The organism is Myroides pelagicus (assembly GCF_009711055.1).
Lineage (GTDB): Bacteria > Bacteroidota > Bacteroidia > Flavobacteriales > Flavobacteriaceae > Flavobacterium > Flavobacterium pelagicum.
In genome coordinates this window covers 1-83,912 of sequence record NZ_WMJY01000013.1, presented here as the reverse complement: position 1 = coordinate 83,912, position 83,912 = coordinate 1, and the positions used below count along the sequence as shown (strand labels likewise).

The 83,912-nt window shown below is 37.3% G+C and carries 54 protein-coding genes and 1 pseudogene; 17 read left to right on the top strand and 38 right to left on the bottom strand.

Going from position 1 to position 83,912, the window contains the following annotated elements:
* Nucleotides 1–749: 749 nt before the first annotated feature.
* Nucleotides 750–1,766 carry a biotin synthase BioB gene (gene bioB / locus GJV77_RS07505; RefSeq protein ID WP_155035759.1) on the bottom strand — a complete coding sequence of 339 codons (1,017 nt, stop codon included), beginning with the start codon at nt 1,764–1,766 and terminating at the stop codon, nt 750–752.
* A gap of 240 nt (nt 1,767–2,006) precedes the next feature.
* Here bioB and GJV77_RS07500 point away from each other — a divergent pair, with 240 nt between their 5' ends.
* Both GJV77_RS07500 and GJV77_RS07495 read left to right on the top strand, forming a co-directional pair.
* Nucleotides 2,007–4,094, top strand: coding sequence for an LTA synthase family protein (locus GJV77_RS07500; protein WP_155035758.1), 2,088 nt, complete (start codon nt 2,007–2,009; stop codon nt 4,092–4,094).
* 352 nt (nt 4,095–4,446) lie between these two features.
* Entirely contained in the window at nt 4,447–5,022 is a 576-nt protein-coding gene (locus tag GJV77_RS07495) for a Crp/Fnr family transcriptional regulator (protein WP_155035757.1), read from the top strand.
* Between the two features lie 121 nt (nt 5,023–5,143).
* Here GJV77_RS07495 and GJV77_RS14825 read toward each other — a convergent pair.
* The 7 genes and pseudogenes from GJV77_RS14825 to GJV77_RS07465 form a co-directional block, all read right to left on the bottom strand.
* Nucleotides 5,144–5,554: pseudogene (locus tag GJV77_RS14825) on the bottom strand (carbonic anhydrase); the annotation flags it as partial.
* A gap of 15 nt (nt 5,555–5,569) precedes the next feature.
* Nucleotides 5,570–5,833, bottom strand: a complete 264-nt coding sequence (locus tag GJV77_RS14820) for a carbonic anhydrase (protein ID WP_205012524.1) — start codon at nt 5,831–5,833, stop codon at nt 5,570–5,572.
* 249 nt (nt 5,834–6,082) lie between these two features.
* Nucleotides 6,083–6,937 (bottom strand): DUF4302 domain-containing protein, encoded by an 855-nt coding sequence (locus GJV77_RS07485; protein WP_155035756.1) that lies wholly within the window; start codon nt 6,935–6,937, stop codon nt 6,083–6,085.
* A gap of 3 nt (nt 6,938–6,940) precedes the next feature.
* Nucleotides 6,941–7,798 carry a substrate import-associated zinc metallohydrolase lipoprotein gene (locus GJV77_RS07480; protein WP_155035755.1) on the bottom strand — a complete coding sequence of 286 codons (858 nt, stop codon included), beginning with the start codon at nt 7,796–7,798 and terminating at the stop codon, nt 6,941–6,943.
* Between the two features lie 12 nt (nt 7,799–7,810).
* Nucleotides 7,811–9,289: a RagB/SusD family nutrient uptake outer membrane protein gene (locus GJV77_RS07475; RefSeq protein ID WP_155035754.1), complete on the bottom strand. Its 1,479-nt coding sequence runs from the start codon at nt 9,287–9,289 to the stop codon at nt 7,811–7,813.
* 10 nt (nt 9,290–9,299) lie between these two features.
* Complete coding sequence (locus GJV77_RS07470; RefSeq protein ID WP_155035753.1) at nt 9,300–12,659, bottom strand: SusC/RagA family TonB-linked outer membrane protein; 3,360 nt, start codon at nt 12,657–12,659, stop codon at nt 9,300–9,302.
* Between the two features lie 1,399 nt (nt 12,660–14,058).
* Nucleotides 14,059–15,189: a porin gene (locus GJV77_RS07465; protein ID WP_155035752.1), complete on the bottom strand. Its 1,131-nt coding sequence runs from the start codon at nt 15,187–15,189 to the stop codon at nt 14,059–14,061.
* Between the two features lie 506 nt (nt 15,190–15,695).
* Between GJV77_RS07465 and GJV77_RS07460 the strand changes: the two genes are divergently transcribed.
* From GJV77_RS07460 to GJV77_RS07440, 5 genes are all read left to right on the top strand, one after another.
* Entirely contained in the window at nt 15,696–16,022 is a 327-nt protein-coding gene (locus GJV77_RS07460; protein WP_155035751.1) for a hypothetical protein, read from the top strand.
* A gap of 307 nt (nt 16,023–16,329) precedes the next feature.
* Nucleotides 16,330–20,181, top strand: a complete 3,852-nt coding sequence (locus GJV77_RS07455; protein ID WP_155035750.1) for an efflux RND transporter permease subunit — start codon at nt 16,330–16,332, stop codon at nt 20,179–20,181.
* Complete coding sequence (locus tag GJV77_RS07450) at nt 20,171–21,661, top strand: TolC family protein (RefSeq protein WP_155035749.1); 1,491 nt, start codon at nt 20,171–20,173, stop codon at nt 21,659–21,661. Before GJV77_RS07455 ends, GJV77_RS07450 begins: the two co-directional genes overlap by 11 nt.
* A 3-nt stretch (nt 21,662–21,664) precedes the next feature.
* Nucleotides 21,665–23,251: an efflux RND transporter periplasmic adaptor subunit gene (locus GJV77_RS07445; RefSeq protein WP_155035748.1), complete on the top strand. Its 1,587-nt coding sequence runs from the start codon at nt 21,665–21,667 to the stop codon at nt 23,249–23,251.
* Between the two features lie 26 nt (nt 23,252–23,277).
* Nucleotides 23,278–23,889, top strand: a complete 612-nt coding sequence (locus GJV77_RS07440; protein ID WP_155035747.1) for a DUF3347 domain-containing protein — start codon at nt 23,278–23,280, stop codon at nt 23,887–23,889.
* Between the two features lie 60 nt (nt 23,890–23,949).
* Here GJV77_RS07440 and GJV77_RS07435 read toward each other — a convergent pair whose 3' ends face one another.
* The gene (locus GJV77_RS07435) at nt 23,950–24,396 is read right to left on the bottom strand and encodes a hypothetical protein (protein ID WP_155035746.1); all 447 of its coding nucleotides are present in this window, start codon (nt 24,394–24,396) and stop codon (nt 23,950–23,952) included.
* A 79-nt stretch (nt 24,397–24,475) separates the two neighbouring features.
* A complete protein-coding gene (locus GJV77_RS07430) occupies nt 24,476–24,925 on the bottom strand; it encodes a hypothetical protein (RefSeq protein ID WP_155035745.1) in 450 nt (149 codons plus the stop codon).
* A gap of 88 nt (nt 24,926–25,013) precedes the next feature.
* Between GJV77_RS07430 and GJV77_RS07425 the strand changes: the two genes are divergently transcribed.
* The gene (locus GJV77_RS07425; RefSeq protein WP_155035744.1) at nt 25,014–25,850 is read left to right on the top strand and encodes a hypothetical protein; all 837 of its coding nucleotides are present in this window, start codon (nt 25,014–25,016) and stop codon (nt 25,848–25,850) included.
* Nucleotides 25,851–25,914: 64 nt separating this feature from the next.
* Entirely contained in the window at nt 25,915–26,388 is a 474-nt protein-coding gene (locus GJV77_RS07420; RefSeq protein WP_155035743.1) for a hypothetical protein, read from the top strand.
* A gap of 452 nt (nt 26,389–26,840) precedes the next feature.
* Here GJV77_RS07420 and GJV77_RS07415 read toward each other — a convergent pair whose 3' ends face one another.
* The 6 genes from GJV77_RS07415 to GJV77_RS07390 all read right to left on the bottom strand — a co-directional run bounded on the left by GJV77_RS07415 (nt 26,841) and on the right by GJV77_RS07390 (nt 40,064).
* Nucleotides 26,841–28,337, bottom strand: coding sequence for a calcineurin-like phosphoesterase C-terminal domain-containing protein (locus tag GJV77_RS07415; protein ID WP_155035742.1), 1,497 nt, complete (start codon nt 28,335–28,337; stop codon nt 26,841–26,843).
* 1 nt (nt 28,338) lies between these two features.
* Complete coding sequence (locus GJV77_RS07410; protein WP_155035741.1) at nt 28,339–30,135, bottom strand: alkaline phosphatase; 1,797 nt, start codon at nt 30,133–30,135, stop codon at nt 28,339–28,341.
* A 67-nt stretch (nt 30,136–30,202) separates the two neighbouring features.
* Nucleotides 30,203–31,792, bottom strand: coding sequence for a RagB/SusD family nutrient uptake outer membrane protein (locus tag GJV77_RS07405; RefSeq protein ID WP_155035740.1), 1,590 nt, complete (start codon nt 31,790–31,792; stop codon nt 30,203–30,205).
* A gap of 13 nt (nt 31,793–31,805) precedes the next feature.
* On the bottom strand, nt 31,806–34,877 hold the full coding sequence (locus tag GJV77_RS07400; RefSeq protein WP_155035739.1) for a SusC/RagA family TonB-linked outer membrane protein: 3,072 nt from the start codon (nt 34,875–34,877) through the stop codon (nt 31,806–31,808).
* 164 nt (nt 34,878–35,041) lie between these two features.
* On the bottom strand, nt 35,042–38,788 hold the full coding sequence (locus tag GJV77_RS07395) for a helix-turn-helix domain-containing protein (protein ID WP_162521584.1): 3,747 nt from the start codon (nt 38,786–38,788) through the stop codon (nt 35,042–35,044).
* Between the two features lie 424 nt (nt 38,789–39,212).
* Nucleotides 39,213–40,064: a prephenate dehydratase gene (locus GJV77_RS07390; protein WP_155035737.1), complete on the bottom strand. Its 852-nt coding sequence runs from the start codon at nt 40,062–40,064 to the stop codon at nt 39,213–39,215.
* Between the two features lie 373 nt (nt 40,065–40,437).
* Between GJV77_RS07390 and GJV77_RS07385 the strand changes: the two genes are divergently transcribed.
* From GJV77_RS07385 to GJV77_RS07370, 4 genes are all read left to right on the top strand, one after another.
* Entirely contained in the window at nt 40,438–41,100 is a 663-nt protein-coding gene (locus GJV77_RS07385) for a sensor histidine kinase (RefSeq protein ID WP_155035736.1), read from the top strand.
* 239 nt (nt 41,101–41,339) lie between these two features.
* The gene (locus GJV77_RS07380) at nt 41,340–41,936 is read left to right on the top strand and encodes a glutathione peroxidase (protein ID WP_155035735.1); all 597 of its coding nucleotides are present in this window, start codon (nt 41,340–41,342) and stop codon (nt 41,934–41,936) included.
* Nucleotides 41,937–41,986: 50 nt separating this feature from the next.
* The gene (gene menD, locus GJV77_RS07375) at nt 41,987–43,639 is read left to right on the top strand and encodes a 2-succinyl-5-enolpyruvyl-6-hydroxy-3-cyclohexene-1-carboxylic-acid synthase (protein WP_155035734.1); all 1,653 of its coding nucleotides are present in this window, start codon (nt 41,987–41,989) and stop codon (nt 43,637–43,639) included.
* Between the two features lie 78 nt (nt 43,640–43,717).
* Nucleotides 43,718–44,062 carry a DUF2853 family protein gene (locus GJV77_RS07370; RefSeq protein ID WP_155035733.1) on the top strand — a complete coding sequence of 115 codons (345 nt, stop codon included), beginning with the start codon at nt 43,718–43,720 and terminating at the stop codon, nt 44,060–44,062.
* 148 nt (nt 44,063–44,210) lie between these two features.
* On the opposite strand, the gene GJV77_RS07365 is transcribed toward GJV77_RS07370, so the two are convergent.
* Both GJV77_RS07365 and GJV77_RS07360 read right to left on the bottom strand, forming a co-directional pair.
* Nucleotides 44,211–44,672 carry a copper resistance protein NlpE gene (locus GJV77_RS07365; protein ID WP_155035732.1) on the bottom strand — a complete coding sequence of 154 codons (462 nt, stop codon included), beginning with the start codon at nt 44,670–44,672 and terminating at the stop codon, nt 44,211–44,213.
* 163 nt (nt 44,673–44,835) lie between these two features.
* Nucleotides 44,836–45,324 (bottom strand): ecotin, encoded by a 489-nt coding sequence (locus GJV77_RS07360; protein ID WP_155035731.1) that lies wholly within the window; start codon nt 45,322–45,324, stop codon nt 44,836–44,838.
* Between the two features lie 354 nt (nt 45,325–45,678).
* Between GJV77_RS07360 and GJV77_RS07355 the strand changes: the two genes are divergently transcribed.
* Nucleotides 45,679–46,485: a hypothetical protein gene (locus tag GJV77_RS07355; RefSeq protein ID WP_155035730.1), complete on the top strand. Its 807-nt coding sequence runs from the start codon at nt 45,679–45,681 to the stop codon at nt 46,483–46,485.
* Nucleotides 46,486–46,988: 503 nt separating this feature from the next.
* On the opposite strand, the gene GJV77_RS07350 is transcribed toward GJV77_RS07355, so the two are convergent.
* From GJV77_RS07350 to GJV77_RS07300, 11 genes are all read right to left on the bottom strand, one after another.
* Nucleotides 46,989–48,956, bottom strand: a complete 1,968-nt coding sequence (locus GJV77_RS07350; RefSeq protein WP_155035729.1) for an OmpA family protein — start codon at nt 48,954–48,956, stop codon at nt 46,989–46,991.
* Nucleotides 48,957–48,985: 29 nt separating this feature from the next.
* Nucleotides 48,986–49,930, bottom strand: coding sequence for a PorP/SprF family type IX secretion system membrane protein (locus GJV77_RS07345; RefSeq protein ID WP_155035728.1), 945 nt, complete (start codon nt 49,928–49,930; stop codon nt 48,986–48,988).
* Nucleotides 49,931–49,945: 15 nt separating this feature from the next.
* A complete protein-coding gene (locus tag GJV77_RS07340) occupies nt 49,946–51,220 on the bottom strand; it encodes a gliding motility-associated C-terminal domain-containing protein (RefSeq protein ID WP_155035727.1) in 1,275 nt (424 codons plus the stop codon).
* Nucleotides 51,221–51,222: 2 nt separating this feature from the next.
* A complete protein-coding gene (locus tag GJV77_RS07335; protein ID WP_155035726.1) occupies nt 51,223–55,446 on the bottom strand; it encodes a DUF7507 domain-containing protein in 4,224 nt (1,407 codons plus the stop codon).
* Between the two features lie 75 nt (nt 55,447–55,521).
* The gene (locus GJV77_RS07330) at nt 55,522–57,510 is read right to left on the bottom strand and encodes a hypothetical protein (protein WP_155035725.1); all 1,989 of its coding nucleotides are present in this window, start codon (nt 57,508–57,510) and stop codon (nt 55,522–55,524) included.
* Nucleotides 57,511–57,528: 18 nt separating this feature from the next.
* A complete protein-coding gene (locus GJV77_RS07325) occupies nt 57,529–60,117 on the bottom strand; it encodes an autotransporter outer membrane beta-barrel domain-containing protein (protein ID WP_155035724.1) in 2,589 nt (862 codons plus the stop codon).
* Between the two features lie 26 nt (nt 60,118–60,143).
* Nucleotides 60,144–64,445 (bottom strand): hypothetical protein, encoded by a 4,302-nt coding sequence (locus GJV77_RS07320; RefSeq protein WP_155035723.1) that lies wholly within the window; start codon nt 64,443–64,445, stop codon nt 60,144–60,146.
* A gap of 389 nt (nt 64,446–64,834) precedes the next feature.
* Nucleotides 64,835–65,917, bottom strand: a complete 1,083-nt coding sequence (locus GJV77_RS07315) for a helix-turn-helix domain-containing protein (RefSeq protein ID WP_155035722.1) — start codon at nt 65,915–65,917, stop codon at nt 64,835–64,837.
* A gap of 9 nt (nt 65,918–65,926) precedes the next feature.
* The gene (locus GJV77_RS07310) at nt 65,927–66,925 is read right to left on the bottom strand and encodes a helix-turn-helix transcriptional regulator (RefSeq protein ID WP_155035721.1); all 999 of its coding nucleotides are present in this window, start codon (nt 66,923–66,925) and stop codon (nt 65,927–65,929) included.
* Nucleotides 66,926–67,432: 507 nt separating this feature from the next.
* Complete coding sequence (locus GJV77_RS07305) at nt 67,433–67,627, bottom strand: hypothetical protein (protein WP_155035720.1); 195 nt, start codon at nt 67,625–67,627, stop codon at nt 67,433–67,435.
* Between the two features lie 39 nt (nt 67,628–67,666).
* Complete coding sequence (locus tag GJV77_RS07300) at nt 67,667–68,707, bottom strand: DUF7507 domain-containing protein (protein ID WP_155035719.1); 1,041 nt, start codon at nt 68,705–68,707, stop codon at nt 67,667–67,669.
* Between the two features lie 686 nt (nt 68,708–69,393).
* Between GJV77_RS07300 and GJV77_RS07295 the strand changes: the two genes are divergently transcribed.
* The 3 genes from GJV77_RS07295 to GJV77_RS07285 are packed head-to-tail and all read left to right on the top strand — an operon-like array spanning nt 69,394 to nt 72,544.
* Nucleotides 69,394–70,983, top strand: a complete 1,590-nt coding sequence (locus GJV77_RS07295) for an AraC family transcriptional regulator (RefSeq protein WP_155035718.1) — start codon at nt 69,394–69,396, stop codon at nt 70,981–70,983.
* Between the two features lie 3 nt (nt 70,984–70,986).
* The gene (locus GJV77_RS07290) at nt 70,987–72,096 is read left to right on the top strand and encodes a helix-turn-helix domain-containing protein (RefSeq protein ID WP_155035717.1); all 1,110 of its coding nucleotides are present in this window, start codon (nt 70,987–70,989) and stop codon (nt 72,094–72,096) included.
* 52 nt (nt 72,097–72,148) lie between these two features.
* A complete protein-coding gene (locus tag GJV77_RS07285) occupies nt 72,149–72,544 on the top strand; it encodes an adenylyltransferase/cytidyltransferase family protein (RefSeq protein ID WP_155035716.1) in 396 nt (131 codons plus the stop codon).
* Between the two features lie 106 nt (nt 72,545–72,650).
* On the opposite strand, the gene GJV77_RS07280 is transcribed toward GJV77_RS07285, so the two are convergent.
* From GJV77_RS07280 to GJV77_RS07240, 9 genes are all read right to left on the bottom strand, one after another.
* Complete coding sequence (locus tag GJV77_RS07280) at nt 72,651–73,346, bottom strand: M48 family metallopeptidase (RefSeq protein WP_155035715.1); 696 nt, start codon at nt 73,344–73,346, stop codon at nt 72,651–72,653.
* 1 nt (nt 73,347) lies between these two features.
* Nucleotides 73,348–76,485, bottom strand: a complete 3,138-nt coding sequence (locus GJV77_RS07275) for a type I restriction endonuclease subunit R (protein ID WP_155035714.1) — start codon at nt 76,483–76,485, stop codon at nt 73,348–73,350.
* Nucleotides 76,486–76,502: 17 nt separating this feature from the next.
* Nucleotides 76,503–77,132: a hypothetical protein gene (locus GJV77_RS07270; protein ID WP_155035713.1), complete on the bottom strand. Its 630-nt coding sequence runs from the start codon at nt 77,130–77,132 to the stop codon at nt 76,503–76,505.
* Between the two features lie 9 nt (nt 77,133–77,141).
* Complete coding sequence (locus tag GJV77_RS07265; RefSeq protein ID WP_155035712.1) at nt 77,142–77,984, bottom strand: abortive infection family protein; 843 nt, start codon at nt 77,982–77,984, stop codon at nt 77,142–77,144.
* A 62-nt stretch (nt 77,985–78,046) separates the two neighbouring features.
* Nucleotides 78,047–79,159 (bottom strand): restriction endonuclease subunit S, encoded by a 1,113-nt coding sequence (locus GJV77_RS07260; protein ID WP_155035711.1) that lies wholly within the window; start codon nt 79,157–79,159, stop codon nt 78,047–78,049.
* Nucleotides 79,152–80,492 (bottom strand): Fic family protein, encoded by a 1,341-nt coding sequence (locus GJV77_RS07255; protein ID WP_155035710.1) that lies wholly within the window; start codon nt 80,490–80,492, stop codon nt 79,152–79,154. Before GJV77_RS07255 ends, GJV77_RS07260 begins: the two co-directional genes overlap by 8 nt.
* An 18-nt stretch (nt 80,493–80,510) precedes the next feature.
* Nucleotides 80,511–82,031 (bottom strand): type I restriction-modification system subunit M, encoded by a 1,521-nt coding sequence (locus GJV77_RS07250; RefSeq protein WP_155035709.1) that lies wholly within the window; start codon nt 82,029–82,031, stop codon nt 80,511–80,513.
* Nucleotides 82,024–82,602 carry a restriction endonuclease subunit S gene (locus tag GJV77_RS07245; protein WP_155035708.1) on the bottom strand — a complete coding sequence of 193 codons (579 nt, stop codon included), beginning with the start codon at nt 82,600–82,602 and terminating at the stop codon, nt 82,024–82,026. The genes GJV77_RS07250 and GJV77_RS07245 overlap by 8 nt, the downstream gene beginning before the upstream one ends.
* A gap of 397 nt (nt 82,603–82,999) precedes the next feature.
* Complete coding sequence (locus tag GJV77_RS07240; RefSeq protein WP_317162549.1) at nt 83,000–83,434, bottom strand: Abi family protein; 435 nt, start codon at nt 83,432–83,434, stop codon at nt 83,000–83,002.
* Nucleotides 83,435–83,912: the final 478 nt, after the last annotated feature.

Here is an 83,912-nt window from a genome sequence, read left to right as displayed (position 1 = left end):
ATGACTAATGTTGCATTTATAACTTGAATTCACGAATTATATTGTTGCTTGAATCTGCTGAACAACTCTGAAAACCTGCTGTTACAGCAAGCAAACATGCACTAACTACTACTTTTACTAAATTCCTCATATTGCTATCTATTTTAACTACTTGTTATTTATCTATTCCTCATTTCTCAATTACATTAAGTAATATTCTTAAAAGTACATCTTTTTAATCTATTTTCTAAATAAATAGTTAATTTTTTACAATAATTCAAACACACAGCTGTTTTATATAAAATTATTAACATCATATCATCTTTTAAACAAAATACCAATGAATTATCCAGTTTTATTGTGATTTTTTTCTCTCAACCCTTATGAACACTTCGAATTTACACCGACATAAAAAGACGCTTACTGATATTTATCAGTTTTTTTCACCAATAAGTAGCACTTAACAAATCACCTTTTTTTAACATTTCTATTTAAACTAACTACCAACAACTTACCTTCACAGTTACAAATTTATTTGGCAATATTTTCACAAGGTTAAACTGCCGTTAACAACAAGTATAAGTTTTATAAAAAGATGCATTTTTTACATATTCCACACAATAACACTAACACTCTATTAATGAAATATAATTTTCCATAACACTTACACTGCTTTTACACAGAAACAGAAAGAAACCGCTATATTCAAAAAAAACTAAACAAGCCTAAGCTTATTTAGTTTTTATCCTCTAGTAGCAGTAGTCTTTTTTCTATTCTACAGCTTCACAAGTCGGCTTTTTCTCTAGGATCATCGGCGACAACCCTAGTTTATTTAGCATCTGCATATCTTTGTTTAGCCCTGGATTTGGTGTGACTAACAAAGTTTCTTCCTCTCCAGCGAATATAGAGTTTGCTCCCGCCATAAAGCACCATGCCTGTTCTACCTCACTCATCTCTATACGTCCAGCACTAAGGCGAACCATTGTCTTTGGAAGCACAATGCGCGCAGTAGCTATCATACGCACCATATCCCAAATCTCGACCTTTGGCAAATCCTCTAGTGGTGTCCCTTTGATTCGAGCAAGCGCATTGATAGGTACAGACTCAGGGTGCTTCTCCATTGTGGCTAGAGTGAGCAACATAGACACGCGGTCCCCTGTAGTCTCCCCTAACCCTATTATACCTCCCGAACAGACTGTAAGTCCTGCCTTGCGTACATTGTTAATTGTATTGATGCGATTGTCAAAACCACGCGTAGAAATAATCTGGTCATAGTACTTCTCAGAAGTATCCAAGTTGTGGTTATAAGCATATAGTCCTGCCTCCTGTAAACGCTTGGCCTGATCTTCGGTTAACATTCCTAAAGTACAACACACCTCTAACCCAATTTCATTTACCCCTTTAACCATGTCTATCACACGGTCAAAGTCTTTATTATCTCTTACTTCTCGCCATGCTGCTGCCATACAGAATCGAGAAGATCCCGCTTGTTTGGCTTTCTGGGCATGCGCTAATACAGTCTCTGTGGGTAATAAGCGCTGTACCTTTATATCGGTATGATAGCGCGCTGCTTGACCGCAATACGAACAATCCTCTGGACACCCACCTGTCTTAATTGACAATAGCGTACTGATTTGTATTTCGTTCTTTGGATGATATGCGCGGTGTACACTAGCTGCCTGATAGACTAACTCCATCAGCGGTAAGTCATATATAGCTTGTATCTCCTCTTTGGTCCAATCTGTGCGCAACTGTACTGGTTTGTTCACTGGTGTAGTACTTTTCATTTTTTGTAGTCATTATTTTGTTATTGCTCAAAACTATGACCTGTTCTACTGGCTAGACTAGTCCACTTTGATAATTCTACCTAGTCCACACATTCAAACACCTGCCAACTGACTTTGCAAATTACAACAAACTCATTCTTTATTAATTGTAAGTAGATTAACACTACTAATTATACGATTTTTAGTAATAAAAACTACTAATACTCGTTAATATTTCAAAACTAACAAATCACCTAATTAATGATAAACAAATTTAAATCTCATTATAAGCCCTTTGCTTATCTATTATCCGCCTATTTATTACTCAATTTCTTATTGCGCTTAGTGCTGATAAACCACCCCATAACAACTACTAGCTTCTCTGTGATAGAATACTTACAAATACTAGGCTTAGGGGCTGTACGAGATAGTTTCATCTTCTTACTATGCTTTATCTTTTTTGAGTTGTACTATCTCTTTCTCTCCAATAGTAAATACAATTTCCCCTATGGACTAATTATTTTTGGAACTCTCCTTATTTTATGGGGTTGGGTAACCTTTGGTCACACGATATTTAATGAATACGGCGGAGTACTTCCTGAGATAGTCATTGTCTTTATCTCGGTAAAAACCCTGATGTTCGGACTATGTTTGTTCTTACCTAATTATCGCTTAAGGATACGACAAATCAACTATATCTTTGTCTTGTTTCTATTCTCACTAATCATGGTACAAAATACCATAAGCGAATTCTTCTTCTGGAATGAGTTTGGTGTAAGATACAACTTTATTGCAGTGGACTATCTGGTGTATACCAACGAAGTCATCGGCAATATTATGGAATCTTATCCTGTCATTCCTCTATTTACAGGGGTAGCTATACTCACAATACTAATGACCTATTATATATATGTACAAACCAAAGAAAGCCTTACACATCTCCCTAACTTTAAGCAAAAACTAATCAGTGGCAGCCTTTATATCCTATTACTTAGTCTTATTCTACTGGCTATGCCAAAATTCATGAATACGGCTAAGAGCGAAAATATCTTTACTGAAGAGCTTTCTAGTAATGGTTTGTATAAATTTTATACCGCCTTTGATCAAAGTACTTTAGATTATTTTACTTTCTACCAAACAGTTGATGACAAGACCATAGAGCAACAACTACAACAGTTTTATCCAAACTATAAAGCCAACACACCATTAACTAGAGAGATTGTATCTGATCGTATTTCATCCAAAAAGAATGTAGTATTAATTAGTATTGAGAGTTTTAGTGCTGATTTCATGGCCTATTATGGAAACGAGAATAAACTAACTCCGTTCTTAGACTCTTTAGCGCAAAAAAGTCTTTTCTTCACCAACCTCTATGCCACAGGTAACCGAACTGTTAGAGGACTAGAGGCCATAACCATGTGTATCCCGCCTTCCCCTGGAGAAAGTGTAGTGAAAAGACAAGACAACAAGAACAAATTTACTACCGGAAGTATCTTTAAAGAAAACGGTTATAGCGTGAAATACCTCTATGGAGGAGACGCCTATTTTGACAATATGCGCAGTTTCTTTGGTAGTAATGATTATCAGATTGTCGATAAGTTTAGCTTTACTCCTGAAGAAATTACCTTTTCCAATGTTTGGGGGGTATGTGATGAAGATATGTACAACAAAGCTATTCAAGTAATGGATAAGGACTATGCAAGTGGCACACTTTTTTTCTCTCACATTATGACCATCAGTAACCACAGGCCTTTCACCTTTCCAAAAGACAAAATTAATACAACAGATATTGCCTCTAGTGGACGCTATCAAGGAGTCCGATATACAGATTATGCCATTGCCCAATTCTTTAAGCAAGCAAAAGATAAACCTTGGTACGACAACACCGTCTTTGTTATTTTATCTGACCACTGTGCCTCTAGCGCTGGAAAGACTCAGTTACCATTAGACAAATACCGCATTCTTGGACTTATATATGACCCGAGTAACCCTGAAGAACAACAGATTAATTACCTAACCTCTCAAATAGATGTAATGCCTACACTGCTGGGAATACTAGGGTTTAATTATACCTCTAAGTTTATTGGATCGGACGCTTTAGCAGCAGACTATATTCCGAGAGCTTTTATCGCAACCTACCAAGACTTAGGCTATATTCGAGACAATACCCTAACCATATTAGGGGTTAATAAAAAGGCTAGACAATACACCTTTAAAAGCAAGGCAAAAAATCAAACACTAATCGGGTTAACTCCTCAAATAAATATTGATCAAAATAAGCTAATCGAAGCCATTAGCTTTTATCAACTAACCGCAAAGGAGTTAAAAGAAAACCAATATGATAAATAAAAACAGAAAAGGGAGAACACCAGCTAGGCTATCCTCCCTTTTTATAACTATAATCAACACAACTCATATTTAGGTTATACCTTGTGACTCCTGCTTTTGGTTTTCGATAAAAAACGGGAAAACACCACTTACATTGTTCTCCCGCTTTTATGAAAAAAACACTTTATCACTTGTATAATGCTCAATTGCCGTGCTAGCAGCAACCGATCAAAGTAAGTAAAGGCCCTAATCTTTTTTAAAACATACCCTAATCGTAAAAGCTTTAAATAGATAATTACTTAACTTTGATAGAGCAAATTTCACTATTTTTGTAACCACACCATAGGACATTTGTCCCTAACACGAAAAAAAAATGTTAAGAATCAATATTAGTTTTTTACAGTATATCGAATCCTTAGCAAATTCTAAGGAATATGCTGATCGCATCATATTACAAACCTATAAACCAAAAGATTTTTTATTACACCAAGGTGATCCTGTGACTAAAATCATTGTCATCAACCAAGGTATTACCAAGTGTTTTATTACCGAAGAAAACGGAAAAGAATATATTCCTGAATTTTTAGGAACAGGAGAAATAATGGGAGAAATAGAAGTCATAGGCAAGAAGAATTGCCTTGCCTCTGTAGAGGCTATTAGTGAGGTAACTGCTTATGTCATCCCTGTATCAGTATTTAATGAATTACTCAAAACCAATATTACCTTTGCCAATGCTTTGTTAGAGGTAGAAGCCCTACGCGTGTACCACACAAGCCAAAAAGCTTCTTTCCAGCAGCTCTATACTGTAGAACATGCACTGGAAAAACTCTTAGAGCTACAAGAAAAACAAGAGCTCAAACTAACCAAAGAAGATATCGCTTCTTATCTGGGCATTACAACTAGAACACTTAACAGAGCATTAAAGAAAATATCAGAAGAAGAATTATAAAGCAAAAAAGCATTGACTAGATCAATGCTTTTTTATTGTTTTAAAGGTATTTTCCTACACCTATCACTTAAATGTTAGCTTCCTTCCGTGACTAGGGCAACCTTTAAGTTGTAGTATCCTACTATAGGAAAGTAACTCTTCCCTCTTTCATATCATAGACAGCTCCAACAATTTTAATCTCTTGATTTTCTTCCATCTCAGCAAGAATTGGGCTATTTGTTCTTATTTCTTTTATAGAATTTGCTACGTTTAGCTTACATACTTCTTCCACATAATCGGAATTATAAGCACTTTTCTCTCCAATAAATGATTTATTCACTTCTGCTATCACTGGTTGTATCTTTTCTAATACCGAAGTGATATTGCCTAATTTCACCCCTTTAATGCTAGAGGTCAAAGCACCGCAATGTTCATGACCTAATACCACAATCACTTTAGAGCCCGCAACTTTACAAGCGCACTCCAAACTACCTAAAACATCGGTATCTACTACGTTACCCGCTACTCGTGCGACAAAAATATCACCGATTGCTTTGTGAAAAACACTCTATACGGGCACACGTGAATCAATACAAGAAAGAATTACAGCCTCTGGATACTGGCCATTAGCAGACGCTCTTACACGCTGTGTTGTGTTTAATAGGCTTAATTCATCGTTCATAAAAGACTCATTACCTGCTTTTAAGTTTTGGATAGTATCTTCTATCGATAGCGCTTCTTGTTGTTCTTTAGACAATACCTGGTCGAACACACGATCAAAATTTCCTGTGGTTGGAGCTGATACTGATAGATTGTCTTCCGATTGTATCACCGCATTAGTGGTTTTCGTTTTTTGACAAGACACTAGAGCTAGTAATAGCATTAAAATAGATAAATAACTTTTCTTTGATTTTTAGTTTTGTATTTACTACAACTTTTTTCAAAAAGTATGTCTCTTACCCCCAATCATAGTACTATACACCAAAAAAACGCTAATACTATTTAAAAACGAAAAGCTATAATAAAAGCAAAGGGAGCGCTTAAAAGCACTCCCCTTATATAACAAACTTTATAAACTCCATTATAAAATTGTCACGGTATTACCGTTTATTTCTGCTTTGAAAGATCCTCCTTCTAAGCGAAACTCAGTAACTGCCGTTCCATCTGCTAAGTCAATCGCTGGACTAATGATGATTCCATCTTTTCTAAGTCCTACGCCTACTCCAGCATTTCTATTAACTGAATACTGTCCGTCTGGTGTTACTATTCGAGCAAAACGAGTATCCCATTTAAAGCTAAAATTATACTCCTGAGTCTCTCCAGAGGCATTACTGATGATCAGCTTTTTCTTCCCTTTTAAAACATCGGAAGTAATCTGGTTAAACTGAAGGTCATTCCAATCCTGTTGTGTAGCACGCTCAAACTTAATACCGATGTGATCGCGAACAGTCTTAAAGTAAATTGAATGACCTTCCGAACTATAATAAGAGTATTCAAAATCCCCTTTATACCCTACACCGTATAAATCTTCTCTACTTGGTGGAACAATTGAATTATTACCCAATAAGTGAATATAGTTATCGGTGGTAAACAATAGACCAATTGTATTACTCAATTGCAGTTTATACTCACTTTCCTTAGGCTGTAAAGGATTGTAATCTCCTACTGCAAAAAAATCACTTGCCATGACAACACGTCTATCATCTATAAATTTAAACAAATGTGTAAATCCACCCAATTGTGTATCATCTGTGAAATAAGTCATCTTCCATCCATAGGTGCTATAGACTAATTCGTTTCTCAATTCCGTACGTCTATTTTCTAAACGTTCTGTTGGGTTTTCATCAAACTTACTATCAAAGTTATCGCTTTGACATGATACTGCCGAAACGATAACAGTAGCCAAAACCCCTATATGCATTAAAATTCTTTTCATAACTTATAGTTTTATAGCCTCCTCAGTATTGGCAGTTGTTAAATTACATAATTCGTAAAAATCAATGTCAAAAGCACGTTTGTAATACGCCACTACTAATGCTTCTTTTTGTCTGATTAGCGCTCGACCAGAAGCTGGTGCCTTTGCAACGATTTCCTCATACCCCACTATATCTCTTAACATCCATGAGGCTTGTTCTGCAAAATCCTCAGTAGCATTTGAACGCGCATAGTTTGAAATAAATCCTAAAGCCCATGCTTCTTTATCCGTTGTTAAATGCCAATCCCCTCTGTAATCCGCTGCTGTCAATTTACCGTACTCTGATTCATCAAACGGTTCTGCCTGATTTAAAATGTGTACATACTCGTGCTGAATGGTATGTACAAACTCTTCTACTTGTTCCTTGTCTTTTAAATCCAATGAATTGATTTGAAAAAGAGAAATACGAACGCCTTGCTCGGCAAGTCCTAAAGTTACAGTTGCTCCAGTATTCATATTCATACTCCCTACCATCACTAATTCACGAGGCGCAGTACGCTTAACAAACTGATTTCCTGCAATCGTTTCATAACTCTCTAGCCAGATCTTATCAATTACTTTCAAAGTTGGCTGAACCTTCTCAACAGCTACAGGCGTTAAGTATCTATCCATATCTACTTTAGCTGGATCCCAACGGTAAAATACTGCCATATTATATGGGTAAGTATAGTTATCATCAATCCAGTTATCTAAAGCTGATTTTTCTTCAGGAGTAACCTTCAATCGAGATTCTCCTAGACTATCTTCCTTGCTACAAGAGGTTGTAAGTCCTAATGCACCCACAAGTGAAAATAGCGCTATATATCTATTTATTGTTTTCATTGTGTCTGATTTTTATCTTGGGTTATCTGGAATACCTGCACTAACTACGTGAAGTGGTAAAGGCAATTGACGTCTTAAATCATCTTTTGTCAAAATCATATCCGCCTCATCTTTTAGTTTATGAACAACTTCAATATTGTGACGTTTAACATCAAACCAACGCTTTCCTTCGTGCATAAACTCCCTTTGTTTAGCAGATAAAACTGCTGCTACAACAACTGCTTGATCTTCATTCATATCGTAGTAAGGACTTAACTTCATTGCATCATTACCATAAATAGATCTTAATTTAGCTAATGTAAATTTAGCATCATCAGAAGCTTTATAACCAATTGTACGTGTTCCTGTAAATAATCTTAAAGCATCTACTGCTTCATCGATACGACCACTCATTGCTAAAGCCTCTGCTCTATTCAAGTAATTTTCATCGTTACTTAAAAGCACATATGTTACGTGTGGAAGCCCGGTACCCGCTGATGGATCATCCAAACGAAAATACTCACCTAATTTTGGATAAACATAGGTCCCTGAAGCAGTATAAGAAATACTACTATATAACCAATTTTTTCCAAAAGCATTTTGACCAAATATTTCTCTATTTAAGTCCTCAGTTAACCAAAATCTTGACCAAATATTATTTCTCCAGTGATTTGATACTGCAGTTACCAATAGTAAGTTAGAGTTTACTGTAGGTCTTGCATAGGCTTGGTATTTTTCAAGATATCCCAATTTACTAAATGCAAGATAGTCACGTAATTGCATCTTTGGATTAGATCCTAAATAATTAGAATGCTCTAATACTTTTTCCCAATCTCCTTTTACTAAATAAAAGTTACTCGCAAAGGCATGACCAGCTGTTCTGTTAAAGTGGAACTTTGGTTGTTTGTAACTATCTTTTAATAAAGGTAAACCCTCTTCTAAGTCTTTTTCAATTTTTGCATACACATCAGCTACTGTTCCTCTGTCGTAGTGCTGGATTAGTACGCGCTCTGGTTTGTCCACATAAGGAATACCAACATCCGAATCCGCTGTTGCTGGATTATACGCCTTACTCCAAATCTGTACAAGCATAAAGTGCGCATAAGCACGCGCTACCAAAGCCTCACCTTTTAAGTGACTTAACTCTGGCCCTCCGCCTAATTTCTCAATCGCTTCTAACGCATCGTTCGCTGAGGCAATCGCTTCATAACATCCATCCCAATAAGCCGATGGTGAATCCTGAGAGTTACGCTCCTCTAATTCCCACTTATATTCTGATAGATTATAATCACGAGTCATACTCTTCTTACCATTATCATCTACATTATCAGACATGATTTCTGTAAACCCTGCATAACCGTAGATAGGATAAGCTGATACTAATAAATCAGCGATCTTATCTTTTGAGTCTAGCTGAGTTCTATTATCTGGTAACTCAGACAAAAAATTGTCACAAGATACCGCTGACAAGCCAATTAATAAACTGGCTACTATTATTTTTACTCTTTTCATTGTGTCTTAATTAAAATCCAACATTTAACGTAAGGCTATACTGAGTTGTTACTGGGAAAGCAACCCCTCCACTTCTAAAGAATTCTGGATCTTGTCCATTTAGTTTCTTATCTGAATAAATCAACCAAGGATTACTAGCTGTAGCTCGCAAAGAGAAGTTAGATAATCTCAATTGTTTTTTCAATAACTCTGGGAATTCATAAGTAAGTGATACATCTTTTAAACGTACAAATCCTCCATCTGCAATACGCGCATCTGAATAGTTATACGTATTGTAGGCTTTACGGATATCTGAGTCACCGTAGATTGATCTTAATCGAGCTGAAGCAATCACAGGTACATCAGTTACGTTTTCATCACCTGGATTAATCCATCTGTTTTGGAAATCTTTAGTAAATACGTCCATGTCTGTATAATCTCCTTTAAATGATGGGTTTAAACGAATCTTATTACCTCCTGAAGCAACCACAAACACATTAAGTGTCCAGTTTTTGTACTTAAAGTTGTTTGTAAATCCTAATGATTTATTTGGCTCAACAGATCCTTCATACTTAAGGTATCCTAAAATCCCTTCTCCTCTGTGTTGGAAATTTGCTCCAAATACGTTATCTGTTACACCATCAGGCATAATGAATGTTGGTAAACCTTTATCATTCAATCCTGTAAATTGGTAAGAATAGATAGCGTTTCTTGGTCTTCCCACAACATTACCTCCGGTTGGATTAACCAGGTCAATAACGCGAGACTCATTTTGTAATTTGTCAATTTTCTGATCGTAGTACGACGCATTAAGTGTTGTTGACCAAGTAAAGTCAGGAGTAACAATATTTTTAGTTGTCAATCCAATCTCAATACCCTTAGTTGTCATATCGGCATTGTTACCAAATTTAGTACGTTGACCTCCAATACCAGATGTTGTAACTAAGTCAATAAGGTCAAATGATTTCTTTTGATAAGCATCTACTACTAATTGAACGCGGTTATTCCACAATCCAAGATCTAACCCAATGTTAGTCTCGTATGATTTCTCCCATGTTAAATCGTCATTTTGAAGATCTTCGATACGGATTTGAGATTCTCTTTCACTAGTAAACTCACGGTCGATGATTCTACTTTTATATACTGCATACGAGTTGGTAGCAGGTCCAGTAGTTGCCGTTAAACCATAAGCTGCACGAAGTGATAAATTACTAATTGTTGGATTATCAATTAAGAATTTCTCTCCTTTTACGTTCCACTTACCAGAGACTGTCCAAGTTGGTAACCAACGAGAAGACGAACTCTGTCCTTGTTTATTTGATCCATCATAACGCCCTGTAAGCGATACAATATAGCGGTTGTCATAGATATAACTCGCCTTACCAAAGAAACCTACTGTGCGCTCGCGCTCTTCATCATAGCTGTAGTATGACCCTCCTTCGCGAATAATCTTCTCTAATAAACGTGGATCTGTATGTGGTACATAACCTTTGTCAAACTGAAGACCAAAAGCACTTACTTTGTCATACTCTCTATCCACACTACGCAACTCAGTACCTACAAACGCCTCAAGCTCGTGTTTGTCACCAAACATCTCGCGGTAGCTCAAACTATTTCTTACGTTATACGAAAGTAAATTGTTTGTATATCTGTAGCGAATACCTCCATTTGGCAATACCACTTGTTTTGGTGCATCTGGATTTGTTGGATCCTCATACAAGAAGATATTTTGCTTATTTACAATCGTTGTTTCATTCGCGTTGTATGCACCTACTACGTTAGACCCTTCCATAATGTTGTGATCTCTACGCGATACTGCATAGCGAACAGAAGCATTCATATTATACGTCAATTGTGGCAAAATCTTATAATCTGCATCTAATTGCGCTTTAATATCTTTCACATTCATCTCGATTTTGTTGTTTTCCAACTCATTCAAGACGTTAAATGGTGCCCAGTTCATGCGGTAAAACTCATACGCACCATCATCTCCATACGGGCGAAGTGTACGCGATGTATTCAAAGCATAGCTAAATGGATTGATGTCAAAATCACGTGAGGTTCCTCCATTTACTACATCGGTTTTACTGTTGTACGAACCTGGAGCAGTTTGATCGCGATTAGAGAAGTTAACTCCCAAAGCTACGTTAAACTTATCAGTAATAAAGAAAGTGTTTTTCAAATTCACTGTAAGACGTTTTACGTCATCAGCAATACTCCATCCCGGATCGTTGTAAAAACCAATAGACGCAAAGTAAGCGTTATTTTTACCCCCTCCAGTAAAACTCAATGTGTGGTTTTGTGCAATAGACGGTCTAAACAACTCTTTAAACCAATCCGTATTAGCCATTTCATACTTTTGTAAAAAAGCATTGCGATCAACTTGATTGTTTACCACGTTGAACGTTCCGTCAGGATTTACTGTCCCTACTTGGCGAGCCAATAGGTTATATACCCCTCCATAGCGGTTTTGATACACATCTGGATATTCTAGCAAACCTTTCTCAGACATCTCTTGTAAAATAGACATATTCTCCTGAGAGTTTAAGATATCGTATTGTGAATAACGCGGCACGGTACGCATGGTATTTTCCATGGTATAGTTAATCTTAAGTGGAGATTCACGCTTACCTGATTTAGTCGTAATTACCACTACCCCATTCATCGCACGCGATCCGTAAATAGAAGTAGCCGAAGCATCTTTTAAGATTTCGATACTCTCTACGTCATTACTGTTTAATCCTGCAATAGCCGAACTCAATAACGTCTCTGAGTTACCCGATGCTAAATCCGAAAAAGATACGTTTACGATATCCTCTTGAACTACCCCATCAATAACCCACAATGGTTTAGTGTCTCCCATAATAGTAGAAGACCCCCTAACGGTAATCTTAGGTGCAGAACCAAAAGTACCCGATACGTTTTGTACCGTTACCCCTGCTGCTTTACCTTCAATCATTCTACTTACATCAGCAACCCCATCAACCTTTAACTCTGCTGTTGTGATTTTACTAACTGATCCAGTAAATGTACGTTTTGACAACTTTTCGTACCCTGTTGTAATTGTAATTCCTTCAAGTGTCTCAGAATCATCTAATAGAGAAACGTTTATCACCTGTTGTTGATTTACTTTCTTTTCTAAAGTAGCAAATCCCATAAACTGATAAACTAATACTGCATTTTTGTCTTGTACAGATAAACTGTACTCCCCGTTAAGACCCGTTTGTACGGCAGTATTTGTTCCTTTAACAATAACTGTCGTACCAGGTAAAGGCAGTCCATCACTAGCAGCTATTACCTTACCAGTGATTGTTCTTACTTGTGCCATCATCACTCCTCCTGAAAGGTAGATCGAACACACAACAAGAAACCCTCGTAATATTCTTTTCATATACGTTAATTATTAATTAATAACCATTAACAAATAAATAACAAATATTACGGAATTCCTAACAAGGCATTAAAATTAACATAAAAAATAATTATTCAAAATAACAAGTATAAAACATAGGATAATTCAAACAAATATATAATAAATAAAAAATAAACTTTACTATTAAGTTAAAAAAACAAACATCAAAACTATTAAACATCACTACCAATGCTAAAAATTTATTGAAAAACAACAAATACTTGTAATTCACAATACTACTTATTATTTAATTTATACACATAAAAATTAGATTATATTCAATTAATTATATTAATTAACACACAATATATAAACACCTAAAATATATAACTTCTCAATTTAATCTATTTACTTTAGTTATCCGACAAATCCTAAAATCGTTTAAGTTAATACTTTATCATATCTAATTACCAAATCACAAAATCTAATGAAACTAAAAACTATTAAAACCATCACGACAAAACATTAACATTCCCTTGACACCAAAAACACAGCTAAAGTATTTCAATCTATGTATCTCCACTTACTATCAAGACCATACTTTAGCCAGAAAGCAAGCAGCCATTAGCGAAATATTACCTTACTCCCCCCCTTCCTACATCAAATAGTTATTCACAGACCGCTTATAAATCAGACTATCTAACACTTTAGCCTACCTTATTTTTTTATCTGTCCGACTATTGTAACTGACCTTTTCCTTATAGAGAATTCTTTCCCATGCTTCCTTGGCTTATACTTGCAGTATTCGTGCACTTTGCTTGCCAAGAACCTACTTCTGGGCAGGTAAACTGCACGAATACTGCACTCATTGCACAAGCTTGGCAACAAAAGCCGTTATTCTAAAACCTCTATACACTAAAACGACTTACTTATTCTAAAAAAAATGTTTCCCCTATTGTGCATCATTCGAATAATCCAATAAAAAAAGTAGTCGTTTTTCAAAAAGTAAGAACGATAGCATATCTCCTTCTCTAGTAGTAATGACCTATTGAATAATTAGAGAACTATCTCCTACCTCCCATTAATATATCTAATTGACATCCCCCTTTCGATTCATCAACCTAATATTTCGTCCATTTTTAGCCAAAAAAAGACAAGAAGCTAATGAGCCCTTGTCTTTTAATAACTATTTTAATTACATTAAACTGCTTCTTCCCAATTTATTTAAGCGGTAAAGCATACATATAGTTTTCCCATGAAGAAGTTGAATAACTCCACAGTCGTTCTTTTTTAATAAAACAAAGATAATTATACTCTCAGCAGTCACTTCAACCATATTACTTCCTCTTACCATATCAAAACCCAAATCAACTGTCGAACCAATCGATCGACTGGCAAGGAAAAACAACACTTATTTTTCCTTTTTAACTATTAACCTCTAAAACAAAGGCACCATCCAACGAACACCAATATAGAGTTGCTGTTCATCTAAAGCTTGTGGAGTTATTATTGATTCTTTGTAGTCATAATTAATATAACTATAAGTAGCAAACAAACGCAAATCCTTCAGTAGCAGATCTGAAAAAGGATAATACTCGAGTGCCCCCATAATACCGCGCTGTGCATAGACACTATTTACCTGTAAAGCATTTCGGTGGTTATACATGAGTTTAATAAAAGGAGAAAACTTCTTGGTCTTGTAGCGAATACTCATTGTCGTGGTATTATCCCTAACATAGTATGGAGATGTTTCAGCACTCATTAGTGCCAATTGATCGTCTTTGACATTTCGATAACCATACATCCAATCCAACTCGACCATCCACTTATTCCAACTTACGCGATGCCCAAGCATCAACCAGTTGTAATATCTATTGCCGTTGTGCTGTACCAGCCCATAACTATACCTGGTCTTTAGTCGATCACCAAACAGACTTCCTTCCCACAAAAATAATCCTGCATATGCCTTGTTTTGATAAGCTGCTGCACTGTATTGCTCACTTAAAGATACCCCTTGTACCTTAAAAGATTGCCCTTGGGTATGATAAGTAACACTCGCTCCCGGAGCAAACAAGTCCATTGAGCCCAACATATTAGTATACATGTATTGATCCGAGCCATTATAACTAAACTCCATCGCTCCCCATGCTACAAATTGCTTCCCCATACTCAAAGTCCAGCGGTCATTTACTTTATAGTCCAAAAAAGCGAACTCTAAAGCATCTGTTCCCGTGGTAGCATTGAGTCTATAACGCATCGCAAAACTGACTTTCTCTTTATAATTCCCTTTGATATACACTCTTGATTGCTGAACGCGAAACCGACTATCAGTCGTTTCCCCTGACTTAATCTTAGTATAATTTTCATAGCGAGAATCCAAATAGCCCTTGACGCGGCTCTTAGACTGACTCGTTTGTTTTTTTTCATATCCCATCTCTGCTACTGCCAACTCTACCAAAGTTTTAGGCTCACCTGAGACTAAGGTATCTTGCACTTGCTGTGCTACAACCTGATTTCCCACCCAAAACGGACTTAGCATCAGGGTTGCTACTACACTTTTTACTTTCATTTATATACTTTATAATTTTTGATTCAAACGTTAATGCAACCTTAATTTTTACAATTGTAATTATACAAATAATAGTTAAAATAAAAAAAGATAATGAAATAGGTAATTAAAATACAATTAGGATAAAAAATATACAAAAAGAAATTTATAAACCTAGACTTCAATTATTGATCCTCTATCACAAAGAAGCAATACACTTTTTATCACCAGTGAATATACAGAGCTCCCTACATTCACAGCCTATTCACCCTATACCCAAATTACAAAAAGTAAAAAAACACAAAAATTGTATAACACTTAATTCTAATTTAACATCATTTTCAGAGAGTCACGTTCATTAACATCAAAGATATATTTCTATATTTGCAGCATAAACAACTAGATAGCTAAACAATACTGTACGTTTGAAAAAGTTTTTTTCCATATTATTCCTATTCCTTTCTGTACTTGGCAGTGCAAGTCCTCTATTGGACATTAACTGCATGGAGGCAGAAATGACCTGTACTATGGAAAAAACAACAGCAGAACCAATGTCTTGTTGTGATACGACAGGTACGACAAACACTGACTCTCATCCAATGGACATGATGTGCTGTATCGCACCTCGTGTAGTGGTATCCAATGTAGACTTACAAACACAAGAAACAGAAGTAGTCGCTGTAGCAAAAGCAAAAAAAGCAGCAGTTATTCGCACTAAATGGTTTAATTCAAACTACCTTACCGATTTAAAATCTGTCGATGTAGCTTCGGTTACACCTACGACTATAGATACTGATGGATATAAGTATGAGCGCCTTGATAGGCTTTCCTATATATGTACCTATAGAATTTGATACCCTACCTGATTTGTACAGACGACAATAGCCTTCTAGCTTTTGCGTACTGATACATCTACACGACAAAGACAGCATACACAACCCTTTGTCTTTCAATTATTTTACCGATTTTTTTACCTGTAAGCCAATTTGCTTTACACAGTAGCCTGATTGTTTCAATTGCTGATTCGATGTGCTATAGTGTCCAAAAAGCACAAAACGACTATGGGCTTGTTCCTCTACCATATTCTATAAAAGACAGCATGGATATAGGGCTAGAGATTATTTATCGGTGATAAAAGTATCATTCTATAAAAAACATATTATGCTTAATAAAATCATTAAGTACTTTCTCAATAACCGTGTCATCACGTTACTATTGTTAGTATTCATCTTAGTATGGGGACTAATTACAGCTCCCTTTAATTGGCACAACAACCTATTGCCAAGTGATCCAGTAGCTGTTGATGCGATTCCAGACATTGGAGAAAACCAACAAATTGTCGCTACTGAATGGATGGGGCGTTCACCAAAAGATATCCAAGAGCAAATCACTTACCCTCTGACTACTTCCCTATTGGGTATTCCAGGAGTAAAGACGATACGCAGTAGCTCGATGTTTGGTATGTCTTTCATCTATATCATCTTTGAAGAAGATGTAGAATTCTACTGGAGTCGCTCTAGAATATTAGAAAAACTAAACTCATTGCCAGCAGGTACACTTCCCGAAGACGTAACACCTACACTAGGACCAGACGCTACTGCACTAGGACAAGTATATTGGTACACATTAGAAGGACGCAATCCTGAAACAGGAGAACCTACAGGTGGATGGGATCCTGATGAACTGCGTACAATCCAAGATTTCTACGCTAAATATAGCTTAGCCTCTGCTGAGGGAGTTGCCGAAGTGGGCTCAATTGGCGGATACATCAAAGAATACCAAGTAGAGGTAAACCCTGATGCTATGCGCGCTTATAACGTCTCTATTATGGACGTGATGACAGCTATTCAAAAGAGTAACTTAGACATCGGAGCAGAAACAATCGAAGTCAACAAAGCAGAATACCTAGTTAGAGGACTGGGATATATCAAAAATGTCAGCGATCTAGAGGAGGCAGTAGTAACGGTTCGAAACAATATACCAGTAAAAGTAAAAGACGTATCATTTGTCAATCTAGGCCCATCTACGCGTCGTGGAGGACTAGACAAAGAAGGAGTAGATGCTGTAGGAGGTGTGGTAGTAGCGCGATATGGAGCAAACCCAATGCACGTAATCAACAACGTAAAAGCGAAAATACAAGAAATGGAAGCTGGTCTTCCCCAAAAAACCTTAGCCGATGGAACTATCTCTAAGGTAACTGTAGTTCCCTTTTACGACCGATCAGGTCTGATTCAAGAGACCATCGGCACCCTAGAATCAGCCTTAGCTCATGAAGTATTAATCAGTATTATTGTGGTGATCGTACTGGTTATCAACCTACGTGCGTCGATTATTATCTCCAGTATACTACCCATTGGGGTATTAGCCACTTTCATTATTATGAAATATATGGGAGTAGATGCTAATATTGTAGCACTTTCAGGAATTGCCATTGCTATTGGTGTGATGGTCGATGTAGGAGTCGTCTTTGTCGAGAGTATCATTCAACACATGGAACAAGAAAAAGCCAAGGGTATAGAGAGCCGTGGACAGGCTTTTGTCAACTTGATTTCTAATGCTGTAACCGAAGTGTCTGGTGCTTTGACCACAGCTATGATTACGACCATTATTAGTTTCTTACCTGTATTTGCTATGGAAGCACAAGAAGGAAAGCTGTTTAAGCCTTTAGCTTACACCAAGACTTTTGCTTTGACTTCTGCATTCATATTAGGAATCATTGTCTTACCGACAATTGCCTATTATGTATATTCAGCAAAACTAGACAGCAAAAAACTCAGAAAGATTGCCAATATTGGTTTGATTATTGCAGGAATAGCCTTAACGATATTTACAGGTCATTTTACTGCTTTAGCACTCGTTTTGGTAGGACTAAACAACCTATTTGTGCCTCAGTGGAAATCAGAACAACTAGCCAACTATATCAATATTGCGATCACATTATTGGTAGCGATATATTACTTGACCATTGAATGGCTACCACTAGGTACACAACAGAGTACGGCACTTAACTTTATCTTCGTGATTTTAGCCATCGGTGTAGTACTAGGTATGCTATGGTTATTAGTAATCTACTATGAAGCTATCTTGAGATGGACCTTAGCCAATCGCTGGAAGTTTATGAGTATTCCGATTATTACTTTAGTCTTTGGGCTATTGTCGTGGTTAGGATTTAATACAACCTTTGGTTTTGTCGCAAGTTCTTTAGAAACCGTTGGATGGAAATCTGTCAGAGAAACGCGTTTTTGGCAAGCATCATCAGAGACTTTCCCAGGTATTGGACAAGAGTTTATGCCAAGTCTGAACGAAGGTTCATTCTTATTAATGCCGACCTCTATGCCTCATACAGGAGTAGAACAAAACTTACAATACATAGGAACCTTAGACAGACGTATTACCAATATACCCGAAGTAGAACTAACCGTTGGTAAGTGGGGACGCGTAAACTCAGCTTTAGACCCTGCTCCTACGCAAATGTTTGAAAACACGATTAACTATCGTCCTGAATATATATTAGATGAAAGCGGACATCGTCAACGCTTTAAAACAAATAACAAAGGAGAGTTTATCTTAATCAATGACTCTACTTATCACCCAGACAATGGCTTTAGACTAATCCCAGCAGATAGTTTGATACAAGACAAATCTGGTAAGTTCTTCCGTCAATGGAGAACACACATCAAAAGTGCTGATGATATATGGCAAGAAATCGTCAATGTCTCACATATACCAGGGGTAACCTCAGCACCAAAATTACAGCCTATCGAGGCAAGATTAGTCATGCTATCTACAGGAATGCGTGCACCAATGGGGCTAAAAGTATCCGGACCTGATTTGGAGTCAATCGAAGAAGGAGGTAAAGCCCTAGAGACAGCGTTAAAAAGCGTACCTGACATCATGCCTTCAACGGTGTTCTATGACCGAGCAGTTGGTGCACCTTATATTGAGATACACCTGAACCGTCAAAAGATGGCTAGACATGGAGTAACGGTAGCTGATCTTCAAGAGATCATCGGAGCTGCCGTGGGAGGAATGACTTTAACCACTACGGTAGAAGGTCGCGAGCGATTCCCTGTGCGTCTGAGATACCCTAGAGAGCTACGCGATAATCCAGAAGCCTTGAGTAATTTAATTATCCCTACAGCAACAGGAGTACAAGTACCTTTAAATGAGGTCGCTGATATCACCTATGCTAAGGGCTCACAGATGATTCAAAGTGAAAATACCTTCTTACTTGGCTATGTGATTTTCGACAAGATCAGCGGGAAAGCAGAAGTAGATGTCGTTCACCAAGCAGACAAGGTATTAAAGGATATGATAGACAATGCAGAGCTAACCTTGCCCAAAGGAGTAACTTATAAATTCGCGGGGAACTACGAGCAACAAGAACGCGCTTCTGAGCGTCTATTGATTGTTGTTCCGCTTAGCTTAGTCGTGATCTTGATGATTTTATACTTCCAGTTTAAAACCATTACTGCTTCACTTATTCACTTCTCTGGTGTATTTGTTGCCTTTGCAGGAGGTTTTATTCTATTGTGGTTATACGGACAACCGTGGTTTATGAACTTCTCTATTGGTGAGATGAATATGCGTGACTTGTTTCAAATGCACAACATCAATCTAAGTATAGCCGTATGGGTAGGATTTATTGCTTTATTCGGTCTAGCGACAAACGATGGAGTACTAATGGGTACGTATATACACGACACCTTTGAAGCAAGAGATCCTAAAACCAAAGAACAAATCAGAGAAGCAGTAGTCTATGCTGGACTAAAGAGAGTACGTCCTGCAGCCATGACTACCGCAACGGCACTGATCGCTCTACTACCAGTAATGACCTCTACAGGAAAAGGAGCAGAAATAATGGTACCAATGGCTATTCCGACCTTTGGAGGAATGTTTATCCAATCCATGACCATGTTCGTCGTACCTGTCTTTCAATGCTGGTGGCGCGAATGGGCTATTGCCAAAGAACACAAAGCCAACCTAAAAAACAAACAAACGTATGAAGCTTAAGATATATAGACCTTTACTGTTTACCGTCATTGCTACTGCTACAGCTATTAGCAGCTGGGCACAGCAGCCGGTAGATTCACTCGCAAGCTATTTGCAAATAGCTTTGGAGCAAAACCCAGCTATTCAGGCGCAATACCACGCCTATGAAGCTACAGAAAAACAGATCGACCAGGCTGGTGCCTTTCAAGACCCTGAACTGTCTTTAGGGTTTTATACTAAACCAATGGAAATCGTGGGAGGGCGCCAAATTGGAGATGTGACACTGATGCAAATGCTTCCGTGGTTTGGCACGAAAAAAGCAGCAAAAACAGAAGCCAATCACATGGCTCAAATGAAATATCAAGAATACCTACAGGCCAAGCAAACAACGATACTGCAAGTCTATACTCAATGGTATGTGTTACAAAAGCTAGACCAGCAGCTAAAAAATGCAGAGCAAAACAAATCGCTATTAGTTCAATTAGAAGAACTAGCTCTTAAACGTTTCTCTGCACCTACCGTATCTGCTGGCAGCAATACAAGCTCGATGACTTCAAATAACGCGTCTTCTACTCCAGCAGCCAGTAGTAGTAGTACAGCTGGTATGGGAGGCATGAGTATGGGAGGTAGTACAACAGCAAACCAACCAGCAGCAAGCACGCCTAGTACGAGTAACACAATCAGTGGAGGTTCTGCCATGAGCAGTATGACAAGTAGTAGTTCAATGGGCATGTCTGATGTACTTCGCATACGACTAGAAATCATCGAAATAGAAAATACAATACAGAGCCTACAAGCAAGTGTAAAAACCGAAAAAGTAAAGTTCAATGCGCTACTTAATCGCGAAGCTAATCAAGAAGTGACGATCGACAAAACAATACGACAAGTAGACTATTTGATGGCAGACGATCAAGCCATTAGTGAGATTGAAAACAACAATCCAATGCTAGGAATGATACAGGAACAAAGCTTAGCCTATAAAGCTAAGTCGGCAATGGATAGAAAGATGAGCTACCCCATGCTAGGAGTGGGTGTACAATACATGATTCTGGGCAAAACCAATGATCCAATGCTAGCCATGGGAGATATGAATGGAAAGGATATGATAATGCCGATGCTGACCGTGAGTTTGCCAATTTTCAGAAAAAAATACAACGCTGAGCAAGAAGAAGGTAAAATGTGGTGGAAGTCTAGCCAGCAGACCATGCAAAACACCCTGAACAACTTAAAGTCGGAATATTACGGCTACAAAAATCAATTAGACGATGCCCAACGCACTATTCAACTATACGACAAACAGACTACTTTAGCACAGACCACATTCAACTTGATAGTTAAAGAATTTGTCGCTGGTAAAAGTGATTTGACTAATGTCATTCAGGTGCAACGACAACTACTGGACTATCAATTAAAAAAGGCAGAAGCAATCGCTAACTACAATACAATGGTGGCTTCGATAAACAAATTAATGGCTGTAGGTAGCCAGACACAAAAACAATAAGCAATGGAAACGATTAAAAATATATTTCGAAACAACCTAGTCAAATACAGTAGTGTTTTACTAGTCGGGCTATTATTGGGGTGGTTAGTCTTTGGCTCAGCAGCTACACACCAGCACAATGGAGATGAAGCACCAACAACACAGGCTGCTACAGTATGGACGTGTTCAATGCACCCCCAGATCAAAATGGATAAACCAGGAAAGTGTCCTTTGTGTGCAATGGATTTAATCCCACTAAAAGCAACGGACTCTGGAGACGACGCTATTGATGACAATGCTATCCAAATGTCTAAACAAGCAATCGCTTTAGCCAACATACAAACTACCAGAGTCAGTAGTGAAGAGCCAATCAAAGACATACAACTCTACGGTACAATCCAAGTCGATGAGCGCTTACAACAATCGCAAACATCACACGTGAATGGACGTATCGAACGATTAAATGTCAACTTTACTGGTGAGTCTGTACGCCAAGGACAGCTAATCGCGAGTATCTACTCCCCTGACCTACTCACAGCGCAACAAGAATTACTAGAGGCAGTGAAACTAAAAGACTTTCAACCGCTTTTAGTTGACGCCGCTAAAGAGAAATTGCGTTTATGGAAAATGTCCGACAGTCAAATTAACAACATCTTGAGCTCGAAAAAAGTATCCCCTTATGTCAATGTATATGCAAATACAAGTGGGATAGTCGTAGCAAAAAATGTAAATGAAGGAGATTATATCAGTCAAGGTACAGTCTTGTACAGTGTGTCTAATCTGTCTAAAGTATGGGCGGTATTTGACGCATACGAACAAGATTTACCTTTCCTAAAAGTAGGTGACCAGCTGACTTATACCCTTCAGAGTTTACCTGGAGAAATCTATACTGGTAAGATTAGTTTCATCAACCCAATAATTGATGCAACTACCAGAACAGCCAAAGTAAGAGTAGAAACCAACAACAAAGACCAAAAGCTAAAACCTGAGATGTATGCCAATGCACGTGTAAAAGCACCAATGAAGCAATACAATAATGAAATCATCATTCCTAAATCAGCTGTACTATGGACAGGTAAGCGCTCTATCATCTATGTAAAACAACCCAATACTACTACACCAGCTTTTAAGCTAAGAGAAGTTGAACTAGGTCCATCATTAGGAGATAGCTATGTAGTGATGACTGGATTAAATTCAGGAGAAGAAATCGTAACAAACGGTGTATTTACAGTAGACGCCTCAGCCCAATTAGAAGGGAAGACAAGCATGATGAACAACGACGGTGCTGGAGCAGTTACTGGACATGCTGGCCACGCAGATCACAATACTACAACACAGGCCAAAGCAGATCACGCCATGTTTAAAGTATCTGGAAACTGTGGACTATGTAAAGAGCGTATTGAAGATGCTGCCAAGACAGTCGCTGGTGTATTGTCTGTAGATTGGGTAGTGGACACAAAAGAACTTCACCTAAACTACGACAAGAAAAAAACAACAAAAGAAGCTATCAGTCAAGCAATTGCAAAGGTAGGACACGACACAGAATTTCATAAAGCAACTGAAAAAGATTATGTAAATTTACATAGCTGTTGCCAATACGAGAGATTGTAATTAATAATTAAAAAACGAATAATAAGATGAGAAAAGTAATTTTAGCAGCCCTATTCCTAAGTATTGGATTTGTAGCGTGCAACGACAAAAAAGAACAAAAACAGGAAACTACCCAAGCTGCAACAACAGAAGCAACAATGCACCACGGTGGTAATCACCACAATCACCCAGCTGGTGATGCAAAAGACCTTAACACAGTAGCTACAAAACACTCTGTGGTATTAAAACCAGTACTTGATGCTTATTTCCAAACAAAACAAGCTCTACAAAACGATGATCAGACTAAGGCTACAGAAACAGGAAAAGCGTTAGTTCAGGCGGTAAAAGCCGTTCAAGCTAACTTAACCACTGAAACGGCTAAAGCGACAATTGCTAAAATAGAAGCTGAAGCAACTGGAATTGTTACTGGAGACATCAAAACTCAACGTGCACACTTTGAAGCATTGAGTCACGACTTAAAAGGATTAATCCAAGAGGTAGGTACAGACCGCGTGGTTTATCAACAATACTGCCCTATGTATGAGAAAAAAGGAGGTACATGGTTAAGTGATCAGCAGGAACTATTAAATCCACTATATGGAGCTTCTATGCTAAAATGTGGAATGACACAAGAAATGTATAGTCCAGAAGTAAACTAACTATATAAATTACAAAACAACAAAGCAGTAGTGATCGCTACTGCTTTGTTGTTTTATCACTTACTTTCTTTTTAAAAGAGTTTCCATACCAGAATCAATAGTTATACTAATATTTCCCCCTTCTTTTTGACGGAAAACATAAGTTGAACCTACTCCTGTAACGTTAATAGATAAGCGGTAATATCCTTCACTGTATTCTTGCTCTACACTAACCGCATCTGGACTTATTCTAGAAGCTTGATCTATCATTGACTGATAACACATCGTTGCTGCTACTGATGTACAAAAGTCATTGGGTTTCACAATATATCCAATCGTATTAGTTCCATCCGCTACAACAGTCCACTGTCCTTGCACCCAAGTAGGCGTTTTTATTTTAGTATCCTTTGAAACTCCCTGTTCTGTACCATTTGAACCATTGTTCGAACCACTATCATCAGAGGAACACCCTACTGAAAACATTCCAAATAAGCCTATTAAGGCAACTAATAAAACTTTCTTTATCATAATTATAAAATTTTAACAGCTAAATTACGCTTCAACTCACCTATAACATAAAACATATGTAAATAACACGGCTTAATCATTAATTAGCACCCATATTTAAAAGATATGCTTTCAGCTGCTTAAAGTTTACATAGTTAGCTTCTATTATATGCAGGGTATTTCCTTTTGCTGTGATGCGAATATACCCGTCTTTTACACTTAACTTATTGTAAAGCGTACCGATATAAATCTCAGTCTCAGCAACAGATAAATCAAAAGTCTTTCGTTGTCCAAATACATTTGTTTTGGTCAAAATAGCCCCATCAATTGAAAAAGCATTTAGATAACCTAACAAATAATAAAACATAACCAGTAAGACAGTAAACATAAAAAATACACTTGAAATGAGTCCCTCTAATGGCTTACCAGCCATATAATCCCTAATGGTCAACCCTACTAAAGCAAGAAAAAGAACAAGAATAAACAACACTAAACCTCTCATAAGGTTCATCACTCTTTTTTGCACTATGGCATGAATCATTAACATCATCGTTTTTCTGTTAAAGGTAAAGCAATTCGATTTGTTAAAAAAACACTACCTTTAACAAAGTAATGCCTCCAGCACTAAAGATATCATAATGAAGTTGTTCCCTTTAAAAAAATTGAATGCAATGATGCTATCCACCTGCTCTGGTGTATTGAGTTTAGGATTGGTGAGTTGTAGCGACGTATTAACCAGCTTAGATCAAATCGACAACCCCTATCGCTACAAAGCTATCTTCAGGGTCAAGGACAAGCAAATCCCCGTCAACTTTATACTGCAACCTGAGCAGCTAAACGCGTATGGTTTGCGGCTGCGTATCATTGATGGACCAATACTCAATCAATTGGAGCATCCTCGCATTACTCATGACACCTTATATGTGCCTTTAGATTTACACCAAACACGGTCACTCAAAGCCTTGATGACAACAGAACATATAAAAGGAGAACTCCTCACTGCTGATGCTGATAAACAAGTGCTAATCACTCCCTTTACCGCTTATCGATCGAACAAACCTCGATTTGATTTGCCTGAATCCTATACTGACATATCAGCCACAGGTACCTGGACAATCCAAACTGCACTAGTTGACTCGACAGCTTACTATGTACCTTTGCTATCAACTACTGAAAAAATCTACCTCTATCAAACAGCAGCTTCACTGATTGGCTCACACACCAGAGATCTAGGATACGATGGGGTAATGACTAGTGATGGCTTTGTACTTTCTTCTTTTACCAAAGCAAGACCAATATTAGTTGAGGCGACTTATACGGATCAGAACACCATCACTGGAAGCATCACTACTGATAGCGAAACTTATAGTTTCACGGGTAAGAGAAATAGTCAGCTTAAAAAAGCATCTGACACGTCAAAGAGTGTGTTTAACTTGTTGCGTGGATTATTTGGCGCTTATCAAGAACACAAATAGACAGAGGTATTTCCTCTAAAAACTATACCTTTGATACATCATTAAAATTTGGCAATCTTGTAATATGAGACTACTCACTATTTTTTTTCTATGTATAAGCATAAGCGCATTAGCCGATCAAAACAAAAAACCTTGTAATAAAGCGTATGAGAATTTAGATATTGCTCTTTTAAACTTTGATAAGGCTTATAATACGGATCACTCAAGAGATCTGAGAAACTTCACGAGAAAAGCTAAAAATGCACTACTCAAAGCAATGAATGCCTTAGAAGACTGTGGGTGTCAAGATGCCTTATCAGCAGCATTAGACGGAGCTATAGAGACTAAGAAAGTCATGAAAGCAACCAACTTTGAAGATGCCTTATACTACCTGAGTGTGTCACGTGGATACACCGAAGAAGCTATGAGTTACCTGACAGACTGCATCTTAGAGTTTGAAATCCGCTATGAAGCAAAAGTATTCGATACAATTGCTCCGGTCAAAAAAGTGTTATTAGCACCTGATATAATAGAAGAGAAACCACCCAATCCCCAATAAAAAAACAGGAGGTGAAATATGGATTGCCTTCTTATAAAAAAAGCACAAATGCTCTACGGGAACAGGAAACAGGAGGACCGAGCGTAAAGAAAATGTCCAGTGGACATTTTTAGTGAAGGAGCCAGGAGGCGCGCGAGGGCTTTGAAACAGGAAACAGGAAACGATGTGATATAAATGAAAAAGACCTCCAAAAAGTGCAGTCACTGGCAAGCTATTAACCCAGTTTCCTTACTTCTTAGAAGTCTTTAATTTCACGACTGTCAATCCACTTACCTCAACCTACTTCTAGCGCACATAGGTCAAGTGCAGAGGGCTATATACTCTGCTGTAGATCAGCACAAACAGTCTTTTCACAACTTAATTAAATATTAAAATAAAAACAGCAACAAAGCAGTTGTTTCCCACATTGCCTAAGCTATATGAACTCAGGTATTCGCTGTTTTTAGATTATCCTAGTTTCCATATACACGAGTGATCGTGTGGTCTAAGCCCAAAGCTGGGTGAGTCGCTCTGACATAGATTAAACTCCCTTTCTTCAAAGTTTTTGGCAGAGGCGTACGCCACAAATGGGTACTTTTTCGCTTTGCATCGACAATGCCTGAAACATTGAGCGACTTAAAGCGTCCTGCTTCTTGCAAGAGTACCAATCGCTCAAACTGTGGATCCACGCCTAGGTAGTACTCCATCGGTAACCATAATTGACCATCATAACTAATCTCTACCTCAGTATGCTCATTACCTGCAAATACATTAGCATAAACATAATCATCATTCAATGCATTAGCTAATGTATCCCATTGATTCACCTCTGGTACAAAGACACTCATCTGTAGATCCTTGTCATAACCTGATACTTTGTAAGTCAATGTGTGTTTTCCATCGGTACGGTTTAATCGCCAATACCCCTTCCACGTACCGTCATACATCATCGCAAAGGGAATTCCCTTAATATCATGAGGGCCTTGCCACCAAGCACCACAGACTGCTCCTGCAACTAACTGATGAATTGGCTCTTGCCCTTCGCGTTCAAAAAAGCGGTGATACTGCGTATGGGTGTGCCCTGTAGCTACAAATACGTGTTCGTAATCAGCAAATAAGCCTATAAAGTCTTGTTTGTCCTGCATAAACTCCACCGGTATATGCATCATCACATTGACGCGACTCACTTTGTCTTTGTGAGCAGCCAGCGCATTTTTTACAAAGTGCTTTTGGTTGTCATCAATCTTCCCTACATAGGCTTTGTCGTCAATGGGGTAATTGTTGTTTAAGACCAAAAACAATTCGTCATCATATACTAAAGCGTAATAAGATGGCCCAAAGACAGCCTCATAACTCTTGGCACGATTCTTCACGCGATCCTGTACGCCGAAGTCTAAATCGTGATTACCAATCACATAATACATCGGACTACCTATCAGGCTCAGTGAATGCGCCAAGTCTTTAAACAAAGACAACTCATCGAATACCAAATCCCCTAAAGGAAAAACCATAGTTGGCTTATCCACTACCAACTCTTCTACTGCTAGCTTTTCTACGTGGTGGATATCATCGATAATCCCCACTTGCATATCACCTAATAGAGCTATAGAGTAATCTTTGGTCTCCTCTACTCTTTGCATACCAAAGTCATGGGTAATCACCTTGTTTGATTGCTGCTCTACTTTGAGATAAAAAGCAGGAATATTCAGCGCATTGTTTATCGGGGCATACGACGAGGGTTTGATCACAAAAATGGGCAATCCCTCAATCGCATCAACAAAATAATCCCCTTGCTGATTAGTCTGGACAATATCTCGTCCGTTGCTAATCAACACCTTATTTAGAACTGGCTCTCCTATATCGTATTTAGCATTAGCATTGCGATCTTCATATACTTTTCCCTTTACTTTCTGTGCTGACACCCACAAAGGCGTTAAGCATATAAGGGCAATTGAAAGCTTTCTGATCATATTACTTTTGCTTAATCTTCAGTAACTTAATTATTTTATGAAACACTTCATTGTTTTCATATACTCCTCTAAACTCGCTTGACTTTGGCCCGTAAGCGAAGATTGGCACCATGGCTCCCGAGTGGTCATTCGAAATAAAGTCTCCTTCAATAAATCCTTTTTCTACATTTCCTTGAGGGATAGCAAAACCACCTGTCTCGTGATCAGCGGTTACCACAACTAATGTCTGCCCATCTTTATCCGCAAACTTAATTGCCTCAGCTACAGCCTTGTCAAAGTCAATTCCTTCTGTCACAATACCTCCTGTATTATTAAAGTGTCCGTAAGAGTCAATCTTCGCTCCTTCAACAAGCATAAAAAACGGTTTGTCCTTTGCTTGTAAGAATGAAATAGTCTCTTTGGTGGCTCTTGCCAATACATCATCTCTACCATTAATCACCCCTGGTAGTCCTGCTTCGGCTAAGAATACGCCTACTTTGTCTGCAGTGCTATTTCCTATCTGATCAACAGAACCTAAAAGCGTGAAAACCTCATCGATAGCCACGTCTTTAAACGCTTTTTTTCCACCGCCAACAAATACATCTATTTCACTGTTTAATAAATCTTTAGCGATAAGCGAATTATCATCTCTATCCAGTTGATGTGCATAGAAAGCAGAAGGTGTCGCTCCAATAACCTCATCAGTGGTCAAAACTGCTGTACTAAAGTCGTATTTAGACAATAACTCCGTCATGTTTTCCAGTGGCTTTCGCTGCATGGACATTCCGATTGATCGGTTGTATGATTTCTCTCCAGTTGCGATAGCTGTACCTCCTGCTGCAGAGTCCGTTGTAAAGTCATCAGCTGCTTGTGTTTTGATAAGTCCCATTTGCTTTAATTGCAACATAGTCAAATCACCACCATTAGCTAAAGCAGCTGCTGATATTTGAGTAAGTCCATTACCATCACCAATCAATAAGATGACATTCTTGATCTTACTATTTTTATCATCGCTCTTAAACGTAGGCTTATACACTGCTGTTGATTGGGCATTTGTATAAATATAGTTTGGCAAGTGATCCATATACTTCTTCACTTCGTATGGCTTATCCGTATTGATATAGTCAATTCCCATATCCATAAAAGCCTTCCATGCAGTCTTTCCATCAGGTGTAGCCCAGAAGCGTATCGGTTTGCCCATCGCGTGAACTTTGTCGATGATTTGCTGAACCGCTTGACGCTCTGCCTCTACCATTCTTCCCTTCCCGTTCCATACAGAGAAATCACGAAAACTCAAACTAACCATAGCTACGCGATCCCACATTTGGCTATCTTCTAGTTTGTCTAACTTTTGATGATCAATCTTTATATACGTAGGTAAAGTCTTGAAATAGTCAGCATCTGGTTTACTCCCTGAGAGTACAAAGGCAACTTGGTGCTCTTCGATAAAGTCTTTATACTTTTCCAATACAGGAACCAATACCTCTAATGAAGCTTTCGCATTACTCTTTAAGTCAAGTAAAAACTGTACTTTATTCCCTTTTCCTATGGCTAATTCCTGTGCCTGAACAAGAGGCTTTAAATATAGATTTTCAATGGTTCTATGCTCGTGCATCGTTTGTTTTTCGTGTGCAACATATAACTTACCATCAACCAACACTAAGTCTATTTCAATCGACTCTAATCCATTAGTATAGGCATTCCAAAAAGGTAATGTTTGTTGATAATCATTATGTGAATGTAATTTTACTTTGCTCTCTTGTGCGATTACGCAAGCACTCGATACCAATACCGAAAGTGCAATAAATAGTTTTTTCATTAGTTTGACTTGTGATTTAGAAAAAAGGGGGCACAACGAGGTACCCCCTCATTCATTTAAAAAAATATTACCAACCTACATTTTGTTTTATTCCTGATGACTGTACAGCTCTGTTTGGTATAGGCCATACGTGCATATAAGTGTCGTCGAAGTTTCTAGCTTTCCACACCTGTTTCACCTCATAGTTTGAATCAGGGTTTGCTCTATCCGAATAGATACGTCCATAAAGTGCTTTGTTATAAACCTCTTTTGCATCTCCCCAACGCACTAAGTCATAGTGTCTATTAGCAAACTCCCCTGCAAACTCTACGCGTCTTTCGCGTTTAAGGTCTGCCATTGTCGCTCCAGACAAAGGTTGTAATCCAGCACGCTCACGTACCTTATTAATTGCTACATCACCGTTTCTTCCCAACATTATTTGTGCTTCTGCTTTCATAAGTAAGATCTCAGCATAGCGCATAAGTGGTACATTATAGGTGGTTGTAGGCTTGTTACCATTGGTATTAATTTGCGATCCTAAAGCATCTGCCCCTTGATACTCATACATATATTTGTTGAACTGGAAACCAGATAATGAGTTCTCCGAACTGTAACGCTTCTCTTTTCCAAAAAAGGTAAAAGTATCACCAAAGCTCAATAGTGTTACTGATTTACGTGCATCACCTTGTTCAAAAGCGTTGTATAAACTCTCTGTTGGCGTGTAGTATCCCCATCCGTTATACTCTCCCCAACCTTTGTTTTCTAACATACATCCAGGCAAGATACTTCCACCTTCAACACCTGAATTTACAGACCAGATATACTCTGATGTCCAGTTGTTTAAGTGTGAGTGTAATTCTCTGTAATCTTTAGCAGGATTACCAGTATTGATTAACTTACGACCTGATCCAGAATTAGTTACTTTGTCAGCATAAGCAATTACCTGTTCATATTTGCTTTGGTCATACTCAGCCCAGTACAAATATGTCTTTGTGATATACGCTAAAGCAGCATCTTTATGAGCACGTCCATAGTCTTGTGTTGTGTACTCGGTGATCAGTGGCAACATTTCACTGGCTTTAGTAAGGTCTGCTACAACCTGAGCATAGTTCTCCACTACACTTTCTGGGCGTGTATATCCACCCGCAGGTAATTCCATATTAGCCTCTGTTACGATTGGAATACCTCCATTTTGACCATTATCTCCATAAGTATGAGCAAGCCAGAAATAGTTGAACCCTCTCATAAAGTAAGCCTCTCCTATAATTCTTTTCTTTAAAGTCTCCGAAATATTCATGGCAGGAACATTAGCAATGATATCATTTGCACGACGAATAACTTTGAAACAGTCTTGGTAGATTCCGTTTACATATCCTTCATCTCCATTCATGTTGAAGTTCTTTATATTGTCAGCCGTAGCGTTTAGCCTTCCGGTAACCATATCATCTGAAGCGTTGATATACCAGAAGAACCCACGACCAAACATTTCGTCTTTCATCATCATTTCGTACAAAGCATTTGACGCTTCTACTGCATCTTGTTCTGTCTTCCAGAAGTTTTCGTACGATGTATTTCCCTTTGGATCAAGCTCAGTAAAATCCGAACTACAAGACCCCATTGCTAATGTTAGCGAAAGCCCTAACATCAAGCTGTATTTTGTCAATTGTATTTTTCTCATGATTGTGTTCTAATTAAAAGCTAAATAAAAATCCTCCTGAAACTGTTTTAGATACTGGGTATCTCGCTACGTCTAATCCGATTGCTCCAACTTCTGGATCGATACCGTCATAACCTGTAATTGTGAACAAGTTCTCTGCCGATAAGAATATTCTCAAACTAGCATTGGCAGAAAGTTTTTTCATCATCGTCTCAGGAAGCGTATAACCTAAAGTGATGTTTTTAAGTCTTAGGTAAGAAGCATCTTCTAAATACCAGCTAGAAGTAGTTCCGTAGTTTTGGTTATCATCTTTAGTAGATAATCTAGGAATATTTGTATTTGTATTCTCTGGGCTCCATGCACCATAAACACGAGAGTCTAAGTTATACCCTTGTTGAGAAGCATTGTATGCCGTAAACTTATATCCGTTGAATACTTTGATATCACCAACTCCTTGGAAGAACATACTTAAATCAAAGTTTTTGTAATCTAAGTTCAGTCCAAAGCTATAAGTGATTTTAGGAACATAGGCATCCATAAACTCCTTATCGTTGTTGTCGATTTTACCATCGCCATTGGTATCTGCAAATTTAAAGTCACCAGGCTTAGCATTTGGTTGGATCAAACCACCGTCTGCCGAAGTATAAGCATCAATTTCGCTTTGCGATTGGAATATTCCTAAATAAGGAACTAAATGTGTAGAGTAAAGCGAACGACCAACTACTGAGCGATATGGATATAATGTACTTCTCACGTTATCACCATGAGCGATATAGTCGATACCACTTTGGTTGTACCCGTCTAAGTTTACAAGTTCATTACTCAAGAAACTAGTATTACCAAATACTTTATAATTTAAGTCTTTCCCAATAGTCCCGTTGTAGCTAAGTGAAAGCTCAAGACCTTTATTTAATACCTCTCCACCATTTACATCTGCCGCTTTAGTACCGTGGTGAGCATCTTCAAGTCCTGGAATGATCATACCTTTGGTACGCTTAGTAAAGTAATCAGCAACCAAGTTTAATCGTCCGTCAAAGAAAGAAGCATCTACACCGAAGTTCCAACTTTCAGAAGTCTCCCATTTCAAGTTAGGATTAGACTGTCTATCAACATAAGTACCCATTTCACTAAGTGTACCCTCACCCCCCATTAGGATATCCGAAGTACGCAAAGGCACATCAAATGAATAATACCCTACTGAGTTTACATTACCGATTTGTCCCCAAGAAGCTCTAAGTTTTAACTCAGTAATTGGTTTTACATTAAAGAAGTTCTCTTGAGAAAGTCTCCATGCTAATGAAGCCGATGGGAAAATCTCTGATTGATTATTTTTAGCTAAGCGTGAAGTCTTGTCACGACGTAAACTCCCCGATACAAAATACTTGTCGTCAAAGCTATACATCCCGCGTCCGATCATTGAAGTTAATGCCTCCTGATACACATCAGTGACAGGCTTTCTGATGATCGAAGCATTCCCCATATAGTGGTTATAACTATCTTCATTACTAAACCCTTCACCTTGTTGCTCGTAGTACTCATAGTTTGTCTTTTGAGCAGAGTGAATAGCTGTTAAGTTTAAGTGATGTCTTCCGAAGTACTTGTCATACGTCAATTGATTATCCCAAACCCAGTGTGATTTGTCATAAGTACTTTGATTCAAGTAATTTTGTTTGTTTGTACGACCAAGCTCAGGAGCTTTAGGTGTAAACTTCTTGTATTTGTTATTCGTATAGTCATAGCTATAAGAAGATCTAAAGCTAAGTCCATCAAGAATATCATAATCTAAATATACATTGGCATTGATGTAGTTAGTTGGGTTAGTTGTCGTAGGTCTAAGCAATAGTGCTACAGGGTTGTACACATCACCATATGCTCCAGCAAACTGCGCTAAGTCGTGAGGTACTACACCACCAAACTTTCCGTCCTTATCATATACTGTCGCAGCAGAAGGCATATATAATGCATTCATAATAATCCCTGAATACGAGCTGGTCGTGTTTGTACCCACAGCCTCTGTATTTGAATAATATACATTCTCTCCGATTTTTACCTTATCGGTTAATTGAATATCAGACTTCAAACGGAAGTTGTAACGCTGAGACTCTGTACCTATTAAAGTACCTTCTTTTTTGTTGTATCCAAAAGAAGTCATATAGTTTACTTTATCAGTGGCACCAGATACAGACGCATCTACATTATAGGTAGCTGCAGTTCTAAACACCTCATCCATCCAGTCCGTACGCGTTGTTTGTCCCCATGGATTCGCCTGAGCATCATGAGCCGACTGACGAGGAGCACCTACGTTGTCTGCTGCCGTATTATACGCCCACGCTTGACCTTTAGCATCTAAAGCAGTAGGAAGGTTTGAAGCCGTACTTACACCAGTGTACATATTAAGAGATACCTTAGGCTCTCCTTTCACTCCGTTTTTCGTTGTAATTACGATTACCCCTGAAGCCGCTTGTGCACCGTAAATTGCTGCTGCTGCTGCATCTTTTAAAATCGACATTGAAGCAATGTCATTTGGATTGATCGCAGGACCGTAGTAAGGCACACCATCAACAACTGTTAAAGGTGCTTCATTAGCTAATGATCCTGTCCCTCTAATGATAATCTTTCCTGACTCAGAAGGGTCTCCTCCTTGTTGCATTACAGTTACCCCTGCTACTTGTCCTTGAAGGAAGTCATTTACATTGGCTACTGAACGAGAAGCTATTTTATCAACGTCATCTACAAGTGCAATAGATGTAGAAATGTCTTTTTTCTTAGACGCTCCATAACCAATCAAAACGATCTCCTCTAGCATATCACTATCACTGTTTAATAGGATATTTAAGTTTTGCGTACCATCGTAGTTTACAACTTTAGATTGGTAACCGACAAACTCAATAGCTAGCGTCCCTTTTTCTTTTTCTAATTCAATAGTAAAGTTTCCGTTTTCGTCGGTATTTGCCCATGTAGTGTTGTTGTTGTTAGCAACTACAGTTGCAAAAGAAATGGGTAGACCATCTGACTGAGCTGTTACTTTTCCCTTGACTACGACTTGTGCGTATAATGAAGGAAAGCAACCTAAAACTAACAGCCATGAAAAGAAATTGTGTTTCATTAGTTTTATATTTTGTTTGATTCGAAAGTAGTAGCAAAGTGTCATTTCACAGGGTAATATTGTTTCATCAAAGAGGTGTTTTATTACACAAATCACCTTTTTAACCATCATATTAGCGTATATTTATTACAGTAACACTCCCTTAACCTTGGTCTAATCTAGCCTTAACCCATCTGCCTATTTTTCTGATACGCAGATGGGGAATCTCCATGGTATTTTTTAAAGGTTTTACTAAAGTGTTTAGGGTCATTATAACCACATTCATAGCTAATCTCCCCTATCGATAAGTTTGCTTGTTCGACAAGGTGTTTGGCTTTTTTCATGCGCATCTCAATGAGTACTTCGATAGGCGATACTTCTAAGATATCTTTGTACAATCGATACAGTTTAATCTTTGAGAGTCCCAAGTCACTAGCCAATTGCTCCACAGAGAAGTCTGCACTCGTGTAGTTTTCTTCCATAGCGCTAATGGCCTTTCGCAGCAATTTCTCATCAGAAGACAACTTCACCGATTCACTTTGATTCACCGAAGTAATCTTATCAATAACCGATACACTAGCTTTGTTTTGTTTGTCAAAAGCAATGCGCTTAATGACTTTGGTCTCTAACAAAGTATCGTTAACAGGTAGGTAGACAAGGTCGGTTACCCCTAATTGAAACATCTGCTCTTGTAGGAAATAATCCACCTCTTCACTAAAGTAAAAGACTAAAAGGCGTTGCTTATTAATTTGTTTTTGTACGCGCTTAAGCAATTGAATCATCTCATCGCTCAATAAGTTATCGTATAGAATCAAAGCGTTAAACTGATAGTGATCCAAATAACTAATCACTTTATTTACCTTATCGGTATGTACCAAGTGACAGAGTTCATGCCCGGTAAAGAGTTGATTCAAAATCACAGCATCACCCCTCTGGGCATAGGCAAGTACATTAAGCTTATCTTTGGGAAGTACTTCTAAATCCTCTAATAGATCCGTCCACCCTGCTGTAGGGCCATCGTGCTGAGTTTCTTGCAAAACAGGAATATCAATACTCAATTCAAAAGCTTTATGTTCACTAGTATTGTGCATAGTTGCCCCCAATTCCTTGATTAAATAACTCACAGCGCGCAAATAAGGGCTATACTTTTTATTCTCTTCCCAGTACGCTTGTAAAGACGTACTCTCACTAGATAATACAAGGCGTAGTACTGATTCTCTACTATCTACAAGAGCATCAAGCCTTTGGTTTTCTCCCATAAACTTAAAACACTCCGAAAACAAATACTGAAACAATATCTTTATACGCATCGCATCGATAGACCCCCACTGTTCGCTCAATTGATTATCTACCTTTAAGGATACTTCATAGCGCCTACTCATCAATATCCATTGATCAATGAGACGATGAGTATACTGAGCTAAGTTTACATTGATATTCCCCTTGGTGTCAATCTCGCGGATTTGCTCTAAGTAGTTCCACTCTCTGACCATATCGTACAAGCCCACTAGTTCATTCTTTATCTCTTGGTGCTCAACAGCGTCACCTATATTCTCCAAAATAGTAATCAGTGGTTTCTTCATTTTTGAAAGCAAGAACAGACGCAATTTCTCAATCTCTATATCTCCGTTCTTTAGCTTGCTGTGTACGCGCAATAACTCTTGCTTTTGATCGAGTACTTCTTGGTGAAGCTCGTTGAGCTGCTTATTCTGCTGTAGCAAACTCTGTTGCTGTTGTTGAATCTCCTGAGTACGCAATTTTACTTGGTTAGTCAAGTACAACTCTTTTTTTTGCTGTGCTATTTTTCGCTGTCTAAGCTTGAAATAGATCGCAATCAATACTAAGGCGATAAAACCTACCCACAACAAAGTATTGAGATACCACGGTTTGTGTACCATAAAACTGCGTTGATAAACAATAGGTTTTTCTTTATCTAGTGCATTGCGTATCTCAAAGCTATAATCCTCCCAAGCTAAGTTGTCCAGCTTAACCGGCTCTGTCGGTAAGACACGCCAATCATCAAATAGTCCTATAATGCGGTACTGATATTGATTCACAGGATAATCAACAAAGCCGACAGGATATATTTCAATCACTAGATTATTATCCGATGCTGCAAAAGACAGCTCTTGCTCTAAATCAACCAATTGCTGATTAATCCACAACTTAAAGAAAGGAGAAGGTCGTTGTTTTAATAAGTCGTTTGGATTAAAAAAGTTAATCCCTTTATATCCTGCTAAAACAATATTTCCAGTAGCTTCATCTTTGTAATGAGCACCTTCGGCAAACTCAAGGCCTTGCCAACCGATATACTGACTGTAATTTGTTATTTGTTTGGTTACCTTATCTATAGCCGCAACCCCTTTGGTGGTACTAATCCAAACATAACTATCCAGCACATTTAAACTATACACCAAGTGACTAGGTAATCCCTCTTGCTCAGTAATAGTATTAATCAGGTTAAAGTCCCTGTCAAATATACTTATTCCTCCAAGAGTAGCTACCCACAGCTCCCCAGAATAGTTGTCTATATAAATATCATAGACGCTATTGCCAATCAACCCAGTCTTCTCGTCGATGTTTTTGAGCTGACCAGTTTGACTATCAAATATAATCAACCCATGCAATTCTGTAGCGATATAAAGCAGGTCGTCCACTACATTTATAGCGCGGATATGATACTGCTCTAGTTTATCTTGTCCGTAAAAAGACTCAAAAGCCTGTCTGTGCATATTGTATTTACTCACGCCACCCCAACTACCTAACCAAAGTGTTTGATCCTCCTGTGCAAAGGCATATGTCCTATCGGCACTGAGAAAAGGAGTTGTCGATTTGGAATAGTAAGTCTGCTTTTGACCATCTATACGCACCACTCCTGCATAAGTACCTACCCATACACTTCCTCTACTATCAGTAAACAAACTGCGTATGCGTTTCCAATCTTTATCTTCTTTGGCTTTGTAAAGTTCAAAAGCTTTATATTGCTTTTGTCCTTGTTCTCTTACAAACAGCCCTTCGGTATAATAGCCCACCCAGTGACGTTCTTGCAAATCTTTAGTCAATGCACGCACGGTCTCCATAGGCAAATACGGTTGATTTACATAGTGAGGATATACACCATCAATAGAGTTTTTTTCATCGAGGATCATGGCTACCCCACCATCTTTGAGTCCTAACCATGTATAACCATAAATATCTTGATGTAATATAGAAATCTCATTACTTTTTAATCCATAAGGTGCATAGACATCTGAGGCGATCTTCCCTACGATCCTAGCCTGATGCTGCTGACCCTTTATGGAGTCGATACCTACGATGTGTAACCCCTTAGTACGTGTAGCTATCCAATACTCTTGATCCCCCTTTCGAAGAATTGCATTAACCTCCTCTTCCATTTGCAATCTTTTATATAAAGATTGTATCGCTTTTTGCTCATCAGAAGTATAGAGTGAGTCAAGTTGATAATTAGCAAGCTCAGTGACAATAGTCTGCCCCTGTACCACTGCAGCCTGAAAGCTCTTCCCGTTTTTCAGAAGAACTTCTAATGTTCCTTTTTTATTTAAATGCATCGCAATCGGATAGTCTTCTAACAAATAATTGTCAAACAATCCTTCGCCTAGGTAACGCCCCAAATACCGAGCATCTGTCATTACCCACATCTGCTGATCTTTATCCTGAAGAATTGAAAACACATTGTTTCCAGCAAGTGATTGATTGCCGTCTTTCGCGTGCTTATAGATGGCAAACTTCTTCCCGTCATACACCGTCAGTCCGTCCCATGTTCCTATCCACAATTCCCCTGTTGGGCTGTTCTCCATACAATTGATAGAGTTATTCGAGAGTCCCGAACTAGTGGTTATAGACTTGAAGTTGATATTCTGACCTTTTATCCCAGTGGATAACAACAATAAAAACAAGAGTAGATACCTCATAACTGATGTTTTGAAATTTTTTGGCAATCTACTGCCAAATAAATCCCTATACATCAAGTGAAAGTTAAGTTTGAAAGATTAACACCCCCTAGTAACTACTGTTAAAAAACAGCGCAAAAACCACCTAACAGCAACGACTATTATTCTTAGAACCCTCCATAGGAAAAGAAAAGACACTTAATCACCGCAAAGCGATACACCGCCTTAGCTATCAAGGGATACGCTAATAAACCATGGAGTGGATACCCAACTAAAATTGAAATAAAAACACACGTGATTAGCTAAGATAAACACCCGCTTATCTTTCAAAAACCACACTCCCTTAAAGCACAGAAAAAGCATAATTAGAACTTAACCAAGGCTTAACACAAAGGGCTACTATCCAAAAATAAAAGTAGCCCTTTGTAATTCTTATTAAAGAGTTTTATTGCTCCTGTTCCTTATAGACAGGGCGTTTATCCTCAATATATTCCCCGAGTACCACAAGGTATTGTGTAGCTTGTTTTAATTCTTCTAATGCTTTGTAATACAAATCATAATTCTCGTTGACAAGTACGACATTCACGTGAAACGAGTACTCAAATACACTACCTGACAAAGGTACTGACTGTATTTTAGTTAAATTGAGCTCGTGAGAAGCTAATATCTCCAAGACCTTACTGAGTCTACCCTTTTTGTGATCTGTATAGAAGTAAAGCGTCGCTTTATTAAACCCCTTCACCTGTATTGGCTTGGTTCCCACTAGATAAAATCGCGTATAATTGTCATACACATCGTGTATATCCTCAGCTAATATCTCTAGATCATACATCTGAGCGGCCAATTTAGACCCAATCGAAGCCACACCGTGCATTTGTTTGTCTTGAATATTGCGCGCACAAGTCGCAGTATCATCCATCGCTAAGCGCTGCCAATGCTCGTAATTGTCCAAAAAGTTTTCACACTGCAACAGTGCCATGGGATGCGTGCGAACCTGGTGAATATCCTCTAATGTTTGTCCTTTGAGTGCCAAAAGGTTGTGCTTGATAGGCAGTGCTATTTCCCCACCGATATACAGTTTGTTTTTGGTCATCAATGAATAATTGGGCAATATAGAGCCCGCAATAGAGTTTTCGATAGCCATCATCCCGTAATCAACCGAGTGATTGACCACTTGTCTGACCAGTGAATTGAAAGTAGGACTATCAACGATGTCCACCTCTTGATCTTTAAAGAATCTCGTTACGGCTTCGTGGTGAAACGAACCTTTGATTCCTTGAATAATTACCGATTTCATCTTTTATCGTTATTTGGCGTTAAAACAGACTATCAAAGTTATAAGTTTTACTAGTATAGCCTAACTAAGTAATCGATTAATTTTTAAAAAAGTATCAATACACTATCAATCACAATAACAGCTGTTAAGAAATAAAGTCGCATTTCTTTAAAACAATAATTCGTACTACCTTTGCCCATTACCAAACTAAAGATGCTTGATTTGATGCAAAGACAATCCGCTATACTATTTATTTTTTTGCCCTTAATCTATTAGGATTGAGTGCTATTAGCTGTCAATCTGTAGAACATACCCATCAAGTAGATTTAGACAACCTCTATACCATACGCCTATACCATGACAACAGAGACTCCATCAGTCAGCAGTTAAAGCCTTGTTAATCAACAGTGCTAACAGACAAAAAAACGAGCAAATCCTCAATCTCTTAATAGAAAACAATGCCATCGAACACAAGGCTATTGTTCAAGAACGCCTACGCATATCCAAAGACTTACACGACAGTGTGGTCAATAGTGTCTTTGCCCTGCGATTTAACGTACAACAACTACAAGTTGAAGATCAACAGATGAAACAATCCTTAGTCAACGAATTGAGTAATCTAGAAGCTACAGTGCGCGGTATATCCCATTCTTTGGTCAAAAATAATATTGTCAATAATGGGTTCGAACAACTGCTCAGCGATCTTGTCGAGCGACAAATAAACCCTCACAATACAAAATTCACCCTACAGATAGACAAAGACTTACCCCTGAGCGACCTTAGCATTCAACAAAAAGCAAATATCTATCACATCTTACAGGAAGCCTTACAAAATGTAAACAAACACGCACAAGCCAATAAGTGTGAGGTAAGCATTAAATCTTATCACGATCAAATCCTCTTTAAGGTAAGCGACAATGGCAAGGGCATACAAAAAAATCAACTTTATAAGGGTATTGGCATACAGAATATGCACGAAAGAGCAGATCACATAGAAGCAGAGCTAACCATTTCTTCGGTTGCAGGTAAATATACACAGGTCTCTTTGATTGTTTAATTTACAATCAGCGCCTAGTTATTTTGACAAATAACAAAACCACACTTTTTCCCAATGCCAAAAAATAACTACCTACCTGAGGATCAAACAGCTACTGTTTCAAGAAAATAGAAGGGTTAAAACAAAGTACAAAAAACATATTACTCCTTTTATCAGTACAATAATCCAGGTCAAAATACGTTAAATATTAGCCTAGGTAAAGCCATAATTTGTATATTGCCTATAAAACAAACAACAAGATGAGAAAAATAGTACTAATAGCGAGCTTACTAATCAGTGGTGCATCATTTGCATCAATAACACCCAATATAAACACCGAAATTATGAACAAACAAAAAAAGGATAAAACCATTTATCAGTTTAAAGTAAAGGATATCAATGGAGATGAATTTGACTTTGCCACTTTAAAAGGTAAAAAAATCTTGATTGTCAACACAGCATCAGAATGTGGTCTTACCCCTCAATACAAACAACTACAAAGCATATATGACGAATTTGGAGCAGAGGACTTCATTATCGTTGGGTTCCCTGCCAATAATTTTGGCGCTCAAGAACCAGGTACAAACCAAGAAATTGCAACTTTTTGCCAAGCAAACTATGGGGTAACTTTCCCGATGATGGAAAAAATATCTGTAAAAGGAGATGATATCGCACCGATCTATGCTTTCCTTACTCAAAAAAGTCAAAATGGCTTTATCGATAGTACCGTGGAATGGAACTTTCAAAAGTACCTAATCGATGAAAAGGGGCATTTACAGGCAGTTATCAATCCTCGTATATTACCTACAGATCCTGAGATTAAAGACTGGATCAAAAACAAAATTACCGCAGAATAAACAGAGAAATTGCTTAGTTTGTTTGTATATTTGAGCTTTAGTTTTCTATTATGACTTATCCAGAAATACAATTAGCGCAAAGTATTATTCAAATCTGTAAAGCAAACAATCTTAAACATATTATCATCTCACCAGGATCACGCAATGCCCCATTAACTATAGGGTTTGCTAGTGATCCTTTTTTTATGTGTTACAGTATAGCCGACGAGCGTTGTGCTGCCTTTTTTGCAATGGGTATCGCTCAGCAAACCAATGAACCCACAGCTATAGTCTGTACTTCAGGTTCTGCCCTACTAAATTATTACCCTGCCGTAGCAGAAGCATTCTACAGTGAAATACCCCTAGTGGTTATTTCGGCTGATCGTCCAAGCTATAAAATAGATATTGGAGATGGGCAAACTATTCGTCAAAAAGATGTTTATGCCAATCACATACTACTGAGTGCCAATCTAACCGAACAGGCATCTCTAGTCAATGATACACTTATCAATAAAGCTATACATACGGCAAAAGCTAAGAGAGGTCCTGTACACATAAACGCTCCTTTTGAAGAGCCACTGTACAACACCGTAGAGCAACTAACAACAACCCCACAAATAGCCACATACCAAGAAAAAAACATTGAAGCTATAGACTATGACCACTATGTAAACACTTGGAATCAAGCACAGAAAAAACTAATCTTAGTCGGTGTTAATACTCCCCATAGCTTAAGTCAAATAATCTTGGAGCGTCTAGCTATTGACCCATCAGTGGTCGTACTAACCGAGACAACCTCTAACTTACACCACCCTAAATTTATCGAGCACATCGACCGGGTGATTACCACCTTTTCAGAAGAGGATTTCAAGGCCTTTGCCCCTGATATTCTAATCACCTTTGGAGGAATGGTGGTGAGTAAGCGCATCAAAGCTTGCCTGCGCAAGTATAAACCTAGTGAACATTGGCACATCGACTTGCAGAGACACTATGATACTTTTGATGCTTTGAGCCACAAAATTATTGATACACCAGCGCGCTTCTTTCAAAGCCTACTAGAACGTGTGAGCCTTACCCCTAGTAAGTATCAATCCTGGGCCTATTCTATTGCTAAACAAAGACAAGAGAAGCATCTAGCCTATATGCAACAAATTCCATATAGTGACTTGCAAGTATTTGAATGCCTGATGCAAACACTTCCAAAAAACTCCCAATTGCAAATCAGCAATAGCTCAGCAATACGCTACGCTCAGCTAGTACCTATCGATCCTAGTATCGTGGTATTCTGTAATCGCGGGACCAGCGGTATTGACGGAAGTACTTCAACAGCAATTGGGGCAGCAGTAGGTAGTGATCGCCCTACGGTACTAATCACAGGAGACATTAGCTTTCTATATGATAGTAACGCCCTTTGGAATGCTTATACACCAACAAACTTTAAGATCATTTTGTTAAACAACAAAGGAGGAGGTATCTTCCGTATTTTGCCAGGACATAAACAGACACCAGTGTTCAATACCTATTTTGAGACGACACATCAGCTGACCGCCCAGCACTTAGCTAAGATGTATAATTATGCCTATACTACTGTAGATAATCTAGCAGACCTAAAGAGTGTGCTTCCTAGTTTTTGGTCACAAAACAAAAAACCTTCTATCTTAGAAATTAGTACACCTACTGAGGTAAATGATCAAGTATTGCGTAATTACTTTCGCAATATGTAAAAAACACCTTTTTTTGTTTTTTGAGTTACAAATATTTTGAGTATATTGTACCTATAAAAAAAAATAAACAAAATAACTATGAGTAAAAGAGCTGAACTTATCGAAAAGTACGCTGCAGATTTAAAAGATAAATGCGGTGTAACTCCAAACATGGATTTACTAGAAAAAGTAACTATTGGATGTGGTCCTTCTATCTACAACAAGGATTCTTCGACAGTAGCTGGTACTTCTGAAACTGAGTTGGCAACGGTTAAAAACAATTTCTTAATCAAGAAATTAGGTTTACAAGACGGTCCTAAATTAGACCAGGCAATTGCTAAAGTAATGGATCAGTATGGACAATCAAACAGAAATAAATACAGAGCTGTTATTTATTATCTATTGACTGTTCACTTCAAAAAAGAAAGTGTTTACAATAAATAAGAGTGATTTTTCTATATTTAATACATAGAGCTATAAACTACTGGTTTGTAGCTCTATCTTATTATATACAAGCCGTAGAGTAAAGTGGTGAATATAAAGAGAGAGGCTACCTGAATCAGGTAGCCTCTCTCTTTATCACTTCAATAGATTATTTCTTCGCTAATCTATAATTCTCAGCTAATTCGCCTTCGATCACATTACCAGCAGTATCTAAAGCTAAGATACTTCCTTCCGCAACTTGGTATTGAGAAGTCTCTCCTGTTTCTGTTTTCAAAACAACGATACTTCCTTTGTCATTCCACGTGAACGCTCCTTTATCCTCAAACTTAGCGTCAGCTTTCTCTTGATATACAGTCACTTTAGAAAAAGTACCATCTTGATTTAATACGATAGTCGTTTCGATACCAGGACAATCAGCACAAGGAAGCACTCCTTGGTAAGTACCAGCCCAGTCAAGCGCGTTTTCAGATGTGTGATCATCTATCACAATTTCTTCTTTTATTACTTGTTCTACTTTTGTTTCAGCATCTGTTTTTTTATCGTTTTTACAACTTACAAAACCGATAGATAAGGCTAATGCAGCCACTACTAATACACTTTTTCTTTTCATAATTCATTTTTATTATTTGTATAAATATAAATAAGAAATCTACGATTGCCTACTGTCTAATGAGAATTTAAATAAATTTAACAACACGAGCTTTATTACAAAAAAAAAATAGGCTAAACATCAGTTTAACCTACTTTTATCAAATATATAAATAATTAAGTGCCTATTTTTTTTGTCTTACTTCATTGGCAAAATACTCTTCCCCGTCTGTTTTATAGACTTTAAAGCGTACTTGAAAATCCTCAGGTACATAAATAACTATTGGAAGCTTTCCGTTGTATCTCACTACTTCAGCTTGTGAACTTACAAACTCCATTCTTTTTGCTACATCAGGACATGCCATCATCGTTGAGGCAACATCACCCTGAGAAGCAAACTCATAATAACTATATCCCCATCCTTTTAAGTCCTTTTTCTCCAAAGTTCCACCAAGCATATATTTGTTACATCCGTCCACTTCGATGACTTTACCAATACTAAACTCTATCTTCTTGTTGTGGTCATTGTCCGAGTGAGGAACTTCAATTAATACTTGTTTGTAGCCTTTCTCTGGTTTAGGAAAGATAGATGCGTCTAATCTGTTTATTGTTTGTCCCATAGTCATTGTAGTGGCTGCCACAAATAAAGTTAAAACTGCTAAAATTTTTTTCATACTACTTTTACTTTTTCTAATTTTTCTTCTAGTAAAAATAGACATTATTCTACAATAGATTACCTTTTTAATAAACTATAACAACCCCTTTAACAGTTTTACAATTAAAAAAAAGAAGATTTCTAGCTCCATACCCCCCCTATAGTCTCCTTTTAGTCTTTTATTTCCCTATTTACTTTAACATTCTGCTAATACAAAAAGAACTTAACGAACAAAAAAACACCTTTCATTAAATAGTATTCAAACAAATCAACATAAATAGATAATAAATTCAAACAATCTAAGTATTATCAATAATTTACATAAAAACAATACACTATATTAGCTTTATACCAACCAACAAACATACTATTTATGAAAAAACTACTAACATTATTTGTATTATTTACCTTAGCGAGCTTCACGATTTCTTGTAGTAGTGATGACAACTCTAATCCAACGCCACCAGAGGTAGTAGATCCACAACCCGAAACAAAGGCTAATTTGGATCTAAGAAGTGATAAAAGTGTCTTATATGTAGGAGAAGAAGTCAAATTCACGGTCTATGAGGAAGGAGTAACAATCACAGACGCGAAAATTACATCAGCAGACGGAAATGTATTAGAATCGTATACATGGACGCCAACTACCGAAGGAGAATATAAATACATCGCCAAAAAAGAAAATTGTAAAGACAGTAATGAAGTCACTATCACTGTCGATAAAAAAGTATCTGCTAAGGGCAATGGAACCTTTACCTTTAAAGATAATCAGTATACTATTGACAACATTGAATTAGTGTTTACTGGCTACCGCAAAGATGGAGAAAGCGCATACGGCAAATGGTTGCTATCGGCAATGAATGACCAGCATCAGTATATAATTTCTTACATATTCGAAACACTGACGACCGCTGGAGAAAAAAACGAGCCACAATATGTATTACCGACCGTAGATAACTGTACTCCAACCATGCTAATCGTAGGAAAATACAATCCAGAAACCGATAGTGTACAAACAGAAGGAATTGCAGTTATGGACATGGCTAGCTCCATACATTTAGAAAAACAATTAAGTCGAGAAGTATATCAATCGACAATAGAAGTCACTTGTTCAAACGTTTCAGAGAGTCCATTTAAACTAAACTACGAAGGAGGAGTTAATTATTCCAATGATCGATAAACGAACACTATTTCATACTACATATTAATTATTATTAGTTAAATGCCTATAAAGTACTTATCGCTAAGCTTTATAGGCATTCTTAGCTATACTTTAAGTAAGAATACCATAGCACAATCAAAACAAAAAGGAAACTCAAAGAGAAAAAAAAAGGCTATTTAAGTGAGTTAAATAGCCTTTAATCTGTAATCAGATTGGTGTTTGTTGTTGTTTGCTGGAAAGCAGAATTTGTTAAATATTAAATAGCTAAGCTATTTCAAACAGTCATTTGTTATTGGCTACTGTTTGGCTTTCCTGTTTTGTTGTACAAGCTATATTACATTAATCGTGCCAAAAATAAAAACACTTTATTTTATTTAGCATTACCTCCCTTATACCCATAAGAAAAGCCCTCCGAATGGAGGGCTTTTCAAGGCTAATTTCTGTTAGTTTTATATCCTACAGCAGGATGGTCGAAAAAAAAATTGTTTTGTTGTTTGCGCCCAAAAGCACACTTGTTTTTATTATAATTCTGTTACAATAAATTCACTTCTTCGGTTGAGTTGGTGCTCTTCTACCGAGCACGGCACTCCATTGCTACAATTGTTTAGCAGTTGGCTCTCACCATACCCTTTGCCCGTTAGACGATCAGCTTGGATACCTTGCTGGATCATCCACTTGATCGTTGACTTAGCACGGCGATCAGACAGCTTCATGTTGTAAGCGTCATTTCCACGACTATCGGTATGCGAACGAACATCTACCTTCATCGTTGGGTAAGCTTTCATTACCTCTACCACCTTAGCTAGCTCAATAGCTGCATCAGGTCTGATATTTGACTTGTCAAAGTCAAAGTAGATCGGCTGTAGTTTAAGCTTTTTGAACAAATCATCATTTACCTTCACCGGCTCCATAATTGGGTCTAAACCTATATTTACGACGCGCTCACCGTTGGTGCGCTCCGGCTGTAAGACTAGCTCTACTGGCGTGTAGTTCTCTTTAACTGCTTGAAGGCGGTATTTCACCCCACATGCTTTACTTTTTGAGCGGTAACGTCCTTCTGCATCTGTATACAGTGTATCTACCGACTGATACATCGCATCGGATAGAATTACTTTAGCGTCTTTAAGCACCGCTTGGGTATGATTGTCGTAAACAATACCCGTGATCACTTGCTCACATGGCTTCTCTTTAAAGAAATAGATATCGTCTGAACCTTTACCTCCTTGACGGTTAGAACTCACAAAGCCCTTACCTGATGTTTGATTGATATAAAAACCAAAGTCATCCATGCTGCTGTTGATCGGGCTTCCCATATTGGTCACCTCTGAGATACTGCCATCAGCATTGATTCGCGATACAAACACATCTAATCCTCCCAGTCCCGGGTGTCCATCTGAGGCAAAGAACAATAGGTTTTCCTCTGATATAAACGGAAAAGTCTCACGACCTGATGTATTCACTACCGATCCTACATTCTCCGGCTCTGAGTATCCTCCTAGTTCGTAGATCGCTACTCTAAAGATATCCGATTGACCTAGGGTACCCTCTCTATCTGATGAAAAGTACAACCACTTGCCATCTGAAGTAAGTGCTGGGTGAGCCGTATTAAAATTATCTGAGTTAAAAGGCAATGCCTCTACGTTATCCCACTCTCCTTTATCGTTTAACCTCGCCTTGTAAATCTTTAGTAGAGATTCATTGGCTTTGTTTCTTTTTTTTCTTCCCGAAGTATTCGAGTTATTTCTGGTAAAGTACATTGTCTTTCCATCACTAGTAAACACGGCTGTAGCATCGTTTACCTTTGAATCTAAGTCCTTAGAAAACTTCTCTGGCTCAGAAAAGCTACCATCGGGGTTAATCTCACTGGTGTAAAGACTCGTATAACTCTCTCCTGTCCAAGAGTGAATGCGGCTTTTTGACTGAGTCGCTGTCTCTCTTGCAGAGGTAAATACTAGTTTGTTTTCTAACAAAGTTGCTCCGTAGTCAGAGTATTCAGAGTTTATTTCTAAATTCTGTACTTGGTAGCGCTCTGGCATTTCTTTGATTGACTCGCGGTAGTTTTTGTTCGCCTGGTATAGCGCTACTCTCGAGTCTTGCGCCTCTAATTTAGCAAACTCTGCCATTATCTGATCTGCTCTTTGGTAATCCTGCATCGCGCGCAGGGTCTGCGCGTAGCGATAGTAGTATTCCGAAGACAGTGATGAGATATCTTTATCTGGATAATCCGATTCGAATAACTGAGCATACCACTTATTGGCTGCTGTCAGTTTACCGTTAAAGTAATTGGCATCACCTAACTTTTGCAAAACAGAGGTATTGATGTGACCTTTCTCAGCGATGCGCTCATACACGCTAATCGCGTCGATATACGCCAAGGTTTCAAACTCCTTATCGGCTTTGCGCTCTTTAGCTATCTGACTATGACCTGTCAGCGCGCCACCTATAGTTAGCGCTAATAACAGCCCGATCTTCTGTATATTTCTTATCATTTCTTTTCGTTTTTGTGTTTAACTTGTCTCTAGAAGAAACGCGGTGCGTTGATCTTCCCTAGCCTATTAAACAAATCAAATCGAAGCACAATCTCGTGTGATCCTGAGTTATACGCGCGAAGCGCTGTAGTCTCAGCATCGTAACTATACCCCACAAAAAGGTTGTCGTTTACTTGGAAACCTGCCAATGCACTTATCGCTGCATCCCAACGGTAAGCTGCTCCTAAAGTTACCTTTTCAGCTATTAAGAAGTTAGCCGTTAGATCCACCTGAAGAGGTGCTCCACTAGTTGCCTTTGCCAAGAAAGCTGGCTTAAACTTCAAATTATCCGACAGGTCGAATACATATCCCCCCATAAGGAAGTAGTGCATCTTCTGACGCATCAAAACTGTCTCTTGTCCATCGTAGTTATCGTTGTACCTGTCGCGCTCCAATAGCATCGGTACCGATAGTCCTACATACGCCTTATCTGAGAATACGTACACACCTGCTCCAATGTTTGGGTTAAACTTGTTGCTAATATTCTCTTGAGACACAGGGTCTGCTGTGTTGTGAATACGAAGACTTTGATAATCTACACTTAAAAGATTAGCCGTGGTCTTTAATCCAAAGGCCATCTTATAGTCATAGTTTAAATCAATCGTGTAAGACAGGTCCACCGAAATCGTATTCTCGTCCATCACTCCTAAGCGATCGTTTATAAAGTTTACTCCAAGACCTAATCCCGACTCCCCTAGTGGAGTGGATACCGATACGTGCGCAGTCTTTGGTGCTCCTTCAAGGCCAACCCACTGGGTGCGGTATAGTCCAAAGATAGACAGGTTTGACTTTGACCCGACATAAGCTGGGTTGATAGCCCCTGTATTGTACATATACTGCGTGTATTGAGGGTCTTGTTGGGCATTGACCGTAAGACTACAGCCTAAGGCAATTAGGCTGAGTCCAATGGTTTTTATTGTTGTATGTATCTTCATGTAATCCGATTAATTTTAGTTTGTCTCTAGCTGTAGATAGCCCGATTTCTTGATCATGCGTGATCCGTATTGGTCTTTGTACTCGTAGTTGACAATGTAGTAGTAGGTACCTGTTGGCAACATCTCGTTTTTCTTCACCGTCACACGTCCATCAGAGTATCCTCTAAACACATTCCCTCTTGAGTTGTAACTATCCGTCTCGTAAACCTTCACTCCCCAACGGTTGTAGATCTCTACGTTGTTGTTTGGAAAGCGCTCAATATTGTCAATGATAAAGTAATCATTCTTATCATCGCCATTAGGAGATACTAAGTTGTAAATAACCACATCGCCGTCGAGGATCCAATCCGTCTTCACTGTCGCCAGGGTAAAGAAACCATACCCCTTTACCGTTGTAGGTGTGGTGATTTCTTTTTTGTCTAGATCCACAACTCCTCCTTCGTCTACCCACAGCCCTTGTTTTGCATCCCAGCGAACAATGTGTAGTTCCTTCTCTGGGTTTAAAAGAAGTTCCTCTGGTGTGGTACGCTCGTCCCAACTAAGGGTTAGCATCACATCTCCCTGTTTGTTATCAGACCCGCGCTGGATAGTCCAATACTCGCGTTTGTTTAGAATATTGATCACCCCTGATGTATTTGGTCTAGCCACAAAAAATTGTTTGTCGTCTAAGTCATACTTCCCTTCATAGGCATCTTTCTCATCTGCCGGAGCAGTGATGCGCGCATAGCGGTAAAAACCTTTGTCCCCTTTAGGATACTGAAACTCTTGGTTTCCTACCTTCTCTACCACTCCCTCTGCATGAGAGTTATCGCTCGGATCAATAGCCTCTGCCTCTTGATGGAAGGTTAGCATTCCTGCTAAAGAGTCCACTACTATTATCCCATCTCTGAAGTCTACCGATCCGTAAACATTGGCTTCGTTCTTTAAGTCAAAAGCCATCGCTGGAGCGTCGTTGTTTAAAATAACGTGGTAAAAGTCAGATGGTTTACTCCCGGAAATCAATTGGCTTCCACTGGTCTCTAAACGAGTAAAAAATGCTTTTGAATCCGTAGCATCTGCACTGTGGCTATAAATATTATCGTTGTTGAAATTGCTGTAAAAGTAGATACTACCATCATTGGTGGTGTACCCCTGAGCTGTGTTGTCAAAGTCGTAAGTCGTCGATAAGATTCCTGTTTCAGATACCGAAATAACTCCTTCGTTGATCAGCTTTTCTTTTATCTGGCTTTGACCTAGCACACTACTAGGCAAAGCTGATAATAAAGCAATTGTTATATAGTTGAATTTCATAATTATTGCATTTTTTGGTAAATCATCGGATTGGTTAATAGAAGGCCATCCGCTTTCAAAGGAACAAAAGTATGCTGCGCTCTATTAGCATCCCAACCTTCATCTCCTTCTTTATAAGGTGTTGGATCTATAGATAACACCTCTATTTCACGCTGAGAGTTTGGTAGTTTTCCAACAGCCTTAACAATAGCACGATTATAAACTCCCTTATTATTGTATATATCTTCACTTGTTACATTATACAACACTGTAAAAGTCCAAGTCTCGTTTCTATCCAATATTCCATTGTTGTTCAAATCACCACTTAAGCTAACTCCTGATTGAATTGGCTGATGAGTTACTTGATCCAGCTTGATATTAAAACCAAATAAAGGGTCAACAATTTCCAAATCATGAACTTCCATATCTCCTAAGTTTTTGACTTTAAAAGCATATTGAATCGACTCTCCTATTTGCGCATAACCATCTTTGCTTTCATCTATGAAAGCTCCCTCTTTTTCAAGTGTAAGCGTCTCACATTCTTTAGCTTGCTGACCATACCCAAAACCATACATCATAGTTTGACCAATCACATTTTGTGTTACATCGACCACATTAGCATCCTTAGCTGTTCCAGTAGATATCCAATGTATAGACTGTAATGAAACTACACTCTTAGTATTAGTATCAAAAACTTCTAATTCTTCCAGATTAGCATCCGTTTTTCTTTTACCATACAATTTAACATTCCCCCACTTATCAATAATAACACGAATAACCGGTGTTGGATTATTAAATCGATCTACTAAGTCTAAATGAGTATTATCATCCTCTATTCCATTAGAATGCTTGTTAATATTCCATACTGAATCAACTCCCCCATCGCCATATCTCTTTTTATCAGATTTAAAGCGAACATTACGTTTTGCACTTCCCGTTTCAAACTCAAATTCTTCTGTATGTAAGGGTACTCCATTAATTACCATATTAAAAGAGTTGTCTAATCTATATAAATCAACGACAAACCCTCCATCAGTAGCTGGTTGTACAATTTGTTCAACAACTTGAGTTCCATTAGTTTTTTCTCCTGATTCATATAACCATCCAAAACCTTTACCAACAACATCTAAATAACATTCATCTGCACAAGTAATATGAGAGACATTAATGCCACATTGATTGTTTTGTGTACGTTTTGAAAAAGTTATATTATCGATAAGGGTATGACCAAAACCTTTACCAGTTTCAAGCGCTCTATCCTGACTACCTCGAATAGCGATTTTTACCTTTCTCCCCATAACATCAACACATTCCGCTTCTGAAAACGTAAAACTCGCACTAAGCGGTATCCATCCTAAGCTAAACCCTGTTGGATTACTTCCCTCTGGCAAACCTACTCCTGTATACTTTAAAGGAACGGAAGCATAGATATGCCCATTTTCAACATCAACTACATCCATAATCATATAGTCTTTGTCGTGATAGGTTACATAAGAATAAATATCTAAAGTATACACTCTATCCTTTTCAATTAAACCTGGAACATCAAACTCGTAAAACGGTTTAATACTTTGAGAAGCTGAAGCTGCCCCACGTATTAAGAAAGCCGAGCCGTTAACAGCACCTGACATATCTCTAATAGCACCCGGGGTATCCCAAGCAGGAGTCCAGTCATATGTACTATTTGGATCATTAGGATCGTAACTTTCCGCATTTGGAACCCACAAACCATTGTGCCAAGAGTCAGTAGTTGGAATACCCATCTGTACATATCCTGGAGGATTCACTGAATAGTATCCATCTTTAATACGAGCTACAGAAGCTTTTTCACCATGACCATAATTTGCTGAAGAATATTTTACATCATTAATTCCAGGTGCAAAAAGATAAGAACTTGAAGCCCCTCCTTTTGGTCCTTGTCTTTTTATTGAACCATCTGCATTCTTTAAAATCTCCCCATTTGCGCCAATGCTGATTGAAGGTTGTTTTACCCAATCGGTTCTACCTGAGTTTTTATTCCAAAATCCGCGATCAAAATCCTCAAAATAAAGTATTTCATCAACACATTCACCCAGCGCCATAAATACAGATTCTTGAATATTATTACATCCAATTGATCCACTACCTCCAGGTAAATTACTTGAATCATTGTTATAACATTCGTAATGTGGGTTTGTAGGCAATGTTCCCAAATCATTGTTAGTAGCATCTGGATCAATTACATCAGCTGGTCTTAAAATAGTTGACTCTGCAATCATAGACCCTGTCATACCGTTTAACACACCTTCTATAGTATAAGTAACAGAACATCCATTTGGCAATTGTAGTTCTGAACGAAAAGTACGTGTTAAAGGATCATAACTTAGCGCTACAGATTCCGATGCGTTTTCGGTGCGACAATTAAAAACTGCCTTAACACTTGAAGGAGAAACTACATCAACTCCAGGAGGAACTGTGAAAGTAAAAGGAGCTCCTTTTATTCCATTTTTAGTATCAGCGATAATATCAGACGGGCCATTATTTCCAGCTGTAACAACATACTTTATACGATCACCTTTGTGGCCCGTTGTTTTTTTGGAATCTCCAGATATGGTAGTTTTTAACTCTGTATAAAGATCAGCCTGTTTAATAACTACCTCTGTCTTTAATTCTTTTTTATTTCCCATTCTAAAAGTCCATGTATCCATCGACTTTTTATCGCCAAAAGTTCCCTCTGCTCCAGAACCTCCTTGCCCCCATTTATGTCCGTTAATATTACTACTAATCCCTTTATTACCAGGCGTTAGATGTGAGTTTTTAATAGGATTAACTTTATTTCCTATCGGGGTATTATACCAAGTACCAGAATAATAAAAATATTCAATATCAGAATCATCCCAATACACCAAATCAGATATAATGCGTGACTCATTTCTATAATCAAGTAACTCAATAGCAATTCCTCCCATATTATATTCAATATCAAAGAAAGGGAAATGCACCTCTGCACCTTGAAGCTGAACATTAACATCTACTGGAATAGTACCTTGAAGTGATTTTCCCTGTTCATCTTTTCCGTCCCAATGTACTTTGTTATGTCCCAGTACTGTCTCTCCTTTAAGTTTCTTAGATATAGTGCCATTATAGACAATATCAATAGTAAACTGCTGTCCACTTATGGGAGCATCAAATTCTATATAACCGCCTTTATGTCCAAAAGCACCTACTGTACCCTCCGCACCAACAATCTTCACACCTGTTACTTCTGGCTCTATAACAGTTGGATTTAACCAAGTTTCAACTCTTGAATTACCCGAAAACACAGCAACCTTAGCCATTTTAGGCATATCCTTAGCGGGAAGTGAGTAATAAATCTTATGCGTAATATTAGAAGCATCATCTACAGCATTCGGATTATGAATATTATAAATAACCTCTGAAGCTTGTTTATTCATACTCTTATAATATGGTTTCTTAGAATTGTAATCAAAAAAACCTTTATTATTTACAAAAAATGACCACACAATACCAGATGTACCATTGTGTTTAACGCGATAAGTAAAACCATCATTAGTACGCACATAAAACTGACCATTAAACTCCACATTTTGATAATTATTTCCGCTAGGAAAATTACCGTTAGTTAGATTTAAATTTGTCGCATACACCCTACCCTCTACAAATGCATTCTTCGCTTTATTGATTACTGATACATCCCACGCACGAATGGCAGCATCATTACCTTGCCACCAATTATTATCTGCCTCAATAACAGGTCCATGTTCTGTGTTATTTCTTGAAGTAAATTCAACTCTATAGATTCCCTCTCCCCCAGCTGGTACCAAATATCTAATAGGCTCGTAACCATTACTACTATCTTTCTTTAACTTCGGTCCAGCTAATTCCAATTGGCGATCAGCTATTCGTCCTTCTGTACGATTATCATTAACTACTTTAACACCTGAAGGAGAATATAATGTTATTCCTCCATCTGCACCTGCACCTATCCAACTTGAAGTCCCTTGCGCAGAAGAGGCTAATGTAATTGTTTCTCCTTCTTTAGCATAAACGTAATGTGCACCTTCATTTGCAAAAGGAATTGACTCACCAGCTGCGAAACCTTTGCCTAAAAGCATCGCTCTATGGCCTGTAACTCCACTTGGATAAAGTGTACGCGAACCATCTGCCCATGCAATAGCTCCAACCCCAAGTGTAACACAAAGGGTCAATGCTATTTTCTTTATATTTCTTTTTAAATTATATATCATTTGTAATATTCATTAATTAGCAAAAGAAGTGCCTTAAATACTATATCGTACTAAGACACTTAACATTTCATCCCGTTATTTGATTACAAACACGATATTCATATACGAAGCAGGAGTAGCTGTACCGATGATATCATACTTCAATACTCCGTTTTCATCAATACTAATATTAGCAAATACTTTTGTATCGTAATAGGTTACATAGTAGTATAGCTCACCTCTTTCATATACATCCATCTTTTCAGGTGCTCCCTTACTTCCAATTACTCCACCAGTATATGGCATTGTAGAACCACTTGCTCCATGTGCGATATTATATACTCCTGTTTGTCCACCAGTAAACTGGTTCACATAGTCTTGATATAAATCTCTTGTTAAATCTTTTTTTGCAGTCTTCGTATCGAAAATAACCGCTGGCATATAGAAAAACTGAGGAGCTACTTTCTTGCGCTCTACTGTTTTTAACACACCTGTGTTATCTGCAACTACTAATTTATCTTCTTGAGCATTTCCTTTGAAGTTATTAATCTTTTTAGCTTGTACAGCTCCATTTGCTTTAATTACAACATGTTCATCGTACTCAAGGTTATTTTCACCTTCAATAGTATAACGATTTCCTAATGTGATAACCTGATCTTTTCCTGCCGAGATCCATAACCCTTTTATTGCATTACTATTAATTTCAGATTTATCTTTTTTATGAAATAATTGCAATTTTGACTCAGCGTCATTAAAACGCGATTCATTTGTTATTAAATTAATGGAAGAAGTTGTGTTACCATACATATTGATTCCTGTATGATACTCATCATAAGTGAATCTATGGCTTTGACCTTCTTTTTCAAATTTCAAAACATTAAAATCTCCAAAGTCTACAGTACGATTCGCAGTTAACATCCCATCATGCGTATAGATATTCTTCATCTCTGCTGGAGTCGTCCAAGTAGTGCTTGACCCATCTTCTCCTACTGTTAATACTTGTCCTTTAGTAGCACCTTCAGTGTCAATTGCTACTTTATAATCTGTTGTATTAGCAGTTGTAGTTGTATCAGGAGTAACTTTTACCCCTGCTCCCTGTGATACAGTCGTAAGTTTCTGAGCTGCTTGGATAGCCTGATTCGAAACGTTTACTTTATATTCCGTTGTATTACTCCCTACTGGATAAACAGATGAAGTAACTGTAGTATTTACACCATCAGCTACTGTAGTGATTTTCTGTCCTGCTTGGATAGCTGGTGTTAGGTCTAAACCTTCCCCTGCTTTACCGTTAACAGTTGTAACTAATTTATTATCAACTATAGTATTTCCAATTGTATTGACAATTTCAGCTGTACCCGAAACATCATTAACATTAGATGTCATTGTGTTTCCAGTAGAGGTTAAGGTATTTGTCGTCGTTGGAGAAATTACTGATTGATCTACCCAAGTAGTTCCATTACCATCAGCATTTGTTACCATCACTTGATTAGCTCCACCGTGTGTAATCGAAAGAGTTACATCTTTTAATACAGCTCCGGCACCATTATCTGTCCCCTCTACTGTAATTCCAGTTCCTGTAATTCCCTTAGCTTTAGTAATTACATCAGGAGTGATACTTGTTGGTACCCATTCTCCATTCACAAAAGTCAACACTTGATTAGCTGTTGGATCGACATTAGATATAGAAGTCCCTTGTAAAGCGACAACCTTCGTTTCTCCTGTTTTTCCAGTTACATCACCAGCTAGGGTAATCTCTGTAATACTTGACTGCTGAGCAAAACGCACCCATTTTGCACCATCCCAATAGTAGTAACCTGGAGTAACGTCTGTTGCTGTTCCTTTAGTAGTCGTGGCTTGGTTATACACCATTAATGATTTTAAAGGATCATTGATTGGTGTCTTACCATTTGTTGTTTCCACTAAATCCACACGCGGTATCAACAATCCTCTTTTTGAGGATTGTATATCTACTGCTGCTGATCTATGTGGTTTGTCTGTACCGAACCCCTGTTGTGCTTGAACACTTTGTGTCCCTAATAAAAGCAATAAACTAAGTCCGGCAAATCCTATATATGTCTTTTTCATCTTTGATTTCTTTTTTTATTAGTTGCGTCCAACTACGATCCACTTCGTACCGTTAGACTTGATAACCCATCCTTGGAATGGCATAGACCCTTCTGATAAGTATGCACCTTTATCATCATTAATTACTAAATACCCTGAGTGTTTGTCATCTGTATTAACGATTTTTACACTGATGGTTTGTCCTTCTGTACCACTTACAGCTGGCAAAGCAAGGTTTGTATCAGTAGCTCCTAAAGTAACCTCAATTACAACTTCCTCTTGGTTTATAGAATAATTAGTATCTCCTTCGATAGTAACATTTCCACCGTTATTGATAGTAATGCTACCTGTAGATTCAGCCTTAGTCACCGCGTATAGCTTACCATCTGCTCCTATTTTTACGTTTTCTAATGGTGCTTTTTTATCTGTTGGCGCTTCTAAACCAGTAATTGCTAAAGAACCTCCTTTTGTATTATCTACAGCTAATAATGTATTTGTATCAATTGTACCACCTAAAGCGATATTATTATCCGTTTTAGTTAAACCATTAGATGCTGTTACTGTATTTCCTAAATCAGATGCATCTACCCATTTAGTAACATATACAGGATTACCAGCAGCATCAGTAACAGGGTTACCTTCTGCATCTGTCATTTGTACGTTAGAAGTAATCAATACTTGTCCATCTTTAGAACCTCCTGTAATTTCAATATTTGTAGTGTCTAATAAAGCTTTCTCACCACCAAATACAGAAATAGAACCTGATGTTAATGCTTTACCATTTAATAACTCACCTGTTACTTGTTGGTAAGTTACTCCACCTTTTCCATCTGCTACAGGAATTTGTCCTTTAGCTGCTGGAGTAGTTGTACCATTCTCTGCAGTATATGATGTCATTTTATCTGCAGAAACAACACCTGAACCTAAATCAACATTAGCAATAGTTCCTTCTGCGATCTCAGTTGTAGTAATACTTCCTTCTTTAATGCTTAATTTAGTAGCTACTAATACAGCATCTGCTAAAGTATCTACCCCCGATTTATTATCACCGATAACGATTTTACCATCTGTCGTTAAATCTTGACCAATAGCAGTTGATACACTTTTATACTCTACCGTTCCATCTGCATTCGCCACTGGTACTGTACCTTCTGCTGCAGGAGTACCAACTCCATTAGCATCTTTAGTTCCAGCATACAATTTATCTTGTGTTACTGCACCTGTATCTAAATCAGAAGTTTTAACTTCTCCATCTTTAATTTTAGCTGAAGTAATCGCATTATCATCAATACCTAAAGTCACGTCTTTTAATAAAGAGCTTGCTACTGATGTATCAGTACCTGCAGTCACTCCAGCTGTAACAGTAATACCCTCTCCTTTTAATGTTTTAGCTTCAATCTTCCCTTTATCAATAGCATCTTCGATTAGGTTCTTAGCTGATGTTTGTTTTAATACACCATTAGCATCAGCCATTACCACATTATTACCAGTAACCCCTGCTTTTTCAAGCTCAGTAAGACCATCTATGGCTAAAGTATTCGTTGCATCTGTAGTAATAGTAGTAGCTTCAGTTAACGCCCCTCCTAAACCAAGTTTAGTAGTATTACCATCAGTAATCTTTTGAATACCGTTAGTTACCTCTACACCTACTTTATCAGCATCTACCCATTTTGTCTCATAAACAGTTTTTCCATTTTCAACAACTGGTTGTCCTTTGTCATCAAGTTTTGGTGTAGATACTAAGATTTGTCCATCTTTTTCTCCTGCTGTAATTTCAATATTTACATCTTTCAATAAAGAAGTAGCTGCATTAGCGTCAACTGTGATCGACTTAGACGTTAAAGCCTTTCCTTCAACTGTTCCTCCTTTAATAGCATCTTCTAATAAAGCTTTTGGTGTCACTTGTTTTAAGATACCGTCAGCTCCCATGATTACAATATTTTGTGAATCAGCGTCAAACTCTTTTCCAGCAGTACCATCTAATACTTCAAGACCATTAATGGCTAAAGTGTTTCCAGCTGCAGTATTGATTTCAGTAGCTTTTGTCAAGTCTCCTCCTAAACCTACTTGTACTTTATCTCCTTCAATAGTAGCGGTGATACCATTCACTCCTTCTACAGATCCTTTGATAAAATCCTGTGGATTAACCCATTCTGTACTGTAAGTAGGATTTCCTTCTACAATAACTTCCTTAGTCACTAACACTTGCCCTTTAGCATCACCCCCTTTTACACTTACTTTATAATCTGTATCGTGTCCATTTGTTGTTTTGTCCACTGCTACGTTAGTTCCTGCAGTAACAGTTACTGCACTACCAGAGTTAGACGATACGAAACGCACCCATCTACCTGCTCCATTGTTATAAGATGCATCCCAGTAGTAAAAACCAGCCGCTGTTGCACTACCTGTATTGTATACCATCAAAGCATTTGCTGGATTTTTTACTGGCGCTGCTTGATCTAAATTGGGAATATCAATTCTAGGAATCAATAAACCACGTTTAGAAGAAACGATATCTACAGCAGATGATCTATCTGGTGTATTGGTTCCGAATCCCTGTTGCGCTTGAATATTTGAAGTTGCTAAAACTGTGAATGCTACTGTTGCTGATAATATTAATTTTTTCATTTTGATTTTCTAATTAAGTAAGGTGTTTAAAATTTGTTTACGATTTGCCATTGTGTACCATCTGATACGAAGTCCCAGCCCGAGTAAGGTAATCCTGTTTCTAGTTTTTTACCTTGTGCTACCCCGATGATGTTTCCTTCTACAATTACATAACCATCTTCGTTAGTGTCGTGTTTTTTAATGGTATATTTTTTTCCTTTGTTAGCTGATGCCTCTGGCAAAGTCACTGTAAGGTCTCCATTAGTAGCTGAAGCTAGGATAATCACATCTTCTACCTTTGCAGTATAGTCAACATTTGTCTCAACAATCTTATTTACTCCCGCTAGGTCTAATGATATTGTAGCATCGTGACGCAATGCTCCTTTAGCATTCTCATCTACTTTTAGCATTGTACCTGCTACTTTAAGATCTCCTTTTTTGCCTGCTAATTCGTTGATTACACCCTCTACTGTGTTAGATGTTAATCCATTATCCTCTCCTGCTGGTTTAGTATAAATAACATCTTTAGCATCTAACTTATCATAAGTTACTGTTCCATCTGCGTTAGCCACTGGTACCATACCTGCTTCTGCATTTGTAGAACCTCCATTTGGATCAACAACTGTTGCTCTCATCTTATCAGAGGTAACAGCTCCTTTTGCAATACCTAAAGTCACGTCTTTTAATAAAGAGTTTGCTACTGATGTATCAGTACCTGCAGTCGCTCCAGATGTTACGGTAATACCGTCTCCTTTTAATGTTTTAGCCTCTAAATCACCTTTTCCTACTGCATCTTCGATTAAGTTCTTAGCTGAAGTTTGTTTTAATACTCCATTAGCATCAGCAATAACAAGATTATCTGTATTTGTATCTAATTTAGTTCCTGTTGTAGCATCTTTACCTACTAAATCCTCTAACCCTTTAATAGCAATATCACCTGCTTTAGTACCTTTATCATCAGTTAAGTCGATAACAGCTCCTGGAGTAGTTCCAATATTAGTAATCTTACCTCCTAAGTTTACCGTATTATCAGTACCTACTGTTACCCCTTGTCCAGATTTCACTGTATTTCCAGCTGCATCTACCCATTTAGTAGTATATACAGGGTTACCAGCAGCATCAGTAACAGGTTTTCCTTGATCATCTACCTTCTGTGTAGTAACTAATACTTGTCCTTCAGATGAACCACCTTTTATTTCTAATTGAGTATCTTTTAATACTGAACTCTCTCCGCCTGTTACAACAATAGATTCTGAGGTTAAGTTTTTCGCAACTAAGTCTCCTTTTTCAACAGCATCTTCGATTAAGTTCTTAGCAGAAGTTTGTTTCAATACGCCATCTTTATCAGCGATAACAAGATTATTTTCTAATACTTTACCTTTTTCTACCGCATCAAGTCCTTCTATCGCTAATACATTAGTATCTGTAGTTGTAATCGTTGTTTTTGCTTCAGTCAGTGCTCCTCCTAATTTGAATTCGCTATTTCCATCTGCATCATTTACTACATTGATACCGTTTTTAGCTGTTAAAGTGTTTGATACAACTTGTTTTGGATCTTTCCACTCTGTTACTTTACGTGATTCTACAATATCAGCGCCATTAGCATCTTGTCCTACTACTACATCTTTAGTTGTAGTAACTAATACCTGTCCATCTACTGTACCTCCTCTTAGATCAAGTTTCGCATCTTTTAATAAAGCATTCGCTCCACCATCTACATAAATACTTGTTGATGTTAGTGAACCTTTTGTTCCTTCAACTGTAGTGATTTTGTTTAACAACTCTACTAAAGCATCCTGTACATTAGTACTAGTAAACGTAGTATTATCTTTATTAAAAGCAATAGAGCTAGCATTGGCGTCTATCTCACCAATCACCTCACCTTTTGAGTCTTTAAACTCGTATTTATTTGTTGTTGTATTTAATGCAACAGACACTTGTTTTGGATCAATCGTTACTCCTGTTTCTCCTGCTTTAGGCTTACCATCTGCACCGATTTGTTTCTCGTTGTAGTAAGTATAAGTACCATCAGTATTTTCAACTAATACAGTTACTGTCTCATTACCTTTAACCACTGAATCTAATGTTTGGTAAGTAATCGCTCCATCAGCTCCTGCCACACCTACACGTCCATCAGCTCCTTTACCTGCATTTAATTTATCTGAAGTAACCGCATTATCAGCTATTTTTTCTGTAGAAACTCCACTATCAGCAATTTGAATTCCAGCATCAGCCAATAACTTAGCCGTTCCATCTGTCGCTGCTGTAAACTCTAATCCTCCTGCTAAAGCTAAATCTCCTTTTGTTCCTTCAACTGTAGTTACTTTCTCTAATAACTTTTCAATCGCGCCTTGAACTGTTGTAAATCCAAGATTAGTTGTAGAGTCGTTGTAATAATTATTACTAGCAGCTGTCTTAACCGTCGTGATTACATTTCCATCTGCATCTTTAAAGTCATATCCTATTACATTACCTGCTGCATCTTTAGCCTCTGATACATTCACTGTATTTACATCAAACTCTACAGGTGTCTCATCAGCACTTATGTGTTTGTATTTACCATTACCTAAATGAGTCAAACTATCGGTCTCCTCTTCTAAAATATTGATAATCTCTGTATAGATATCGCCTTTTTTAGTTAGGTTCGAAACTACATCAGCTGTAGAATCAATTGTTGTCAGAGTAGCTCCTTTTGAATCTTTGAATAGGTAAGAAATATTTCCATTAGCATCTGCTATCTTCGCAACATTCACTGTATTTACATCAAATACAACATCAGTCCCATCATTTCTTGTAAATGTGAATAAACCTTTGTTTGTTGCATCTTCTGTTAGCTTAGATTTATCTATACTTCCTAATACTGTACCATTATCAGCTACTAGAGTTACTTTTCCGTCATTTTTGTCTTCTAAGGTAACTCCTGCTCCTTTTAATAAACTATCTGCTAATTGATCTAAGGCGTCTTGTACGTTCTCAGCAGTGATACCTGATTTACTATTGTCATAACTAATAGCTTTTGCCTTAGTGTCAATTATGGCAATTACTTCACCTTTACCATTTTTGAAAGTATAAACACTATCTGTAACTTCAACGTTTGTTTTATTACTATCAAAAGTGACAGTTTTTCCTTTTTCATCTGTATATGACAATGTTCCATCACCATTGTCTACTAACACAGTTAGAGTCTCGTTATCTTTAACGATCGTACTAAACTTAGCGTTATCTACATTCTCGAACTTTTGAGTTGTTTCATTCCACTCTTGGAAAATAACATCTCCCGTTTTTTGATCATATACAATCTTAGTAAATCCTCCTGTACTCTCTGTTAAATAAGTGATATAGTCATTCACTGTAGGATAAGTGCGACCATCTACTTGGATTGGTCCGTTATTTACGATCTCCTCAAAGTTATTTACCACACCGCCTACTACATCTATAGCATAAATTCCCGCTGGTAAATTCTTAGGGTCAACATTTGTTGGAACTACTCCATTATTAGCTATTAAGTATTCCTCAGAAACATAGTATTGTTTTTTATCTACGGTGATTATCTGAGTCTGACTCTCATTACCTTGAACAATATCCTTAATGGTGATATTTTTAGTTTCTCCTTCTTTGGTAATATAAGTAAATGATGTTCCGTCATAGTAAACATTTCCACCTACATAGGTACCATCTAGGTAATCAGTAATAAATTTTTGAACATTCTTGTTGTTGATAATATCACCAAATTTATTGATAACCGTTTCTTTTATTTTGATACGAACACCTTGTCCAATAATTTCACCATTGCGATCTACTGCCTTCTCATTGTAATAGATATAGTCACCTGAAGCTTCTTCATAAGCTATAGAGGTAACTTTATCTTTTATTTCTACTTTTTCACCTTCTTTATTGATGTGGTAAAACTTATCTCCTTCATATACTACATTACCTTGTGTAGTATTTACAATGTTTTGAATTTGCTCTACTACATTGGTATTTCCAAAAATAGTTTTGTACTCGTTAATAACGATCTGAGGAATATCCTTTTCATTCGGGATTCTTACCCACTGATCGATAAACCAATAGTAAAAACCAGGTGTTAAACCTTTCTCTTTTCCTTTTTCTTCTACAGTCGCTGTATTGAATACTAGCAAACTATTAATTCCATTGGTAGGGAAATTAACGATGGTCGTTCTGTCCTGATAGCCGGTTAACCCAAGTCTAGGGATTAACACCCCTCTTTTGCTAGACTCGATTGTCAACTCAGCTGACTTGTTAGGCTTTACAGTACCTATTCCCACTTGAGAATAGGCTGCGATCGATCCACCCATTAACAATGCAACTGATAGTAATCTTTTTTTCATACTTTTTAATTCAATTTGTTAGGTGTAGTTTTCAAAAGGTTCTCAATTGTGATTCACAATCGCAAACCCTTTGGTAAGTGTATACTAAAAACTACTAACTCTTTATATAGTTATATTTTTACATAAAAGTAAATTCTCACCATGTTAAACATCGTTACAAAACCCTTGTAGCATACCATTAGTAATGTTTTGCAACGTATTTTAACAAATGAAAATGAAACATCTGTTATTCTCTTTTTTTATTCTAACTTACTAATTACCAACCGTCTTTATTCTTAATAAAAGAACTAGTCCTCCTTTGATAAAGGCTCAAGAAAACCTTAAGCCTTTACCCAGGCATAGACCGCTCTTTTTAAATAAAGCGATAAATAGTTGTGTATAATTCTAACCTAATTCTCCATCATTTCCGAGGGAGCAAACCCCATCACATGGACAAAGGCTCGATAAAAAGATGTGCGACTTTTAAACCCGCTAGCCTCTGCTAAACGCTCAACGCTTAGTGCACTTTCATCTTCTGCTTTGATTAAATTAACCGCGTGCTCGATGCGAAAACGATTGATGTAATTACTAAAAGTTGCCGCTTCACTTCGCGCAAAAAAGGCGCGCAACTCCGTTTGGTTTAATCCTACATCCGTGGCAATTCTCGCTAGGGTTAATCCTTGTATTAAATATAATTGTGGTTCAATAACTTTCTCCCATAAGGCCCTTCGTATATTTTCATCGCTTTTTTCACCTGTTAATTTAGACGGTAAAGCCGATGATACTACCGGTATTATTTCTACGATTTTTAATTCTCTTTCTCCTTGCTTTTGTTTCTCCTGCCCACCTCTTTGCAAATGACCCACCTCTTTGCCATTATCTGTCGTTAAATCACTCGATTTTACTTCTCTTACAACATTCAGGATATAAATTAGAAGTGACACAAATAATACAACAAGGATATGAACGGAGTAAATGGTAATATGTGAGAGTAATTCGACTGATAAGAACATAAACGAGACGCCCAAAAACGAATTGACAAACTGAGATACGATATAAAAGGTAGGCAATAAGCGATAGCTACCCTTTAGACTACTCCTGCTCAACAAAACATAGCCGTAACTAGCATAGCTAATATTCATGACTCCTGTAGTAATTAACCCTATTTTGTTGACTTGCTCTATATCGAAGCTCGACAAATAAGCCAAGACGTACAAAAAGGTTAAAAGCACTGCCGCGTACAAGTGAACAAACAAATACTTTGCCCTTCCTTTGATTAAATACACCAACAATCCTCCGCTAAAAAAACTGAATACCAGCCCCAAGGCAAATTCATCTTGCAGGCCAAAGGAGACTGCCAAATACATCAACGCACCATTGAGCGTTAAAATAGCAGCCAATAAAAGCATTCGAAAGTCAACTTCTTTCTTCTGTTTTTGGTAGCTATAGGCAATCAGCAATAAAGTAAATAGTAGTAGTAAGGTGGGGAACATTATTATTTATTATTCTGAACTCGTTAATCTATCTTTATATTCGGAGGCAGTGACCCCGACGTAATGGACAAAATATTTATTAAAAGTGGTAAAGGATCTGAATCCGCAACTCTCTGCCACTGAAGTTATACTCCAGTTGTGTTCTCGCTCTAAGAGCTTTAAAGCATAGGCAATTCTATACTTTGCAATTAACTCGTTAAACGACATATTAAAATAATGCTTGGTGATCACACTTAAGTGATACTGATGACCAAGCCCTAAAACCTCGTTCATCTTACGCACGCCAAAATCACTTTCTAAATACATTTGTTTGTTTTCTAACACATCTACCAACTTCTTTGCCACGAGGTAATCCGAAACTTCCTGCTGTCCCGTCTTCTTAGTATCTAAAGTACTAAACACATCGCCTTTTTGCTCATTAAAACCCTGCAATTCAACATCTTGTCCTCGAAAACGAATCACGCGAAAAAGGAGTATTCCTACCGTAACAATTGTTAAAATAATTACAGAAAGCTCTAGTAAATCATGTAAATATTCATGAAATAAAACCGAATTGTCGTACCCTAAAACCATCATTATGTACTCTAGGTTAAACAACAATATATTTAGCCCAAATAGAATACTAAAAAAATTAATGTACTCTCGCTTGATTGGACATTCAATCTGATCAATCTTTAGCGGGTATAAGAAGAACGCGAAGTACAATACCGCTAAGAAGTTAGTCATCCCTATAGCAAACCATATCTCTGTCTCAAGAATCAGTACAACTGAAACTAAAAGACCGATACCACTAATGATTTTCATATTGTGCAGTACTAATCGATCGTCAACATACGAAAAACTCGTATACATCAATAAAGCCACTAATAGTGGATATAAACTTAGATTATTTGTATTAGCCACAAATACAAGCACCCCTGCTACTATCGCTAGAAGCAGAAACCCTATCAGGTACAATACTCCTGCTGGCAGGGTAACTTTATTTGTCAAGGCTACTATTTTATTCATTGTTTTATATTTTAAAAAACATCATTCTTGTTCTTTTGATCACTTATTAGACTACGATATTCTCAAACGGTCACAAAAGTAATTATTTCTTCGCAAAACACCCATCGTAGTCATTTGCAAAAAGTAATTAAATAGATTAATAAATAAACACAAATAGGTATTTATTAAAATAAAGTAACCATAAATTACCATAAAAAAGCACACATACCATAATATTGTTAAATATTACACTTTAACAATTTTTATCCTTTCTACCCCTGCTTTTTTTACCCTATCAAACCCAATATAGTGGTACAAAATCACTGACATTTAACAGCAATATACAATCGAAATATCAATATAAACACTACTTTATCGAAAACAAATCTCTTGACATCACTTGGCAAAACCCCTCCTTCATTCTAAGATACAAACTGTTTTAAAACAAAGGGTTATACAGGCTATATTAAGGCACCTTTTAACATTTTCACATCAAAAAACACCCTCCACCTGAAAAAGTAAAAAGTTCTATTCTAAATTTCTCAAGAGTTGAATTACATGAGGATTAGTTATTAGTAGTGGACTTCCTGTCTTGAGTAAGACAATCGTACAATCAGGGCATTCGGGTAGCTGCCCAGGATGTCCTGGTGTATCTAATGGTAGTGGCTTAGGATCATAAGAGATAGCTTGTGCTGATTTATAACTAAAATCTCTTACATTCACTTCTGCTATATTATAAACTGCTTTACGATCAACATCTTCTTAGGTAAGTAGATAAGTTAATTCGTAAGTCCATTCTTCGTCAGTTTCCAAAATATTATTTTGGTTAATATCACCATTAACTAAAACAAATTCGTAATTATAAGGTAACATCTTATCAGCTAATATCACAGAAGGTAAATTTGAAGTACCAGTATTTTTAACCATAAATGTATATTTCACTTTTTCACCCACCGAAGCAAATCCTCCATTAGCATCCGTAGATACAAACTCACCCACTTTAGTCAAACTAACCTTAGGACTTGTTTGACCTGTATCCCCACACAACCCTTCTATTTCGGCGATTAAACCTTCAGGCCAAACATCTTTACATTGACTAGGCTCCTTGCAAAGTAATGCTTTATCAGGTACTACTTCACTAATCGAAGAAAACGCAAACCAATTAACCATAGGAGAATCTGACATTGTAGCCCCATCTACACCAGAAACTTGAGCCCTAGTAACTACACTAGCACGATTATTTCCTTTACCTATGTATTTAATTAGAGGATATAAAATAGCACGCTGCGTAAAAGTAGAACACACATTAAAATGCGCTCCATCACTTAATCTTATTTGAGCCACCCCCTTTGCTATAGTACTGTTATGAGGAACTGTATTCTCTTGCATCAAAGAGCCATTAATACTAAAAAAACTATAGCTTCCTACATTAACAATCGCATCTTTATCACTCCCATGAGCTCCAAGTCCAACTGAACCCCTGAAGAAAAAACCTGCATGTTCACAAATATTTATGGTACCACCATTCATAATCATATTTCCATCACCCTGAACAACTACACCAGTTGTGACATACAAAGTAGCACCAGATTCGATTATGATTTGAGCACTCAATAATTCAACATCCTCATAAGCAACATAAGTCTTCCCACTTTCCAAGGTACTATGACTCTCTGTAAGCCGTATAGCACCCGCAGGTATTTTACAGTCCACCCCTTGGCTATAAGATGGTGTGATATAGAGTATAGCTAAGGCGAATAGCCATACCAGTAATTTGAATTGTTGTTTTGTGTTCTTTTTCATTTTTATTTCAATAGTTACTTTTTTTCATCTGCTGCGAAGTATTATTTCATTATTCTTCGACTTATTTTTTCCGCGAACAAAAACTATCGGGCTTGGTAAGTGCTCAACCCGACAGGGGGACCTTTTGTTCAGCAAGCCAAATTTGACCAAAAAACCTTTGATAACCATCTCAAAAGCTTCTCAAAAAAATTTCTAATAATTTGAAACAAAAACACAAACAACTCATTTTAAACCACTTAAATAACTACAATTTTACTAGTGCTTATAAACTTTTATTTCTTTGGCATAATTGTGAATTTTAACACTTATTACACGTTAGCAGAGTATTAATACTTTACCAAAAAGATAAAAAACGTTAAACATTTTTAACACCTATTACTTTAAGTCGCTAAAATCACAAGACTTAGCTTTTTCCCCTTTTACTATACTTTAGTCTTACACCCTATGTTTCTACTTATTTCTCACCTATATCTCTTGTGACTCTTCAAACCTATTTTTTTTATCTTTTTTTCTTGCGTTATTTGCAAAAAAGAAAATTACCCATCTGATGACAGGCTTATCCTTGTTGTTTTTTGTAAAGAATTTCAGGTTTTCAAGGTATTTATTTCACATTTTGTGTATTTTTACTAAACACCTTACTTTTTAAAGCGAAAGCCTCATCAGATCGTTTAAAAGCGTGTTATATTATGAATAGACAAGTACTACATCATGTATTGCTCTTGTTCGTCTTAGGTATGCCTTTTGCCAAGGCAGAACAACAACACTCCGCAGCAGATGTTATATTAGCCAAAATTCTTACCGATGTAAGACCTGTAGACAAAGACAGGGCTTATTTCTTAGTTGACTCTATTTACCACAACAACTCAGAACCGGAAACTAAAATCCACGCTTTGTTTATTCACGCTTATTTATACCACGATGCTTTCGACGTACCTCATTCATTGGAAAAATCTTTTGAAGCCATTGCTCTTGCCGAAAAACACAAAGCTTATAAATGGCTCTCTAGACTCTATGGCTTTGCTGGGGCTGAATACAGTCGCTTGGGCTTATTCACAGAAGCTCAACTATACTTTAATAAGGTAGAACCAGTCTTGCCGAAGATTGTAAATGAAAAAGACCGTATTTTTTCTACTTATTATTACTATCACCTTTTATCTGCTTTCTATTTCGAACAAGAAAAATACGAGCAGTCCATTGAAAGTATAGAACAATCTGAAGATGAACTGATAAAGATAGCTCCTATGCTACTGCACAACAGTCATTATATCGTCTCTGACTTACAAAACAAAGGTCTTAACTATCAAAAACTAAAGAAATACGATATTGCTTTAGACTTGTATAACCAAGCCTTAACGCACTTGAATAAGGACGCTGACCTAGCCGAAAGTCTTACGGCTGCCTATGTCTATGCTGGACTAGGACAAGTCTATCTGCTGGAGCGAAATCCTGCGCAAAACAAAGAAATTCAGGCTTACTTACACAAGGCTCTATCTATCGCTATTCAAAATAACAACCGCGATTTAAAGAAAGACACTTATCTAAGCCTGAGTGAATACTACGAATACATTGGCGATCTTGTCAATTATCGAAAGTACAACAAGGCTTTCTTAAACGAACTAGAAACCAAACAGCAGTTCAAAGAGACTACAATCGATCAATTGCTTCACAAACAATACTTACTCCAAAACAAAATCGACAATAAAAACAAAAACTATTTTGTCATTATTATCACGATTTTAGGAGCACTTGTTTTAGTACCTATATTTATCTTGCTCAAAAACAGAAAGTCCAATTCACTGCTAAATGCAAAAAAACAAAACAAAGATTACCTACAGCAGCTAACCACTTGCTCGCGTACAGACTTGCCACTACACCTCCCTGGTGTAGCGTGGAATACAACAGTCATAGCGCCTGATGACACTGAGTTAACTGAAAGACTTAGACAATTTGAATTCAGCAAGGGATACCTAGACAGCACCCTCTCCTTAGAATCACTAGCCAAACTACTGCATACGGACAGCAAATCCTTAAACCAGGTACTAAAGCGCTATAAGAACACAGACTTCAAGACCTATCTCTCTCAGCTAAGACTCTTGGCTGTAATTGATATGTTGCGCTTCGAAAAGAAATACCGCAAATACAAAATTGGCCACTTAGCCACAAGTGTGGGCTACAACTCTCACAGCAGCTTTACTGTTGAATTTAAAAAGCAAATCGGAGTCAACCCTTCTTTTTTTATTCAATACCTGAAAGAAATCGAACATAAACCAGCCTAAACGATGCCTAGTTACTCCCTGAACGAACTACTTATCATCTGTATATTCACCGCACTACTTAGCTTAAGTGTTGTGAATATAGCTGTGATTACTCAATTCAAGCACAGGGAATCAACCGCCTTAAAGATTAAAGAGCAGTACAGCATCATCTTGTTGAGCTTTTGTCTAGTCCATCTGGTAACACTTGTGTTACAAGCTGATTTTTTTTCCACGCATTTGACCATAAGTTTTCTTTATTTGCTCTGTCCTGTCATTTATTATATGGGAAAAGCCGATTATAAGTATGTGTTTTACCACAAGTTTCGCTTCATCTTATACGGTTGTTATGCCGCTACACTGCTGACGTTTATCGTCTTTTTTTCCATTGACTACTTTGAACTTGACTTTCACCCTATAGGGACTATTATCGACCTACCCCTACTGGGCATTATCCTATATTGCAGTTACCTTTTTATCAAAAAAGGTATCTTGTTCTCTTTCAATAACTTTTGGACAAGTGCAGTACTCACAGGCCTTACCATTATCACATTATTACTGATTATCAGCTGTATGATTGACTACTATATCGTCTCTCTACGCCTATTGTACTACCTGTTTTTAATCCTATTGACTTGTCTATCTTTTAGCATTACTAAGTCCATAATAGGGCAACTGATTCAATATACCCAAAACTCACAAACAGAGCATACACCGATAAAACACTCTCAACCCGTCGAACTTGCAAATACACACACCCCTGCATCGTTTTATGCCAAAAACACTATCGAGAGTAATAAGCTCAATCAAATCCACTTAAAGTTAGTGGATACACCAGACACTTTTTTTTATAATCCTGACTTAAACCTGAGAAAACTAGCCGATCACCTAGGGGTATCTTCTTATGAAATGAGCTTTTTTTTCTCCAATCAATACAATACAAATTTTAACCAATACGTCAATACTAAGCGCGTATTAAAAGCAAAACAACTTCTCCTGGATATCAACCACGCACATCGCTCGATTAAAGATATCGGTCAAGAGGTAGGGTTTAACTCCAGCGCTTCATTCTATCGAGCCTTTAAAGAACACTTGAAAATGCCCCCTTCAGCGTTTCGAAAGCAAAAGAACAACTAATCAATCTTCATTTTGTTTATATTTGCTCTAACAATACTAAAAAAGCAAAACAATGAAAGTGGGAATTACCTTCGCAGCCTTTACACACCTACACGCAGGCTATATCAAAATGCTCGAAGAAGCAAAGACTCAATGTGACTACCTCATCGTAGGACTGAATACCACTGCTAACTTTGACCCTACCCTACCAGGTAATCAAAACCTGACGCTCATCGAACGCTACATCCAACTCAAAGGCTGTAAATACGTCGATGAAATCATTCCCTATCAAAACGAAACCGACCTAGAAGACATTATGCATGCCTTCAAAATCGATACTCGAATCATCGGTAAAGAATACAAAAACAAACCTTTTACCGCAAAACAATACTGCCTAGATAAAGGCATTCAGATCTACTATAACGATATGGACCTCAGACCTAAAAAAGTCGTGCATAGACAACAATAGCAAGACCTAAAATAACCAATACCCAAACAAAAAGGGAAGATCTTCTGACCTCCCCTTATATCTTAATAACTATAAAAGCATCTCTAATGACTTTTTTGACTTCCTTTTACAAACTTTTTTCTAATTTTAACTTCCAACGTTGCCAATCTGGCATTATCACACTCATTAGCTCATAAAACCGCCTAGAGTGGTTCTTCTCTATCAGATGGCATAATTCGTGTATCAACACATATTCGATGCACTTCATACTCACTTTAATCAACTCAGGATTAAGGCGTATTATATCTGTCACAGTACAGCTTCCCCAGCGGTTTTTCATGCGCATCAGCTTCACAGATGGCTGGCCTATACCATAACTTTTAAACAGAGGATAAACTTGTTTATATGCTTCATCTAATTTCTTTAAGGCTCTTTTGTAATACCAAGCCCCTAAAGCAGCTTTAATATACGCACTACTCTGTTCTCTGCCATAAACAACCAAATGACCGCCTATTATCTTTACTTCTTCCTTTTCTTGTACAACAAACTTGAGCTGATACTTTCTTCCTAAATACAAATGAGTCTCTCCTATCACATACTCTCTTGGTGGTGTCTGTGGTAAAAACTGCTCAAAGTAAGCTTGGTTCTTTACGATCCACCGCGAACGCTTCTCTACTACTGCTCTTACTGCTTCTATAGAAGTTCCTAAAGGAGCTTTCACCACCACTGTAGCATCTGGATTCACCTCTATAGCAACTGTCTTTCTTTCTCTGAACTCTAAATCAAAGAATATCTGTTGCTCCCCATACTCAACATAAAACATCTTAATAATTGTTTTTAGCCACCTTAATACCTCTATCCAAAATCATATCTATAGTATCATAATCTAAATCAACCCCAAGGTCAGCCTTGTATTCAATCAAATAATCTTCAATATCATTATACATCTGATTAATCACATCGTCATTGTTTTTCCAATCGCGAATAACACTATCTTCTATGATATCAGCTATATCTTCTCCCATCTTCGCTATTAATTCTTTCTTTGCTTTGATCAACTCCTCTCCAAACTCAACCTCTAATATTTCGAATATTAGTCCATAAAAAGCTCTTGCCTCTGGTTTACTCAATAGTTGATTTGGAGTATCTTCTACATAGCCATTTTCAAACTGATCTCTTACATTTAGCACACTTTTTAAGTAATCTGCCTCTTGCAGCCTTCCTTGCTGAAAAGCAGTGATTACTTCTTCTAACATCTGAGAAAACTTCTTGTAGAAAGCCTCGTCTTTCTGCATATTTTCAGAGATTACTCTTTTCATCTTATGTGCAATAAAATCTGCTTTAGAAGCTGGAGACTTCCCATACTCTTCTATCGCTTCATTTACCTCATTTTTATCAAAAATATTAAGCTCTTCTGTGATCACTCTGACATCATCCGCCTGAACATACGTATCGATTAACTTTCTGATACGCGGTTCATACTCTTTATACGAGATTACCTCAGCATATCTATTTTGCAAAGACACCTTTAACTTGACAAACATACTTAGCTCAGATTTAAAGCATTCTATGCGTTCTTCTGAAAACAAAACATAAAACTCATTTGTTCCCAAAGCCATCTGCAAAGTTCTCGCATAGAGCGATAGCGCCTCATAGAAGTCATCTCGCTTATCCTTAGGAGCCAAATGTCGTTCTAAAGCTTCTATATCTTTCTTGTTAGATACTCCTCTAAAACAATCCCATACTGCAGCGAGATAGATGGGCACTTTCTGCACTTCTTCTCCTACATCTACCACAGCATTCACTAAATCTTCTTCATCATATTCATCAAAAGCAGAATAAGAAGTCAATGCTTCATCCAACTTTCCTAATACACCTACATAATCAATGATATAACCGTGTTCTTTTCCTTTAAACAAGCGATTCACACGGGCTATCGCTTGTAATAAATTGTGTGAGTGCAAAGGTTTAGCTAAATACAATATCGTATTTCTCGGCGCATCAAATCCCGTCAATAGTTTACTAACCACTATTAAAAGCTCTATCTCTTGCCCTTCTTCTTTAAACTGACTAATTATATATTCCTCATAAGCTTCTTGGCTTTTGTACTGCTTCATTAGATTGTCCCAATACTTTTTCGCCTCGCCATTTGCCTCACTCCAGGCATCTGTATGATTCTGGCGACTATCTGGTGGGGTAAAAATCACAGCGGTATTAATCTTTAAAGTAGGATCCGTCTGAGACTCAAAATATTTTTGATACTTAATCGCTGTCTCTATACGCGGCACTGCCAACTGTGCTTTAAACACTCCTCCTTGCCAGTTTTTAGTATAGTGCTTAGAGATATCATAAGCAATTTCGTTAATCACCTGCTCTCCCTCATACACCCTACTAATACTCGCAAACTTCTTCTTTAAGTCCTTTTGAGCTTCTTCTGAAAGTCCATTAGCCAATCGCTCAAAGTTCTTGTCTAATTGAGCAGTATTAATCGTCAACAAGGTTTGTCTCCCTTCGTAAAGCAAAGGCAATACAGCCTCATCTCGCACAGCCTGATCGATCGTATATTTGTGAATAAATCCACCAAACTTCTTGGCTGTACTCTTTTCACTTTTCATCAGAGGTGTTCCTGTAAAACCAATATAAGAAGCATTAGGTAATACTTTCTTCATCATGGCATGAGAAGGTCCATAATGGCCTCTATGACTCTCATCTACTAGCACAAATAGGTTAGACGACTCATCCTTATATCCACCTGTACGAGAGGCAGTCTCAAACTTATCAATGATTGTCGTTATCACCTCCACTCCTTTATCTTTTAGTAATTCTACCAGATGTGTACCACTGGCTGCTTTCTCCACATTCTTATCACAATTCGAAAATGTATCGTAGATTTGTCTATCCAGATCCTTTCGATCAGTGACTACGACTACACGAGGAAATGCAATATCAGTGTCTAAAGCCAATACTTTAGAAATCATCACCATTGTAAGCGACTTCCCACTACCTGTAGTATGCCATACCACACCTCCTCTTCGCTTCTGATCTTTTACTTCCCATTGTTTCACACGCTCTACTGTACTAATAACAGCAAAGTACTGTTGATAACGGGGTACGATAATCGTAGCAGGTCCATCATAGATCAAATACTTATACACCATATCCATCAGACGAGACTTCGCACACAGACTGACTAAATTGCGATCTTGTACCGTAGGCAGTCGATCGTTACTTTCAGTCCTATTTAACTTGCTCAGCAGTAGTTTCTGCACTTCTTTTTCATTATCCTCTTTCCATACCGACCAGAACTTCTCTGGCGTACCTACTCCTCCATATTTCACCTCATTGGGCTGTACAGCCATTAGCAACTTCGCGTAGTGAAACAGACGTGGTATCCCCTCCTCATACTTCTGATTGCGCAGATGCTGAGAGATTGCCTCTGAGATAGAGTTGTTCTTATCTCTGCGTTTATTTTCGATGATGACAAAGGGAATTCCATTGACAAACAAGACCAAATCTGGTCGTCTCTTCTCACGACTTCCCTCTACTGTAAACTCCTCTGTCACGTGAAACACGTTATTCTCTATATTTTCCCAATCGATATAGCGCAGTGTATATGCCTTCTGATCTCCTGCTATGGTCTCGTTATAACTCTTGCCCAGTGTTAGCTCTTGATGTATCGCTCTATTGGTCTGTACTAAACCACTATCTGGTAGATTCTTAATATTGTTTACTGCAGCCTGCACCGTGCTATTAGAGAACGGATATTGCTTGCCCTTATATTCAAAAGAGTTAATCTTCATCAATTGTTCTACCAATACATTGTCCAGCACTACATTAGACAGCATCCCATTTCGATGTGCTAATGCTTCCTCTGGACTTAGATACTGCCACCCTAACTTGCTCAATACTTCTATCGCAGGCTGTTGTGAATCGTTATGTTCTGAATAACCTATTTTTGTCATACTTATATTAACTTCTACTATTGGTATATAGAACAATAAAAAAACATATCCTCTATTTCCTTAAATTCTGTAAATCCTGATCTTGTATAAAAAGTTTTCAATTTATATACTGCTTTTTCTTGATCTTTTTCAAGTTCCTTTAAGTCAAACTCTTTCTCATCATTTGTATTCTTTTTAGAGATATCAAATTGTAATGGATATGCTTTCAATACAAACAAAATACATTGATTGCTAAAATTCCAACGTATATCCTCCAAAATCCTCGTCCCTATCCCTTTACCTCTAAATGCTTTAAGTAAGACAATCTCTTCTATAAAACAAATCTTACCAATCTCATAGGCTAAATCAGGATATTTACTTATTAAACAATGATGAAAACCACCCTCTATTATATCATAGAATTCTTGCCCCCAACGAAAAGTTGTATCATAAGTATCAAATACATCGTGTAAATCATCACCTACCTCATCTACTTTAGCTAAATCCAATAATCTAAAAGAAATCTTACCTACATAGATATCATGTCCATCCTTATTTTCTGTATAAACCTTTGCTATGTAATTCTGAAAATAGGATGTAGTATCTATTTCATCCTGAATAACAGATGAAGTAAAACTATACGTTATATTTAAGCTAATTTCTATCATAAATACAAATTAAAATGATAATGAATCAGTACTCCAAGTATCTAAAACACTTTGTTCTTTTTTTTGACGGGCAAAACGAATACGCTCCTCTATATCATCTATAAAACCTTTTAATCGTGCCAGAGTATCAAAGATATACATACTCTCTTTGTTATTTAAAAGTTCATTATCATGAGCGAAACTTTGATTATTTCTCACGCTATTAAACTTATCTAAAAGATTGATACTATATTTCATAATTGATTTAGTCATATCTGAATCAAGGACATTCAATCCTTCTATGTACCCTATATACTTACCATAAACAGCATTAAGAGATTCCGCATCAGTATAAGAAATTTGATGTATCTTACATAGTCCTCTAATATACTTCACATAAAAAGTGTGCATACGATCAAGTGCTTGTGCTGGTTTATCATCTTGAATCATTTTTTGTATTGACTCAGCTAATTCTGCAAATGTCATATCATCATCATTTAGAGGTTTAATCACATGTAGGTGACTATGTCCAACTGCCATCAATCTATCTGCCAACTGTTCAATATATTGATCATCTTCTTCGGTAGCATTAAATACAATAGGATTTGAAATTCTTTGTCCTTTATAATATGCGACAAAACTCTTTAACAATTTACCTACACTATATTCAGATTCTAACTCCCAAACAGCACGAACCCTATTTGCCTTAGAATCTCCCTTAATAGCATACTTATCTGTAAGAATATCTATTTGTAATACTTCATCCACTAATAAAGCTAACTTCTGTTTTCCTATATCTAAAAAATGTCCCTCTGTCATCTGTAAGTACACTTCAGTTTTCGCTTTTTCTATTGGAGTAAAATTCTTAATCATAACTACTTTTTATTGGTCAATAATTTACAAGTAAAAAACAGTAAACAGTAAACTGTCAACCATTAACTATTCATCACTCTCACTTTTCCTGTAAGCAACTGCTGCATCAGCCCCCACTTCTGCGTACGCATACCTTCTAATTCTTTTTCTAATATTTCTATTTCTTTATCGATAGCAGACAAGAAAGAGGCTATCTTCTCTTGCTCTTTTAGAGTGGGTATTTTTAATTTCAACGATTTAAGATCTGTTGTGTACAATCTTGTAATTGTTGTGGAATTTAATGTGTTCCAATTGACATTTTGTAATATCTTATACAAAAAGTTATTTGTTATGACTATTTCATTATTATCCAACCAAACAATGTTCGAATCTTGAAAGTAAGCGTCTTTTCCATCAAATTGCACACACCTACCAATAGTCCCACTACACGTGATTAAGACATCTCCTTTATTGGGAAAATTATATTTATTCTTATATTCAACAAACAAATCTCTTTTAATATATGAATCTGGTTCATAACCCAATGTTCCTATCTTAAAAAAAGGTATCTCTCCATTAGTACTCGTTTGATCTAAAAAGATCCTCTTACACATTTTAATTTTCCCTACATCCCCCAACTTCACTTCTTTCCATTGATCTGTAAAACCTGGGAATCGCTTTTTACCTGTTAAGAGTTGTTGCATCACCCCTTGTTTATAGACTTTCTTCTCGGCTATTAATTGCTCTTGTTGTGCTATTCCTCTATCCCAAGTAGAAAGTATAGTTGCTATCTTGTGTTGTTCAGCTATAGGGGGAATATCTAAAACTATTCCTTCTATTGTATTTTTTGATAAACTTGGTAAACCTGACGCTTCATTATACTTTAGCCAATCTACAGTAAGAAATTTATAGTAAACAAATTCAGGTGTAACGTTCTTAAAATTATATGTATAAAATAATGTGTCTATTGTCCAAAATTTGCCTTGAAGTAATAATGGTTTATTTATAGTTCCTTTTCTTCCTATTCCAACACTAATACCATCATATAGATAACTATCAACATAACACATTACCCCACCAGTACCATAAACAGGAACATTTCCTTTATCTAAGTGTTTATAATCTTTTCCAGAACCTATATTTAAAATTGTCTTCAACTTCTTTAACTTCCACCCTTCTGGTATTTGCTTATTCATTTGTACTCCCTTCTTTAAAGTTTTCTCTTAGTCTTTGTATCATGGCTTCACCCCACTGTTTGATCATATTATCCATCTCCTCTTGTGTCAATCGTTCATTATACTTCTTTATGATCGTATCACGAGTTTTTGAAAAATATACTTCATAATGATCATGCTTAAACTCCACAATCAATGTATCATTATAATCTAAACTTTTACCCGCCTTAATATCTTTATAAAAAATTGATTGACTTAGTTTTGTCAATACACCCTCAGTTTCTTTAGTGATATTTTGTATATGATGCATCGCCTCATCATTATAAATACTCTTTCCATCAACAGTAATGTCCAGAAACTCTTGATTTACAGCATAAAAATCAAAAAACTTACTTGCTGTTGCTTTAAATGTTCCTATTAACGTATTTAGCGATTTATCATACAGCTCTTTAATCACCAAATTAGAACGCTTTACCTCCGTGCTATTATTCTCCCTCGCTTTCAACTCTCGCTTTAGCAATTCAATCTCTTTACCCATATCATCTGCTTCTTCTATAGATTTACCTGCTTGAATATCAATAATCATCTGTTGCGAGCGAAGAATCAGTTCACTCATATAGGCAAACAAGTCTTCTCTTCGTCCACCGTAGCACTGTATATCGGCTATATAGCGATAATAGACTTCTCTCTCTTCTTCTTTTATCCAAAGGGGTGGATAGCCTAAGGCTACTAAAACTAAGTTGCACAAGATACGTGCTGTACGTCCATTACCATCGTAGAAGGGGTGTATATTGAGATAGTCCAAATGGAAGTTAAGTGCCACATCTATAGGATGAGGAGCATCTTTCTTTTTTGCTTGGATGTGATCTATCGCTGCATTGGTGCGATTAAGCAATTCGTGTATCTGTTCAGGAACCTCCTCTGGTAGCACGAAAGTATATTTCTCACCACGGTTATTAATAATCTCATTAGCAACCTCTTTCCACTGTCCTATCCATCCTTTCTTTTCGGAGTCTTCCTCATACATGATGCTGGCGTGAATCTCCTTGATACGCTTCTCTGATAAGCGAAGATCTGCCTTGCCTATGCTCAGAATATCTCGAATCACCTCGTCATGTCCTTTTACTTCTAAGATGTCCTTTAAGGGCTTGCGATGTACATCGATATTCCCAATCATTACACTACGTGTTTCTGCCACAGTAAGGGTATTTCCCTCCATACTATTAGAGTTATAATTCCACTCTAAGCGATACTTGTGATGTAGCGTATTGAGTTGCTCTCGCGTCAGAGGACCTTGCACCTCTGCCTGCTGTATCCGCTCATCGATCTTATTTTTTAATTCTGTATAAGTCATCCGTTGGTCTATTTGAGCTTATAAGCCTAATTCTTCTAAATATTTTTTCATCTCTGCTCTTACAGCGATCAGCTCCTCTTCATACGTAGCAATATTCGCTTTTACCGCTTCCAAATCAATCGCTTCTTCTTCTTCAAATGTATCTACATAACGAGGAATATTAAGGTTGTAATCATGTTCTTTGATTACTGCTAAATCCACTACATTACTGTACTTCTCGATGATATCAAAGTTTCTGTATGTCTGCACGATCTTCTCTATATCTTGTTCTCTCAGCTTGTGTTGTTTTTTCCCTTCTTGGTACTCCTTACTCGCATCGACAAACAACACTTTATCATCTTGCTTAGCCTTGTTAAAGATCATAATCGCTGTAGGAATCCCAGTACCGAAGAATAGATTACTTGGCAAACCTATAACAGCTTCCAGATAGTTCTCTTCTAACAACTGTGTACGTATCTTCCCTTCTGCAGCACCTCTAAACAGCACGCCATGAGGTACAATAACACCTACACGCCCATCTGGTAGCGTAGTCTCTATCATGTGAGAGATAAAGGCATAATCTCCCTTAGATTTAGGAGGTAATCCTCTGTGAAAACGTCCAAAACGGTCGCTCGTAGCTGTCTCAAACTCTCCCCATTTATCCAAACTAAACGGTGGATTAGCCACCACTACATCAAACTTCATCAAATGATCGTGTTCGATTAACTGAGGATTGTTAATCGTATCACACCACTCTATTCTAGCATTATCCATATTGTGCAAAAACATATTCAGCTTACTCAACGCCCAAGTATCCCCATTGCTCTCTTGTCCAAATAAAGAGAAATTACGAGAAGGTGTACCCTCTGCTGTCTTTACTTGTTCTGCTACCTTAATCAGTAGAGAAGCCGAACCACAAGCTGGGTCACATATACGCGCACCTTCCTTAGGACTTACCAAACGGGCTAATAAATCGCTTACTTCTGCTGGAGTGTAGAACTCTCCTCCTTTTTTACCTGCTCCACTGGCAAACTCTCCAATCAAGTACATATAGGCATTTCCTAAGATATCCTCTGTATTACCCATCACTGAAGGTCTGAAGTCTAATACAGGTTTAGCAAAGTCTTCTAATAGGTTCTTTAAACGTCTATTTCTATCTGCTGTCTGTCCCAACTTATCCGAGTTAAAAGAGATATTTCTAAAAACTCCTTCCAACTTAGCAATATTCTTATCCTCAATTTTAGCTAATACCTTATCGATTTCTTCCCCTATATTAGCCGCATTTCGTCTCTCATATAAGTAGTCAAACGTACAATTCTCAGGTAATACAAATCGCTCTCTGTTCAGCTTGCGCTGTATCAGGGTCTCGTCATCTCCATATTGTTCTTTTAGCTCAGCATAGTGATCTTTCCAGATATCACTCATATACTTCAAGAACATAAATACTAAAATATAGTTCTTGTATTCAGAGGAATCAAATGCTCCTCTAAATGTATCACACGCTCCCCACAACGCTTTATTTATCTCTGACTGTTCTACCTTAACCACTACCTTACTCATTTTCTATTAAATTTATTAATTGTCTTTGTATTACTTGTTTTTTACTTTGCTGCAATAATGTTATTAATTGTTGCTCTCTCTGGTGAAGCTGTACAAATGCACCTATCTTCTGTTGTTTCGCATAATCAACTTGTCGCATCGGAATACCCACCACATCACCTTTGGTCAAATTTACAACATAAGTACCAGCTTTTCGCTCTGCCAAATAACTCTGTACAGTAGATTGATTGATATACCACACTAAGAACTCTGGTACTACACTACTTTGATCTACTCTGATGACAAAGAAAGTACCTGAAGCTACACAGGGAAAGGCTTGCTGATGAAACAGTATCGCATAGTTATTGGCTCCTTTTGAGACAAACAGAATGTCTTTGTCTTGCAAGATATATTTGTCTTTAAAATCATACGCACTACTGCGATCTACTTGCTCATAATCAAAGCTGTAATAATCCGCTGTAATATCTTTCATCTGCAGTATTCCAACCGCTCCATCAACTTGAGGTTCTATCTTTCCTCTAAAAGAATAACCACTTTTTATTCCTTCAACTACCCAATCTTCTAAAGTCATATCCTACTATTTTTATAATCTATCTATTTTATCACATACCTTCAGTACGTGATCTAACCCAAATAACAAGTCTGCTGCATTAATATCTAACCAATTAAATAATGTCATAACTATCGCATATTGATCTCGTGCATTATGTGTACTTTTAGTAGATATATTATTATTTACCGCAAAACATATAGGTTCATGATGAGCAATTCTATTTCTTAAGTCATTGATCTGTTTTAACTGATTAAATACATACTGTTGATTATAATGAATATATCTACCATTTATAAATTGTGGAGATGCAGGTCTATTAATAAAAATTTGTAAAAGGGTATTTCCTGCTACATTATACTGAATACCATTAAACAAATATCTCCAAAAACCAAACCCTAACTCTGCTATTAATTTATTATGAGAGTAAGTAATTCCTCAAATTTTTCTTCGCGTCTCGAATTAACTTTGCAGTAGATCTACAACTGTCAATACTAAACATACCGTTATTAAGATTACTGGTGTTACGCACAGTAAACGTGTTTGTGTTATTACTTGTACTATTATCAAAAACATCATTAATAGTAGTAGTAATATTTGTCGTAATTGATTTTGTTGTTTCAACACTATCACTCAACCAATTTGGTCCTTTCACAGTACTATAATGTACATCAATTGCATTGCGTAAAGAAACTTCAAAACAACTAATAACAGTAAGTAATTCTTGTGATAATTGAAGATTATATCGATACAAAACCATCGCTTTCTTTTTATCACCTCCACATGCTTGTAAATAGCGACTCATTCGAGCTTGAGTGATTATTTTTTCAAACTTATTATATTTCATAGCTATTACATTGCTTAAACAAATATTATTTGTACATTTGCAGTATTCTTATTCCCGCTGGCCGCTGAAATTATTCAAGCAAGCGGGTTTTGTTTTTTATACCTCTTGCTAATCTTCTTTAAACTCTTCCATGCACTAAATAGATAAAAGCATAATTGTTACACTGCAAATATAATACAATCCATTAGAGCTTGCCAAATACTATAAAAATAAATAAACATAATTATTACACTGCATTTTAGTACAAAAACCCTAAAAACACACTAAAACTACAAATCAACTATTTATACAAATCAAATAACTACAACCATCTTACCCCTGCAAACCTACCCTACCAGCGAGTTACACTATTTACACGACTCCGCTTTTTCGCTCCATTACCCCTAAACACACAATCCTTACACAATAAACAGAGCAACAATAGCAAGACCTAAAATAACCAATACCCAATCGAGTAGGAGGCTGAAGATTATTTCTTCAGCCG

Coding starts and splice junctions, on each gene's coding strand:
- bioB (WP_155035759.1), bottom strand. CDS start 1,766: ATGAAAAGTACTACACCAGTGAACAAACCAGTACAGTTGCGCACAGAT.
- GJV77_RS07500 (WP_155035758.1), top strand. CDS start 2,007: ATGATAAACAAATTTAAATCTCATTATAAGCCCTTTGCTTATCTATTA.
- GJV77_RS07495 (WP_155035757.1), top strand. CDS start 4,447: ATGTTAAGAATCAATATTAGTTTTTTACAGTATATCGAATCCTTAGCA.
- GJV77_RS07485 (WP_155035756.1), bottom strand. CDS start 6,937: ATGAAAAGAATTTTAATGCATATAGGGGTTTTGGCTACTGTTATCGTT.
- GJV77_RS07480 (WP_155035755.1), bottom strand. CDS start 7,798: ATGAAAACAATAAATAGATATATAGCGCTATTTTCACTTGTGGGTGCA.
- GJV77_RS07475 (WP_155035754.1), bottom strand. CDS start 9,289: ATGAAAAGAGTAAAAATAATAGTAGCCAGTTTATTAATTGGCTTGTCA.
- GJV77_RS07470 (WP_155035753.1), bottom strand. CDS start 12,659: ATGAAAAGAATATTACGAGGGTTTCTTGTTGTGTGTTCGATCTACCTT.
- GJV77_RS07465 (WP_155035752.1), bottom strand. CDS start 15,189: ATGAAAGTAAAAAGTGTAGTAGCAACCCTGATGCTAAGTCCGTTTTGG.
- GJV77_RS07460 (WP_155035751.1), top strand. CDS start 15,696: ATGGAAAAAACAACAGCAGAACCAATGTCTTGTTGTGATACGACAGGT.
- GJV77_RS07455 (WP_155035750.1), top strand. CDS start 16,330: ATGCTTAATAAAATCATTAAGTACTTTCTCAATAACCGTGTCATCACG.
- GJV77_RS07450 (WP_155035749.1), top strand. CDS start 20,171: ATGAAGCTTAAGATATATAGACCTTTACTGTTTACCGTCATTGCTACT.
- GJV77_RS07445 (WP_155035748.1), top strand. CDS start 21,665: ATGGAAACGATTAAAAATATATTTCGAAACAACCTAGTCAAATACAGT.
- GJV77_RS07440 (WP_155035747.1), top strand. CDS start 23,278: ATGAGAAAAGTAATTTTAGCAGCCCTATTCCTAAGTATTGGATTTGTA.
- GJV77_RS07435 (WP_155035746.1), bottom strand. CDS start 24,396: ATGATAAAGAAAGTTTTATTAGTTGCCTTAATAGGCTTATTTGGAATG.
- GJV77_RS07430 (WP_155035745.1), bottom strand. CDS start 24,925: ATGATGTTAATGATTCATGCCATAGTGCAAAAAAGAGTGATGAACCTT.
- GJV77_RS07425 (WP_155035744.1), top strand. CDS start 25,014: ATGAAGTTGTTCCCTTTAAAAAAATTGAATGCAATGATGCTATCCACC.
- GJV77_RS07420 (WP_155035743.1), top strand. CDS start 25,915: ATGAGACTACTCACTATTTTTTTTCTATGTATAAGCATAAGCGCATTA.
- GJV77_RS07415 (WP_155035742.1), bottom strand. CDS start 28,337: ATGATCAGAAAGCTTTCAATTGCCCTTATATGCTTAACGCCTTTGTGG.
- GJV77_RS07410 (WP_155035741.1), bottom strand. CDS start 30,135: ATGAAAAAACTATTTATTGCACTTTCGGTATTGGTATCGAGTGCTTGC.
- GJV77_RS07405 (WP_155035740.1), bottom strand. CDS start 31,792: ATGAGAAAAATACAATTGACAAAATACAGCTTGATGTTAGGGCTTTCG.
- GJV77_RS07400 (WP_155035739.1), bottom strand. CDS start 34,877: ATGAAACACAATTTCTTTTCATGGCTGTTAGTTTTAGGTTGCTTTCCT.
- GJV77_RS07395 (WP_162521584.1), bottom strand. CDS start 38,788: ATGAGGTATCTACTCTTGTTTTTATTGTTGTTATCCACTGGGATAAAA.
- GJV77_RS07390 (WP_155035737.1), bottom strand. CDS start 40,064: ATGAAATCGGTAATTATTCAAGGAATCAAAGGTTCGTTTCACCACGAA.
- GJV77_RS07380 (WP_155035735.1), top strand. CDS start 41,340: ATGAGAAAAATAGTACTAATAGCGAGCTTACTAATCAGTGGTGCATCA.
- menD (WP_155035734.1), top strand. CDS start 41,987: ATGACTTATCCAGAAATACAATTAGCGCAAAGTATTATTCAAATCTGT.
- GJV77_RS07370 (WP_155035733.1), top strand. CDS start 43,718: ATGAGTAAAAGAGCTGAACTTATCGAAAAGTACGCTGCAGATTTAAAA.
- GJV77_RS07365 (WP_155035732.1), bottom strand. CDS start 44,672: ATGAAAAGAAAAAGTGTATTAGTAGTGGCTGCATTAGCCTTATCTATC.
- GJV77_RS07360 (WP_155035731.1), bottom strand. CDS start 45,324: ATGAAAAAAATTTTAGCAGTTTTAACTTTATTTGTGGCAGCCACTACA.
- GJV77_RS07355 (WP_155035730.1), top strand. CDS start 45,679: ATGAAAAAACTACTAACATTATTTGTATTATTTACCTTAGCGAGCTTC.
- GJV77_RS07350 (WP_155035729.1), bottom strand. CDS start 48,956: ATGATAAGAAATATACAGAAGATCGGGCTGTTATTAGCGCTAACTATA.
- GJV77_RS07345 (WP_155035728.1), bottom strand. CDS start 49,930: ATGAAGATACATACAACAATAAAAACCATTGGACTCAGCCTAATTGCC.
- GJV77_RS07340 (WP_155035727.1), bottom strand. CDS start 51,220: ATGAAATTCAACTATATAACAATTGCTTTATTATCAGCTTTGCCTAGT.
- GJV77_RS07335 (WP_155035726.1), bottom strand. CDS start 55,446: ATGATATATAATTTAAAAAGAAATATAAAGAAAATAGCATTGACCCTT.
- GJV77_RS07330 (WP_155035725.1), bottom strand. CDS start 57,510: ATGAAAAAGACATATATAGGATTTGCCGGACTTAGTTTATTGCTTTTA.
- GJV77_RS07325 (WP_155035724.1), bottom strand. CDS start 60,117: ATGAAAAAATTAATATTATCAGCAACAGTAGCATTCACAGTTTTAGCA.
- GJV77_RS07320 (WP_155035723.1), bottom strand. CDS start 64,445: ATGAAAAAAAGATTACTATCAGTTGCATTGTTAATGGGTGGATCGATC.
- GJV77_RS07315 (WP_155035722.1), bottom strand. CDS start 65,917: ATGTTCCCCACCTTACTACTACTATTTACTTTATTGCTGATTGCCTAT.
- GJV77_RS07310 (WP_155035721.1), bottom strand. CDS start 66,925: ATGAATAAAATAGTAGCCTTGACAAATAAAGTTACCCTGCCAGCAGGA.
- GJV77_RS07300 (WP_155035719.1), bottom strand. CDS start 68,707: ATGAAAAAGAACACAAAACAACAATTCAAATTACTGGTATGGCTATTC.
- GJV77_RS07295 (WP_155035718.1), top strand. CDS start 69,394: ATGAATAGACAAGTACTACATCATGTATTGCTCTTGTTCGTCTTAGGT.
- GJV77_RS07290 (WP_155035717.1), top strand. CDS start 70,987: ATGCCTAGTTACTCCCTGAACGAACTACTTATCATCTGTATATTCACC.
- GJV77_RS07285 (WP_155035716.1), top strand. CDS start 72,149: ATGAAAGTGGGAATTACCTTCGCAGCCTTTACACACCTACACGCAGGC.
- GJV77_RS07280 (WP_155035715.1), bottom strand. CDS start 73,346: ATGTTTTATGTTGAGTATGGGGAGCAACAGATATTCTTTGATTTAGAG.
- GJV77_RS07275 (WP_155035714.1), bottom strand. CDS start 76,485: ATGACAAAAATAGGTTATTCAGAACATAACGATTCACAACAGCCTGCG.
- GJV77_RS07270 (WP_155035713.1), bottom strand. CDS start 77,132: ATGATAGAAATTAGCTTAAATATAACGTATAGTTTTACTTCATCTGTT.
- GJV77_RS07265 (WP_155035712.1), bottom strand. CDS start 77,984: ATGATTAAGAATTTTACTCCAATAGAAAAAGCGAAAACTGAAGTGTAC.
- GJV77_RS07260 (WP_155035711.1), bottom strand. CDS start 79,159: ATGAATAAGCAAATACCAGAAGGGTGGAAGTTAAAGAAGTTGAAGACA.
- GJV77_RS07255 (WP_155035710.1), bottom strand. CDS start 80,492: ATGACTTATACAGAATTAAAAAATAAGATCGATGAGCGGATACAGCAG.
- GJV77_RS07250 (WP_155035709.1), bottom strand. CDS start 82,031: ATGAGTAAGGTAGTGGTTAAGGTAGAACAGTCAGAGATAAATAAAGCG.
- GJV77_RS07245 (WP_155035708.1), bottom strand. CDS start 82,602: ATGACTTTAGAAGATTGGGTAGTTGAAGGAATAAAAAGTGGTTATTCT.